111 protein-coding genes, 1 tRNA gene and 6 pseudogenes (2 of these 118 running past the window's edge) are annotated in these 115,343 nt (G+C 41.4%); 26 read left to right on the top strand and 92 right to left on the bottom strand.

What is annotated here, in order from left to right:
• From AT689_RS06480 to AT689_RS06445, 7 genes and pseudogenes are all read right to left on the bottom strand, one after another.
• Positions 1–1,019, bottom strand: partial view of a DEAD/DEAH box helicase gene (locus AT689_RS06480; protein ID WP_001096248.1) — the 5' end (the start) only. The gene continues 2,080 nt to the left of window position 1, outside the view; 1,019 of the gene's 3,099 nt are visible here — the first part of the coding sequence; it begins with the start codon at positions 1,017–1,019; the stop codon falls past the left edge of the window.
• 92 nt (positions 1,020–1,111) lie between these two features.
• On the bottom strand, positions 1,112–2,278 hold the full coding sequence (locus AT689_RS06475) for a MalY/PatB family protein (protein ID WP_000521365.1): 1,167 nt from the start codon (positions 2,276–2,278) through the stop codon (positions 1,112–1,114).
• Positions 2,279–2,285: 7 nt separating this feature from the next.
• Positions 2,286–3,380 (bottom strand): cystathionine gamma-synthase, encoded by a 1,095-nt coding sequence (locus AT689_RS06470; protein ID WP_000031966.1) that lies wholly within the window; start codon positions 3,378–3,380, stop codon positions 2,286–2,288.
• A gap of 157 nt (positions 3,381–3,537) precedes the next feature.
• Positions 3,538–4,260, bottom strand: coding sequence for an ABC transporter ATP-binding protein (locus AT689_RS06465; RefSeq protein ID WP_001010372.1), 723 nt, complete (start codon positions 4,258–4,260; stop codon positions 3,538–3,540).
• Positions 4,261–4,284: 24 nt separating this feature from the next.
• Positions 4,285–5,220: pseudogene (locus AT689_RS13440) on the bottom strand (ABC transporter transmembrane domain-containing protein).
• 171 nt (positions 5,221–5,391) lie between these two features.
• Entirely contained in the window at positions 5,392–7,350 is a 1,959-nt protein-coding gene (locus AT689_RS06450; protein WP_000748884.1) for a peptide ABC transporter substrate-binding protein, read from the bottom strand.
• Between the two features lie 202 nt (positions 7,351–7,552).
• Positions 7,553–9,175 (bottom strand): putative polysaccharide biosynthesis protein, encoded by a 1,623-nt coding sequence (locus tag AT689_RS06445; protein ID WP_000017793.1) that lies wholly within the window; start codon positions 9,173–9,175, stop codon positions 7,553–7,555.
• A 105-nt stretch (positions 9,176–9,280) separates the two neighbouring features.
• Here AT689_RS06445 and AT689_RS06440 point away from each other — a divergent pair, with 105 nt between their 5' ends.
• A complete protein-coding gene (locus tag AT689_RS06440) occupies positions 9,281–10,726 on the top strand; it encodes a UDP-N-acetylmuramoyl-L-alanyl-D-glutamate--L-lysine ligase (RefSeq protein WP_000590306.1) in 1,446 nt (481 codons plus the stop codon).
• A gap of 45 nt (positions 10,727–10,771) precedes the next feature.
• Here AT689_RS06440 and AT689_RS06435 read toward each other — a convergent pair whose 3' ends face one another.
• The 15 genes and pseudogenes from AT689_RS06435 to AT689_RS06360 form a co-directional block, all read right to left on the bottom strand.
• Complete coding sequence (locus AT689_RS06435) at positions 10,772–10,966, bottom strand: CsbD family protein (RefSeq protein WP_000051195.1); 195 nt, start codon at positions 10,964–10,966, stop codon at positions 10,772–10,774.
• Positions 10,967–11,066: 100 nt separating this feature from the next.
• Positions 11,067–11,715, bottom strand: a pseudogene (locus tag AT689_RS11775) (DUF1803 domain-containing protein).
• Complete coding sequence (locus AT689_RS06420; protein ID WP_000892258.1) at positions 11,699–12,211, bottom strand: YiiX/YebB-like N1pC/P60 family cysteine hydrolase; 513 nt, start codon at positions 12,209–12,211, stop codon at positions 11,699–11,701. The pseudogene AT689_RS11775 and the gene AT689_RS06420 overlap by 17 nt, the downstream one beginning before the upstream one ends.
• 85 nt (positions 12,212–12,296) lie before the next feature.
• Positions 12,297–13,232, bottom strand: a complete 936-nt coding sequence (locus tag AT689_RS06415) for a manganese-dependent inorganic pyrophosphatase (protein ID WP_000036043.1) — start codon at positions 13,230–13,232, stop codon at positions 12,297–12,299.
• Positions 13,233–13,302: 70 nt separating this feature from the next.
• Positions 13,303–13,602: a GIY-YIG nuclease family protein gene (locus AT689_RS06410; protein ID WP_000349602.1), complete on the bottom strand. Its 300-nt coding sequence runs from the start codon at positions 13,600–13,602 to the stop codon at positions 13,303–13,305.
• Positions 13,592–14,341 (bottom strand): tRNA1(Val) (adenine(37)-N6)-methyltransferase, encoded by a 750-nt coding sequence (locus AT689_RS06405; RefSeq protein WP_000390784.1) that lies wholly within the window; start codon positions 14,339–14,341, stop codon positions 13,592–13,594. Before AT689_RS06405 ends, AT689_RS06410 begins: the two co-directional genes overlap by 11 nt.
• A 53-nt stretch (positions 14,342–14,394) precedes the next feature.
• Entirely contained in the window at positions 14,395–14,754 is a 360-nt protein-coding gene (locus AT689_RS06400) for a S1 RNA-binding domain-containing protein (RefSeq protein ID WP_000689596.1), read from the bottom strand.
• A gap of 1 nt (position 14,755) precedes the next feature.
• Positions 14,756–16,156 carry a bifunctional Cof-type HAD-IIB family hydrolase/peptidylprolyl isomerase gene (locus tag AT689_RS06395; protein ID WP_000339022.1) on the bottom strand — a complete coding sequence of 467 codons (1,401 nt, stop codon included), beginning with the start codon at positions 16,154–16,156 and terminating at the stop codon, positions 14,756–14,758.
• A 294-nt stretch (positions 16,157–16,450) separates the two neighbouring features.
• Positions 16,451–16,690 carry a 30S ribosomal protein S18 gene (rpsR, locus tag AT689_RS06390; protein WP_000068664.1) on the bottom strand — a complete coding sequence of 80 codons (240 nt, stop codon included), beginning with the start codon at positions 16,688–16,690 and terminating at the stop codon, positions 16,451–16,453.
• A 31-nt stretch (positions 16,691–16,721) separates the two neighbouring features.
• Complete coding sequence (ssbA, locus tag AT689_RS06385) at positions 16,722–17,192, bottom strand: single-stranded DNA-binding protein SsbA (RefSeq protein WP_000609607.1); 471 nt, start codon at positions 17,190–17,192, stop codon at positions 16,722–16,724.
• An 11-nt stretch (positions 17,193–17,203) separates the two neighbouring features.
• Positions 17,204–17,494 (bottom strand): 30S ribosomal protein S6, encoded by a 291-nt coding sequence (rpsF, locus tag AT689_RS06380; RefSeq protein ID WP_001151785.1) that lies wholly within the window; start codon positions 17,492–17,494, stop codon positions 17,204–17,206.
• Positions 17,495–17,646: 152 nt separating this feature from the next.
• The gene (gene asnS / locus AT689_RS06375) at positions 17,647–18,990 is read right to left on the bottom strand and encodes an asparagine--tRNA ligase (RefSeq protein WP_000167128.1); all 1,344 of its coding nucleotides are present in this window, start codon (positions 18,988–18,990) and stop codon (positions 17,647–17,649) included.
• 18 nt (positions 18,991–19,008) lie between these two features.
• Positions 19,009–19,374 carry a VOC family protein gene (locus AT689_RS06370; RefSeq protein WP_000565225.1) on the bottom strand — a complete coding sequence of 122 codons (366 nt, stop codon included), beginning with the start codon at positions 19,372–19,374 and terminating at the stop codon, positions 19,009–19,011.
• Positions 19,367–20,554, bottom strand: a complete 1,188-nt coding sequence (locus tag AT689_RS06365; RefSeq protein WP_000777782.1) for a pyridoxal phosphate-dependent aminotransferase — start codon at positions 20,552–20,554, stop codon at positions 19,367–19,369. The genes AT689_RS06370 and AT689_RS06365 overlap by 8 nt, the downstream gene beginning before the upstream one ends.
• On the bottom strand, positions 20,551–21,039 hold the full coding sequence (locus AT689_RS06360; RefSeq protein WP_000747253.1) for a cell wall elongation regulator TseB-like domain-containing protein: 489 nt from the start codon (positions 21,037–21,039) through the stop codon (positions 20,551–20,553). Before AT689_RS06360 ends, AT689_RS06365 begins: the two co-directional genes overlap by 4 nt.
• A 320-nt stretch (positions 21,040–21,359) precedes the next feature.
• Here AT689_RS06360 and AT689_RS06350 point away from each other — a divergent pair, with 320 nt between their 5' ends.
• Complete coding sequence (locus AT689_RS06350) at positions 21,360–21,908, top strand: NADPH-dependent FMN reductase (RefSeq protein WP_000039622.1); 549 nt, start codon at positions 21,360–21,362, stop codon at positions 21,906–21,908.
• Positions 21,909–22,184: 276 nt separating this feature from the next.
• Here the strand turns inward: AT689_RS06350 and yaaA are convergent, their stop codons facing one another.
• The 6 genes from yaaA to AT689_RS06320 all read right to left on the bottom strand — a co-directional run bounded on the left by yaaA (position 22,185) and on the right by AT689_RS06320 (position 28,856).
• Positions 22,185–22,913: a peroxide stress protein YaaA gene (gene yaaA / locus AT689_RS06345; RefSeq protein ID WP_000697772.1), complete on the bottom strand. Its 729-nt coding sequence runs from the start codon at positions 22,911–22,913 to the stop codon at positions 22,185–22,187.
• Between the two features lie 78 nt (positions 22,914–22,991).
• Positions 22,992–23,156 carry a YczI family protein gene (locus AT689_RS06340; RefSeq protein ID WP_000508269.1) on the bottom strand — a complete coding sequence of 55 codons (165 nt, stop codon included), beginning with the start codon at positions 23,154–23,156 and terminating at the stop codon, positions 22,992–22,994.
• A 66-nt stretch (positions 23,157–23,222) separates the two neighbouring features.
• Positions 23,223–24,818: a hypothetical protein gene (locus AT689_RS06335; protein ID WP_000822867.1), complete on the bottom strand. Its 1,596-nt coding sequence runs from the start codon at positions 24,816–24,818 to the stop codon at positions 23,223–23,225.
• A gap of 11 nt (positions 24,819–24,829) precedes the next feature.
• A complete protein-coding gene (locus AT689_RS06330; RefSeq protein ID WP_000412220.1) occupies positions 24,830–25,240 on the bottom strand; it encodes a peptide deformylase in 411 nt (136 codons plus the stop codon).
• A 115-nt stretch (positions 25,241–25,355) separates the two neighbouring features.
• Positions 25,356–26,147, bottom strand: coding sequence for a glutathione-dependent disulfide-bond oxidoreductase (gene yghU, locus AT689_RS06325; RefSeq protein ID WP_001277403.1), 792 nt, complete (start codon positions 26,145–26,147; stop codon positions 25,356–25,358).
• Between the two features lie 12 nt (positions 26,148–26,159).
• Positions 26,160–28,856, bottom strand: coding sequence for a cation-translocating P-type ATPase (locus tag AT689_RS06320; RefSeq protein ID WP_000032472.1), 2,697 nt, complete (start codon positions 28,854–28,856; stop codon positions 26,160–26,162).
• Between the two features lie 303 nt (positions 28,857–29,159).
• On the opposite strand from AT689_RS06320, the gene mntE reads away from it, so the two are divergent.
• Positions 29,160–30,344 (top strand): CDF family manganese efflux transporter MntE, encoded by a 1,185-nt coding sequence (gene mntE / locus AT689_RS06315; RefSeq protein WP_000813934.1) that lies wholly within the window; start codon positions 29,160–29,162, stop codon positions 30,342–30,344.
• A 142-nt stretch (positions 30,345–30,486) separates the two neighbouring features.
• On the opposite strand, the gene AT689_RS06310 is transcribed toward mntE, so the two are convergent.
• The 8 genes and pseudogenes from AT689_RS06310 to cdaA form a co-directional block, all read right to left on the bottom strand.
• Positions 30,487–32,358, bottom strand: a complete 1,872-nt coding sequence (locus AT689_RS06310) for an ABC-F family ATP-binding cassette domain-containing protein (RefSeq protein WP_001279123.1) — start codon at positions 32,356–32,358, stop codon at positions 30,487–30,489.
• Complete coding sequence (locus AT689_RS06305; RefSeq protein WP_001844992.1) at positions 32,355–33,554, bottom strand: CCA tRNA nucleotidyltransferase; 1,200 nt, start codon at positions 33,552–33,554, stop codon at positions 32,355–32,357. Before AT689_RS06305 ends, AT689_RS06310 begins: the two co-directional genes overlap by 4 nt.
• Complete coding sequence (dapB, locus tag AT689_RS06300; protein WP_000027895.1) at positions 33,551–34,318, bottom strand: 4-hydroxy-tetrahydrodipicolinate reductase; 768 nt, start codon at positions 34,316–34,318, stop codon at positions 33,551–33,553. The genes AT689_RS06305 and dapB overlap by 4 nt, the downstream gene beginning before the upstream one ends.
• A gap of 276 nt (positions 34,319–34,594) precedes the next feature.
• Entirely contained in the window at positions 34,595–35,443 is an 849-nt protein-coding gene (locus tag AT689_RS06295; protein WP_000762065.1) for a DegV family protein, read from the bottom strand.
• 1 nt (position 35,444) lies between these two features.
• A pseudogene (locus AT689_RS06290) lies at positions 35,445–35,819 on the bottom strand (DUF1149 family protein).
• A gap of 73 nt (positions 35,820–35,892) precedes the next feature.
• Positions 35,893–37,245 carry a phosphoglucosamine mutase gene (glmM, locus tag AT689_RS06285; RefSeq protein WP_000521409.1) on the bottom strand — a complete coding sequence of 451 codons (1,353 nt, stop codon included), beginning with the start codon at positions 37,243–37,245 and terminating at the stop codon, positions 35,893–35,895.
• Between the two features lie 23 nt (positions 37,246–37,268).
• Positions 37,269–38,048 carry a CdaR family protein gene (locus tag AT689_RS06280; RefSeq protein ID WP_000742290.1) on the bottom strand — a complete coding sequence of 260 codons (780 nt, stop codon included), beginning with the start codon at positions 38,046–38,048 and terminating at the stop codon, positions 37,269–37,271.
• On the bottom strand, positions 38,035–38,892 hold the full coding sequence (gene cdaA, locus AT689_RS06275) for a diadenylate cyclase CdaA (RefSeq protein ID WP_001867651.1): 858 nt from the start codon (positions 38,890–38,892) through the stop codon (positions 38,035–38,037). Before cdaA ends, AT689_RS06280 begins: the two co-directional genes overlap by 14 nt.
• Positions 38,893–39,027: 135 nt before the next feature.
• Here cdaA and AT689_RS06265 point away from each other — a divergent pair, with 135 nt between their 5' ends.
• Positions 39,028–39,996 (top strand): NAD(P)/FAD-dependent oxidoreductase, encoded by a 969-nt coding sequence (locus tag AT689_RS06265; protein ID WP_000081003.1) that lies wholly within the window; start codon positions 39,028–39,030, stop codon positions 39,994–39,996.
• A gap of 33 nt (positions 39,997–40,029) precedes the next feature.
• Here the strand turns inward: AT689_RS06265 and whiA are convergent, their stop codons facing one another.
• The 14 genes from whiA to AT689_RS06190 all read right to left on the bottom strand — a co-directional run bounded on the left by whiA (position 40,030) and on the right by AT689_RS06190 (position 52,494).
• Positions 40,030–40,941 carry a DNA-binding protein WhiA gene (gene whiA, locus AT689_RS06260; protein WP_000011276.1) on the bottom strand — a complete coding sequence of 304 codons (912 nt, stop codon included), beginning with the start codon at positions 40,939–40,941 and terminating at the stop codon, positions 40,030–40,032.
• Positions 40,938–41,915 (bottom strand): YvcK family protein, encoded by a 978-nt coding sequence (locus AT689_RS06255; protein ID WP_001231093.1) that lies wholly within the window; start codon positions 41,913–41,915, stop codon positions 40,938–40,940. The genes whiA and AT689_RS06255 overlap by 4 nt, the downstream gene beginning before the upstream one ends.
• Positions 41,912–42,802 (bottom strand): RNase adapter RapZ, encoded by an 891-nt coding sequence (gene rapZ / locus AT689_RS06250; protein ID WP_000163033.1) that lies wholly within the window; start codon positions 42,800–42,802, stop codon positions 41,912–41,914. The genes AT689_RS06255 and rapZ overlap by 4 nt, the downstream gene beginning before the upstream one ends.
• Before the next feature lie 51 nt (positions 42,803–42,853).
• Positions 42,854–43,234, bottom strand: coding sequence for a RidA family protein (locus AT689_RS06245; RefSeq protein ID WP_001140412.1), 381 nt, complete (start codon positions 43,232–43,234; stop codon positions 42,854–42,856).
• Positions 43,235–43,244: 10 nt separating this feature from the next.
• Positions 43,245–43,832, bottom strand: coding sequence for a ribosome biogenesis GTP-binding protein YihA/YsxC (gene yihA, locus AT689_RS06240; RefSeq protein ID WP_000422409.1), 588 nt, complete (start codon positions 43,830–43,832; stop codon positions 43,245–43,247).
• An 8-nt stretch (positions 43,833–43,840) separates the two neighbouring features.
• Positions 43,841–45,073 carry an ATP-dependent Clp protease ATP-binding subunit ClpX gene (gene clpX, locus AT689_RS06235; protein ID WP_000106346.1) on the bottom strand — a complete coding sequence of 411 codons (1,233 nt, stop codon included), beginning with the start codon at positions 45,071–45,073 and terminating at the stop codon, positions 43,841–43,843.
• Positions 45,074–45,274: 201 nt separating this feature from the next.
• Entirely contained in the window at positions 45,275–45,781 is a 507-nt protein-coding gene (locus AT689_RS06225) for a dihydrofolate reductase (RefSeq protein ID WP_000162483.1), read from the bottom strand.
• 129 nt (positions 45,782–45,910) lie between these two features.
• The gene (locus AT689_RS06220; protein ID WP_000229878.1) at positions 45,911–46,429 is read right to left on the bottom strand and encodes a Dps family protein; all 519 of its coding nucleotides are present in this window, start codon (positions 46,427–46,429) and stop codon (positions 45,911–45,913) included.
• Between the two features lie 496 nt (positions 46,430–46,925).
• Positions 46,926–48,431 (bottom strand): choline binding-anchored murein hydrolase LytC, encoded by a 1,506-nt coding sequence (gene lytC / locus AT689_RS06215; protein WP_001846607.1) that lies wholly within the window; start codon positions 48,429–48,431, stop codon positions 46,926–46,928.
• 37 nt (positions 48,432–48,468) lie between these two features.
• Positions 48,469–49,227 carry a triose-phosphate isomerase gene (gene tpiA, locus AT689_RS06210; RefSeq protein WP_000087897.1) on the bottom strand — a complete coding sequence of 253 codons (759 nt, stop codon included), beginning with the start codon at positions 49,225–49,227 and terminating at the stop codon, positions 48,469–48,471.
• A 97-nt stretch (positions 49,228–49,324) separates the two neighbouring features.
• Positions 49,325–50,002, bottom strand: a complete 678-nt coding sequence (locus AT689_RS06205; protein ID WP_000221583.1) for a DnaD domain-containing protein — start codon at positions 50,000–50,002, stop codon at positions 49,325–49,327.
• 8 nt (positions 50,003–50,010) lie between these two features.
• Entirely contained in the window at positions 50,011–50,955 is a 945-nt protein-coding gene (gene metA / locus AT689_RS06200; protein ID WP_001122712.1) for a homoserine O-acetyltransferase MetA, read from the bottom strand.
• A gap of 181 nt (positions 50,956–51,136) precedes the next feature.
• Positions 51,137–51,649, bottom strand: a complete 513-nt coding sequence (locus tag AT689_RS06195) for an adenine phosphoribosyltransferase (protein WP_001049323.1) — start codon at positions 51,647–51,649, stop codon at positions 51,137–51,139.
• Positions 51,650–51,735: 86 nt separating this feature from the next.
• A complete protein-coding gene (locus AT689_RS06190; protein ID WP_001287230.1) occupies positions 51,736–52,494 on the bottom strand; it encodes a class I SAM-dependent methyltransferase in 759 nt (252 codons plus the stop codon).
• Positions 52,495–52,701: 207 nt separating this feature from the next.
• Here AT689_RS06190 and AT689_RS12865 point away from each other — a divergent pair, with 207 nt between their 5' ends.
• Complete coding sequence (locus AT689_RS12865; protein ID WP_001846606.1) at positions 52,702–52,848, top strand: hypothetical protein; 147 nt, start codon at positions 52,702–52,704, stop codon at positions 52,846–52,848.
• A gap of 146 nt (positions 52,849–52,994) precedes the next feature.
• On the opposite strand, the gene AT689_RS06180 is transcribed toward AT689_RS12865, so the two are convergent.
• The 6 genes from AT689_RS06180 to AT689_RS06155 all read right to left on the bottom strand — a co-directional run bounded on the left by AT689_RS06180 (position 52,995) and on the right by AT689_RS06155 (position 59,202).
• Positions 52,995–54,125 (bottom strand): ABC transporter ATP-binding protein, encoded by a 1,131-nt coding sequence (locus tag AT689_RS06180; protein ID WP_000229959.1) that lies wholly within the window; start codon positions 54,123–54,125, stop codon positions 52,995–52,997.
• Positions 54,126–54,407: 282 nt separating this feature from the next.
• Positions 54,408–54,493 (bottom strand) — tRNA-Leu (locus AT689_RS06175).
• Positions 54,494–54,574: 81 nt separating this feature from the next.
• On the bottom strand, positions 54,575–55,150 hold the full coding sequence (locus AT689_RS06170; protein WP_000158725.1) for a cysteine hydrolase family protein: 576 nt from the start codon (positions 55,148–55,150) through the stop codon (positions 54,575–54,577).
• Positions 55,150–55,938, bottom strand: a complete 789-nt coding sequence (codY, locus tag AT689_RS06165; protein WP_000940733.1) for a GTP-sensing pleiotropic transcriptional regulator CodY — start codon at positions 55,936–55,938, stop codon at positions 55,150–55,152. The genes AT689_RS06170 and codY overlap by 1 nt, the downstream gene beginning before the upstream one ends.
• A gap of 264 nt (positions 55,939–56,202) precedes the next feature.
• Complete coding sequence (locus tag AT689_RS06160) at positions 56,203–57,777, bottom strand: DEAD/DEAH box helicase (RefSeq protein WP_000671133.1); 1,575 nt, start codon at positions 57,775–57,777, stop codon at positions 56,203–56,205.
• Between the two features lie 198 nt (positions 57,778–57,975).
• The gene (locus tag AT689_RS06155; protein ID WP_000841577.1) at positions 57,976–59,202 is read right to left on the bottom strand and encodes an L-lactate MFS transporter; all 1,227 of its coding nucleotides are present in this window, start codon (positions 59,200–59,202) and stop codon (positions 57,976–57,978) included.
• A 193-nt stretch (positions 59,203–59,395) separates the two neighbouring features.
• On the opposite strand from AT689_RS06155, the gene AT689_RS06150 reads away from it, so the two are divergent.
• From AT689_RS06150 to AT689_RS13805, 5 genes and pseudogenes are all read left to right on the top strand, one after another.
• A complete protein-coding gene (locus AT689_RS06150; RefSeq protein WP_000958947.1) occupies positions 59,396–60,712 on the top strand; it encodes an FAD-containing oxidoreductase in 1,317 nt (438 codons plus the stop codon).
• Positions 60,713–60,810: 98 nt separating this feature from the next.
• A complete protein-coding gene (gene murT / locus AT689_RS06145) occupies positions 60,811–62,154 on the top strand; it encodes a lipid II isoglutaminyl synthase subunit MurT (protein WP_001050241.1) in 1,344 nt (447 codons plus the stop codon).
• Positions 62,154–62,936: a lipid II isoglutaminyl synthase subunit GatD gene (gene gatD, locus AT689_RS06140; RefSeq protein ID WP_000263194.1), complete on the top strand. Its 783-nt coding sequence runs from the start codon at positions 62,154–62,156 to the stop codon at positions 62,934–62,936. Before murT ends, gatD begins: the two co-directional genes overlap by 1 nt.
• Positions 62,937–63,061: 125 nt before the next feature.
• Positions 63,062–64,144 carry a M24 family metallopeptidase gene (locus tag AT689_RS06135; RefSeq protein WP_000040907.1) on the top strand — a complete coding sequence of 361 codons (1,083 nt, stop codon included), beginning with the start codon at positions 63,062–63,064 and terminating at the stop codon, positions 64,142–64,144.
• Positions 64,145–64,205: 61 nt separating this feature from the next.
• Positions 64,206–64,340, top strand: a pseudogene (locus tag AT689_RS13805) (GNAT family N-acetyltransferase); the annotation flags it as partial.
• Positions 64,341–64,468: 128 nt separating this feature from the next.
• Here the strand turns inward: AT689_RS13805 and AT689_RS12975 are convergent.
• From AT689_RS12975 to AT689_RS06075, 9 genes and pseudogenes are all read right to left on the bottom strand, one after another.
• A pseudogene (locus AT689_RS12975) lies at positions 64,469–65,290 on the bottom strand (IS3 family transposase).
• A gap of 226 nt (positions 65,291–65,516) precedes the next feature.
• The gene (locus AT689_RS06115; protein WP_000814982.1) at positions 65,517–65,978 is read right to left on the bottom strand and encodes an ECF transporter S component; all 462 of its coding nucleotides are present in this window, start codon (positions 65,976–65,978) and stop codon (positions 65,517–65,519) included.
• Positions 65,956–66,729: a bifunctional hydroxymethylpyrimidine kinase/phosphomethylpyrimidine kinase gene (locus tag AT689_RS06110; protein WP_000794768.1), complete on the bottom strand. Its 774-nt coding sequence runs from the start codon at positions 66,727–66,729 to the stop codon at positions 65,956–65,958. Before AT689_RS06110 ends, AT689_RS06115 begins: the two co-directional genes overlap by 23 nt.
• Entirely contained in the window at positions 66,719–67,468 is a 750-nt protein-coding gene (gene truA / locus AT689_RS06105) for a tRNA pseudouridine(38-40) synthase TruA (protein WP_000199195.1), read from the bottom strand. The genes AT689_RS06110 and truA overlap by 11 nt, the downstream gene beginning before the upstream one ends.
• A gap of 317 nt (positions 67,469–67,785) precedes the next feature.
• The gene (locus AT689_RS06095) at positions 67,786–68,937 is read right to left on the bottom strand and encodes an MFS transporter (RefSeq protein WP_000808709.1); all 1,152 of its coding nucleotides are present in this window, start codon (positions 68,935–68,937) and stop codon (positions 67,786–67,788) included.
• A 239-nt stretch (positions 68,938–69,176) separates the two neighbouring features.
• The gene (locus tag AT689_RS06090; RefSeq protein WP_000912206.1) at positions 69,177–69,806 is read right to left on the bottom strand and encodes a Pr6Pr family membrane protein; all 630 of its coding nucleotides are present in this window, start codon (positions 69,804–69,806) and stop codon (positions 69,177–69,179) included.
• 2 nt (positions 69,807–69,808) lie between these two features.
• Positions 69,809–70,147, bottom strand: coding sequence for a zinc ribbon domain-containing protein YjdM (locus tag AT689_RS06085; protein ID WP_001061586.1), 339 nt, complete (start codon positions 70,145–70,147; stop codon positions 69,809–69,811).
• A gap of 130 nt (positions 70,148–70,277) precedes the next feature.
• Entirely contained in the window at positions 70,278–70,949 is a 672-nt protein-coding gene (cmk, locus tag AT689_RS06080; RefSeq protein WP_000849378.1) for a (d)CMP kinase, read from the bottom strand.
• Positions 70,950–70,957: 8 nt separating this feature from the next.
• Positions 70,958–71,434 carry an SAG1386/EF1546 family surface-associated protein gene (locus AT689_RS06075; protein WP_001040906.1) on the bottom strand — a complete coding sequence of 159 codons (477 nt, stop codon included), beginning with the start codon at positions 71,432–71,434 and terminating at the stop codon, positions 70,958–70,960.
• A 51-nt stretch (positions 71,435–71,485) separates the two neighbouring features.
• On the opposite strand from AT689_RS06075, the gene AT689_RS11740 reads away from it, so the two are divergent.
• Positions 71,486–71,692 carry a ferredoxin gene (locus tag AT689_RS11740; protein WP_000705155.1) on the top strand — a complete coding sequence of 69 codons (207 nt, stop codon included), beginning with the start codon at positions 71,486–71,488 and terminating at the stop codon, positions 71,690–71,692.
• A gap of 50 nt (positions 71,693–71,742) precedes the next feature.
• Here the strand turns inward: AT689_RS11740 and AT689_RS06065 are convergent, their stop codons facing one another.
• The 7 genes from AT689_RS06065 to AT689_RS06040 all read right to left on the bottom strand — a co-directional run bounded on the left by AT689_RS06065 (position 71,743) and on the right by AT689_RS06040 (position 79,004).
• Positions 71,743–72,708, bottom strand: a complete 966-nt coding sequence (locus tag AT689_RS06065; protein ID WP_001823585.1) for a glycosyltransferase family 2 protein — start codon at positions 72,706–72,708, stop codon at positions 71,743–71,745.
• A gap of 1 nt (position 72,709) precedes the next feature.
• Positions 72,710–73,729: a UDP-glucose 4-epimerase GalE gene (gene galE / locus AT689_RS06060; RefSeq protein ID WP_001156537.1), complete on the bottom strand. Its 1,020-nt coding sequence runs from the start codon at positions 73,727–73,729 to the stop codon at positions 72,710–72,712.
• 102 nt (positions 73,730–73,831) lie between these two features.
• The gene (locus AT689_RS13435) at positions 73,832–73,978 is read right to left on the bottom strand and encodes a hypothetical protein (RefSeq protein ID WP_001810478.1); all 147 of its coding nucleotides are present in this window, start codon (positions 73,976–73,978) and stop codon (positions 73,832–73,834) included.
• 6 nt (positions 73,979–73,984) lie between these two features.
• Entirely contained in the window at positions 73,985–75,088 is a 1,104-nt protein-coding gene (locus AT689_RS06055) for an NAD(P)/FAD-dependent oxidoreductase (RefSeq protein WP_000754670.1), read from the bottom strand.
• Between the two features lie 16 nt (positions 75,089–75,104).
• A complete protein-coding gene (locus AT689_RS06050) occupies positions 75,105–75,902 on the bottom strand; it encodes a Nif3-like dinuclear metal center hexameric protein (RefSeq protein WP_000881171.1) in 798 nt (265 codons plus the stop codon).
• Complete coding sequence (locus AT689_RS06045; protein ID WP_000624092.1) at positions 75,889–76,566, bottom strand: tRNA (adenine(22)-N(1))-methyltransferase; 678 nt, start codon at positions 76,564–76,566, stop codon at positions 75,889–75,891. The genes AT689_RS06050 and AT689_RS06045 overlap by 14 nt, the downstream gene beginning before the upstream one ends.
• 101 nt (positions 76,567–76,667) lie before the next feature.
• A complete protein-coding gene (locus AT689_RS06040) occupies positions 76,668–79,004 on the bottom strand; it encodes a cation-translocating P-type ATPase (RefSeq protein WP_000360070.1) in 2,337 nt (778 codons plus the stop codon).
• Positions 79,005–79,136: 132 nt separating this feature from the next.
• Between AT689_RS06040 and AT689_RS06035 the strand changes: the two genes are divergently transcribed.
• Positions 79,137–79,886, top strand: a complete 750-nt coding sequence (locus AT689_RS06035) for a lysophospholipid acyltransferase family protein (RefSeq protein WP_000500207.1) — start codon at positions 79,137–79,139, stop codon at positions 79,884–79,886.
• A 291-nt stretch (positions 79,887–80,177) separates the two neighbouring features.
• Here the strand turns inward: AT689_RS06035 and AT689_RS06030 are convergent, their stop codons facing one another.
• From AT689_RS06030 to AT689_RS06020, 3 genes are all read right to left on the bottom strand, one after another.
• Positions 80,178–80,792, bottom strand: a complete 615-nt coding sequence (locus AT689_RS06030) for a CadD family cadmium resistance transporter (RefSeq protein ID WP_000531723.1) — start codon at positions 80,790–80,792, stop codon at positions 80,178–80,180.
• 815 nt (positions 80,793–81,607) lie between these two features.
• On the bottom strand, positions 81,608–81,877 hold the full coding sequence (gene rpsO, locus AT689_RS06025; RefSeq protein ID WP_001018251.1) for a 30S ribosomal protein S15: 270 nt from the start codon (positions 81,875–81,877) through the stop codon (positions 81,608–81,610).
• Positions 81,878–82,017: 140 nt separating this feature from the next.
• The gene (locus AT689_RS06020) at positions 82,018–82,647 is read right to left on the bottom strand and encodes an NAD(P)-dependent oxidoreductase (RefSeq protein ID WP_000762090.1); all 630 of its coding nucleotides are present in this window, start codon (positions 82,645–82,647) and stop codon (positions 82,018–82,020) included.
• 238 nt (positions 82,648–82,885) lie between these two features.
• Here AT689_RS06020 and AT689_RS13670 point away from each other — a divergent pair.
• The 4 genes and pseudogenes from AT689_RS13670 to thrS all read left to right on the top strand — a co-directional run bounded on the left by AT689_RS13670 (position 82,886) and on the right by thrS (position 85,841).
• Positions 82,886–83,260: pseudogene (locus AT689_RS13670) on the top strand (hypothetical protein).
• Positions 83,261–83,516: 256 nt separating this feature from the next.
• On the top strand, positions 83,517–83,657 hold the full coding sequence (locus tag AT689_RS06010; RefSeq protein WP_000422775.1) for a MazG-like protein: 141 nt from the start codon (positions 83,517–83,519) through the stop codon (positions 83,655–83,657).
• Positions 83,658–83,663: 6 nt separating this feature from the next.
• Positions 83,664–83,840 carry a MazG-like protein gene (locus tag AT689_RS06005; protein WP_000166031.1) on the top strand — a complete coding sequence of 59 codons (177 nt, stop codon included), beginning with the start codon at positions 83,664–83,666 and terminating at the stop codon, positions 83,838–83,840.
• A gap of 57 nt (positions 83,841–83,897) precedes the next feature.
• Positions 83,898–85,841 carry a threonine--tRNA ligase gene (gene thrS, locus AT689_RS06000; protein ID WP_000608349.1) on the top strand — a complete coding sequence of 648 codons (1,944 nt, stop codon included), beginning with the start codon at positions 83,898–83,900 and terminating at the stop codon, positions 85,839–85,841.
• A gap of 48 nt (positions 85,842–85,889) precedes the next feature.
• Here thrS and AT689_RS05995 read toward each other — a convergent pair whose 3' ends face one another.
• The gene (locus AT689_RS05995) at positions 85,890–86,864 is read right to left on the bottom strand and encodes a HAMP domain-containing histidine kinase (RefSeq protein ID WP_000887953.1); all 975 of its coding nucleotides are present in this window, start codon (positions 86,862–86,864) and stop codon (positions 85,890–85,892) included.
• Positions 86,857–87,534: a response regulator transcription factor gene (locus AT689_RS05990; RefSeq protein ID WP_000548959.1), complete on the bottom strand. Its 678-nt coding sequence runs from the start codon at positions 87,532–87,534 to the stop codon at positions 86,857–86,859. Before AT689_RS05990 ends, AT689_RS05995 begins: the two co-directional genes overlap by 8 nt.
• Positions 87,535–87,689: 155 nt before the next feature.
• Between AT689_RS05990 and AT689_RS05985 the strand changes: the two genes are divergently transcribed.
• Complete coding sequence (locus AT689_RS05985) at positions 87,690–88,763, top strand: DUF2974 domain-containing protein (RefSeq protein WP_001273823.1); 1,074 nt, start codon at positions 87,690–87,692, stop codon at positions 88,761–88,763.
• Between the two features lie 90 nt (positions 88,764–88,853).
• On the opposite strand, the gene AT689_RS05980 is transcribed toward AT689_RS05985, so the two are convergent.
• The 3 genes from AT689_RS05980 to AT689_RS05970 all read right to left on the bottom strand — a co-directional run bounded on the left by AT689_RS05980 (position 88,854) and on the right by AT689_RS05970 (position 90,579).
• Complete coding sequence (locus tag AT689_RS05980; protein ID WP_000281608.1) at positions 88,854–89,156, bottom strand: hypothetical protein; 303 nt, start codon at positions 89,154–89,156, stop codon at positions 88,854–88,856.
• Positions 89,157–89,223: 67 nt separating this feature from the next.
• Positions 89,224–89,661 carry an Rrf2 family transcriptional regulator gene (locus tag AT689_RS05975; protein ID WP_001166786.1) on the bottom strand — a complete coding sequence of 146 codons (438 nt, stop codon included), beginning with the start codon at positions 89,659–89,661 and terminating at the stop codon, positions 89,224–89,226.
• A gap of 75 nt (positions 89,662–89,736) precedes the next feature.
• Positions 89,737–90,579 (bottom strand): metallophosphoesterase family protein, encoded by an 843-nt coding sequence (locus AT689_RS05970; RefSeq protein ID WP_000160934.1) that lies wholly within the window; start codon positions 90,577–90,579, stop codon positions 89,737–89,739.
• Between the two features lie 111 nt (positions 90,580–90,690).
• Between AT689_RS05970 and AT689_RS05965 the strand changes: the two genes are divergently transcribed.
• From AT689_RS05965 to AT689_RS05945, 4 genes are all read left to right on the top strand, one after another.
• The gene (locus AT689_RS05965) at positions 90,691–91,341 is read left to right on the top strand and encodes a metal-dependent transcriptional regulator (protein WP_000188505.1); all 651 of its coding nucleotides are present in this window, start codon (positions 90,691–90,693) and stop codon (positions 91,339–91,341) included.
• 176 nt (positions 91,342–91,517) lie between these two features.
• Entirely contained in the window at positions 91,518–92,165 is a 648-nt protein-coding gene (locus AT689_RS05955) for a nicotinamide mononucleotide transporter (protein ID WP_000260187.1), read from the top strand.
• A 130-nt stretch (positions 92,166–92,295) separates the two neighbouring features.
• Entirely contained in the window at positions 92,296–92,709 is a 414-nt protein-coding gene (locus tag AT689_RS05950; RefSeq protein ID WP_000737926.1) for a hypothetical protein, read from the top strand.
• Positions 92,710–92,727: 18 nt separating this feature from the next.
• Positions 92,728–92,913 carry a hypothetical protein gene (locus AT689_RS05945; RefSeq protein ID WP_000720032.1) on the top strand — a complete coding sequence of 62 codons (186 nt, stop codon included), beginning with the start codon at positions 92,728–92,730 and terminating at the stop codon, positions 92,911–92,913.
• A gap of 266 nt (positions 92,914–93,179) precedes the next feature.
• Here AT689_RS05945 and dtd read toward each other — a convergent pair whose 3' ends face one another.
• Complete coding sequence (gene dtd, locus AT689_RS05940) at positions 93,180–93,623, bottom strand: D-aminoacyl-tRNA deacylase (RefSeq protein ID WP_000691400.1); 444 nt, start codon at positions 93,621–93,623, stop codon at positions 93,180–93,182.
• Positions 93,624–93,652: 29 nt separating this feature from the next.
• Complete coding sequence (locus AT689_RS05935; RefSeq protein WP_001123801.1) at positions 93,653–95,875, bottom strand: RelA/SpoT family protein; 2,223 nt, start codon at positions 95,873–95,875, stop codon at positions 93,653–93,655.
• A gap of 993 nt (positions 95,876–96,868) precedes the next feature.
• Here AT689_RS05935 and AT689_RS05925 point away from each other — a divergent pair.
• Positions 96,869–97,498 carry an MBL fold metallo-hydrolase gene (locus tag AT689_RS05925; protein ID WP_000690854.1) on the top strand — a complete coding sequence of 210 codons (630 nt, stop codon included), beginning with the start codon at positions 96,869–96,871 and terminating at the stop codon, positions 97,496–97,498.
• A gap of 122 nt (positions 97,499–97,620) precedes the next feature.
• On the opposite strand, the gene pepO is transcribed toward AT689_RS05925, so the two are convergent.
• The gene (gene pepO, locus AT689_RS05920; protein ID WP_000199268.1) at positions 97,621–99,513 is read right to left on the bottom strand and encodes an endopeptidase PepO; all 1,893 of its coding nucleotides are present in this window, start codon (positions 99,511–99,513) and stop codon (positions 97,621–97,623) included.
• Positions 99,514–99,803: 290 nt separating this feature from the next.
• Between pepO and AT689_RS05915 the strand changes: the two genes are divergently transcribed.
• The 4 genes from AT689_RS05915 (at position 99,804) to tpx (ending at position 102,946) form a co-directional block, all read left to right on the top strand.
• Positions 99,804–100,526, top strand: a complete 723-nt coding sequence (locus AT689_RS05915) for a metal ABC transporter ATP-binding protein (protein WP_000619140.1) — start codon at positions 99,804–99,806, stop codon at positions 100,524–100,526.
• Entirely contained in the window at positions 100,523–101,371 is an 849-nt protein-coding gene (locus AT689_RS05910) for a metal ABC transporter permease (protein ID WP_000559784.1), read from the top strand. The genes AT689_RS05915 and AT689_RS05910 overlap by 4 nt, the downstream gene beginning before the upstream one ends.
• 31 nt (positions 101,372–101,402) lie before the next feature.
• On the top strand, positions 101,403–102,332 hold the full coding sequence (gene psaA, locus AT689_RS05905; RefSeq protein WP_000733056.1) for a metal ABC transporter substrate-binding lipoprotein/adhesin PsaA: 930 nt from the start codon (positions 101,403–101,405) through the stop codon (positions 102,330–102,332).
• 122 nt (positions 102,333–102,454) lie between these two features.
• Positions 102,455–102,946, top strand: coding sequence for a thiol peroxidase (gene tpx / locus AT689_RS05900; protein WP_000256028.1), 492 nt, complete (start codon positions 102,455–102,457; stop codon positions 102,944–102,946).
• Between the two features lie 95 nt (positions 102,947–103,041).
• Here the strand turns inward: tpx and AT689_RS05895 are convergent, their stop codons facing one another.
• From AT689_RS05895 to AT689_RS05845, 9 genes are all read right to left on the bottom strand, one after another.
• Entirely contained in the window at positions 103,042–105,750 is a 2,709-nt protein-coding gene (locus tag AT689_RS05895; RefSeq protein WP_000595864.1) for an ABC transporter permease, read from the bottom strand.
• 1 nt (position 105,751) lies between these two features.
• Positions 105,752–106,453, bottom strand: a complete 702-nt coding sequence (locus AT689_RS05890; protein WP_000323365.1) for an ABC transporter ATP-binding protein — start codon at positions 106,451–106,453, stop codon at positions 105,752–105,754.
• A 249-nt stretch (positions 106,454–106,702) separates the two neighbouring features.
• Positions 106,703–109,114: a glycoside hydrolase family 95 protein gene (locus AT689_RS05885; RefSeq protein ID WP_000620718.1), complete on the bottom strand. Its 2,412-nt coding sequence runs from the start codon at positions 109,112–109,114 to the stop codon at positions 106,703–106,705.
• Between the two features lie 52 nt (positions 109,115–109,166).
• A complete protein-coding gene (locus AT689_RS05880) occupies positions 109,167–109,859 on the bottom strand; it encodes a phosphoglycerate mutase (RefSeq protein WP_000240129.1) in 693 nt (230 codons plus the stop codon).
• 163 nt (positions 109,860–110,022) lie between these two features.
• A complete protein-coding gene (locus AT689_RS13015; RefSeq protein ID WP_001867683.1) occupies positions 110,023–110,187 on the bottom strand; it encodes a hypothetical protein in 165 nt (54 codons plus the stop codon).
• A gap of 205 nt (positions 110,188–110,392) precedes the next feature.
• Positions 110,393–110,773 carry a hypothetical protein gene (locus tag AT689_RS05870; protein WP_001867686.1) on the bottom strand — a complete coding sequence of 127 codons (381 nt, stop codon included), beginning with the start codon at positions 110,771–110,773 and terminating at the stop codon, positions 110,393–110,395.
• 412 nt (positions 110,774–111,185) lie between these two features.
• Positions 111,186–113,978 carry an isoleucine--tRNA ligase gene (gene ileS / locus AT689_RS05865; protein WP_000768069.1) on the bottom strand — a complete coding sequence of 931 codons (2,793 nt, stop codon included), beginning with the start codon at positions 113,976–113,978 and terminating at the stop codon, positions 111,186–111,188.
• A 347-nt stretch (positions 113,979–114,325) separates the two neighbouring features.
• Positions 114,326–115,114 (bottom strand): cell division protein DivIVA, encoded by a 789-nt coding sequence (gene divIVA / locus AT689_RS05850; RefSeq protein ID WP_001818543.1) that lies wholly within the window; start codon positions 115,112–115,114, stop codon positions 114,326–114,328.
• A gap of 8 nt (positions 115,115–115,122) precedes the next feature.
• A protein-coding gene (locus AT689_RS05845) for a YlmH family RNA-binding protein (protein ID WP_001032425.1) crosses the window boundary here: on the bottom strand, positions 115,123–115,343 show its 3' portion. 565 nt of this gene lie beyond the right edge of the window; 221 of the gene's 786 nt are visible here — the last part of the coding sequence; its start codon lies beyond the right edge, outside the window — the gene reads right to left on this strand; the stop codon is at positions 115,123–115,125.

Here is a 115,343-nt window from a genome sequence, read left to right as displayed (position 1 = left end):
TGGATAAAAAGAGTCAGACAGGAGGCCAATTTGTCTCGATCACTGCTATCAAATTGCAGGTATTTCTTTCCTTGTTGACCCACAGGTAACGCTTTAATTTCCTTGAGAAGACGCATCTGCTGGTCTGTTAAAAAATAAACCTGACCTTTATGGAAAAGTACTGCTCCCTGATAAAAGACATTGACCCTAGGACTCTCACTGATTTCCATTTCAAAATAGTCCGAGTATTCTGTTACTGTAAAGGCAAATAGATTGGCATCAGCATGCATATCCTGAAAAAGCAGGGTTTGGTAGCTATCCACTTGATGGTCAAATTGAAAATGGGGCAAGGCCATCAGTAAATTCACACCCTGCTCAAAAAAGGTCAGAGGGAAAAAGAGGTGCCGACCTTGGTTTTGGAAAAAGAGGTCTGGAACCAGCCCTTCCTCCGTTAGTCCGTGCAAGAAAGTCAAAAGTTCTTGGCTGGCATCATCAAAGGCTTCCCAAGAAAGAGACTCCTCATAAATCTTGCCAATCATATACGACTTTCTCTGCTCGACAATCCTTAAAAAAAGTGGAATATCCCGAATGACATAGTATTTTTGGCTATTGATTTGGCCGATTCTCAGAGTCCACAAGATATGATTGGTTCCTGCTTCCACCTGACCCACAGCTGATAACTCATAGGCGCATTCTGATTTTGGAGATAAAATTCGATTCAAAAACTTGCCACCCAAGGTCACCTTGGTTTCAACGGCCTCTTTTTCTTCATGACCTTCTTCCAGACTCCACAAGATTTCCTGACCACGCTCATCATTTTTCAGAAAATGCTCTAGCGCTGCCAAATGCACACAGTAGCCCCTCTTTTGAAAAGAATCACAGGCACAAAAAACCAAATCATCCTCTAAACTATAGCGCAGTTCTTCTTCTGCAACGCGAGCGTAGAGCCGATTGTTCTTTTCCTTGATGATATCAACCTTACCAGTTTCATAAAGGGCAACACCTTCGATACGAATTTTCCCCGGAATCAATTTAGCCATATTTTCACCTTTACCTTATCTTTTTATTATACCATATTTTCGCCTATGAAAATAGCCTTCTAGGAAGACTTTTCTCCTAGAAGGCTGGATTTTTAACGTTTGGCAAAAGTAGCCACAATCCGCTGACAGACTTCTTGCAACAGAGATTTGGGCATAGCTATATTGATGCGGGCATGGAGACTTCCTTCCTCTCCAAAATCCAAACCACGGTTGAGGATAACCTTGGCTTCATTTCTCAACAACTCTTGCAATGTTTCATCAGTCAGGTCATAGGCTGAAAAGTCAAGCCAAATCAAGTAGGTACCTTGCGGTTTCATGACCTTGATTTTAGTCTCTTTTCCAAATAGATCCACCACATAATTGATGTGGTCTTCAAAGACTTGCTTGAGTTCCTCTAGCCAATCTTTACCGTATCGATAGGCAGCTTCTGTCGCCAAATAACCCAAGCCTGAAATTTCATGCTGATTATTGGCCAACAGGCGTTTCTGGAAAGCCAGTCTCAACTTAGGATTTTCAATGACTGCATAGGAATTTTTTGTTCCAGCAATATTAAATGTTTTAGTGGCACTGCTCAAGACGATAGCAAAATTTTTGAAGGCAGGATTGATGGTATTGAAAGACTGGTGTTTGTGACCAAAGAGGGTCAAATCTTGGTGAATCTCATCCGAAACTAACAAAACACCGTGTTTTTGGCAAAGTTGGCCAATCTTCTCCAACACTTCTTTTTCCCAAACACGTCCACCAGGATTGTGAGGGTTGCAAAGAATATAGAGTTTAACCTCCTCTTCCACCAAATCCTTTTCAAGTTGGTCAAAGTCAATCTCAAACAGACCATCCTTTTCCACTAAGGAATTAGTAATCAATCTACGATTATTCAACTTGACACTGCGAGCAAAGGGTGGGTAGACAGGCGTGTTAATTAAAACCGCCTCGCCTTCTTTTGTAAAGGTTTGAATAGCTGTTGAGATGGCTGGTACCACACCCTCGATAAAGACAAGAGCCTCTTTGTCAAAGTTGTAACCGTATTGTGTAGCTTCCCACTTTTGAATTTCCTTAATTAAGTCTTCACTGGCATAGGTATAACCATAAACCAGTTGGTCTGCGTAAGTTTGCACGGCTTGGCGGATTTCAGGCAAGACCACAAAGTCCATATCCGCTATCCAAGCTGGTAGAACTTCACTATCCGTTTCTGTTTCTTTCCATTTATAGGTATGGTGCCCTAAACGGTTGGGCAGGCTTGTAAAATCATATTTTCCCATCTTTGTCTTATCCTTCTAAGGCTTGGCGCAAATCTGCAATCAAATCTCTAGCATCCTCAATCCCAATAGACAAACGCAAGAGGTCATCTGTCAAACCATAAGAATGGCGTACTTCTGCTGGAATATCAGCATGAGTTTGAGTCGTTGGATAAGTAATAAGACTTTCCACTCCGCCCAAACTTTCCGCAAAAGAGAAGACCTTGAGACTGTTCAAAATATGAGGAATGCGTGTTTCATCGGCTACTTTAAAGGAAATCATGCCTCCACGACCAGTGTAGAGAACTTCCTTAACTGCTGGAGAATCCTTCAAAAAGGCAACCACTTCTTGGGCGTTAGCTGTTGAGCGCTCCATACGAAGAGATAAGGTCTTGAGACCACGAAGCAACTGGTAGCTGTCAAATGGAGACAAGACTGCCCCTGTTGTATTGAGATTGTAAAAAAGCTTCTCGTATAGTTCTAAACTATTGGTCACAACCACTCCAGCCAAGACATCATTGTGGCCTGCTAGATACTTGGTTGCTGAATGGAGAACGATATCTGCTCCATCTTCAATCGGACGTTGGTAGATAGGGCTATAGAAGGTATTGTCCACCACCACTTTGGCACCCTTAGCATGAGCCAATTTTGCTAGTTTTTCGATATCAAATTCCAACATCAAGGGATTGGTTGGGGTTTCGATATAGAGAACATCCACATCCTTTTCTAACTCGGCAATCAACTCTTCTTCTGTATTGGCATAGGTAAAATGGAAACGACCTTCCTGCTCCACTTGGTTAAACCAGCGAAAAGAACCACCGTAAAGATCACGCACTGCCAAGACCTTACTTCCTACTGGAAAGACGCTAAAGGCCAGTACAATAGCTGACATCCCTGAGCTAGTCGCTAGGGCATAGTCTGCTGACTCAATAGCCGCCAAGACTTCCTCAGCCTTACTACGAGTTGGATTTTTAGTGCGCGTATAGTCAAACCCAGTAGATCGACCAAACTCTGGATGCTGATAGGTCGTTGAAAAATGAAGCGGTGTCACCAATGCACCTGTCGCTTCATCTGACTTAATACCCGCCTGGGCCAAAATTGTGTTAATGTGTAATTCCTTGCTCATACAATACCTCCAAATCTATAGTAACTATTGTACCACTTATTTTCATCAACTCATTTTCTTCTTTTCAAGAGCTAGTTATAGTTTCAAACTATATAAAAAGGGAGTTTTTCCTGCTCCCTTTAATAGACTATAAAATGGTGAATCTCAAAAGACACCTTCACTCTATCATTTGCTCCTGCACAAAACGAGCATAACGCTCATGATTTTCCAGTAGTTCCTTATGAGTTCCTGAGCCAGTGATTTTCCCCTCCTCTAAGAAGAAAATACAATCCACATCTTTTACCGTTGACAAACGATGCGCTATAATCACAACCGTCTTCTCCTTTAATACAGAATAGAGGCTACTGATAATCGCATACTCAGAATCCGCATCAAGATTAGCAGTGGCTTCATCAAATATAAGAATTTCAGCATCTTTTAAGTAGGCTCTAGCTATTTGAAGTCTTTGGCTTTGCCCCCCTGACAAGAGTCGTCCGCGTTCACCAACTTCAGTATCTAGTCCCTCTTTCATGGAGCGAATCTCATCACCTAGTGATACTAAGTCTAGCACTTTCATCAATTCATCATCAGTTACTAAGCGATTCAAACCGAGACAAAGATTGTCACGAATACTGCCAGATAAGACTGCATTATTTTGTGAAACCCAAGCGATTTTACTTCTCCATTCTTTTAAGTTAAAATCATATATACTTGATTGCTCCATTAGAATATCTCCTGAAAGCGGTTTATAAAACCGCTCTAACAAACGCACAATCGTTGATTTTCCTGATCCAGATGGTCCAACAAAAGCAATTTTTTGCCCCTTGAAAATTGAACAAGTAATATCCTTTAAGACAGGTCGATTTTCATCATAACCAAAATAGACATGGTTAAAATTCAACCCTTGTCCTGATACCGATTTTCCTCACTCAAATTTTTCTTTAGGAACTGCAAGCAAGTTCTCCAGTGCAACTGAAGATCCCTTGCTCCTAGAATAAACAGTTACAAAATTAGCTATATTACTAATAGGATTAAGTAATTGAAAGAGGTAAATCAAAAACGAAACCAAGGTTCCCACAGATATATATCCTGCGCTGACCCGATAACCCCCATAGGTTAGCATCACAGCTATAGTCGCAAAGATAAATAAGAGAGCAAACGGGGTCTCAAAAGAAGTAACCCTATCTGATTTCAGTGAATTGTTTTGTACCCTTTCAATACAATTATCCAAAACATCCTGTACACTTTTCTCTGCTTGGTTAGTCTTAATTAATTCATGTTCTTGAATCTTTTCAGTCAATTACCCTGTTAAAAATCCGATTTCCTCCTGTAAACGACGACTATACTTTTCACTGATATTGGAAAGGAGCAAGATAATAAACATCATACAAGGAAGAGTGATGAATAAAAGTAGAGAAAGATTCCAATCAAGACTAAATAAGACTACAATGGAACCAAGTACCATAACTAAACTCAGAATAATATTTGGGAAAGTCGTAATTAAAAACTCACGAATGACACTCGTGTCATTGACAATGGCAGAAGTCAACTCCCCACTTTGGCTCTTATCAAAGAAGGATTTCTCTGCATAAATCAACCCCTCTATCACTTTTTTCCTGATTTTTGCTATCTTTTTTTCACCCGATTGACTAAACAGATAGTAACCAATAGAAGAAAACAAGGCTTGACCAATAAAAATCAAAAACGATTGAAATACTTTGGAACCTATATTTTCAATAGAACTCCCATCTATTAAACCCTTTAAGATAAGGGGAAGCAACAAAGCAAGTAGACTAGACAGAACAAGTAAGAAACTCCCCATAATCACCTTAGTATCTACTCTTAATAATTTTAATTTCATAAATACTCCTTATAATATTTCAACGGATAAAGTCGGGAATAACTCAATTTGAGGATAAAATCTAATAAATCTTCCTATAACAAAACGCATAACATCTAGGATTTTATATACCTGATATTATGCGTTTTTAAGCACAAAGACTTCTTACACAAACTTATCTACAATTAGATTTTATTTGACATGTTTTGCCAATTCTTCTTGGGCTTTTTTATTGGATTCTTCTTTTTCTTTCAACCATTTTTCTCTAGCTTTTGCATATTCGTCTGTTGTGACAATCTTATCTTGTACTTTGAGGTATTTATATGATTCAATCCCTTTTGTACCGGTTAAACCATAGGCAGCAGCAAATGGTACGGTTCTTCTCAATGATGGTGTTCCCCCACGCGAAACACTTGGAAGAACTAAAGAACTATCAATCAACCAAGCTTGAATATCAGCATATTTCTCATAACGTTTGGCTGGATCTTGCTCTTTATTAGCTTCTTCCAACATTTGAGTATAGACATCCAGTCCAACTTCCTTAGCCTTGTCATTGGCTTCTCCAGGCTCTAGTCCAAGATTTTGTAGAACTCCTCCACTATTAGTATTAAAAATATCGAGATAGGTTGACGGGTCTTGATAATCAGGTCCCCAACCGCCATGATATAAATCATAGTCTTTCTGAGCAGCTGTTTGAGCAAAGTAGCCTGAACTGTCAAACTCATCTGATGTTAATTGCTGAATGTCAATCACTACATTATCAGAACCTAAAACAGATTCAATTGATTGTTTGATAGAACTAACTCCTTGTATGCCTACTTTATCTGTTACTTCCACAGTCTTATCCAAGTGGATTGGGAATTGAACACCCTTTGCTTCGAGTTCTTTCTTAGCTTCCGCAAACTTAGCCTTGGCTTTCTCAGGATTGTAGTAAGGGTCTTGACCATCCGCAAAGTTGATACCTTGCCATTCCTTACCATAGTTGACCATCTTAGAGACTACAACTTCACCAAAGTCTTTTCCCTTGATACTGACAAAGTTTGGAGGAACCACTAGGTTACGCAAAATCTTTGTTGCACCTTCTTTCCCTTCAGACTGAGCCCCATAAGATGTTCTGTCAAAAGCAAAATTGATAGCCTGACGGAAGTTTTTATTGAGAACTGCTTCCTGAGTCGATTTCTTTTCAATGTCACTTGTTTTAGAAGTATAATTGTAAGACTTCCTATCTAGGTTAAAATTAAAGAAATATGAAGTTGAATTTTGCATACTATATATGATATTGTTTTTGTATTTTTCTTTAATCCCTTCATAGCTGGAGCTGTTAGGAAAAAGACGAGCCGTAGTATAAGCACCAGCTGTAAAATTACGTTCCAGTGATTCTTGGTCGCTACCATCATAGTAGGTCAATTTCACATCGTCTACAAAGACATTCTTAGCATCCCAGTAATTAGGGTTTTTCTTATATTCAATAGCAGATTTTGAGACAAGTGCTTTCATCAAGAAAGGTCCATTGTACAAAATACTAGATGGATCCGCCTTCCCAAAATCATCCCCTTTTGATTTCAGGAAATCTGCATTAACAGGAAAAAGTATCGTTGCAAGTGTTTTTGAATTCCAGTAAAGTTCTGGTTTAACCAAAGTATATTGAACCGTTTGGTCATCAAGTGCCTTGACACCGACAGTTGAAAAGTCGCTTGTTTTACCAGTGATATAGTCATCCAAACCAGCAACAGAGTCCTGCACTAGATACAAAGCTTCTGATTTTTTATCAGCTGCATATTGCAAACCTGTCACAAAATCCTGGGCAGTTACAGGCGCATATTCTTCTCCCTCAGAAGTAAACCACTTGGCATCCTTACGAAGTTTGTAGGTATAGGTCAAACCGTCCTGAGAAACAGTCCAATCCTCTGCTAATGATGGAATAATATTCCCATATTGGTCATTTTCTAATAACCCGTCTACCAAATTTGCAACAATATCGGATGTTGCTGCGCGGTTTTCTGCTAGATAGTTCAAACTAGATGGATCACTTGAATAAACATAGTTATAGGTTTTTGATGCAGTGCTAGAATTTCCACACGCGCTCAATAAAACTCCTGTACCCAGGACAAGACCTGCCAAGGTTAGATATTTGCTCTTAGACTTTTTCATTTCCAGAACCTCCTGCTTTAAATATTTGTTTTATTATACAACTCTGGGTTTGTTTAGTCAATTGTTTTTTCCAAAAAATCAAAAAAACCTCATTTTCTATTTTTGAAAGATAATTTTAGCTATTTTGACGCTAAAAAAGGAATAAGTTTCAAGTTCTCCTAAAAGATTGTTCAACTTATTCCTTTTATTTATAAATGCTACCTTACGAAAGCTTAAATTTTGCTCGCAGGCGATCTGCTTGGGCTTTTCCTATTACCTTATCTAATAAATAGGTACGCAGACTCATAACCATATAAAGTCCACCCCCCATGGCACCGACAAGAGCTACATAAAAGAAGCTCCACAAACGTCCACTTGGTTGGAAGAAAAATCCTAACAGCCACTGGATGGTTCCTATTAACAGAAACATGACTAGGGTCAGCAAACTGATTAAAATGGTTCGCTTCAAAATCACCTTGCGCTTGACACCAGTTACTTTACAAATATCCCGATACATCAAGACGTTAGGAATGATGAGAGCAATGGTTGTTGAAATCAAAGGACCATAACTGTGGAAGAGGGCGATGGTAGGTAGTTGCAAGACTAGCTTGGCAATAGAACCATAGATAAAATAGAGAACGGCCTTGCGGTTGCGGAACATGGCCTGAAGCATTGGAGACAAGACCATGTACAAGCCTAAAATAATAGACTGCAAAACTGCAAAGACAAATAAGCCCAGAGCCAAACTATCTGGCTTACCATAGAAGACCGTATAAAGAGGTTCTCCTACCATAACCACTCCAACCGTTGCTGGTAGCAAGAACATAAAGAGTAGGGTGAGACTGTCCTGAACGAGACGAGAAGCTGCTTTCAAGTCCCCCTTGACATAGTTTTCCGTCAAAAGTGGCAAACCAACACTCCCAATCGAAACCCCTACAGAAATCAAAATCATCGTGATTTTATTAGGATTGGCTGAGAAATAAGAAAACATGACAACCAAGTCCTCATTGCTGTAGTTGGTAAACCAGCTCATACTATTGATAAAGGTCAGCTGATCCAAAATCTGGAAGAGCTGGATGGCAGACCCTGTCAGGATAAAAGGAATGGCTTCCTTAATGGTATCAACCAAGAGACGCTTACTGTTAATCTTATCTCCTGTTTCAAAGACTCTTTTGAGTGAACCTTCTTGGGCAAGGAAATAAATCAAGACTGCAAAACTGGCTACCATACCGACAAAGGCAGCAAAGGTTGATTGGGTAACGGCTGCTAGATAATCTCCTGAACCGAGCTTCATAATGATAAAGGTTGCTAGGAGCATCCAGATAACACGAATGACCTGCTCAGCAATTTGGCTCATAGCATAGGGTTTGAGGTTATTCATCCCTTGGAAAAATCCTCGGATAACACTCATAGACGGGAAAATCAAGACTCCCCAAGCCAAGCTTTGCATGATTGGGATCAAGTCTTTGCCCACGCCAGACAAGTCTGCTAGCCAAGGAGCAAAGACATACAAGACTAAAGCAAAAACCAGGCCTAGTCCTGTCATAAAGCCTAAGAAGCTCCGAATCAGGGCAAAGCTATGCTCTTCTTCTCGCATGGTATTATACTTGGCAACTTGCTTGGCCACCGCAACTGGAATCCCCGCTGTTGAAACCAACAAGAACCAAGCATAGATATTGTAACCCATGGTAAAGAGACCATTTGCCTTAGCTGCATAAGCCCCCATCCAGATGTACCAAGGGATAATGTAAACAGCCCCGAGTAGGCGACTGATAAAGTTACTAGCCGTTAGCCAAGCAGTCCCCCGTAACATCTGGGCCTGCTGGTGATTGTTTTCGTGCGACATAGATTCCTCATTCAATTTTGATAACTAGGAAAAACTCCTTATCTTCCATTATAAACTTTTCCTTGTTACTTGTAAATTTACGACTTTCGGTTTACAATAGAAAGTATGATTAAGATTGAAACCGTATTAGATATTTTAAAGAAAGATGGCCTTTTTCGCGAAATTATTGACCAAGGTCATTACCACTACAACTACAGCAAAGTTATTTTTGATAGCATCAGCTACGACAGCCGAAAAGTAACAGAAGACACTCTTTTTTTTGCAAAAGGCGCTCCCTTTAAAAAAGAATACCTTCTTTCTGCTATAACACAAGGTTTAGCTTGGTATGTAGCTGAAAAGGACTACGAAGTCGATATCCCTGTCATCATTGTGAACGATATAAAGAAAGCCATGAGTTTGATTGCCATGGAGTTCTATGGTAATCCACAAGAGAAACTCAAACTCCTTGCCTTTACTGGTACTAAGGGTAAGACAACAGCAACCTATTTCGCCTATAACATCTTATCTCAAGGGCATAGACCTGCTATGTTGTCGACCATGAACACAACTCTTGATGGCGAGACTTTTTTTAAGTCAGCGTTGACAACCCCTGAGAGTATTGACCTCTTTGACATGATGAATCAGGCTGTGCAAAATGACCGTACCCACCTCATCATGGAAGTCTCCAGTCAAGCCTATCTAGTCCATCGAGTCTATGGACTGACCTTTGATGTAGGAGTCTTTCTTAACATCACTCCTGACCATATCGGCCCGATTGAACACTCTAGCTTTGAAGACTATTTCTACCACAAGCGTCTCTTGATGGAAAATAGCCGAGCAGTCATCATTAACAGTGACATGGACCACTTCTCAGTCTTGAAAGAACAGGTTGAAGATCAAGACCATGATTTCTATGGTAGCCAATTTGATAACCAAATCGAGAATTCCAAAGCCTTTAGCTTTTCAGCTACGGGTAAACTCGCTGGAGATTATGATATCCAACTCATTGGCAACTTCAACCAAGAAAATGCAGTTGCTGCTGGACTTGCTTGTCTCCGTCTCGGAGCAAGTCTTGAGGACATCAAAAAAGGCATCGCTGCAACCCGCGTTCCTGGTCGTATGGAAGTCCTCACTCAGAAAAATGGAGCCAAGGTCTTCATCGACTATGCCCACAATGGGGATAGTCTGAAAAAACTCATCAATGTGGTTGAAACTCATCAAACCGGAAAGATTGCTCTGGTTCTGGGATCAACAGGAAACAAGGGAGAAAGTCGTCGTAAGGACTTTGGCCTCCTCCTCAATCAACACCCTGAGATTCAAGTCTTTCTGACTGCTGATGACCCTAACTATGAAGACCCAATGGCCATTGCAGATGAAATTAGTAGCTACATCAATCATCCTGTTGAAAAGATTGCGGATCGCCAAGAAGCCATCAAGGCGGCAATGGCTATCACAAATCACGAATTAGATGCAGTTATTATTGCGGGTAAGGGAGCCGATTGTTACCAAATCATCCAGGGCAAGAAAGAATCCTACCCAGGAGATACAGCCGTCGCAGAAAATTATTTATAAGAATAGAAAAAATCAAGGGAAAATGAAACCCTTGATTTTTTCCTATTATTTAGTAAAAACGTTTTTCAAACCTTCAACGGCACCTTCTACAGCACCTTTTGCGTCTTCTACAACGTCTTTTGCCTTAGCAACTGTTTTTTCAACAGCTCCTTCAAGTTCTGTCTTGCTGTCTCCAGTAACTTTACCAAAACCTTCTTTGACAGCGCCTGTTGCTTGTTCCAATTTGTTTTCAAGTGACATATGATTGTCTCCTTTAGTTTATTCCGATATGTGTTACCGGTTACATATAGTTTATACCGAATACTAAGGAAAGTCAAACAATGTGCTCAGAAACAAGAAATCACGCTAAGTAGAAAGTTAATCTCTCCTTATCAAAATCGATAGCCAACTCATACTTTCTATCTTCATTTTGCACAATATAGCCTAAGACAACCAAACTGTCCACAAAGATATCACGGCATTTCTGCATAAGCTGGTCTTTTTTGAGAAATTTCAACAAAAAAGCCGTCATATACTTGAGTGCATACTCAGGATTAACATCTCCTAAAATGTCATAGAGCTCCTGCTGTTTTTCTGTCAAAGGATACTGCTGTTTGACCTTGTAAAAATAATTGGACAGGGTCATTTTAATGCGCGCAAAGTCCGTCTTTCAACTAAAATAGCTGCATTGATTTGATTGCGCAATTCCGTCTCAAAACTCTGCTCCAACAAGGCTTGATAGACCGGACTAGCTTCTCTGACAAAAATCTCTTGATCCAGTTCAAGACTATCAAGTGATTCAAGCGTAGGAAAATTGAGGTAATAGCGCTTATTTTCACGTAGAATCAAGCTTGCCTTTATATACTCTTCCATGAGTTTATCAACTGCAACATCTGGAAATTGAGCCTTAATTTCCCGTAGAATCACATCCTCATACTGGTCCAGATAGCGGATCAATTCTCCAAAAATGGCTGTCTCGTCAAACGAGATGGATTAAAAATCTGAATCATGAAGATTCCTTTCTTTACATTGTAACAGAGGCGATGCTGCCAACTGACTAGGATTGGTCCCAGCTTGGTTCAGAGGAACAGGCAGACCTAGTTCTATGTAATACTCCCTCCAAAAATCACTAATCTCCTGTTCCCCATCTCCAAATTTCATAGGAATAGTTTCAAAAATAGGTAGGATTTCTGCTATATACTGGGAGCAGTAGAAACCAGCTGCATCTGGATAGAAAGAAGCATTGTAGGGTGCTCCAAGATGTCTGCAAGCTCTTTCCTTCACCGACTGGATATCCATTTCTGGGTAAACATAGAGGTCGTACAAATGATTGGACTCAAAGAAGTCTGCCGGTTCTTGACAGACAACACCAGCCTGTCCACTAGCATGATAAATCATCCCATCCAAATAAATGGCAACATGGCTATAGTTACCTGTGGAAGTCTGGATGGCCTGTCCCATGTCTGACCCATCTCTCACAAAAATCAAATCGCCATTTTCTAACATACTTCACTCCTAGAAAAAAGGAGCCGAAACTCCTTTCGATATAAGGCAAACTAGACTTTCCGATTTTGAGCTGACACCCAAAATCTTACGCATTAAAGCTTTCAGTCAATTGAGGTACCACTTGTTTCTTACGTGAAACGGCACCAGCAAGGAAGGCATGATTGTTTTCAAGTTTGAAGTTGAAAGCCGCTTCGACCTTGTCCATATTGGCACCAAGAGCCAAGATTTCTGAGTTTGAGTTGACGATATCTGTAATCATCAAGACAAAGTCAGAGTAGCCGTTTGATTCGTTGGCAGCTTGCATTGCAGCTTCAATTTCTGCTTGGCGTTCCAAAACTTCAGCGATGTCAACTGTGTTCACTTGGGCAACACGGACATTATTTCCGTTGAGTTCAAAAGTCTTAGCATCGATATCAATCAATTCTTCAGCAGATTTGCTAGCCAAGTTGGTACCAGCTTTCAACATTGCCAAACCATATTCTTCCAAGTTCACACCAGCCAATTCAGCCAATTCAGGAGCAATGATTTTATCTGTTGGGTGTGTTGTTGGTGATTTCAAAAGAAGGGTATCTGAAATCAAACCTGAAAGCATCAAACCTGCAATCTCTTTAGGCACAGCTACACCATGTTCTTTGAACATACGGTAAACGATTGAAGACGCTGATCCAACTGGCTCCAAACGCATGTAAAGTGGGCTTGCAGTTTCAAAGTTAGCCACACGGTGGTGGTCTACAACACCGTAAACTTCTACTTCAGCGATATCTGATACAGATTGTTGGAATTCATTGTGGTCAGTCAAGATAACTTGCTCTGCCCCCTCTGCTTTGGCAGAAGTGATAACACGTGGTGCTTCCACACCAAAATAGTTCAAGACAAAGGCTGTTTCTTCATTTGGAGTTCCAAGGGCAACAGCTTCCGTATCCAAACCGTAAGCTTCTTTTGCAAGGTAGGCAAAAGCTACAGATGACCCGATGGCATCTGAGTCTGGATTTTGGTGACCAAATACTAGAATCTTGGACATGATAATACCTCATTTTGTTTATTTTCTTTATTGTAGCATTTTTTTCGCTTTTTGACAAAGGTAAGAGGAGTCAAAGGACTCCCCACGATTCTTCAAAATAACTGAGTAAATTTCTATCTTGATTTTCAGATAAAAATTCTTCCTTCTGTGGCCTCTTCTTACGCTTGAGAAGAGCTTCAGCCGACATGGCTTCTTCCTTACTGGCAAAACCTTGAGCATAGATAAGTTTGACTGGCAAGCGTGCTCGTGTATATTTGGCTCCCTTCCCACTATTGTGGATAGCGAGGCGTCTTCTCACATCAGTCGTATAGCCTATATAGTAGGATCCATCACGACACTCCAGAACGTACATATAAGCCTTATGATCCATAATAAATCTCTTCGATTTCGGGCGTATAAGAGCCATCATCATTGTGGACAATCAAAGGAGGTAAGACCTTAAAGCCACTTGTTGAGCCATCCTTGATCGCCTCAATCAAAAGCATATTGGCTTCCTTTTCTCTTTTTGGATAAACAAACTGCAGGCGCTTAGGGGCTAGATTATGTCGTTTTAACGTATCCAAAATATCCAGAAGTCGATCAGGACGATGAACCATGGCCAAACGCCCATTAGACTTGAGAATACTCTGGGCACTACGACAGATTTCTTCCAAATTAGTCGTGATTTCGTGTCGAGCCAAGAGATAATGTTCACTCTCGTTCAGATTAGAATAAGGATCCACCTTGAAATAGGGTGGATTACACAAAATCATATCTACCTTACTCCCCTGAATGTGAGCAGGCATATTTTTCAAATCATCGCAGATGACCTGCATTTGCTCCTCTAATCCATTCAAACGGACAGAGCGTTCAGCCATATCCGCCAAACGCTCCTGAATCTCAACAGACAATATCTGTGCTTGAGTACGAGTGCTAGCAAAAAGCCCCACTGCTCCATTCCCAGCACAGAAATCCACAATCAACCCCTTCTTAGGAAAACGTGGAAATCGTGATAAGAGAACACTATCCACCGAATAGCTAAAAACCTCTCTATTTTGAATGATTTTGATATCTGTCGAAAAGAGCTGGTTAATGCGCTCTCCTGATTTTAATAATTGTTCTTCTTCCATGGTCCTATTATAATAAATTTATATTAACATTACAAAAAATATAAAACTCTAAACTACTTCTTCTTTTTTAAATGGTGCAGAGCTTCTCCAGTCCAGATTGGTAGCATTCGTCGAAAGGGAGCAAAACCGTAGTTAAAGCGGTCGCTTGAAAAGCGTCTCCGTCTAGGAAACTGGTACTTTTCTTCCTCCAAAGTGCGGATAGAAAGACTGGCTTTCCCCGTAAATTCATCTAAATCCACTACCTGAACTTGAACCTCTTCATCGACTTTCAAGGTTTCATGAATATTTTCAATAAATCCTGTCCGAATTTCTGAAATGTGAATCAGCCCCGTATCACCCGTCTCTAACTCAACAAAGGCACCGTAGGGCTGAATCCCTGTAATACGCCCCTTTAGCTTATCACCGATTTTCATCTTAGTCCTCGATTTCAATAGTTTCAATTACAACATCTTCAACTGGCTTGTCCATAGCTCCTGTCTCAACAGCAGCAATGGCATCCAAGACAGCGTAAGATGCTTCATCAGCTAACTGACCAAAAACCGTGTGACGGCGGTCTAGGTGAGGTGTCCCACCTTGATTGGCATAGATTTCTGCAATCGGTTCTGGCCAACCACCACGAGTAATTTCTTTCTTCGAATAAGGTAGGTGTTGGTTTTGCACGATAAAGAACTGGCTGCCGTTGGTATTTGGACCAGCATTTGCCATGGAAAGAGCACCACGGATATTGTAAAGCTCTTCTGAGAATTCATCCTCAAAAGATTCGCCGTAGATTGACTCGCCACCCATACCAGTTCCAGTTGGGTCTCCACCTTGGATCATAAAGTCCTTGATAATACGGTGGAAAATGACACCATCATAGTAGCCATCTTTTGAAAGAGATACAAAGTTAGCCACTGTTTTAGGAGCATGTTCAGGGAAAAGCTTGATACGTAAGTCTCCGTGATTGGTCTTAATAGTCGCAAGAAGACCTTCTACTGTTTCAATGTCTACTTGTGGAAAATGCAATTCTTTTTCTACCATACCAAATACTTCTAAGGCATCAAAAATGCCATCTTCTTCTAATGTTTTTGTAATATAATCTGCTTTTTCTTTGATTTTATCATGAGAAATTCCCATGGCAACGCTGATTCCAGCATAATCAAAGAGTTCCAAGTCATTGAGACCATCTCCAAAAACCATGACCTTCTCTGGTTTCAAGCCAAGGTGTTCCACAACCTTTTCCACCCCCGTCGCTTTGGAGCCTGAAATCGGCACAATATCAGACGAATGTTGATGCCAACGAACCATGCGAAGTTTGTCTGAGAGACTGTCAGGCAAGTGCAAGTCATCTCCCTTATCTTCAAAAGTCCACATCTGATAGATATCTTCTTTTTCATGGAAATCGGGATCTACATCTAAGTCGGGATAAATTGGATTGATAGCTTCACTCATCATATCGGTGCGAGTCGACAACTTGGCATCATGACTCCCAACCAAGCCATACTCAATTCCTTCTTGCTTAGCCCAAGAGATATACTCCTCAACATCTGACTTTTCAATCTGATGCTGATAAATGACCTGACCTTTTTTATCTTCGATATAAGCCCCATTCAAAGTTACAAAAAAGTCAGGCTTGAGATCACGAATCTCTGGAACAACACCAAAAATGCCACGTCCAGAGGCGATTCCTGTTAAAATTCCTTTTTCACGCAACTGTTTAAAAACAGTGGGAATTGTAGTTGGAATAAACCCTGTCTTTGAATTCCGCAATGTATCATCAATATCAAAAAAGACAATCTTGATCTTCTTTGCCTTGTATCTTAATTTCGCGTCCATCTCACTACCTCTTTCAATCTAACTCTTTCCATTATATCATAAAGTAGGCAAATCCCCTATTTTCAAAAAGTTTATCATTTTTATTTTAATTTCTTGGATGAGAAAAGAGACATATTTATGAAAAAGCTCCATCGTGCTTTTAATGTGTTCTCTTGTTTTCAAACTCGTAAAAAGGAAGCCACTGAGCCTAACTCGCTCTCTCATTTCAAAGCTTGTGAAAAAAGACCCGTTGGGGTCTTAATTCGCTTTCTTGTTTTCAAGCTCATGAAAAAGAGACCCAACCGGGTCTTTTCTTTAATCTTCGTTTACGAAAGGCATCAAAGCCATTACGCGAGCGCGTTTGATAGCTGTTGTTACTTTACGTTGGTTTTTAGCTGAAGTTCCTGTTACACGACGAGGAAGGATTTTCCCACGTTCTGAAACGAAACGGCTAAGAAGCTCAGTATCTTTGTAATCAACATATTCAATTTTGTTTGCTGCGATGTAATCAACTTTTTTACGGCGTTTGAATCCGCCACGACGTTGTTGAGCCATGTTTTTTCTCCTTTATAAGTTTAGTTGTCCATTAGAATGGTAAATCATCATCTGAAATATCCAATGGGTTTGTTGCTCCAAATGGATTTTCATTACGTGAAAAGTCTGGTACTGAATTTGTAGGTGCTGAATAGTTTGCAGTTGGTGCAGAGTAAGCTCCACCTGTGTGACCCTCACGCACACTACGGCTTTCCAACATTTGGAAATTCTCAGCCACGACCTCTGTCACGTAGACACGTTGTCCTTGCTGGTTATCGTAACTACGAGTCTGGATACGACCTGTCACCCCGATAAGTGAGCCTTTTTTAGCCCAGTTAGCAAGATTTTCAGCCTGTTGGCGCCACATAACGACATTGATAAAATCAGCCTCACGTTCACCATTTTGACTCTTAAATGTACGGTTTACTGCAAGAGTAAAAGTCGCAACTGCTACATTTGATGGGGTATAACGCAACTCAGCGTCACGTGTCATACGCCCTACAAGTACAACATTGTTAATCATAGTTTACCTTCTTACGCGTCAATTTTGACGATCATGTGACGAAGAATGTCAGCGTTGATTTTTGAAAGACGGTCAAACTCTTTAAGAGCTGCATCGTCATTTGCTTCAACGTTAACGATGTGGTAAAGTCCTTCACGGAAATCTTGGATTTCGTATGCAAGACGACGTTTTTCCCAAGTTTTTGATTCAACAACAGTTGCACCGTTGTCAGTCAAAATAGAGTCAAAACGTGCTACCAAAGCGTTTTTAGCTTCTTCTTCAATGTTTGGACGAATGATATAAAGAATTTCGTATTTAGCCATTGATATGTTCCTCCTTTTGGTCTAATGACCCCAAGACTTTGCAAGGGGTAAGTGAGGTTCGCTCACAATAAACTATTATACTAGAAAAAATTTTTTTACGCAAGTAAAAACACTAGAATTCGAAAAAACGCCACATGGGCGTTTTCCTGTTCTTATGGTTTGATACGGTGCAACATACGTGGGAATGGAATAGCTTCACGGATATGTTTTGTTCCTGCTGCGAAGGTTACCATACGTTCGATACCGATACCAAATCCTCCGTGTGGAACTGTACCGTATTTACGAAGGTCAAGGTAGAATTCATATTCTGTACGATCCATGCCAAGTTCATCCATCTTAGCGACAAGGGCATCGTAATCTTCCTCACGCATAGACCCACCGATAATTTCTCCATAGCCTTCTGGAGCAAGCAAGTCTGCACAAAGCACGCGCTCTGGATTTCCAGGAACTGGTTTCATGTAGAAAGCCTTGATGGCTGCTGGATAGTTCATGACAAATGTTGGCACACCAAAGTGGTTTGAAATCCAAGTTTCGTGTGGTGACCCAAAGTCATCACCATGCTCAAGATGCTCGTAGTCAGCATCTTCATCATTTTCATGCTCTTGCAAGAGGTCAATGGCTTGATCGTAAGTGATACGTTTGAATGGCTCTGCAATGTAGCGTTTCAAGAGTTCTGTATCACGTTCCAAGGTTTCCAAGGCTTGAGGCGCGCGGTCAAGAACACCTTGTAGAAGAGCTTTCACATAAGCTTCTTGCAAGTCAAGCGACTCATCATGTGTCAAGTATGAGTACTCAGCATCCATCATCCAGAACTCAGTCAAGTGACGGCGTGTTTTTGATTTTTCAGCACGGAAAACTGGACCAAAGTCAAAGACACGACCAAGAGCCATAGCCCCTGCTTCTAGGTAAAGTTGACCTGATTGGCTCAAGTAGGCTGGCGTTCCGAAGTAGTCAGTTTCAAAGAGTTCTGTAGAATCTTCTGCCGCATTTCCTGAAAGAATTGGGCTGTCAAACTTCATAAAACCGTTCTTGTCAAAGAACTCATAAGTTGCATAGATAATAGCGTTACGGATTTGCAACACAGCTACTTGCTTACGAGAGCGTAGCCACAAGTGACGGTTATCCATCAAAAAGTCTGTTCCGTGTTCTTTTGGTGTGATTGGGTAGTCTTGAGATTCACCGATCACTTCGATGTCTGTGATGTCCAACTCATAGCCAAATTTAGAACGTTCGTCCTCTTTGACAATACCTGTCACATAAACAGACGTTTCTTGGCTCAAGCGTTTGATAACATCAAACTTCTCAAGTCCCACTTCTTCACCAAATTTTTCGACAAAGTTTGGTTTAAAAGCCACACCTTGAAAGAAGGCTGTTCCATCACGCAATTGTAAGAAAGCGATTTTCCCTTTTCCTGATTTGTTGGCAACCCAAGCGCCAATCGTCACTTCTTGACCAATATAGTCTTTTACATCAATAATCGTTACACGTTTTGTCATTATTTTTCCTTTTCTTTTTTATTCTTTATGGCAAACCACCTCTATATTGTTCCCATCCAGGTCAATCATAAAAGCAGCATAATAAATCGGATGCTCACTTCGATAACCAGGAACCCCATTGTCTCGCCCACCTGCCTCTAAGCCAGCCTCATAACAAGCCTGAACTTCTTCCTTATTTTCTGCTAAAAAAGCAAAATGAACAGGATCTTGTGTTCCCTGAGTCAGCCAAAAATCACCACCAGGATGAGGGCTGTTCGGGGATAGAAAACTAATTAGAGAACTAGTCTTAAAAGCCATTTTATAGTCCAAAGGAGCGAGAAAACTCCTATAAAATCCTTCTGAAATTTGTAAATCCTTTACCTTAATCTCAAAATGATCAATCATTCTCACTACCCATAAATGCTTTCAAGCGTTCGACTGCTTCTTTAAGCGTGTCTAGGTCTGTCGCATAGCTGAGGCGGACATTTTCTGGTGCTCCAAATCCAGCTCCTGTTACCAAGGCCACTTCGGCTTCTTCTAAGATAGCAGTTGTAAAGTCTGTCACATCCGTGTAGCCTTTCATCTCCATGGCCTTTTTGACATTTGGGAAGAGATAGAAGGCCCCTTGCGGTTTGACCACTTCAAATCCTGGCACCTCTGCAAGGAGGGGATAGATAGTATTAAGACGTTCCTCAAAGGCCTGACGCATGCTTTCTACAGTATCTTGCTCACCTGATAGAGCCTCAACTGCTGCATATTGGGCTACTGCTGACGGATTCGAAGTTGTTTGACCTGCAATCTTGGACATGGCAGCGATAATGTCTGCTTCTCCAACGGCATAACCAATCCGCCAACCAGTCATGGCATAGGTTTTAGACACACCATTGATGACCACTGTTTGCTTGCGAATCGCTTCCGATAGGCTAGAAATCGGTGTGAACTCATGACCATTATAAACCAAGCGGCCATAGATATCATCTGCTAGGATGAGAATATCATTTTCTACAGCCCAGTTTCCAATTGCCAAGAGTTCCTCACGGGTGTAAATCATACCTGTGGGATTAGATGGCGAATTCAGCACCAAAACCTTGGTCTTGTCAGTGCGAGCTGCTTCTAACTGATCTACGGTCACCTTAAAGTGATTGTCTTCCTTAGTAGAAACAAAGACGGGAACGCCTTCTGCCATCTTGACCTGATCTCCATAGCTAACCCAGTATGGGGTTGGGATGATGACTTCATCACCTGGATTGACCACAGCCATAAAGAAGGTATAGAGAGAATATTTGGCTCCCGCAGCGACTGTCACTTGATTTGACGCTACAGAATAGCCGTAAAAGCGCTCAAAGTAGCTATTGACCGCCGCCTTAAGCTCTGGCAGACCTGAGGTTACTGTATAAAAAGAAGCACGCCCATCTCGAATCGATGCAATGGCGGCATCTTGGATATTTTTGGGAGTAGTGAAATCTGGCTCACCCAAGGTTAGAGACAAAATATCTCTGCCCTCAGCCTTCAGTGCTTTGGCACGGGCTCCAGCAGCCAAAGTCACACTTTCTTCCATTTCTAAAACACGGTTGGATAATTTCATAGGCCCTCCTTGTTGACCAATGCTCCTGTTTCAAAATCTACTAGATAAAAATCAGATCCTGACTTGACTTCCCAGATTGGCTTATCTTGATAACGACCAAAGATAATCTTGTCAATTTCGCCAGCTCCCTTTTCCTTAGAAACCGTTTCTGCTTTTTCTTGTGAAACACCCTGATTTAGCTGATAAACGTAAATCTTATGATCATCTTTTCCAATCAGAACAGCAAGTGCTTCTTGCTGTTTATTACGACCAAGAACGCTGTAATAAGATTCCAAGCCATTGTATAAATCAACCTGATCGGCCTGCTCTAATCCTGCATACTGCTGAGCTAATTTTTCTCCTTCACTTTTAGCTGTTTGATAGGGTTTCATGCTAAGAGAAACCATATACAGAAAGGAAGCACTGATAACCACAAACAAAATCGTCATCCCTAGACCATACTGCCACAGTAGATTATTTTTTGCTTTGTTTTGTCTTTTTTTCACTCGTCTATTTTACCATCTATTAAGCTTTATTACAAGTGAATATAAGAATACTCTTCGAAAATCTCTTCAAACCACGTCAGCTTTATCTGCAACCTCAAAGCTGTGCTTTGAGCAACCAATTCTATTTCTCCCTTCAAACAAAACCGATTTTGAAAGTGAAACAGTTCTTACTTTTTCAGTCACAAATGACTAGAGTTTCCGAAATTTTACAATTTTCAAATAAACTCTGAGCAAATTTCTTGCAAGTTCTTTTGTTTTGTTGTAATATATTTTATAACAACGAGAGAGTTCTCGAAATTTTAAGAAAAAGGAGACACATCATGTCTAAAAAAGTATTATTTATCGTCGGATCACTACGTCAAGGTTCTTTCAACCACCAAATGGCGCTCGAAGCTGAGAAAGCACTTGCTGGTAAAGCGGAAGTTAGCTACCTTGATTATTCAGCCCTTCCTCTCTTCAGCCAAGATTTGGAAGTTCCAACACATCCAGCTGTAGCTGCTGCTCGTGAAGCAGTTCTCGTTGCGGATGCTATCTGGATTTTCTCTCCAGTCTACAACTTCTCTATCCCTGGTACAGTGAAAAACTTGCTTGACTGGCTATATCGTGCCCTTGACTTGTCTGATACACGTGGCGTTTCTGCCCTTCAAGACAAGTTTGTCACAGTATCATCTGTAGCCAATGCAGGGCACGATCAACTTTTCGCTATCTACAAAGACCTCTTGCCATTTATCCGTACACAAGGCGTTGGTGATTTCACTGCTGCACGTGTTAATGACTCTGCCTGGGCAGACGGAAAATTGGTTCTTGAAGAAACAGTCCTAAACTCACTTGAAAAACAAGCTCAAGACTTGGTCGAAGCTATCAAGTAACTAACACTCAATAAAAATCAAAAAGCAAACTAGGAAGCTAGCCGCAAGCTACTCAAAGCACTGCTTTGAGGTTGTAGATAGAACTGACGAAGTCAGTAACATATATACGGTAAGGCGACACTGACGTGGCTTGAAGAGATTTTCGAAGAGTATAACATAATAAAAGCGAACAAGACTACTTTTCTGACACTCAGAAGACTAGCTTGTTCGCTTTTTTCTCATTTATAAACTAAAATAGCTGATGATACATATTGCCAAATACAAAATATCTGATTTCTATACTTCCTTTACAAAAACCAATCCCTGTGGTTGTGACAAATCTTCTCGGTAAACAAATCCAGCAAAGTTCAAGCGACGTGCTTCCCCCACAGTTTGTACTTGATTTTCTATTAAAGCTGTTAGAAAGGCCCCGCGCGCTTTCTTGGAGATAGTTGAGTGAATCTTCAGCTGACCGCCTCTATCCTCCATGAATTTTAAGGTCACCATCTTTGCTCTGATTTCCTTAGAAAATACAGTCTCAAACTCTGATGACAAGAGAGAGAAAATCACTTCTTCCTTCTTCAGAGTTTCATCATAGGCTGCCTTCCAATGGCTCTTCAAAGTCTTACCAGCGACTTTTAATTTCATCAAAAAATCCAAACGGTGAGGAGCCATGGGTGACAAGACTGGAACAACACCGTACAAAGCCGAGGTAATGAAAACATGATTTTCAAGATAATCTTGTTCCGCCTCGGTCAGCTTATCTCTCTTAATGTTGCGGTACATAAGCCCATCAAAAAGTTTCAAGGCTGGATAGTGTTGAGCAGTTTGCCTTTTCAAAGCTTGGATATTTTGAAATTCTTCCGCCGCTTTCTCAGCTGATACCTTGTAGAAACTCTCCAATTGACTGGCAGAATAGAGAGCCAAGGCATCAAGCACGGCCTGACTTTCTGGTTTTAAAGGAATTGCCTCGATACTTGGCAAGTCTGTGTTCATTTCTTTTGCTGTTGGGATTAAAATTTTCATATTGATAGTGTAGCATATTTTTTAGCCACAACCAAGAAATTCATTTGAAAAACCTCGGTTTGACCGAGGTTTTTCTATTTATTTGGGCCATCCTAACCAGACAGCCACGAGAACAAGGGCTGTGCCAGCTAAACTTGTTAAGATAGATAAGAATTTATCTTTTTTCTCCTTGAACTGAGAAAAACCTATCTTCAAAGCGAGCAGTCCGAGTAGCATTGAAGCAACCATCAAATAAAAACCCATTTCTTTGTCCTCCATTAGGCTTAATTTACCTTATTATAACATATACTTTCTGAAAAAAACCTATTTTTACCGTAGCTTAAAGGTCTTGAGATAATTGTCTTTTCCTACTTGACCTTCGAAGGTTTTACCATTTTCAAGGTAAGGAAGGTCATCGGATACTGAAGCCTTGACCTTGTATATCTTGCCATCAACTTTAAAGAAGTAGACAGTGTCTCCCTTGATAACAGCTGATTTGAGGTCTGCTACTACTCCATTGATGCTTTCTGTCGTTGCATTGTCAATTTCAAGGTCGTTTTTATTGGCATACTTGCTGAGCATCTCTTCCACTGTAGTAGCAACGATAACATTTTGGTACTCGACTGCGTCTACCAGGGCGTACTCTTTGACCAAGCCAGCATTGTCCTTCAAGCCCATGATGTAGAGAGGCTTGTCATTGAGGTTGATGAGGATTGGGAAGGTTGCTTTGTAGGATTTCTCCTGAACAGCACCTTCTGCTGATTCACGGGCTGATTCTTCTGTCGCAGAAGCCAAGCTATACTTAGTGATTTCTCCTGTTCGCATATTTTCAAGGATGAAACCAAGATTACTCTCATCCGCATTAGCCGACGTCACACCTGTGTAGAGATAGATGTCATTACCGATAGACAAGTAATTATAGCCATTGGTAGTCTGGGTCACGTTTTTCTTGGAAATCATGGCATTCAAGAAACCGTCCTTGTACTTGCCGTTGTAGTTGATTTGCTCAATGGTTTCCTCTGCTGGATAGATCCTGTCCACCCATTCTGGAACATCTGATAAGCTGTATTCCTTGGTTTCTCCATTTGTAGCATCCAAGATAATGACTGAAGCAGGACGAGGAACAGCAAGTCCAAATTGCTTTTGGTAAACCGTTGCTACATAGAAAGGATTGCCCTCATCGTCCACCTCAAAAGATGGAGTTTTAAAGATTTTGGTCGGGTACTTCAAGCGCAGGTGACGTTTGACATCACGGTTAAAATACTCCGAGTCTGAATACTTGATTGGTGTCTTCAAGTCCACCAAATCCGCATTTCCAGTTACCATGTCCACCTTAATATACTCACCGATTCCCTTGGCTTGATTGTTAAACCATTTGATAGGGTCTGCATATTCTAGTGGTGTGACCCGATAAGGTTTCCCATCAATTGTCAATTGGGTATAGGTATCTGCCGCTACGTATTGCGACACCTTATCGGTTAGGGAACCCAAGTAGCGGTCTCCAATTTTTTCAGCAGTACTTCTATCTAGGATAGGAACCTTACTGGTGTCACTCTTAGGAAATTCAGTAAAGTCTTTTTCCGTAACCGTGACTACATTGGCATAATTTTTAGCCTGAAACATGCTGGAAGTTACCAAGGAAACCAAAGCTGCCAAGAGAAGAATTCCTCCAATCGAAGCTAACAGAATTTTCCCTAACCGATTGATTTTGAAACCCTCAAGATTTAAGGCAGCTTCCGCCTTACCGTGGCGCACATGAACCGTTTTGACAAGGTTTATCCCCTTGCCAAAGCCAAATAATATTGCCACAACTAACAAATGCCCACAGAGGAAGAAGAGAAATTCCCAGCTGGTCAGGTTAAGGGGCGGTAAAAAGATATACCAGGTCGTTGCGATAAAAATAAGTTCAAAGACTATTCGTTTCATTTGCTTTCCTCCTAAATGATTCGTCCTTCCAAGTGATCCAGCTCATGCTGGCAAATCTGAGCTGGGAAGCCTGTCAAGGTAATGGTCTGTTCCTGCCACTTGCTGTCACGATAGGCAAGCCTTATGGTTTCATAACGCTTAGTTGATCTCACACCTACCAAGGACAAACAGCCTTCTTCTGCCTCATAGGATCCTTCAAAGGACAGAAGCACTGGGTTAAACATGACCACAGGAACCAAGCCAAGATTAAAGATAATCACGCGCTTCTGCACCCCAATCATATTGGCAGCTAGACCAACACAGGTATCACGATTTGCTAAGAGTGTATCCTGCAAATCTCTGGCAAGATAAAGGTCCTCCTGACTTGCCGGCTGAGACACTTGAGATAAAAATAAGATATCCTTCACAATTTTCTTTTCCACTTCCTCACACTCCTCTTGCTTTTTACTATATTATAGCAATTATAGCACAAAAGCCGATAACTGCAAACCCTTTCCCTCAACTGTAGCAAAAAGCCATCCGAAGATGACTTTTTTGCTATTTAATTTCTGTATAAGTTACTTCCAATCCACGCTTAACAGCTGGACGATTGGCAATTTTTTCTGCCCATTTTACTAGATTTTGATAACTTGAGGCATCCAAGAATTTTGCAGAACCTTGGTAAAGATTTCCTTGAACTAACTGTCCATACCAAGACCAGATAGCAATATCTGCAATCGTATAGTCATTGCCTGCAATATAAGGTTTCTGAGCCAATTCCTTATCCAATAAATCCAACTGGCGTTTCACTTCCATCGTAAAACGGTTAATAGGATATTCCAATTTTTCAGGAGCATAATTGAAGAAATGTCCAAATCCCCCACCTAGAAAAGGTGCTGCACCTGCTTGCCAGAATAGCCAATTCAAAACTTCTACCTTTTCCACAGGATTACTTGGTAAAAAGGCTCCAAATTTCTCAGCAAGGTAAAGAAGAATATGAGCAGACTCAAAGACTCTTACGTTTTCAGTACCTGACTGGTCCAATAAGGCTGGAATCTTGGAATTTGGATTGAGCTTCACAAAGTCTGAGCCGAATTGATCCCCATCCATGATAGCAATCTTATACAAGTCGTAAGCCGCTTCCTTAAAACCAGCTTCTAGTAATTCTTCCAATAAGATAGTAACCTTCACACCATTTGGTGTTCCCAGTGAATAAAGCTGAAAAGCTTGTTCTCCTTTTGGCAAGTTTTGTTCGAAACGGGCACCTGCTGTTGGTCTGTTTAGCCCCGTAAAAGCTCCTTGATTACTAGCTTCATCCTGCCATACGGTCGGTAATTGATATGCTGACATCCGAAACCTCCCTTAAATCGCATTCTTGTCAAAACCGAGTTTGCGTTGAATAAACTTAACGATTTCGACGATGATAATCATTGAGAAGCTTCCAGCCATAACAATTCCCCATTGTGACAAGTCTAGTTTGGTTACGTGGAAGATTCCTTCAAGCGGTTCTACAACGATTGTTGCCATGAGAAGGATAAAAGATACCAAGATGGACCAGTTAAAGGTCTTAGACTTGAATGGGCCAACTGTCAAGATGGATTGGTAGACAGACTTGACATTGTAGGCATGGAAGAGCTGAATCAAACCAAGGGTTGCAAAGGCCATCGTTAGGGCATCTGCATGAATAGCATGATTGTCACCCACATGAACTGGGTAAGCAATCGCAAGGCCATAAACACTCATAACAAGAGCTGCTTGGAGTACACCTTGATAAATGATAGAACTCAAAACACCACCTGAGAAGAAGCTTGCCTTGCGTCCACGTGGTTTATGATTCATGACACCAGGCTCCGCAGGTTCAACACCAAGAGCGATAGCTGGGAAGGTATCCGTTACCAAGTTGATCCACAAAAGATGAACCGGCTGCAAGACATCCCAACCAAACAAGGTTGATAGGAAGATGGTTAATACTTCAGCAGTATTAGCAGAAAGTAGGTACTGAATAGTCTTTTGAATGTTTGAGAAGACCTTACGTCCTTCTTCCACTGCGACGATAATAGTCGCAAAGTTATCATCTGCAAGAATCATATCAGAAGCCCCCTTAGAAACCTCTGTACCAGTGATTCCCATACCGATACCGATATCGGCTGTTTTCAGAGCTGGCGCGTCATTGACACCGTCACCTGTCATGGCAACGACTTTACCTTGTTTTTGCCAAGCCTTGACGATACGAACCTTGTGTTCTGGAGACACACGGGCATAAACAGAGTATTGACCAACGACTTTTTCAAATTCTTCATCTGACAGTTCATTGAGTTCAGCACCAGTTAAAACGTGACCTTCTGTATCGTTTGCGTCAATGATTCCCAAACGTTTGGCAATGGCTTCCGCTGTGTCTTGGTGGTCACCTGTAATCATAATTGGACGGATTCCCGCTTCCTTAGCCACACGAACAGCCTCAGCGGCTTCAGGACGTTCAGGGTCAATCATCCCAATCAAACCAGTAAAAATTAAATCATTTTCAAGCTCTTCAGAAGTGAGATTTTCTGGAATACTATCGATAATCTTATAAGCACCTGCAAGGACACGCAAGGCTTGATGAGCCATTTCAGAATTGTTTGTATGAATGAGATTTGTAACCTTCTCATCAATCGGAGCAATATCCCCAGCCTTATCACGAAGAAGACAACGTTTTAAGAGTTGGTCTGGCGCACCCTTGACTGCTACAAGGAAACGACCATCTGGCAATGGGTGAACTGTTGACATGAGCTTACGGTCAGAGTCAAATGGCAATTCAGCTACACGAGGATATTTCTCTAAGAAACCTTTGACATCATAGCCCTTGTCCAAGGCATATTGGATAAAGGCTGTTTCGGTTGGGTCACCAATCAAGTTACCTTCCACATCGATTTTCGTATCATTGGCCAAGACAACTGAACGAAGTAGTGGCATTTCAAGACCTAGTTCAATATCATCAGCTGAGTCATGTAGAACCGCATCGTAGAAGACTTTTTCGACTGTCATCTTGTTCATAGTCAGCGTACCAGTCTTATCAGAAGCGATGATTTCAGTTGAACCAAGTGTTTCAACTGCTGGCAACTTACGAACGATGGAATGTCGTTTGGCCAAAACTTGAGTACCAAGAGAAAGAACGATGGTAACGATAGCAGGAAGTCCTTCTGGAATGGCTGCAACGGCAAGGGCAACAGAAGTCAACAACTCACCAAGTGGATTTTTCCCTTGAATGAAGACACCCACTACAAAAGTAACAAGGGCAATGGCCAAGATAGCATAGGTCAAGACCTTAGAAAGGTTGTTCAAGTTTTGTTTGAGTGGTGTATCAGTCTCATCCGCATCTTGAAGCATACCAGCAATATGACCAACTTCAGTGTACATACCTGTATTGACAACAACACCCATCCCACGACCATAGGTTACGTTTGAGTTTTGGAAGGCCATGTTGACACGGTCACCAATACCAGCATCTGTCGCAAGCTCGACTGACAAGTCTTTTTCGACTGGTACAGATTCACCTGTCAAGGCTGCTTCTTCAATTTTAAGAGAGTTGGCTTCTATCAAACGTAGGTCCGCTGGTACCACGTCACCTGCTTCAAGGGCAACGATATCGCCTGGTACCAATTCTTTAGAGTCAATCTCTGCCATGTGTCCATCACGAAGAACGCGGGCAACTGGACTAGACATGGATTTGAGGGCTTCAATAGCTTCTTCAGCTTTTCCTTCTTGGTAAACACCAAAGGCAGCGTTGATGATAACCACAGCTAGGATGATAATGGCATCTGCGATATCTTCCCCACCAGAAGTCACGACTGACAAGATTGCTGCCGCAACTAGGATGATAATCATCAAATCCTTAAATTGCTCGATGAATTTGACCAAGATTGATCGTTTCTCGCCTTCTTCGAGTTCATTGTGCCCAAATTCGACAAGGCGCTTTTCCGCCTCACTTGATGACAAACCTTGCTCGGTCGCATCCACAGCCTGCAAGACCTCTTCAGGGCTCTGAGTATAAAACGCTTGGCGTTTTTGTTCTTTTGACATGTGTCTCCTCCTTGACATTGTGTGCAAAACAGACTCTCTTTCTGTCATATCTTTTCACGACAAACAAAAAGAGACCTGTTAATCATAACAAGTCTCGCTGTTTAAGATAGGGCCGGAAAGCATACTTTTCAGCATAAAATTCGGAATGACGACACTATCACAGGTTTCTGCCAGCTACTCCCTTGAGTAGTACTATTATACCAAATTTTGGGGAGTTTTCAAAGAGTAAAAACTGCCTTATTTGAATTTTTCCTTGAAAACCAGTATAATGGTAGAATGCTATGTGACTAGAAAGGAAGTTGAATGAAGCAATCTATCTCAAATCTCAAGTTAGCTGAGCGTGGAGCCATTATCAGTATTTCGACCTATTTGATCTTGTCTGCAGCCAAATTAGCAACTGGTCATCTCCTTCATTCATCCAGTTTGGTGGCCGATGGTTTTAATAACGTATCGGACATCATTGGAAATGTGGCCCTCTTAATCGGGATTCGGATGGCGCGCCAGCCTGCAGACCGTGACCACCGTTTTGGTCATTGGAAGATTGAAGATTTGGCAAGCTTGATCACTTCTATCATCATGTTCTATGTCGGTTTCGATGTTCTAAGAGATACCATTCAAAAGATTCTCAGTCGGGAAGAAACGGTCATTGATCCTCTTGGTGCAACTCTAGGAATCATTTCTGCAGCGATTATGTTTGTGGTCTATCTCTACAATACTCGCCTCAGTAAGAAATCCAACTCCAAGGCGCTGAAAGCAGCTGCTAAGGACAATCTTTCTGACGCTGTTACCTCACTTGGAACCGCCATTGCCATCCTAGCTAGTAGTTTCAATTATCCGATTGTGGATAAACTGGTTGCTATCATCATCACTTTCTTTATCTTGAAGACTGCCTATGATATCTTCATCGAGTCTTCCTTTAGTCTTTCAGATGGCTTTGACGACCGCCTGCTCGAGGACTACCAAAAGGCTATCATGGAAATTCCCAAAATCAGCAAGGTCAAATCGCAAAGAGGTCGCACCTACGGTAGCAACATCTACCTGGATATTACACTAGAGATGAATCCTGACTTGTCTGTTTTTGAAAGCCATGAAATCGCGGATCAGGTCGAGTCTATGCTGGAGAATCGTTTTGGCGTCTTTGATACCGATGTCCATATCGAACCAGCACCTATCCCTGAGGATGAAATTTTAGACAATGTCTATAAAAAATTGCTTATGCGTGAACAATTGATTGACCAAGGAAACCAACTAGAAGAACTCTTGACTGATGATTTTGTCTATATTCGCCAAGATGGAGAGCAGATGGATAAAGAGGCTTATAAGACCAAAAAAGAGTTAAATTCTGCTATCAAGGACATTCAAATTACTTCCATCAGTCAAAAAACCAAACTCATCTGCTATGAGTTAGATGGTATCATCCATACCAGTATCTGGCGTCGCCACGAAACCTGGCAAAATATCTTTCATCAAGAAACCAAAAAAGAATAGAGAAATCCGTTCATGAGATGGGATTTTTCTATTCTTTTATACTCAATAAAAATCAAAGTGCAAACTAGGAAGCCGGCCACAGGCTGTACTTGAGTCGGCAATGTGAAGCCGACATAGTTTACACTTTGATTTTCGAATAGTATTAACTATCAAATTCACTGAGATACTCATAGCGTTCGTATTTTTCAAGGAGTGCTTCATTTTTCTCATCCAATTCTTTTTGGAGAGTAGCCAGCTTACCAAAGTCAGAGCCGTTAGCCTGCATTTCCTCTTCAATAGCAGCGATACGTTTTTCCAAGGTTTCAATATCACCTTCAATACTTGCCCACTCCTGCTTTTCTTGGTAGGTCATGCGTTTCTTGTCTTCTCGAACCTTGACCACTTTTTCCTTTTCGGCCTTTTGCACTTGATTGGCCATATCTGTTTCAAAAGCTTTTTCATCAAGATAGTCGGTGTAATGACCAAAGAAAGGACGAATCTTGCCATCCTCAAAAGCGAGAATCTTGGTCGCTACCTTATCCAAGAAATAGCGGTCGTGACTGACTGTTAAAACGGGACCTGCAAAACCTTGCAAGAAATTCTCTAAGACTGTCAAAGTTGCAATATCTAGGTCATTGGTTGGCTCGTCTAAAAGAAGAACATTTGGTTTTTCCAAAAGCAGTTTGAGGAGATAAAGACGTTTTTTCTCACCCCCTGACAATTTCTCAATCAAGGTCCCATGCGTCGAACGTGGGAAGAGGAATTGCTCCAGCAACTCAGCGATGGAAGTCGTAGAACCACCACTGGTCTTGACCTCCTCTGCCACTTCCTGCAGGTAATTGATCACACGCTTGCTTTCATCCAAACCCTCAATTTGTTGAGAGAAATAGGCGATGCGAACAGTTTCCCCAATCACAACTTGTCCTGCTGTCGGCTCAAGACTTCCTGCAATCAGGTTAAGTAGGGTTGATTTTCCAACACCATTGTCCCCAACAATTCCAATACGGTCTTTAGCCTGAACTAAGAGATTAAAATCTTGCAAAATGGGCTTATTTTCATAGGCAAAGGAAACATCCTGAAACTCGATGACTTTCTTCCCAATCCGACTGGTTTCAAAGTTCATAGTCAAGTCTGTCTCAGCACTACTGCCTGAAACTTCCTTTTTCAGATCATGGAAACGATTGATACGAGCTTGTTGCTTGGTCGCACGTGCCTGCGGTTGTCTGCGCATCCAGACCAGTTCTTGTTTGTAGAGTTGTTCTTTTTTATGAAGTAGAGCTGCATCGCGCTCGTCCTGTTCTGCCTTAAGGCGAACATAGTCCTGGTAATTGCCCTGATATTCTGTCAAGCCTGCTCGCTCCAACTCGAAAATCCGTGTTGACAAAGCGTCTAAGAAATAACGATCGTGAGTGATAAAAAGGACGGTCTTCTTAGAATTTTTCAAAAAGAGGGTCAGCCACTCAATAATCGCAATATCCAGATGGTTGGTCGGCTCATCCAAAAGCAAGAGGTCGTGGTTGCCAAGTAAGACTTGTGCCAACTGTACCCGTCTTCTCAGACCACCTGACAATTCCCCAACAGGAGTAGATAAGTCTTGAATGCCCAATTTGCTAAGAACGGTCTTGACCTGACTCTCGATTTCCCAAGCTTGGAGAGAGTCCATCTCTGCCATGACACGTTCCAAACGCGCCTGCTTGTCCTCGCTATAGTCGAGCATAATCAATTCATACTCACGAATGAGCTGGATTTCCTTGAGTTCACTAGATAGAATCGTATCCAAAACTGTCTTTCTATCATCAAAATCAGGATCCTGAGTCAAGTAACCAATCTGGTAATCATTTTTAGCTGAAAAAGGACTGACATCCCCATCAAAGCCAGAAACACCAGAAAGGACGTCCAAAAGGGTGGTCTTGCCAGTCCCATTGACACCGATTAAACCAATTCTGTCTAAGTCATGGATAATAAAGGAAATATCCCTAAAAACGGTCTTGTCACCAACAGATTTACTTAGTTTTTCAACGATAAAATCACTCATTTTTTCTCCCTCAGGTAAGCATGGATGGCTTCACGATTATTCTCCAATTCTCCATCGACAATGGCAAACTCAATCTCTGTTAAAATCTCTCCCAAGTCTGGGCCTGGCTGATAGCCATATTCCTTGATCAAAATACCGCCATTAATCTGAATCTCTTTCTTGTCATGGATAGTCAAGCTTTGGTATTTTTCTGTGATGGCTTGTGGGTTGACTTCTTTTCCTTGAGCTTGACGAAGATTTTCAGCCTGTAAAAGCAAATCTATGTCAAAGCGATAACAATCTCGCTTGCTCAATTCTCCATTTTCACGCAGAGCCAAAATAATCAGCAAATCCTGAACTTGCTTGGCAAACTGGCGTGAGGTCTTCCAAGATTTCAAAAATGACTGCGCATTTTCAATCTCCAAAGCCCATAGTAAAGCCGCCCAGGCTTGTTCAGAGGATTCAAAAGTAAAATCAGTCTCCAAATCAAACAGTCTGTTGAGCTTGTCCTGGCTAGATGCCATATCAGGGAGATAGTCATAAGCTTGACTCTCAATCATGGAAGCCAACCCCCTTCTCCAAAATGGAGCCAGCAAGAGTTTATCAAACTCGACGAAGGTACGCTCTACAGAAATGTTCTCCAAAAGCGGCGTCAAGGTCTTCATAGCTTTAAATGTTTCTGGTTCAAGTGCAAAACCAAGACTAGCCTGAAAACGGAAACCACGCATAATCCGTAAAGCATCTTCGTTGAAACGCTCACTAGCCACTCCAACTGCTCGCAAGACTTGCTTTTCCAAATCTTCTAAACCATGGAACAAGTCAACGATTTCTCCTGTCTCATCCAAGGCAAAGGCGTTGACTGTGAAATCACGGCGTTTGAGGTCTTCTTCTAGCGAGCGCACAAAGGAAACCGCACTGGGTCTGCGATAGTCCACATAGACATCCTCTGTCCGAAAGGTTGTTACCTCATACTCCTCATCCCCATCTAAGACCAAGACGGTTCCATGCTCGATTCCGATATCGGCTGTTCGCGGAAAAATCTGCTTGGTCTCTTCTGGATAAGAAGACGTCGCAATATCCACATCGTGGATAGGGCTATGGAGAAGGGCATCTCGAACAGAGCCCCCAACAAAATAAGCCTCAAAGCCTGCTTCTTTAATTTTTTCTAATACTGGTAAAGCCTTCTGAAATTCAGAAGGCATTTGCATTAATCTCATAATAAGTGTTCTAATCCATAGACAAGCTCATGACGCTTGACAACTTCTTTAATTCCCAAATTGACTCCTGTCATGAAGGAGATGCGATCATAGGAGTCATGACGGAGGGTCAATCCTTCTCCTTGATTGCCAAAGATGACTTCCTGATGGGCTACCAAACCTGGCAAACGAACTGAGTGGATGCGCATACCATCAAAGTCAGCACCACGAGCACCAGCAATCAGCTCTTCCTCATCTGCTGCACCTTGCTGAATTGACTCTCGAATCTCTGCCATCAACTCAGCTGTTTTAATGGCTGTTCCACTCGGAGCATCCTTTTTCTTGTCATGATGGAGCTCAATAATCTCCACATTTGGGAAATATTTGGCAGCCTGCGTCGCAAATTGCATGAGTAAGACAGCACCCAAGGCAAAGTTAGGGGCAATCAGGCCACCCAAGTCTTGGGTACGAGAAAATTCTTTTAGCTCTGCAATTTCTTCACTCGTGAAACCAGTCGTTCCAACTACTGGAGCAAAGCCATTTTCAAGAGCAAAACGTGTATTTTCGTAGGCAACAGCTGGAGTAGTAAAATCTACCCAGACATCCGCTTCAAAACAAGCTAAATCAGCCTTATCCTTGAAAACAGGAATACCCTGCCATTCTGACTCAGACTCAAAAGGATCCAAAACTGCTACCAAGTCCAAGTCTGGATCAGTCAATACCATCTGACAAGCAGCCTGGCCCATCTTTCCCTTAAAACCGGCAATAATTACTCGAATACTCATCTCTACTCCTGTCTAAGATACAAAGTCCGTAAGAACACAAAGTGAAAATAGGAATTCCAATCAAGAAGTGTCTACTTCTTGGAAGAACTATCTTTTTCACACAGGGTTCCAGGCGTGTTCAATTATCAAGATACAAAGGACCTTAGCTGCCCCTGAAAAATAGGGAATGGCACTGACTTTCCACGAAAGGCAAGACAGGCATCTTTTTTCAAGAAGCAGGTAGTCCGTGTTCAATTGCTAAGATACAAGGCATCTTAACTAGCCTAGAAGCGCCAACTAAATCACTGGAATATAACCCAGAGCAATACTTCCTGCTCCTAGGTGCGTTCCAATGACACTACCAAATGTAGCAAGTGAAACATCCGAACCCAAGCCAAAATCAAGCAAATGCTGACGCAATTCTTCAGCCTTTTCAGGAGCATTCCCATGAATGACAATGACCCGGTATTGACCTGAAGCCGTTGTTTCCTTGATAATTTCAATTAAGCGCTTGGTGGCCTTCTTTTCAGTACGAACTTTTTCGTAAACTTCAATCACACCTTGATCGTTAAAATAAAGGATTGGCTTAATGCTAAGCAAATTGCCCAAAATGGCAGCCCCATTTGAAAGACGTCCACCTTTTACCAAATGATCCAAGTCATCTACCATGATAAAGGCTGACGTACGGCTGATTTGAATGGCTAGCTTATCCTGAATGCTGGCAAAATCATCGCCCTGATCACGCCAATTAAAGACGCTTTCAACCATGATGCCTAGGGGAGCACTTGTAATCAAAGTGTCTGGGAAAGCAATGGTTAAGCCCTCATAGTCATCGACCATATACTGGATATTTTGGTAAAAACCTGAAATTCCAGAAGATAGGAAAAGCCCCAAGGCATGTGTATAGCCTTGTTCTTTGAGCGAAGTTAAGATTTCATCTAACTTGGCAATACTTGGTTGACTGGTCTTAGGCAATTCAGAAGCCTGAGCCATTTTTTGGTAAAATTCCTCAGCAGACAGATTGATGCCTTCGACATATTCCTCACCATCAATATTGACAGGAATATCCAAGACAAACAAGTCTTCTCTTTGCAAGGTCTCTGCACTGAGATAAGCAGAGGAATCTGTGAAAACAGCTAATTTCATATTAGAACTCCAAATTAATTCCTGGTAAGTCTAATGCAATTTCAGTCACTTCGTAAGTCAAACGATTGAGCATGTTCAAACATGGACGAGCCAAGGTTTCCACCTCTTCTTGGTTCAATTCATTTGGTTCATTGACAATACGGCCATCGATATGGTTTACTTGTGAGATTGTTCCACTAATGACAAACTTATCAAATACAATCATAAAGCTCAAGATGACAATCAAGGAAGTCACTTGATTTTCTTGGTCATGTTGGAGCAATTGGAAATTCACATCCACCTTGGTTTCAGGAGCTCCATTTTCATTTTACCATTCAAAATTACGCGCATCAAAATGATACTGACTAACAAATTCTTGTTCACGTTTAAGATTCATGTCTTTCTCCATCGGCTACAATATTATAAGCTATTGTACCATAATTTTTTATTTTCATCTAGTTTTCTAGGATTTAATCAATCCCAATTTCAGCACGAACTACATCTGTGATGGTATCAACATAGTAGTCTACTTCTTCTGTTATAGGCGCTTCTGCCATAACACGCAAGAGGGGCTCTGTTCCACTTGGACGAACAAGGATACGGCCGTTCCCCGCCATTTCTTCTTCCATCTTCTCGATGATGGCCTTGATAGCTGGCACTTCCATGGCCTTTTCCTTCATGACGTTTTCCACTCGGATATTAACTAATTTTTGTGGATAAATCGTTACTTCTGCCGCCAACTCTGATAAGCTCTTACCAGTTTCCTTCATGATTTTAGTCAATTGAACTGCTGATAATTGACCATCACCTGTGGTATTGTAATCCATCAAGATAACGTGACCAGACTGTTCACCACCAAGGTTGTAGCCTGATTTTCTCATTTCTTCAACAACGTAGCGGTCACCAACTGCAGTAACTGCCTTGTTAATACCTTCGCGATTCAAGGCCTTGTGGAAACCAAGGTTAGACATAACAGTTGTCACAATTGTATTTTGAGCCAATTGTCCTTTTTCAGAAAGGTATTTTCCGATGATGTACATAATCTTGTCACCATCGACGATGTCACCATTCTCATCAACAGCAATCAAGCGGTCACTGTCTCCATCAAAGGCCAAACCAATAGCTGACCCACTTTCTTTGACCACTTCTTGAAGGGCTTCTGGATGTGTTGAACCAACATTAAGGTTGATGTTAAGACCGTCTGGTGTTTCCCCGATAACCGTCAATTGGGCACCAAGGTCTGCAAAGATTTGACGGGCACTGGTAGAAGCTGCTCCATTAGCTGTATCCAAGGCAACCTTCATTCCATCAAGAGGAGTTCCAGTTGAAACAAGGTATCCTTCATACTTACGCAAGCCTTCTGGATAATCTACCAAGATTCCTAAGCCTTCTGCACTTGGACGAGGAAGAGTGTCTTCCTCAGCATCTAGCAAGGCTTCAATTTCTGCTTCTTTTTCATCATCTAGTTTGAAGCCATCACCGCCAAAGAACTTGATTCCGTTATCAAGGGCTGGGTTGTGGCTAGCAGAAATCATGACACCGGCACTTGCTCCTTCAGTTTCAACCAAGTAAGCTACTGCTGGTGTTGCAAGGACACCAAGTTTGTATACGTGAATCCCTACTGAAAGGAGACCTGCCACCAAGGCCGATTCCAGCATTTCCCCTGAAATACGTGTGTCACGTCCTACAAAGACTTTCGGCGCTTCCGTTTCATGTTGACTAAGAACATAGCCTCCAAAACGTCCTAGTTTAAAGGCTAATTCTGGTGTTAGTTCTAGGTTAGCTTCTCCACGGACTCCATCAGTCCCAAAATATTTACCCATTGTTATAAAATCCTTTTCTATTTTTAATTCGTTTTTGAACTAGTTGCTTTCGTTGACGAAGATGTCTCCGATGAACTGCTTGTACTTGAATTTGATGTGCTTGAACTTGGTGCTACTGGTTTTGTAGTCACCTTCATTATTGTATCAAACGGAGTGATAACTGCCGGTAAGACAACACCATTGCGGTCGATTGCCTGCAAAGGTACTGAACCACTGTAATTACCTGTTATGCGTTCGCTAGTTGGCAAGACAGCGATAATCTTATCAATTCTATCCAATGTCTCTTGGTCACTCGTAATAGACACTTCTTTATCTGACACCATGACATTTTCAATTTGTACCCGACTATCAATTTGACTAGGGTCAATCTCTGGTACAATCTTTACCTTATCCTTCTGAGCCTTCTTACCAATCTTGACTGTAATTTTTTGCGGAGTCGCCACAGCGGTCAGCCCATTGGGTAAATCTTCAATGCTCAAAGGAACTTCAATCGTTCCAACACCGGCATCTGTTAGGTCAGCAGTAACCTTGAATTTACGTGTACTTTCTTGCATTTCACTAGCTAGCGATAGGCGATTTGCACCAGTCAAGACCACTGATACTTCTGAAGCAAAACCGCTAATAAAATACTTATCACTATTATAGCGTATGTCAATAGGGACATTTGTTACTGTATTAGTATAGGTTTCCGTTTTTACCTGCCTAGCACTGGTACTGTTTTGAAAATTCGTCGCCGTAGCATAGACAAATAAGACACAAGCAAAAAAGAGTGAGGATATGATATATAAACTATTTTTTTTCATGTTTCCATCCTCCTAGCAATCGTTCTTTAAAACTAAGACCCACTTCCTCTTTTGGAAGTAAGATTTCACGTAATTCTGTTTCAAATTCATCAAGTGTTAGGTTGTGCTTAAACCTTCCATTATAGGTTATCGAAATTCCTCCCGTTTCCTCTGATACAACAAAAGTCAAGGCATCTGAGACTTCTGATAAACCGATAGCCGCCCGGTGTCTGGTCCCAAATTCCTTGGAAATCCCTGTGTTTTTTGTCAAGGGCAGATAGGCAGACGTCACAGCGATACGTTCTTCTTTGATAATCACCGCACCATCATGTAGGGGAGTGTTGGGAATAAAAATGTTAATGAGAAGTTCTGCAGAAATCTTAGCATCCAAGGGAATTCCTGTCGAAATATACTCCTGCAAGGTACGTACACGCTGAATAGCAACCAAGGCCCCGATTTTACGAGGACTCATGTATTCAACAGACTTAACAAAGGCACGAATCATCTGTTCCTCAGCACTAATAGGGGCATTGGAAAAGAAATCTGTCGCTCTTCCCAAACGTTCCAAACCAGTCCGAATCTCTGGAGAGAAGATAACAACCGCCGCAATAACCCCATAAGTAATAATTTGATTGATTAACCAAGAAATCATAGTCAAACCAATCATATTTGCAAGGATTTGAGCTAAAATAAACACCAAAACTCCACGTACCAAAATCATAATCTTGGTTCCTGCAATAGCTTTTGTAAAATGGTATAAAATATAAGCAACAATCAAAATATCAATCAGATTGATAGCTATCGTCCATGGACTTGCAAACAAACTGGTCCAATATTGCAGATTGGATAATTGTTGAAAATTCATCCCTGATATCCTCCCTATCAAAACACTTTCGTCCTATTATACCATTTTCTGGCATTTTTTTCCCTATCCTAGTCCAGTTTACATTGAACAAAAATATGATAAAATAAACTGACTAGAAAAAACAAAGGAGAAACTATGTCTCAACTCTATGATATTACCATTGTGGGTGGTGGTCCTGTCGGGCTTTTTGCAGCCTTTTATGCCCACCTACGCCAAGCCAAGGTTCAAATCATCGACTCTCTTCCCCAGCTAGGTGGACAACCTGCTATTCTCTACCCTGAAAAGGAAATCCTAGACGTACCAGGCTTCCCAAACCTGACTGGAGAAGAGTTGACTAACCGCTTGATTGAACAGCTAAATGGATTTGATACCCCTATTCATCTCAATGAAACGGTTCTTGAGATTGACAAACAAGAAGAAGAATTTGCCATCACAACTTCTAAAGGAAGTCACTTGACTAAAACAGTCATCATCGCTATGGGTGGCGGTGCCTTCAAACCACGTCCGCTGGAACTTGAAGGGGTTGAGGGCTATGAAAATATCCACTACCACGTTTCTAACATTCAGCAATACGCTGGTAAGAAAGTGACGATTCTTGGTGGGGGAGACTCGGCTGTGGATTGGGCTTTGGCTTTTGAAAAAATCGCACCAACTACCCTTGTTCACCGCAGAGATAATTTCCGTGCCTTGGAACACAGTGTTCAAGCCTTGCAAGAATCATCTGTAACCATCAAGACACCATTCGCCCCTAGCCAACTCCTTGGAAATGGAAAAACACTTGATAAACTTGAAATCACAAAAGTCAAATCTGATGAAACTGAAACCATTGACCTAGACCACCTCTTTGTCAACTATGGTTTCAAATCTTCTGTCGGTAACCTTAAAAACTGGGGGCTCGACCTCAACCGTCACAAGATTATCGTCAACAGCAAACAGGAATCCAGCCAAGCAGGTATCTATGCTATCGGTGACTGCTGCTACTATGACGGAAAAATTGATCTGATTGCGACAGGCCTCGGAGAAGCTCCAACTGCTGTCAACAACGCTATCAACTACATTGACCCTGAACAAAAAGTACAACCAAAACACTCTACTAGTTTATAAAAAAGAACCACGAGTCACATAGGATTCGTGGTTTTATAATTCATCGGCTATCTTATTGATTTTTCTGAGTCTGTGATTGACACCACTTTTGGTCAGAGGGGTGCTGAGGCTATCTGCTAACTGCTGGATAGAGTAGTCTGGGTGCTGAATCCTCAGTTGCGCCACTTCCTGCAAATCTACTGGCAAATTTTCTAAGCCCATGATATCTTTGATTTTACTGATATTGTTAATGGTCTTCATGCTGGCAGAAACTGTCCGAGCGATATTAGCTGTCTCGGCATTATTAGCCCGATTGAGGTCGTTACGAGTTTCTCGCAAAATCTTAACCCGCTCAAAATCATCACGTGCCTGCATGGCTCCGATTACTATCAAGAAGTCCATAATGTCTTCTGCTCGCTGGAGATAGGTCACAGCCCCCTTCTTGCGCTCAAGCACCTTGGCATCCAGTAAAAACTGTTGGAGAAGGGAGGCAATTCCTTGCGCGTGGTCCAGATAAACAGAACTGATTTCCAACTGGTACTTGCCTGACTCAGGGTCACGAATGCTCCCATTTGCCAAGAAAGCGCCACAGAGATAGGCACGACCTGCTTCCTCATCCGATAAAATCGCCTCATCAATACCTGTTTCCAAGCCAAAGAAAGAGTCTGCCAAGTGCAAATCACTTAACAAATCCTGCACCTTTTCATCTGTAAAAACGGTATAGACGCGATTCTTGCGAAGATTGCTCCGTTGGTGGTGACGAATTTCAGATTTGATTTCATAGAAATGGAGAAAGGACTCATAGAGGTGACGGGCCAGTTTGGCATTTTCTGTCACAACTGACAAAGTCAAGCCCGAAGTCGAGAGACCGATGCTACCAGACATTTTGATAATGGCAGATAATTCATGCCGGCTCAGATGGTGTTGGCCCAGGATTTCTTCTTTTACTGCTACTGTGAAACTCATTTTTTCACCTGTATAATGCGCATCAACTCGTCCACAATCAAATCTCCATCGTGGAAGGCACCGCCATTTTCCAGACGAAGGAAGTTAGATGAAATCACGCGCGAAACTTGCTTACAAAGACCTACAAAATCGTGTTCCACTTGCACCAAGTATTCATCAAAACGGTTGGAATTCATGTATTTCTGAGGCACTTTTTCAATATTCACCAAGACAGTGTCGATAAAAGGGCGACCAAGGTGACGATGCAAGACTTCCACGTGGTCGCTATCTGTAAAGTGTTCCGTCTCTCCACGTTGGGTCATAATATTGCAGACATAGGCAATTTCTGCCTTGGTTTCCAAAAGAGCCCGCCCAATTTCCTTAATCACGATATTGGGCAAAATAGAGGTAAAGAGGGAACCTGGCCCTAGGACAATCATGTCACTTTCAAGGATGGTCTGCACTACTCGACGGCTGGCCAGAGGCGTATCATCGTTTAGAGCATTAGTCACATAGACATTGTCAATTATGCCTCGATGGTCTACAATATGACTCTCTCCAACCACTTCTGTCCCATCCTGAAAGACTGCATGAAGGGTCAAAGGATGGTCACTGGAAGGATAAATTTTCCCTGTTGTATGGAAAAATTTGCTCAATAACTGCATGGCATTATAGGTTGAACCCTGCATTTCTGACAAGCCAGCAATGATGAGATTTCCCAATGGATGGCCAGCAAAGGCTCCGGCATCCTCAGAGAACCGATACTGAAAGACCTTCTCATAAAACTTAGGCATATCCGACATGGCCACAAGGACATTACGAAGATCACCTGGCGGTGTCAACTGTTGCATATTTTTTCGGAGTTCACCTGAAGAACCACCATCATCTGCCACCGTCACGATAGCTGCGATTTCCACATCTTTTTCCCGCAGACTTTTTAGAATGACGGGAATTCCAGTCCCTCCACCAATCACCGTTATCTTTGGTTTTCTCATGAACGGTTTACCGTTTCCTTTCTGCGGTCTTTGTCGCGATGCCCTTCATTAACAGACCAATTCTTGGATAAGTCCTGCGCCAAGCGTTTAGCAAATGCCACACTACGGTGTTGTCCACCCGTACATCCCATGGCAATGGTCAAAACGGACTTACCTTCCTTTTGGTAACTTGGCAGAATCGGCTCAATCAAGGCCAATAAATGTTGATAAAAGTCTTCTGACTCAGGATGGTTCATGACATAATCATAAACAGGTTCATCCACACCCGTTTGGTTTCTCAGTTCTGGTAGATAATAGGGATTTGGCAAGAAACGGACATCAAAGACCAAGTCCGCATCAATCGGGATTCCATACTTAAATCCGAAAGACATGACTTCGATACGGAAAGACTGGGCTTGTTCTTGGTCTGAAAACTGCTCTGCAAGGGTTTTGCGCAGCTCACGTGGAGTGAGTTCAGTCGTATCCACCACATTTTGGCTCATATTTTTCAAAGGTGCCAAGAGTTCACGTTCCAACTTGATTCCATCTAAAATACGACCGTCTGCTGCTAGTGGGTGACTCCGTCTGGTTTCCTTGTAACGAGCGACCAATTCCTTATCAGCCGCATCCAAAAAGAGGATTTTGAAATCCAAACCATCTTGATTTTCCAACTCATCCAAAACAGCTTGAATCTCTGAAAAGAAAGAACGGCTACGCATATCCACTACCAAGGCCAACTTAGGATTGTCTTCCTTAATTTCAACCAGCTGCAAAAACTTAGGCAAGAGAGCTGGCGGCATATTATCAATGGTGAAATAACCTAGATCCTCGAAGGACTGAATGGCTACAGTTTTCCCTGCGCCACTCATCCCTGTCACAATCACCAAGTGAAGTTGTTTCTTTGTCATCTTTTTCTCCTTATATCAAAAGAAGTTTGGCAACACCAAACTTCAACTAGCTTATCCAATCTCTGCGATGACTTCAATTTCGACTTTTACATCACGAGGAAGACGAGCTACCTCCACAGCTGAACGAGCTGGGAATTCCTCTTTGAAGGCCGTTTGGTAAACCTCATTAAAAGGAACAAAGTCGTTCATATCGCTCAAGAAGCAAGTTGTTTTGACAACATGGTCAAAGTCTGTTCCTGCTTCTGCCAAAATAGCACCGATGTTTTTCAAGACTTGCTCTGTCTGTTCTTGGATATTCTCTCCTACAATTTCCCCAGTTTCAGGGGATAGGGGAACTTGACCGCTAGCAAACAAAAGGTTGCCAACGATTTTTCCTTGAACATAGGGTCCGATAGCCTTTGGGGCCTTATCTGTATGAATTGTTTTTGCCATTTTCTTTTCCTCACAATTTTTCTAAGATTGCATCCCAAGCCTCATCCATCCCTGCCTTGCTGACAGATGAAAAGAGGATGAAATCGTCACTTGGGTCAAAGTTTAATTTCTTTTTGATTGCTGATTCATGCTTGTTCCATTTACCACGAGGAATCTTGTCCGCCTTGGTCGCCACAATGATGACTGGAATCTCATAATACTTGAGAAATTCGTACATCTGCACATCATCTGCTGACGGGTCATGACGAAGGTCAACTAGACTGACAACCGCACGGAGATTTTCCCGAGTCGTTAAGTACTCCTCAATCATGCACCCCCACTTTTCACGTTCCTTTTTAGAAACACGAGCATAGCCATAACCAGGCACATCCACAAAGCGCATCTTGTCATCAATGTTAAAAAAGTTCAGGAGCTGGGTTTTACCAGGTTTTCCTGATGTACGGGCGAGATTCTTACGGTTCAACATAGTGTTGATAAAGCTGGATTTACCAACATTTGAACGCCCTGCTAGGGCAATCTCTGGCAGTTCATCCTGCGGATAGTGGGACTTATTAGCTGCACTGAGCAAGATTTCAGCATTGTGTATATTAAGTTCCATAGTCACCTCTAGGCTGTTTCTAGGATCGGTTTATCCGTTCCATCGACAGTTTCTTTAGTGATGCGAACCAATTTCACATTTTCCTGACTCGGCACCTCAAACATAACATCTAGCATGGTTTCTTCGATGATGGAGCGAAGTCCACGCGCCCCTGTCTTCCGTTCGATTGCTTTATTAGCAATCTCTTGAAGGGCTTCGTCGTCAAATTCCAACTCAACATCATCATAAGAAAGCAAGGTTTGGTATTGTTTCACCAAGGCATTTCTTGGCTCTTTCAAGATGCGAACCAAGTCATCAACGGTCAATTGCTCAAGAGCCGCAAAAACAGGCAAGCGTCCAATCAACTCAGGGATAATACCAAATTTTTGAATGTCTTCAGCGATGATTTCTTGCATATATGAGCTGTTTTCATCAATCGCCTTATTGTTTTGACCAAATCCGATGACTTTTTCACCCAGACGTTGTTTGACAATTTCTTCAATACCATCAAAAGCACCACCCACGATGAAGAGGATATTTTTTGTATCCACTTGAATCATCTCTTGTTGTGGATGTTTGCGTCCACCTTGAGGCGGCACGCTAGCAACAGTTCCCTCGATAATCTTGAGAAGGGCTTGTTGCACCCCTTCACCAGAAACATCACGTGTGATAGACACATTCTCACTCTTCTTGGCAATCTTGTCAATTTCATCCACATAGATAATGCCACGCTCTGCACGTTCGATGTTAAAGTCAGCAACCTGCAAGAGTTTGAGGAGGATATTTTCCACATCCTCACCCACATAACCAGCCTCCGTCAGAGCTGTCGCATCCGCAATAGCAAAAGGCACATTCAAGCTCTTAGCCAAGGTCTGGGCAAGGAAAGTTTTCCCTGAACCAGTTGGGCCAATCATCAAAATGTTTGACTTCTGCAAATCTACATCTTCTGACTCTTCGCGTGTATCGTGGAAATTGATGCGTTTGTAGTGGTTATAAACCGCCACTGCCAAGGCACGCTTGGCACGATCTTGACCAATTACATAGTGGTTCAAGATATGGAGGAGTTCAATTGGTTTTGGCACCTCAGACAAGTCTGCCAAGACTTCCTCAACCAATTCTTCTCGAATGATTTCCTGAGCTAACTCCACGCATTCATTACAAATAAAAGCATTGTTGCCAGCAATTATTTTTTGTACTTCTTCTTGGTTTTTGCCACAAAATGAGCAATAAACCATCATATCATTTTTTCTATTTGTAGACATGATTTCCTTCCATTCTATACTGTCATTCTATCTAAAATAAGGTCATGTAAAAAGCATGAATACTATTGACCAGATTGGTAAAGGCATTTAACCAAAGGAGGATAGAAAGCCCGTAACGCTTTTTACGAAAAGCTTGTGCTCCTGCCAGAAAGCAGATGAAACACAGAAAAGCCGTGAATAGACCAAATAAACTCCGTTCCATTAGAGTTCCTTTCTCTTGCGGTATTGGATGGTAAAATCATAAGGATTCTTCTCATCTTTGGCGTAAAATTTGCTTGAAACTGTCTCAAAAAGAGACAAGTCAAGTTCTTCAGGGAAATAGGTATCTCCTTCCACACGAGCATGAATGTGAGTGACAATCACTTCATCAAGGTAAGGTTCAAAAGCCTGAAAAATTTGCTTCCCACCAATAATGTAGAGATTCTTTTCTTGAGCCTGATACCAGTCAAGAACAGACTGGACGTCCTGAAAAGTAGCAACCCCATCTATCTTTTCTTCCGGATTACGCGTCAAAATCAAGGTTTCCCGTTTTGGAAGCAAGCGACGCCCCATCCCATCAAAGGTCACACGCCCCATCAAGATAGCATGATTCAGAGTTGTTTCTTTAAAGTGCTGCAATTCTGCTGGCAAATGCCAAGGCAGACGATTTTCCTTACCAATCACACCCTCTTCATCCTGGGCCCAAATAGCTACGATTTTCTTAGTCATACTTCCATCCTTTTCACTGATAGTACTATTTTATCAAAAAACTCAAAAAAAGACTGGTTTGGAATAGCTTACAAAATAGAAAAAATCTGTAAGAAATTTCCTACAGATTTATCTATGTTTCCTTATTTCTTACAAACCAGGTGCTTGTCCAAGTTCGGCTGCAAGCATCCAAATTGTTTTATCTGTTTCAGTTTTAGCGCCTACAAAGATACCGTTTGTCACATCGTCACCTTCTTCATCAGTGACATCCAAACCTTTTTGGAAAAGTTCTGACAAGTAACGGTAGATAACAAGAACACGTTCCAAGCTTTCTTCAACATTACGGTATTCACTAGCTTCTTCTTCGATTTCACTATTTTGAAGGAACTCTGTCAATGTAGAGAATGGGCTTCCACCGAGTGTAATCAAGCGTTCGCTGATTTCATCCAATTGACCGTCAAGAGCTTCCATGTACTCATCCATTTTTGGATGCCATACAAGGAAACCACGACCATGCATATACCAGTGCACTTGGTGCAAAGCAACGTGAGCTACATACAAATCAGCAACAGCTTGGTTCAAGACTTCCTTTGTTTTTGCCAATGCTACTGGCGCTGCTTTTGTCAATGATGTTACGTCTTTTACTGCTTCTTTTTTCAATTCTACCATTTTCTTTACCTCATTCATTATTTTTTGTAACCACTTCTTAATGATTACTACCTTAGTATACTACTAAGGAAAACTAATAGCAAGACAAAGAACTTATATGAGAAAAGTTGCAATAGACTGATAATTTAAGAATTCTTTAGAAGACAAAAAAGAGGGTTGGATGCTTATAGTCAATGGAAATCCATCAGCAAACTAGGAAACTAAACCCAGCTTGACCAAAGCACAAGTTTTGAGGTCGCAGGTAGAACTGACCAAGCTGATGTGGTTTGAAGAAATTCCCCAATACTATAATAGATTGAAATAAGATGAAACCAAGTCGATTAGGAAAGGTAAATGAATTTCTAAAATGTTTTACCAATCACAAGGTCTTTGTCTATATTCAATCTACTATATAAGCTTCATTTCCGAGCAAGATCTTGAATTTACTCGAGGATGAACTATCATAAAACAAAGAAAAAGAGGGTGCTACTATCACATCCCTCTTTCAAATCATCGCTTAATACCAAACGCTGACATCTACGCGCCCTTGGATTCCTTTCATGTATTCAGAAGAGGTATATTGCCAACCTTTTTCTCCTGAATAATAAGGGTTTTCCCATTCTAAAGCATTCGTATAGGCCGCTACCCAGTTTACATGTTTTAAAATATCTGGGTGTTTTAAACGCGTCTGTAATAAACTACGATAGCTATAGACATACACATTTTGATAACCCGCCTGCTTCATCGTGTCCATGTACTTGTTGATGATTTTAACCCAAGTGTCTGTATCACTTGGAGCTCTCTTGCTCTTATTTACATATTCCCAGTTCTCAACATCATAATAGATAGGGTAAGACAGGTTCATATTGTATTTCTTTATAAGTTCAATGGTCTGTTTAGCGTCATTCTCAGCATCGGTCTCATTTTCAGCATAGGTATAGAGATAGACACCATAAGGAATTCCCAGACGGTTTAACTCCTTAATGTTATGCGCCAATTCCTTGTCTTCTTTACCGCTATAACCTAGACGAACAATGACACCATCCACCTCGTTCTCATCAATAACCTTTTTCCAATCATTGATACGACCATTGTGCTCACTAATATCAATGACTTTCTTAGCATGTTCGGTTCCCACTTGTTCTTCTCTATTATTAAAGAAATAGCGTTTACCATCTCTGTGAACCCAGCCGACATTCAAATCTTTCTTTTCTTTGAGCTCACCAGAGGCCGCAAAGATATAGCGAGCACCATCCATAATCACTTCGTCAGTCGCCATAGCACCACTTCCAGTCAAATAGTAGTTGCCTTGCCACTCATTCCGAGCCATATAGCCCCACTTCTTGAAATAGTACCATTTGCCGCCCACTTTTTGCCACTCTTGGTTAGCATAAGTTCCATCGGATTTTAGATAAAAATAAGCAGAATAGGCTGGATCATAGAGCCATTCATTTTGCATCATAGCTCCTTGACCATTCAAGAAATAACTTCCTTGCCATTGGCTTTTAGCCATGTAACCCCACTTCTTGAAGTAGTACCACTTATTTCCAATCAATTGCCATTCTTGATGAGCATAAGCCCCATCTGACTTGAGATAAAACCAACTCTTGTAATTACTGTCATAGATCCACTCGTTTTGGGCCATATATCCACCTGATTTCAGGTAGTAATTTCCATGCCATTCATTCTGCGAGTAACGACCATCTGAATTAATATAAAACCAGGCCTTATAGTAGTTGTCAAAAATCCATTCACTTTGAGCTTTAGAGCCATCATCCTTTACATAATAATCCCCATCCCAGTGGGCAGCAGCATTAGTCTGTACTTCTGTGCTCGTTTGCGTTTTATTAGAAGACTGATTTTGCTCTGAACTACTTGAAGCTGTCGTTGTATCCTGCGAAGTTTTTGCTACTTCAGTTTCATTTGCAGCGACATGACTAGTTGCCAAGCCTAGTAAACAGATACTTGCTAATCCAATTTTTGTTTTCAATCTTTCCTCTCCTATAAAAAATGTAACAGACATCTGAATGCTGTTCCACCTAGCTTTTGCTACTTACTGATTATTTTACAAAGTCAAGCAAAGCCAAGAAGCTTTCAGCTTCAAGTGACGCACCACCTACAAGGGCACCGTCAACGTCTGGGCAAGCCATGTATGAAGCAACATTTTCAGGTTTAACAGAACCACCGTATTGAACACGAACTTTGTCTGCGACTTCTTGACCAAAGTCAGCAGCTACAACGTCACGAACAACTTTACACATTTTTTGTGCATCGTCTTGTGAAGCTGATTTACCAGTACCGATAGCCCAGATTGGCTCATAAGCGATAACTGAGGCAGCAACTTGTTCAGCAGTCAATCCAGCCAATGCAGCAGATACTTGAGCACCTACGAATTCAGCAGCTTTACCAGCTTCGTAAGTTTCAAGTGATTCACCACAACAGATGATTGGAAGCATACCGTTCGCAAAGATTGCTTTTGCTTTTTTGTTGATATCTTCGTCAGTTTCATGGAAGTAGTCACGGCGTTCTGAGTGACCGATAACAACGTAGTCAGTACCGATTTCTTTCAAAACTTGTGGGCTAGTTTCACCAGTGAAAGCACCTGCATTTTCAAAATAGCAGTTTTGAGCAGCAACTTTAAGGTTTGAGCCTTTTGCAACAGCAAGAACAGTTGTCAAATCAAGAGCTGGAGCAGCGATACCTGCTTCAACCAGATCTGATGAAGGAAGTTTTGATGCAACTGCTTCAACGAATGCTTTAGCTTCTTCTGGATTTTTGTTCATTTTCCAGTTACCAGCGATAAATGGTTTACGTGACATTTCACATACCTCTTTTTTCAATTTATTTTCTATTTATTCTATCACAATTATACACAGCTTGCAAATCTTACTCGGATTTCAAGCCTACTTGCATGGATTAATCCTTCCAGAGATCCATGGCATTTATGAAATCTGCAGATACCTGTGTCAACTGAGGATTGCTTGCTTCTCTTTCTGCTCTCTTGGCCTCAATTTGAGCCACACTCTTGATTCCTTCATGGCGCCAGTTTCTCAAAATCGCCTGAATGTACTTCCAGTTTGGTTTTCCATTCAAAACAGCTTCACGAAGAGCCTCCTTAATCAAGTCAGCACTGGTTCCATCTTCCTTTAGTGTCTTGGTCAAATCCTCAATCTCAAAAGGCGTCAACAATCGTCCCAACTCCTGCTGGAAGGTTTCCACCAAATCCTTGAGCTGGTTTTGAGGTGTCAGCTGGTCTGAACTTGAATGAACTGCTCCAAACAGGTCATCCAAACGTTCCAAGGCCAAACTAGCATCAAAGAGCAATTCAATTTCGCCATTTAATTCGATAGTACGATACTGGAGCAGTCCCCTTTCCGTCAGATTAGAAATGGACTGGTTGACATCCGAAATTTCCTTGCCAATCCTTTCAGCAATCTGGCTTGGCGACATTTCTTCTAAGCCTGTCGTATTTTGCAAATAGAAAAATTGCCAAACCAGAAAATCGTCGCTAGAAGGAAAGAGTTCCTTAAAATGCAAGAGCAGGGCACTCGGTAAAACCAAGATACCTGATTTAAAAGCGTCTAAATATGTCATAATTCCTCTTATAAATACCCATATGCAGATGCATCATCTTCTATCTTTCTCCAATCAAAAGGCGTCTCCTGATAGACCGCATGGTTTACCCAATTACTGAAAAAGAGGGCTGCAGATGAAGACCAACAAAGACAAGGTACCTGATTAACATCATCATCTTTAAAGTAATTTTCTGGAATATGTGGGTCGAAACCTGCATCACGATCTCGAAAATACTCTTTTGCCAAGGTATCACGGTCATACTCCAAATGACCAAAACTATAAATTTCTCGTAAATCACGACTGGCCAAAATAGAAACCCCAACCTGAGGTCCTTCTGATAAAATCTCGAGATTGGTCTTGTTTAAGACCTCTTCCTTAGAAATCTCCGTGTGCCGTGAATGAGGGGATACATAGCTATCATCAAAGCCTCTAAATAGAAGGTGACCCTCTTTTAGGGTGTCCTGAGGATAAATACCTGATAGCTTACTGTCCATCTGGTATTTTTCTACACCATAGCGCAGATAAAGCCCAGCCTGAGCCCCCCAACAGATATGAAGGGTCGAATAGACATGAGTCTTAGACCACTCAAGCATCTGTCTAAATTCCTCCCAATAGTCCACTTCCTCAAATGGTAAATGCTCAACTGGAGCACCCGTGATGATCATCCCATCAAAATACTCATCCTTGACTTCAGGAAAAGTTTTATAGAAGGTCTCCATGTGCTCTGAACGAGTTGTTTTAGAACGGTGGCTCTCCATATAGAGAAAATCAATATCCAGTTGTAGGGGTGTATTAGCCAAGTGGCGCAACAACTGGGTCTCTGTGACCATTTTCTGTGGCATGAGATTTAAAATTAAAATCTTCAAAGGACGGATATCTTGGTGGGCAGCACGTTGATCATCCATGACAAAGATATTCTCTGTCCGTAAAATCTCAACAGCTGGCAATTTTTTATCAATTCGAATCGGCATAACCCTCTCCTAACTGTACTCTTTCAGGAATAATTGCATATGTTTGAAGACAAATCTCAAACACTTAGTCCTTTTATTATACTGTAAGAAGATATAGTTTTCAATTATAGTTTTTCTCTAACTAGTTATAGTCTATTTTTATATCCTAGTGTAGAGAAAACAGCCCTAGGGACTGTTTTCATTAATAATGCATAAGAACTTTGTAGTCGTAGTCACCAATTTTTTCACGGCCGTTCAATTCATCCAATTCAACAAGGAAGGCACAACCTGCCATAACACCACCAAGTTTTTCAATCATCTCGATAGTTGCCTTAACAGTTCCACCTGTCGCCAAAAGGTCATCTACAATAAGAACACGTTGACCTGGCTTAATGGCATCCGCGTGCATAGTCAAGGTATCGACACCGTACTCTTTTTCATAGTCAGCAGAAATAACTTCGCGTGGCAATTTACCTGGCTTACGAACAGGCGCAAAACCAATTCCCAACTCAAAGGCAACTGGACAACCCACGATAAATCCACGAGCTTCAGGTCCCACGATCATGTCGACTTTCTTGTCAGTAGCATACTGAACGATTTCACGAACAGCGTAGCTATAAGCATTTCCATCAGCCATCAAAGGACTAATATCACGGAAGGTAATGCCTTCCTTTGGATAATTTTCAATTGTTGCAATGTAATCTTTTAAATTCATCTTTTTCTTTCTTTCAAAGTTTTTTACTCTCTATTATAGCATATTTTTTAAGAAAGAAAAAAGGAAAAGTTAACTTCAATAATTATCTAACGTTTTGACGATTTATAACTAGCCATCGCAATAAAGCCCAATTTCTGTTTATTCTTAGCAAACATTTTATACATAGTTAAAAACTGCTTTCTATTCTCCTTTTTACAAGCATTTACACAAATTTTCAAAGTTCCTAGCAAACCTTCGTCATAAATCATACCCGATAATTTCATTAATGTCATTTCACCAGTCAATGCTTTCACATCACAATAACCTGATTCTATCATCACCTGTTCCCAACCATCTTGAGTTAAAGGACCTACATTTACATGAATTGCTTGTGATAATTCCTGTCTGATAGACTCTTTAGCTTCCTTAAGAAGTACATCATGTGTCAAGAGAAGACCTCCAGGTTTTAATACCCTTAGATATTCCATTACACATTTTTTCTTAGCTTGATCGGCTTGCATAGTCAGCATAGCTTCATTTATAACAATATCAAAACTAGCATCTTGATAAGGAAGTTTCATTGCATTTGCTCTTTCAAAACTGATTAAATGAGCAACACCTGCCGTTCCAGCAGATTTTTTAGCCACTTCTAAAGCTTGAGCATCCATATCAACAGCAGTTATCTTGCAACCAAAACGCTGTGCCAACTCAATTGCTGTAGTTCCCCTATTACACGCAACCTCTAGTATTCTCTTTTCTTTTGAAAATCCTCCTTCTGCAATTAACCAATCTGTGGCACGCTTTCCACCTGGACGTAAGCGTTTTTTCCCCAATTTTGCTAAAAACTTATGACCTGCTTCTGACATTTGAACACCTCTGTTTTTTCTTCATTATAACACAAAATGATATTATCTGACAATTCTAATCTATTATTTGATAAACTAGAATCAAAAGCATACAAGTCACCATAACTATAGCATAAATTTATTATTACCTCTCTAGTTCGAATTCAATTGCTCACGTAGTTTACGCATATAGCTTCACTTGTAGATGGTACCCACAAATAATACTCAATGGAAATCAAAGAGCAAACTAGGAAACTAGCCGTAAACTGCTCAAAGTACAGCTTTGAGGTTGCAGATAAAACTGACGAAGTCAGTAATCATACGTACGGCAAGGCGACGTTGACGTGGTTTGAAGAGATTTTCGAAGAGTATTAAAGAGCATCACAATATAGATGCATAATATGACTTCCCTAGCAAAAAGGAGAGAAGCATTTTGTTTCTCTCCCTAGATTAACTGATATCTCTCCACTACAATTGATAAAGAAATATCTTTTCTTGTAGTGCTTTGAATTTTATTTATTTTAGTAGATTGTTTTTTCAGTTTCTACATCGAAGAAGTGTGCTTTGTTCAAGTCAAATCCAAGCTCAACTGTTGCACCTGTTTGCAAGTAGTCACGAGCATCAACTTTTGCAACAAACTCGTCTTTACCAACTTGGCAGTAAAGGTGAGATTCTGAACCAAGCAGTTCTGATACAGAGATAGTCGCTTTTACAACACAGTCTGGGAATGTTTCAAGGAAAGCAGGTTCTGCATTCACGTCTTCTGGACGGATACCAAAGATCAATTCTTTTCCTTCGTAGCCTTTTTCACGAAGAACTTTCAATGCTCCTTCTGGCACTTTCAAACGGAAACCGTCAGAAACAATTTCGCTACCAACCAATTTCACGTTGATGAAGTTCATAGCTGGGCTTCCGATGAATCCTGCAACGAATTTGTTAACTGGATTTTTGTAAACTTCTTGAGGAGTGCCGATTTGTTCTACACGTCCGATAGTACCTGTACCAGCAGGGTTCTTAGTAGCTGACATAATAACGATACGGTCTGCAAGTGTCATCGCTTCTGTTTGGTCGTGAGTTACATAGATAGTTGTAGCTCCGATACGACGGTGAATTTTAGCGATTTCAGCACGCATTGATACACGAAGTTTGGCATCCAAGTTTGACAAAGGTTCGTCCATCAAGAATACTTTCGCATCACGGACAATCGCACGCCCCATGGCAACACGTTGACGTTGACCACCTGAAAGGTCAGCTGGTTTACGTTCCAAGAATTCTTTCAATCCAAGTATTTCAGCTGCTTCTTGAACACGTTTGTTAATGTCTTCTTTGCTGTATTTACGCAATTTCAAACCGAAAGCCATGTTGTCATAAACAGTCATGTGTGGGTAAAGAGCGTAGTTTTGGAATACCATGGCGATATCACGGTCTTTTGGAGCTACGTCGTTGACAACCACGCCATCGATAGATGCAGTACCTTCTGTAATGTCTTCAAGACCAGCAATCATACGGAGTGTAGTTGATTTACCACATCCTGAAGGTCCTACGAAAACGATAAATTCTTTATCTTTGATGTTCAAGTTGAAATCTTCAACTGAATAGTGTTCGCTGTTTGGATATTTTTTGTAAATATTTTTAAGATTCAATTCTACCATGAGGTGAACTCCTTTTGTCTTTTGATAATTATATTATATATGAAAACGCTTTATATTTCTATGGCAAGATGACCAAAAAAATAAAAAAGTTCTGTGCAACTTGCACAAAACTTTAGAGAATATCGGAGAATTTGAAGAAGATAATCTTTATTATTCTTCTATGACAAAAGCAGAAACAAGGATCAGTTTTCCCATATTTTCGCTGATTCTCCACTACATTTGACTGGATTCTAATTTTTTAGAGAAATACAAAAGAGCTAGCTTTAGCTAACTCTTTTCCTATGCGGAGAGAGGGACTTGAACCCTCACGACCTAAAGCGGTCACAGGATCCTTAGTCCTGCGCGTCTGCCAATTCCGCCATCCCCGCATCGATTACTTTACTAGTATATCAACTTTTGGGATGCTTGTCAACACTTTTTTTCAAATTTTTTCATTTTCACCAACCAGGTTACTCAGAAAGTTCATTTAGATTTTCATCTACTAACTTAGCTCCGAGTGTATTTTTGAAATGACCTAGGGCAAATTGATGATTTTCAGGCCAGATGGAAGCAACAGCTGGTTTAACAATCTCGATGTCATATCCTAGATTATAGGCATCTATAGCTGTATGTAGGACACAGATATCCGTCAAGACACCTGTTAAGATAACGGTAGACACTCTACGCTCTCTCAAACGAATATCTAGGTCAGTCCCTGAAAAAGCTGAGTAATGGCGTTTATCCATCCAAAAGACACGACTGTCTGAACCATGCTCTTGATAAAAGTTCCCCAAATCTCCATATAAATTCCGTCCACTCGTCCCAATCAGATTATGAGGAGGAAATAACTTACTTTCCGGATGGAAACAATCGTTTTCTTCATGAGCATCAATAGTAAAGAAGATATAATCTCCTCGTTCAAAAGCTAATCGAGTTACCTTGCTGATGGCATCCGAAATCGCCTGAGCTGGAGCACCTGCTGTTAGTTTCCCACTATCAGCAACAAAATCTTCTGTATAATCAATCGAAATTAAAGCCTTTGTCATTAGTAATCTCTTTTCTTCACTTCTTCAAAAATATCTGAAATCAAGACCTTAAGATAGGTTCCCTTCATTCCAAGTGAGCGACTTTCAATAATCCCCGCAGACTCAAGTTTACGAAGAGCATTGACAATCACAGAGCGAGTGATTCCGATACGATCTGCAATCACTGACGCAGTCAACTTCCCTTCATTTCCATTTAATTCCCCTAAAATTGCTGAAACAGCACGGAGTTCGGAGTAAGAAAGGGTATTGACCGCCATGGTGACAGCAGTACGACGACGAATATTTTTCTCATCTTCTTCACGTTGGAAGTTAAGAAGCTGAATCCCAACAACGGTACTGGCAATCTCAACAAGAACCAAGTCCTCATCTTCGAATTTTTTATCATTACGCCAAATAATCAAAGAACCAAGGCGAATCCCCGATACATGAATCGGTGCAATAGTCGTCAAGCCATCTGGAAAATCATCTCTACTCTCAACAGGGAAAATACTCATATCATGCTCAACAGGTAAGTTTGCTTCTGTTTCGTAAATCATATTAGCCCCTTGAACGTAGTCATCTGGGAAAATCTTAGTTTGGAAGAATTGCTCTACGCGATCTGTATTTGTTTTATAACGCATAAAATAGCCAAGCAGACGTCCCTTACTATTGATAATGCAGGCATTGCAATGAATAATATCCGCTAACTGACGCGTAATAGCGTTGTAAGGAAGCTCATCCTGCAACTGCTCCTCTGAGCGTTTCAAAATTGATGTAATTTTTCTAGTTTTTTCTAATAAATGTGCCATTTTTCACCTCGAATTTAATCGCTATCATTATAACATAAAAACGTCTCTTTTTCAATAATTATCTGAAAATTCCTTATTGACTTGCATTGACTTACAATTTAATTAAAAACCAGAATATTTTTAATTAAATTGTTCCTTTTCTATTGACAAGTTGCCTATTTTTGTGTATCATAATATTATAAAAGATAATATAATAATTTTATTTGTCTTTTTCACATTCGGTCTCCTTATATAAAAAAGCGATTCATTTTGAACCGCTTTTTCTTATTTATCACCTTTGTTACGAATAACAAAGCCTGTTTGCTTTTCGCTTAAAGTATTGCGTGGTTTTTTATTATCCTTACGGTAACGTTTTTCCTTATCAAAACGATCGTTGCCACGACTTCCTTTTTTGAACTCATCACGGCGACCATTGCCACGGCGATCACGCTCTCGACGGTCGTCCCCACGACGGCCTCCACGACCTCCCTTAGCTTTACCACCGAAACCATTACCTGATGGTTTAAACGGTAGTGGTTTTTCACGTGCAATCTCCACTTCTGGAAGGCTATCTGGGTCTTGGACTGTCAGACTCAAGATATACATTGCCAATTCTTCTGGAGTAAACTCAGCAGCCAATTTGCGAGCATCCTTACCAAATTTCTCAAAATTGGCACGAATGGTTTCATCTGCAAAATCACGTTCGATTTTCTTGAGAGCTACCTGTTTTTTTGATTGGAAGGATTCTTCTACACTTGCAGGTTTGAGACCTTTCATGCGTTTCTTAGTCAAGTTTTCAATGATTTGAAGGTAACCCATTTCGTTTGGAGCAACAAAAGTAATAGATTGACCTGACTTACCAGCACGACCTGTACGACCGATACGGTGAACATAACTCTCAGGATCTTGTGGAATATCGTAGTTGTAGACATGGGTCACACCTGAAATATCCAAACCACGCGCTGCAACGTCTGTCGCAACCAAAACATCAAGATTGCCATTTTTAAAGTCACGAAGGACACGAAGACGTTTGTTTTGGTCTAGGTCGCCATGAATTCCTTCTGCACGGAAGCCACGAATTTTCAAACCACGAGTCAATTCATCCACACGGCGTTTGGTACGACCAAATACAATAGCGAGTTCTGGTTGTGCCACATCCATGAGACGAGTCATGGTGTCAAATTTTTCTTGTTCCTTAACACGGATATAGTACTGGTCAACCAATTCTGTTGTCAATTCCTTAGCCGCAATCTTGACATGTTCAGGGGCTTTCATAAACTGAACACCGATACGTTTGATGGCATCTGGCATAGTTGCTGAGAAAAGCAAAGTTTGACGGTTCTCAGGTACACGGGAAATAATGGCTTCGATGTCTTCAAGGAAGCCCATGTTAAGCATTTCATCCGCTTCGTCAAGGATAAGGGTTTCAATGTTTTGTAATTTCAAGGCCTTGCGTTTAATCAAGTCCAAGAGGCGACCTGGAGTTCCCACCACGATATGGGCACCAGATTTAAGAGCCTTAATTTGTTTTTCAATGCTTGATCCGCCATATACTGAACGGACTTTGACTCCCTTACTACGACCAAAGCGGAAGAGTTCTTCTTGACTTTGGACAGCTAGTTCACGAGTTGGAGCGATGACTAAGGCTTGGATAGTCGCTTCTTCTGTACGGATTTTTTCAAGGGTAGGCAAGCCAAAGGCTGCAGTTTTTCCTGTACCAGTCTGAGCTTGACCGATAACATCCTTGCCTTCAAGGGCCAAAGGAATAGTTTGTTCTTGGATAGGACTAGCTTCTACAAAACCAGCTTTTTCAATTTCTGCCAGCAAATCAGCAGACAAGTTTAATTCATTAAATTTCACGTTATTCTTCTTTCTAAAGGTGGTGCGAAGCCACCCTATAGGGCTTAGTTTATACTTTTCTTTTTATGACGTATTTTCATATAACTAGATATAAAATCGTGTTGCTTCTTTTCCACAAAAGAAAAGTACTGTTTTCTTTGCAACCTATCTAGTATAACACAAGACCAGAGCAAAAGATAGTCCCATTTCTACAGAAAATCATGTAAGCGGTTTTTGACTTTCTTTTTTGATTGAACGACCTAGATAATAAGACAAAGCCAAGGCGATACTGTATAAAATGAGAAAAACGAACAAGGTTTGTGTGTACGAATGAGCCATTTTATAAGTCTCTGCTAATAAAATAGGTCCCGCTAAACCAGCCATTGCCCAAGCTGTTAAAATATATCCATGCAGAGCGGCCAATTCCTTGGTTCCAAAAATATCACTGAGATAAGCTGGGATCAATGAAAAACCAGCTCCATAGCAAGTCATCAAAATAGACATAGCGACTACAAATAAAACGGAATCTGTAAAGAGCCAAAGTGAGAGAGAAAAGAAAAGATTAACAAGCAGTAATATACTAAAGGTTAGAGGGCGACCGATATAGTCAGACAAACTCGCCCAGAGCAAGCGACCAAATCCATTGAAAATCCCCAAAACACCCACCATTACTGCTGCATGACTTGTAGACAAGCCAGCCATCTCCTGTGCCATTGGCGATGCCGCTGAAATTAAGCCTAAACCACAAGCTATGTTGATAAAGAAAATAATCCAAAGCATATAAAACCGATTGCTTTTTAGAGCCTGATTTGCAGCCATTCCTTGCGTCAAAGAGGCTGTTTTTTCTTTCCCTGAAGAAGATAAAATTGCAAGCTCTTGCTCATTTGGACGCTTAATGAATTGTGAAGCTAGGAGCATGATAATAAAGTAACTTGCTCCTAAAATATAAAAAGTTTCTACAAGCCCTACCCCTGCGATGAGGTGTTGCGCTATGGGACTAGTCAATAAAGAAGCAAAACCAAACCCCATAATCGCTAAACCTGTTGCGAGACCACGTTTATCAGGAAACCATTTTATAATCGTCGACACAGGGGTAATATAGCCTGCTCCCAAACCAAGCCCACCTAAAATGCCATAAGCGAGATACAACAACCACAGCTCCTGACGGTCTATTGCAAATCCTGTTAAGATATTTCCACCTGCGTATAGAAAAGCAGATAGACTTCCCATGACTTTCGGACCAAATTTTTCTACCAAACGCCCCATAAATGCAGCCGATAAGCCCAAACAAAAGATTGCTAGACTAAAGGCGAAGGCAACAGAAGCCTGATCCCATCCCGTTTTTTCAATAATAGGGTTACGATAAACACTCCAGGCATAAGTCGAACCCAGCATTAAGTGTAAAATGACCCCAGCAAAGGCAATAATATAACGATTCGATTTCATAAAACCTCCTATTTTCGAACATTTATTCTTTATTATATAAAAATAGATAGGATTTTAGTTTATCAAGCTTGTCAAAAAATTACTAGTTTTTTGTCTGGAAAGCGTTTTCATCTTTTTCTGTCTTTTTCGTAGCAGAATTGTGCAAAAGTTTTTTTCTTGTGCTAGAATGTAATTCGAATAGGAGGAATTCTAAATGTTAACTTATGATTTAATCGTTATCGGATTTGGTAAAGCTGGTAAAACACTAGCTGGTAAATTGGCTTCAGCTGGCAAAAAAGTTGCCCTCGTTGAACGTAGCAAAGCTATGTACGGTGGAACTTGTATCAACATCGGTTGTATCCCAACTAAAACTTTGCTGGTTGCTGCTGAGAAAGACTTGTCTTTTGAAGAAGTCATTGCTACCAAAAACACGATCACTGGTCGCCTCAACGGTAAAAACTATACGACTGTTGCTGGTACTGGCGTCAATATCTTTGATGCTGAAGCTCACTTCCTTTCAAATAAAGTCATCGAAATCCAAGCTGGTGATGAAAAACAAGAATTGACTGCTGAAACTATCGTCATCAACACTGGTGCTGTTTCAAACGTCTTGCCAATCCCTGGACTTGCTACAAGCAAAAACGTCTTTGACTCAACAGGTATCCAAAGCTTGGATAAATTGCCTGAAAAACTTGGAGTCCTTGGTGGCGGAAATATCGGTCTTGAATTTGCTGGCCTTTACAATAAACTAGGAAGCAAGGTTACAGTCCTAGATGCCTTGGATACATTCCTACCTCGTGCAGAACCTTCCATCGCAGCTCTTGCTAAACAATACCTGGAAGAAGACGGTATTGAATTGCTTCAAAATATCCATACTACTGAAATTAAAAACGACGGTGACCAAGTGCTTGTCGTAACTGAAGACGAAACTTACCGTTTCGACGCCCTTCTCTACGCAACTGGACGCAAACCAAATGTAGAACCACTTCAACTTGAAAATACAGATATTGAACTAACTGAACGTGGCGCTATTAAAGTAGATAAACACTGTCAAACAAACGTTCCTGGTGTCTTTGCAGTTGGAGATGTCAACGGTGGTCTTCAATTTACTTACATTTCACTTGATGACTTCCGTGTTGTTTACAGCTACCTTGCTGGAGATGGCAGCTACACACTTGAGGACCGTCTCAATGTGCCAAATACTATGTTCATCACACCTGCACTTTCACAAGTTGGTTTGACTGAAAGCCAAGCAGCTGATTTGAAACTTCCATACGCAGTGAAAGAAATCCCTGTTGCAGCCATGCCTCGTGGTCACGTAAATGGAGACCTTCGCGGAGCTTTCAAAGCTGTTGTTAATACTGAAACAAAAGAAATTCTTGGTGCAAGCATCTTCTCAGAAGGTTCTCAAGAAATCATCAACATCATTACTGTTGCTATGGACAACAAGATTCCTTACACTTACTTCACAAAACAAATCTTCACTCACCCAACCTTGGCTGAGAACTTGAATGACTTGTTTGCGATTTAAGTTGAAATCTCATCTTAACTGACAGCCCTCTTTGGGCTGTTTTTACTTCTACGAAACACCAAATCTGTCTTTTCCCTCTTTTGTGATATAATAGAAACATGAACTTAAAAACTACTTTGGGCCTTCTTGCTGGGCGTTCTTCCCACTTCGTTTTAAGCCGTCTTGGACGTGGAAGTACGCTCCCAGGTAAAGTCGCCCTTCAATTTGATAAAGATATTTTACAAAACCTAGCTAAGAACTACGAGATTGTCGTTGTCACTGGAACAAATGGAAAAACCCTGACAACTGCCCTCACTGTCGGCATTTTAAAAGAGGTTTATGGTCAAGTTCTAACCAACCCAAGCGGTGCCAACATGATTACAGGGATTGCAACAACCTTCCTAACAGCCAAATCTTCAAAAACTGGGAAAAATATTGCCGTCCTCGAAATTGACGAAGCCAGTCTATCTCGTATCTGTGACTATATCCAGCCTAGTCTTTTTGTCATTACTAATATCTTCCGTGACCAGATGGACCGTTTCGGTGAAATCTATACTACCTATAACATGATATTGGATGCCATTCGGAAAGTTCCAACTGCTACTGTTCTCCTTAACGGAGACAGTCCACTTTTCTACAAGCCAACTATTCCAAACCCTATAGAGTATTTTGGTTTTGACTTGGAAAAAGGACCAGCCCAACTGGCTCACTACAATACCGAAGGGATTCTCTGTCCTGACTGCCAAGGCATCCTCAAATATGAGCATAATACCTATGCAAACTTGGGTGCCTATATCTGTGAAGGTTGTGGATGTAAACGTCCTGATCTCGACTATCGTTTGACAAAACTGGTTGAGTTGACCAACAATCGCTCTCGCTTTGTCATAGACGGCCAAGAATACGGTATCCAAATCGGCGGGCTCTATAATATCTATAACGCCCTAGCTGCTGTGGCCATCGCCCGTTTCCTAGGTGCCGATTCGCAACTCATCAAACAGGGATTTGACAAGAGCCGTGCTGTCTTTGGACGCCAAGAAACCTTTCATATCGGTGACAAGGAATGTACCCTTGTCTTGATTAAAAATCCAGTCGGTGCAACCCAAGCTATCGAAATGATCAAACTAGCACCTTATCCATTTAGCCTATCTGTCCTCCTTAATGCCAACTATGCAGATGGAATTGACACTAGCTGGATCTGGGATGCAGACTTTGAACAAATCACTGACATGGACATTCCTGAAATCAACGCTGGCGGTGTTCGTCATTCTGAAATCGCTCGTCGTCTTCGTGTGACAGGCTATCCAGCTGAGAAAATCACTGAAACGAGTAATCTGGAGCAAGTTCTCAAGACCATTGAGAATCAAGACTGCAAGCATGCCTATATTCTGGCAACTTATACTGCCATGCTGGAATTTCGTGAACTGCTGGCTAGTCGTCAGATTGTTAGAAAGGAGATGAACTAATGGTTTATACTTCACTTTCCTCAAAAGATGGCAATTACCCCTATCAGCTCAACATTGCCCACCTCTACGGAAATCTCATGAATACCTACGGGGACAATGGAAACATCCTCATGCTCAAGTATGTGGCTGAAAAACTGGGAGCCCATGTGACCGTTGACATCGTTTCTCTCCATGATGACTTTGATGAAAATCACTACGACATCGCCTTTTTCGGTGGTGGTCAAGACTTTGAACAAAGTATCATTGCAGACGACCTACCTGCTAAAAAAGAGAGCATTGACAACTACATCCAAAACGACGGTGTAGTTCTGGCTATCTGCGGTGGTTTCCAACTATTGGGTCAATATTATGTTGAAGCTTCAGGAAAACGTATCGAAGGGCTAGGGGTCATGGGACACTACACGCTCAACCAGACCAATAACCGTTTTATCGGTGACATCAAGATTCACAATGAAGATTTCGATGAAACCTACTATGGATTTGAAAATCACCAAGGTCGTACCTTCCTCTCTGATGACCAAAAACCGCTGGGACAGGTTGTCTATGGAAATGGAAACAACGAAGAAAAGGTCGGTGAAGGGGTTCATTATAAGAATGTCTTTGGTTCCTACTTCCACGGGCCTATCCTCTCTCGTAATGCCAATCTGGCTTATCGCCTAGTTACTACTGCCCTCAAGAAGAAATATGGTCAGGACATCCAACTCCCTGCCTATGAGGACATTCTCAGCCAAGAAATCGCTGAAGAGTACAGTGACGTCAAAAGCAAGGCTGACTTTTCTTAAACAAAGGAAAATGATATCAAAGAACTCCGTTATCTTGTCGGAGTTTTTTGTCTTTTCTTTTACCCTTCTCCCTTGCATTTTCTCTCATTTTTTGCCAAAATAGAGGGGTAGAAAGAAGGTAGCATATGTCTAAATTACAACAAATCCTAACATATCTTGAATCAGAAAAACTAGACGTCGCTGTCGTATCTGACCCCGTCACAATCAATTACCTCACTGGTTTTTACAGTGATCCCCATGAACGCCAAATGTTCCTCTTTGTCCTAGCGGATCAGGAACCTCTCCTCTTTGTCCCAGCTCTTGAAGTAGAACGTGCAAGTAGCACCGTTTCCTTCCCAGTAGTGGGCTATGTCGATTCTGAAAATCCATGGCAAAAAATCAAACATGCTCTTCCACAACTTGACTTCAAACGTGTCGCTGTTGAGTTTGACAATCTCATCTTGACCAAATACCATGGTTTGAAAACAGTTTTTGAGACTGCTGAGTTTGACAACCTCACTCCTCGTATCCAACGCATGCGCCTCATCAAATCAGCTGATGAAGTGCAAAAAATGATGGTTGCAGGTCTTTATGCTGACAAGGCTGTTCATGTTGGTTTTGACAATATTTCTCTTGATAAGACTGAGACAGATATCATCGCACAAATTGACTTTGCCATGAAACGTGAAGGTTACGAAATGAGCTTTGATACCATGGTCTTGACTGGTGATAATGCTGCGAATCCACACGGCATTCCAGCAGCTAATAAGGTTGAAAATGATGCTCTTCTCCTCTTTGACCTGGGTGTTCTGGTCAATGGCTATGCGTCAGATATGACTCGTACAGTCGCTGTCGGCAAACCAGACCAATTCAAGAAAGATATTTACAACTTGACTCTTGAAGCCCAACAAGCTGCTCTTGACTTTATCAAGCCAGGTGTGACTGCTCATGAAGTGGACCGCGCTGCCCGTGAGGTCATCGAAAAAGCTGGTTATGGTGAGTACTTCAACCACCGTCTCGGGCATGGTATCGGTATGGATGTCCATGAATTCCCATCTATCATGGAAGGAAACGACATGGTCATCGAAGAAGGCATGTGCTTCTCTGTTGAACCAGGTATCTATATCCCTGGTAAAGTCGGTGTTCGTATTGAAGACTGCGGTGTTGTTACCAAGGATGGCTTCGACCTCTTTACAAGCACCAGCAAAGATTTGCTTTATTTTGATTAAACTATATAGCCCCTATGCTTTCCTTTCAAAATATCTAGGGGCTATTTTATTGTCATTTTTCTGCTATTATGCTAAAGAAATTGGCTGCAATAATCTAACCCTAAGTGTCTGGAATGATAACGAGGGTGCTCTCCGCTTTTATCAAAGACAAGGGATGAAACCCCAAGAAACAACAATGGAAATGATAATTGATTAAGAAGTCATCTATCAAAAGATGTTAGAAAAAGTTCAATTTCACTAGAAAATGAGGAAAATCTTCCCACAATAAAACGCATAGTATCAGGTGTTGAATATGTACTGCCCCCCAAAAGTTAGACAATTAATTTATCCGAAGGATTTAGTTCTGTATTGCACAAGGCTAAGTCCTTTTAGTTTTACCTTAATTCGTTTATTGTTGTAGTAATCAATATAGTCTACAATAGCTTGTTCCAATTGATTAAGTGATTTAAATGTTTTCTCATAGCCATAAAACATTTCCGATTTCAGAATCCCAAAGAAGGACTCCATCATACCGTTGTCTTGGCTGTTTCCCTTGCGTGACATGGATGCTTGAATTCCCTTACTCTCTAGGAACCGATGATAAGAATCGTGTTGGTATTGCCAGCCTTGGTCCTTATCTGTTTTGTCTAGCTGTTTCAAGTGATAGTAGTAGGTCGAACGAGCTAGTTTAATGGCTTTTAGAAGAAGATCTAACGAAAACTCAGTCATTAATTCTTGAACAATTTCTGTCTTTCTTCTTTCTCTTTTTCCTCCTTCAATCGGAGTTCTCTTAACTTTTTTAGGATGGCATTCTCCGCTCTCAGGTACTCTCCCTCTTGTTTTCTCAACAATAGTATACCCGTTTTTCCTGTATTGTGCTAACCAGTTAAGAAGTATCGTACGACTTGGGAGGCCGTATTCAAGAGAAACTCTATCTTTAGTCTAGCCTTCATGTCAGACTTTATTAATCATTTCTTGTTTTAAATCAGGAGAATAGTAACGATTTTTCCCTTTTTTGACGAACTCTATTCCGTAACGATCAATCAATTTAATCATGTACCTAAGATTAGAATTGTTTATCCCAAATTTATTTGAAAGCTTCTCTAAGCTATATCCTTGTTTTCTAAGTTCATAGATCTGAACTTTATCATCATAAGTTAGTTTCATAATAAAACACCCCAAAAGTTAGATTTTTTCTGTCTAACTTTTGGGGGGCAGTTCATTCAACACCTGATACTATGCGTTTTTCTTATTTGAAATACTTTTTACTCAACCTCTTTATACTCAATGAAAATCAAAGTGCAAACTAGAAAGCTAGCCTCAGGCTGCTCAAAACAGTGTTTTGAGGTTGCAGATGGAAGCTGACGTGGTTTGAAGAGATTTTCGAAGAGTATTACTTAATCTTCTTGATACTTTGACTAAGAATAAATCCTACAATCATCCCTACCATATTTTGCATGAAATTTGGTAGAATTTCTGGGAGGGCTGCTGCCCAGCCATTCATCAAAGTAGAACCCAAGGCGTAGCCTCCTACCATGGCAATAGTTGCTAAAATAAGGCCTAACCACTGACTTTTTCCTTTAAATCCTGCGAAAAATCCCTGCAAGCCATGGTTGACCAAGCTAAAGAACATCCACTGAGGGTAGCCTGATAAGAGGTCAATCAAGAAACTTGCTAGTCCTCCGACTACCGCTCCTTCACGACTACCAAAGTAAAAGGCCGCAAAGAAGACACCAGCATCTAAAAGAGTTAGAATTCCTGTAGGTGTTGGGATTTTTAAGAAATAACCTAGAACCACAGAAAGGGCGGTTAATAGGGATACAAGGGCGATTTTAGTTGTTTTTGTTTGCTTCATATTGTCTTACTCCATACTGATCTGCTTGTGCAATAGCACGATAAACGAAAGCCTTAGAGCTTTCTACTGCTGGCAAAAGTTTATCACCTTTAATCAAGTGACTGGCAATGCTAGAGGCAAAGGTACAACCTGCACCAGCATTTTGGCCTTGGATAACTGGATTTTCTAGGATAGTAAAGGTCTGTCCATCATAAAAGACATCCACAGCCTTGTCCTGACTAAGACGATTGCCTCCCTTGATAATGACTGCTGGCGCTCCTAAATCATGCAATTTCTGCGCTGCAGTTTTCATGTCTTCCAAGGTTTTAATTTCCTGACCGGATAATAATTCTGCTTCTGGGAGATTAGGCGTAATCACACTGACATAAGGGAAAAAGCGAATCAACTCTTGGCAGAGCTCACTGACAGCTACATCATGCGTTTCCTTGCAGACCAAGACAGGATCCAACACCATAGGTACTCCTGGGCGTTGTTTGATAAAGTCCAAGGCCTTCTCAGCCACACTGACAGTAGGGAGAAGACCAATCTTAATTCCCCCAAATTCCACATCACGCAAGCTATCTAATTCATGTTGAAAAATGGTATCATCAGTTGGAAAGACTTCAAATCCTTTTTCTGTCAAGGCTGTCAAACAAGTCACTGCTACAAACCCATGCAAGCCGTTCAAGGTATAGGTAGCCAAATCAGCTGACAGTCCACCACCACTAAAAATATCATTTCCAGAAAGTGCTAAAATACGATTATTCTTCATAACGAATCTCCTTTAAATACAAACCATTTGGTGCTGCAGTGGGACCTGCAAGTTGCCTGTCCTTCTTCTCCAAGATGAGATCAATCTGCTCTACTGGCATGCGGTTGTTACCGATTTTGAGAAGAGTCCCCACCATATTGCGAATCTGTTTATACAAGAAACCATTTCCTGAAAAGGTAAAGGTCAAAAATTGTCCTGTCTCATCGACTATTAAACTAGCTTCTGTGATGGTGCGAACCTTATCCTCTACACTAGTCCCAGAGGCTGTAAAACCGGTAAAATCATGGGTTCCCTCTAGCTTTTTGATTGCAATCTGCATTCGTTCCACATCGAGTGGGTAGGGAAAGTGGGTGGCATAGTGACGGCGCATCGGATTTTTGGGCCGTCCTCTATCCACAGTAAACTCATAGGTCTTGCTATGCTTGGCATAACGGCAATGAAAATCATCTGCCACAAGCTCAATCAAAATCACATCAATATCTTCAGGAGACTGGGTATCCAAGGCAAAACGGAGTTTCTCCTCATCCATCTGATAAGGCAGGTCAAAATGAATGACCTGTCCCAGGGCATGAACCCCACTATCTGTCCTACCAGCACCGTGAACAGTAATGGTTTGCCCTTTATTTAATCTGGTCAAGGTTTTTTCAATTTCTTCCTGAACGCTACGCGCATGAGGCTGGCGCTGAAAGCCAGCAAAGGCATAACCATCATAGGAAATAGTTGCTTTATATCTCGTCATAGCCTCTATTTTATCAAGAAATTAGTCTGTAAACAAGGACCTAAAACAAATATTGTATGGGTATAAAAATCTCATACTCTTCGAAAATCTCTTCAAACCACGTCAGTTTCCATCTGCAACCTCAAAACACTATTTTGAGCAACCTGCGGCTAGCTTTCTATAGTAGATTGAAATAAGATATGAACAACTCTATTAGGAAAGTCAAATTAATTTCTAGAAATATTTTAGCAGCTACAGCGTACTATTCCAAACTCAATCAACTATAGTTTGCTCTTTGATTTTCATTGAGTATCAAAAGAAAAACTTAGGAATCAATCCTAAGCTCTCTTCTGAAGTAGGTACATGACAAAGATAGAGATTACAATCAACCAACCTCCTAAGATACTAAAGACCAACATTCCATTGTGAGTTAGTAAGCCAATTGCACCTAGAACGAATGGGGTCGTAAAGGCTCCGAAACTACAGCCTAATACAGCAAATGAAGTTGCTTGATTGAGGAGTTTAGCTGGAATTCGTTCAGAGACAAGTTGAAAGACCGTCGTCAAGACTACACTATAGGCAAATCCAGCCAGAACACTTCCTGCTACTACCACCCACAAGGATGAAGACAAGGCAATCACGATTTGCCCCAAGCCAAAGGTAATACCAGACCAGAGGAGCAGTTTCTCTTTAAAGATAGAAATCAAGAAAGAAAAACTCACCCCAGCCACAATCCCGATCAACTGCATGATACTAAGAACAAAACTAGATAACTGGGCATCCCCCAATCCTCTTTCCACCATCAAACTTGGAATACGGATGGTAATAGCTGTATTGGTACAAACTACAACTGCCGCTTCGATAGCTAAGGTAAAAATCAAGCCTTTCATTTCTCGAGTTAAACGACTTGCTTCCTTCGCTCTTTTCTTGACTTCTTTCTTTGATTTTCCATAAGGGACAAAGAGCAGATAAAGGGGCAGCACCAAAAATCCAGCACTATAGGCTAGAAAGATAGCTGTCCAACCAAAGGCCAACAACTGACCGACGGCCAAGGTAATGAGAGAAGCTCCAACGACCTCTGCAGAAGCGCGTAGCCCTAACATCTGAATTCGCCTTTTTCCTTGGTAGCGTTCACTGATAATAGAAATGGCCTTGGCATTGATCATCCCAAGACCCAAACCAAAGAGAAGCCGTGTTCCAAAGACAAAGGGATAGGCTTGGTACCAGAAGGGAGCTGTACCGCTCAATGATAAAATCAGCAAGCCCAAACTAATCTGTAAGCGCTCAGGAAATATTTTTTCTAAGAAACCATTTAGCAGTAACATCATCATGATTCCAAAGGAAGGCAAGCTCACCAAGAGCTCAATTTGTTCCTTAGAATAACCCTGATAATAGTCAAACATGGCTGGTAGGGCACTCGAAATGGAAAAGGAGGTAATCAAAACGAGGGAGAGAGCCAAAATGCTGGCCCGTTCTAAAAATTGTTTCATGAAATCTCTTTCTATATTTCTCTTAATCTTCTACTTTTTTGATAGTTATCAAATAAGCAAGAAAAGAAGAAGCCTCATTGGTTTGTAGACTCCTTCTTAAATTCGAAAATGAATCCCTTGTATCTTATACTCAATGAAAATCAAAGAGCAAACTAGGAAGCTAGCCGCAGGCTGCTCAAAACAGTGTTTTGAGGTTGCAGATGGAAACTGACGTGGTTTGAAGAGATTTTCGAAGAGTATTAGGATGACTTTCTCTTGATTTGCTTGATAAAGTAGAAAATAAATCCTGCTACCATATAGGCAACAAAGATAATCAGACACCACTTAAACACAACATTCCAACCCTTGTTCACATTCAAAAAGAAGTAAGGGAAAGGATTATCCTTGGCATTTGGAATATTGAGTTTTAGAACCAAGCCATTAAAAAGAGCAAACATCATATACAGAAAGGGTAAAATGGTCCACACTGCTGGATCCCAAATCTTGTATTGACCCTGTTTGTCAAAAAAGAGGGTATCCGCTAAAAACCAGATGGGAACGATATAGTGGCAAAGGAAATTTTCTAGGGTATAGAAATTAGTCGCAATGGGCGCCAAGAGGAAATGGTAAATCACACAGGTAATCATGATACTCATGGTGACCCCACCTTTTAAGCGCAAGAGACTTGGTCTTTGCCAATTTTCACCTACACGGCTCATAACCTTTAGAAGATAAAGGGTAAAAATAGTTACCAAGAGGTTGGACAGAACCGTGTAATAGAGAAGCATCCCAAAACCACCATGCTTAGTAATTTCAAGATAAACTCCCGTAAAAGCCGCTAGAAACAAGAAGATACGGCTATAAAATACAAGTTTATAGTGTTTTAACATGCTTAAATCTTCCTCACAAACTCTGATTTAAGTTTCATGGCACCAAAACCATCAATCTTACAGTCGATATTGTGGTCGCCTTCTACGATGCGGATATTTTTCACGCGCGTCCCTTGTTTCAAATCTTTTGGCGCACCTTTTACTTTCAAGTCCTTGATGAGAGTTACTGTATCACCATCAGTCAATTTATTTCCGTTGGCATCGATAGCGACAAGACCTTCTTCTGCTTCTGCAACTTCAGCAGGATTCCACTCATGAGCACACTCTGGGCAAACCAGTAGGGCACCGTCTTCGTAGACATACTCTGAGTTACATTTTGGACAATTTGGTAAATTGTTCATGGTTTCTCCTTATCATCATTCACTATTCTTTGAAAATCAAAATTTCTCGAACAGCAACTATTATACCCTAAAATCAGCATTTTGACAAATTTAGAAAAAAACCGATATCAATCTATCGGCTTTTCTACATTTACATTCTTTTTTCAGCTTCTGCTTTGATTTTTTCAACTACTTCTTGAATGTTCAAACCAGTTGTATCAAGGTAGACAGCATCCTCTGCTTGTTTGAGAGGAGAAGTCTCACGATGACTATCCTTGTAGTCACGCGCAGCAATTTCCTTTTTTAGGGTTTCAAGGTCTGTTTCAATTCCCTTGGCAATATTTTCCTTGTAACGACGCTCTGCTCTCTCATCAACAGAAGCTACTAGGAAAATTTTCAATTCTGCTTGTGGCAATACAACAGTTCCAATATCGCGACCATCCATGACAATCCCGCCTTGCTGGGCAATTTCTTGTTGGAGAGAAACCAGTTTCTCACGCACTTCAGGAATTGCTGCAATAGCAGAAACATGATTGGTCACTTCATTTTCACGGATAGGATGGGTAATATCCACATCTCCTACAAAAACAAGCTGGTCTCCAGTTTCTGAACGTCCAAAGCTGATTGGATGCTGGTCCAACAAGGCTAGAAGGGCTTCGACTTCTTCAACTCCTAATTGGTTCTTAAGAGCCATATAGGTCGCTGCACGATACATAGCTCCTGTATCAAGGTAGGTGAATCCAAAATCCTTAGCAATAATCTTTGCGACCGTACTCTTACCGCTGGAAGCAGGACCATCAATAGCAATTTGAATTGTTTTCATATCGGCTCCTATTTTATTTTTATAACATCACCTGGATTAGCAAACCAAGATCCTGTAGCCATGTGCCCAGGATTCAAGGCCTCTAACTGAGCAATGGAGATTCCTGCACGAGCGGCAATAGCTGCTTCCCCTTCTCCTGCGAGAACTTTAATCGTTCCTTCAGGATTAGCAGCTTCTTCTGAACTACTAGAAGTAGATTCTGGCTCTGAACTCTGCTCAGGCTGAGAACTGCTTGAAGATGAGATTTGTACTACACTTGCATCAGAATCATGAAAGTCTTTTAAGGCTGCTGTGCGATTACTCCCCCCCGATGATAGATAGATGAGAACGATGACCATCACCACCACAATTACAAAGAAAATACTAGCTAGGATCGTCAAAATACGATTAGCCATCCTATCAGCCCCTCCGTGGTTTCGATGCCGACGCTCTGCTCTTGATTCTTCTTGATCATAGATATCTTCTTGCCACGGTTCTTTTGCCATACCTTACTCCTTGTTTTTTTTTACTTTTCTTATTACAATATAAATATGAACATGAAAATCACACTTATACCTGAACGATGTATCGCCTGTGGGCTTTGCCAAACTTATTCTGATTTATTTGATTACCACGATAATGGAATCGTGCGTTTTTACGATGACCCTGACCAACTGGAAAAAGAAATTTCTCCTAGTCAGGATGTCTTAGAGGCTGTTAAAAATTGCCCAACTCGCGCCCTGATTGGAAACCAGGAAGCCTAAATCAATGGCTATAATCCACTCCCTCTAGTTTAGCACATTTCCATGTAAAATTATAGTCTTTTCACTTTATTTTTTTCTGTAAAATCAGGAAGGTCACTTTTTTCTTTGATAAGATAAAGTGGTCTTTTTTTAGTCTCTAAATAAATCTTACTGATATACTTGCCGAGAATCCCAATGGTCAAGAGTTGAATGCCTCCAAGAAAGAGAATAACAGCCATCAGAGAGGTCCAACCAGATGTCGGATTGCCCAAAATGAGGGTCCGAACCACAACAAAAAAGGTCATCAGCAGAGAAAGAAAACAAGATAGGAGACCAGCTACAAAGGCTATAGTCAAAGGGAAATCTGAAAAATTAACAATCCCTTCAATGGAGTAAAAAAAGAGTTGCCTAAAACTCCAACTGGTCTTGCCAGCCTGCCTTTCGACATTTGGATAGTCCAGATAGTGGGTTTTAAAGCCGACCCAGGCAAAGAGTCCCTTAGAAAAACGATTGGACTCAGTCAAGCTTAAAATGGCATCGACCACAGACCTTCTCATCATACGAAAATCACGGACACCCGACGGCAGAGCTACTGGGCTGATTTTTTGCATGAGGCGATAAAAGAGAACAGCACAGAAACTGCGAAAGAAGGGTTCTCCCTCCCGACTAGTTCTCCGTGTCCCAACGCAGTCCAAGTCTACATTTTTGTCTAGTACATTTTTCATCTCAAACAACATACTAGGAGGATCTTGGAGGTCTGCATCCATCACCACCACCAAATCTCCTGTCGCATATTGCAAGCCTGCATAAAGGGCTGCTTCTTTGCCAAAATTTCGAGAGAAAGAAATATAATGGACTGCCGGATTTTGCTCCCGATAGGCCTTTAAGAGTTCCAAGGTCCCATCACTTGATCCATCATCGACAAAGACATACTCGATTTCTGTTTCCAAATCTGGAAGTAAAGCTTCCAGAGCCTGATAAAAAAGAGGAAGTACTTCCTCTTCGTTTAAACAAGGGACGATGATTGAAATCATCATCTTAGTCTTCAAATCCATTTGGATGCTTGCTCTGCCAACGCCATGCGTCTTCACACATTTGGGTGATGTCGAGTTCTGCTTCCCAACCGAGTTCTGCTTTAGCTTTTGCTGGGTCTGAGTAGCAGGCAGCGATATCACCTGGGCGACGTTCTACGATGCGGTAAGGAATAGGACGTCCCACCGCTTTTTCCATGTTTTGGATAATTTCAAGAACTGAGTAACCTTTACCAGTTCCAAGGTTATAAACGTTTAGTCCTGAACCTTTTTGGATTTTTTTCAAAGCTGCAACGTGACCCTTAGCCAAATCGACAACGTGGATATAGTCACGAACACCTGTTCCATCTTCCGTATCGTAATCGTCTCCAAACACTTGCACTTGCTCTAATTTTCCAACGGCTACTTGAGTCACATATGGCAAGAGATTGTTTGGAATACCGTTTGGATTTTCTCCCAAATCACCACTCTCATGGGCTCCGATTGGGTTAAAGTAACGAAGCAAGACAACATTCCATTCTGAGTCTGCTTTGTAAATATCGGTCAAAATTTCCTCTAGCATGAGCTTGGTACGACCGTATGGGTTGGTCACTGAAAGTGGGAAATCTTCCAAGATGGGCACTGTGTGCGGATCCCCGTAAACTGTCGCAGAAGAACTGAAGATGATGTTTTTACAGTTGTTTTCTTCCATGGCTTTCAAAAGGCTGACAGTTCCAGCGATATTGTTGTCATAGTAGGCAAGAGGGATACGTGTTGATTCGCCAACAGCCTTCAAACCAGCAAAGTGAATGACACCAGTCGGTTCTTCCTGCTTGAAAATATCTCTGAGGGTATCTGTGTCACGAATATCTGCCTCATAGAAAGGAATCTCAACTCCTGTGATTCTTTCAACAACTTCTAAACTCTTACGATTGCTATTGACAAGATTATCCACCACAACAACTTGATGGCCTGCTTGGATCAATTCAATAACAGTGTGGGTTCCAATAAAACCGGCACCACCAGTTACCAAAATCTTTTCTTGCATCTTTTTTCCTCGATTCTCAGATTATTTTTTCTTATTTTACCATTTTTGACAGGGAATGTCATTTGCCATCCTAAACTACCTGATAAAATTTCAGTAAAATGCTTATACTCTTCGAAAATCCAATTCAAACCACGTCAACGTCGCCTTGCCATGGGTATGGTTACTGACTTCGTCAGTTCTATCCACAACCTCAAAGCAGTGCTTTGAGTAACCCGCGGCTAGTTTCCTAGTTTGTTCTTTGATTTTCATTGAGTATTATTCGCTTTTTACTCGTTTGACATAGTTTTCAATTGGGTAATTTAGAGGGTCCAAGGTCAACTCCTTGTCTTGGATCAGTTGGGCTAGATGGTAACCAATGATAGGACCAGTTGTGAGGCCTGATGAACCTAGTCCACTGGCTGCATAGACACCTGCCAATTCTGGCACCTGCCCAAAGAAGGGAGAGAAATCACTGGTATAGGCACGGATTCCCACACGCTCAGCCCTTGAAGTCGCTCTAGCTAAAACTGGGTAATGAGGCAAGGCCGCCTCCTCCATTTGTTGGAGCAAGGGTTCATCTACCGTCAAATCAAATCCCATGTCATTTTCATGGGTAGCGCCCAAGGATAATTTCCCACCTGCAAAGGGAATCAAATCCCACTCCCCTTCTGGCATGACAACAGGGTAATCTTCCATGTCTTGGGCAAGCTGATAATCTCGTAGTTGTCCTTTTTGAGGACGGACATCCACTTCATAACCTAAAGGCTCTAACATGTCCCCCAACCAAGCTCCCGTTGCCAAAATAACCTGATCAAACACCTCTTCGCCAATCTGGTAGCCTGATGATAAGAGTGTCAGAGTCACTTTTTCTTTGACCAGCTTGACATGACTGGCTTCTAGCAGACGAGTTACCAAGAGTTGGCCATCTACTCTCGCTCCACCAGAAGCATAGAGCAGGCGGTCAAATCCCTGCAAACCAGGGAATAATTCATTAGCTGAAGCTTGGTCCAGAATGGCTAATTGCCCTATCAAGGGAGATTCTTCTCTGCGCTGGAGGGCCAGTTGATAAAGTTCTTCCAACTTGGATTCATCCTTTTTCAAGAGAAAGACTCCCGAACGCTGGTAAAAGTCGATTTTTTGTCCTGATTTCTCTAAATCAGCTAATAAATCCACATAAAAGTCAGCCCCCAAGCGCGCCATCTTGTACCAGGCTTTATTACGGCGTTTGGAAAACCAAGGACTGATAATTCCTGCTGCGGCCTTGGTGGCTTGACCTTGCTCATGGTCAAAAACGGTCACCTCTAGGTCACTTTCTCTCGAGAGGTAGTAGGCAGCTGTTGCTCCCACAATTCCTGCTCCAATAATGGCAACTTTTTTCATTGTCTTCACTTTCTAACTAGATATGACGGAAAGGATTGGTCGATGCTTGACTAGGTAAAATCTCTAGTTCCCAGCCTTTTTTCTCTTTCCATTGAGTAAGGAGTGCTGCGATTTTTTCCACAAAAAGCACTTCGATATAGTGACCTGGATCCAATGCTAACAAGCCATCAGACAGCATATCCTGAGCAGTATGGTAGTAGATATCACCAGTGATATAGACATCTGCCCCCTTTGCCAAAGCATCCTTATAGAAAGACTGCCCGCTTCCACCACAAATTGCTACTCTTGAAATAGGCTTCTGCAAATCATTCTCTTGATAATGCACCATTCGAAGGCTATCTAGGTCAAAGACTTGCTTGACCTGTTGGGCCAATTCCCAAAATGTCTGAGGCTGAATATTCCCAATACGTCCAATTCCACGTTCTGGACCTGTTTCCTGCAGATAAGTCGTCTCCTCGATTCCTAGCATCTGACAAAACCAGTCATTGAGCCCATTTTCAACGATATCAATATTGGTATGGCTGACATAAACTGCGATATCATGCTTAATCAGGTCGATGTAAATCTGATTTTGCGGACGGCTGGCAAGCAAGTCCTTGATAGGACGAAAGATAGGCGCGTGCTTGACGATAATCAAGTCCACACCCTTTTCAATGGCCTCTGCCACCGTCTCTTCACGAATATCGAGGGCAACCATGACCCTTTGGATACCCTTGTCTAAAGTGCCAATTTGCAGACCACGGCTGTCTCCCTCCATAGAAAATTCCTGAGGGCAAAAGGCTTCATAAGCTTGGATCACTTCACTTGCTAACATGGAGCACCTCCTTGATAGCTTGAATCTTATCTACTAGAACTTGACGTTCTTCCAGATTTTTTTCTGGGATTTGTCCGAGGGCGAACTCTAGCTTCTCAGCTTCTTTTTGCCATTTTTGGACAAATACTGGACTGACTTCTTTGGACAAGAAGGGACCAAAGCGAACATCACTGGCTGATAGCTTCATTTGTCCTGCTTCCACCACCAAAATCTCATAAAACTTTCCAGCTTCTTCTAAGATGCTTTCTGCTACAATCTGGAATCCATGATCCTGTAGCCAGATACGCAAGTCGTCTTCACGATTATTGGGCTGGAGGATCAAACGCTCTACATTAGCTAACTTCCCCAAACCTTCTTCTAAAATCCTAGCAATCAAACGACCACCCATGCCAGCAATGGTAATGACAGACACTTGGTCAGTCTCTTCAAAAGCTGCCAAGCCATTGGCTAAACGGACTTGGATTTTCTCCTTTAGGCCGTGAGCCTCAACATTTTTAACCGCAGACTGATAGGGACCTTCCACCACCTCACCTGCAATAGCGCTTTTGATTTGGCCTCTCTCAACCAACTCGATAGGTAGATAAGCATGGTCACTTCCCACATCTAGTAAAATAGCCCCCTGTGACACAAAGGAAGCTACCAATTCTAATCTCTTTGAAATCATCTTCTCTCACTTTCCAAAACTCTATTACCTCTTATTATACCACATTTCGGCTGGCAATCTTGTACCTAAAAAAACTGCAATCCACAGATTGCAGTCTTTCTTTATTTTCTAGCTTGATAGCGACTAGTCAGGATGAAAATCACTGTAAAGACCAACATCATGACACCATAAACAGGCAACGTTTGTTCTGTCAAGGTTGAAATTTCAAGCAGTTTTTGGATTCTTGGGAAGAGAGCTGTGGCTAGGAAGCCTCCTACTGACCAGACAATCAATAGGACTCGCCATAGAGTGAATGGCATGCAGGCTCTAAATACGGATAAGAAACCAATTGACCCCAAGAGATAATAGAGGAGAGTTGAGATTTCTAACTCAGACCAACCTTGGCTACTCCCAAATATTTTCACAAACAGGACGCTAAACACGACCATGAGAGCGCTTGGTAGGGCACGAAGCATGGATTTTCTGAGGAAATTCTGCTCAACAGGTTTGATATTTCGCTCAAAAGTCAGAACGAATGGTGGGAAACCTTCCACAAACTGGTCAATCATGGTAATCTGGATCGGAATGAAGGGGAAAATCAAAATCCACTCTGACCGACCTAGTAAAGCACTGGCAATACAGATGACTGCTAACAGGAAGGAATAGATGGTCTTTATCAAGAAAATCGGGGCGATGTGGGCAATGTTATTGACCACGCGACGACCCTCGAAGAGAATCTCAGGAACATCATTAAAGTCTGAGTTCAAGAGAACCAGATTGGCAATCTGACGGGTTGCTGGATCCCCCTCCGCCATCACGATAGAACAATCCGCCTCACGAAGGGCCAAGATATCATTAACCCCGTCCCCTGTCATAGCCGTTGTATGACCCGCTTTTTTCAACGTTTGGATGATGAGTTTCTTTTGATGAGGGGAAACACGTCCGAAAATAGCTGTCTCCTCCGCCATGGCCATCAATTCCTCATCGGTGATTTTTGAGCAATCTACATAGCTGTGATAGTCCGCAAAACCAGCCTTCTGGGCAATGCTAGACACCGTAACTGGATTGTCACCAGAGATAATCTTGAGTCCTACCTCCTGAGAACGGAGATAGTCCAGCGTCTCTGCTGCTCCCTCTCGAATGGGGTCCAAGATTTCCAGCAAGGCTAGAGCCTGAATATCAGATGGTTTCTGTGGTTTGTGATGGTCTAATTTCTCCTGACTGAGAGCTAAGACCAAGACACGTGATCCTCTCTCCAAGGCCTCCCTGGCTTCTGGGACTTCAGAATCCAGCAACATCTCAGGTGCCCCTAAGAAAACTGTCCCCAAGCCTTCTAACTCCATAGCCCCCCACTTGCGGTCGCTGGAGAAGGGAAGATTGGAAATCATAGGATAAGCAACATCTCCCACAAAACGCTGGCGAATGGCTTGGGCAGTTGGATTCTTATCCTCACTATGGGCCATGTAGCTAGTCAAGATGCTGGCAATAGCCTCTTCACCATACGTTTCCGTCAACGGAAGAACAGCCTCCACCTGCATCTTTCCTTGGGTGATGGTACCCGTCTTGTCCAGACAGAGCATATCCACGCGCGCCAAGGTCTCAACAGAGTACATCTCCTGCACCAAGACCTTTTTCAAACCTAGCTTGATAACTGCAGTCAAGAGCGAAGTAATGGTCAAAAGGGCAATTCCCTTAGGCAACATTCCCAAAAGAGCTGTCGACGAGTTTACAACAGATGACTTGAGAGGCAGGCCTTTTAAAAGCAAGGCTTCCAGCAAGAGAGCCAGACCAAAGGGAATGATAATCTTCCCAGTAAAACCTGCTAGCTTGTCCAGCGATTTCATGATACGGGAGTTGATGGGTTTAACGGTCTTGGCTTCCAGCATAAGTTTGGCGGCATAGTTGTCTGCACCGACATGATGGACACGAGCTAAAACTGACCCACTAGCCAAGAAACTTCCTGACAAAAGTAAGTTGTCAACTTCCTTTTGCACCAAATCACTTTCTCCCGTTAACATGGCTTCATTGACTTCCGCAAAGCCTTCCAAAACCAAGGCATCACTAGGAATCTGCTCTCCTACAGACAAACGAATGACATCTCCTAGCACTAATTCTTCAGGATTAAGAGCAACTTCCTGACCATCACGGATGGTTTTGACCTTTTCCTTGGTCATGAGATTGAGCTTGTCCACCATGTGTTTGGCTCGTAGCTCGGTCACAATCCCAGAAAAAGCGTTAAAGCAGATAACAGCAAAGAAGACCAGATTGCTCCAAGCCTGCACAAAGGCAAGGGCCAAAGCAATGGCAAAGTTCAAAGCGTTAAAAAGGGTAAAGACATTTCGTTTAACGATTTGCCAAGTGCTGGTACTGGCTGATGCGGTAAAGTCATTGACCAAACCCTCAGCCTGTCTTTCCTTGACTTCTCTTTGGGTTAATCCCATAATCTTATTTTTATCCATAAATTCTATTATATCATTTTTTTTAACAGAATTCTAATTTCATCCCAAATATGCATCTAGTCAAGGGAAAAGTTTGCCAGCCCTCCTTTGATAAGGTATAATAATAACAAGAAAACAATCGAAGGAGATCGCATGTTTTATACTTATTTGCGTGGATTAGTTGTATTGCTCCTATGGTCCATCAATGGCAATGCTCACTATCATAATACTGATAAAATTCCTAATCAAGATGAAAATTATATTTTAGTTGCGCCTCACCGTACCTGGTGGGATCCTGTTTATATGGCCTTTGCGACCAAGCCAAAACAGTTCATCTTTATGGCAAAAAAAGAACTCTTTACCAACCGTATCTTTGGTTGGTGGATTCGTATGTGTGGCGCCTTTCCCATCAACCGTGAAAATCCCAGCGCCTCAGCCATCAAATATCCTATCAACGTTCTCAAAAAAAGTGACCGCTCTCTCATCATGTTTCCAAGTGGTAGCCGCCACTCAAACGATGTCAAGGGGGGCGCAGCACTGATTGCCAAAATGGCCAAGGTCCGTATCATGCCGGTTACCTACACCGGTCCCATGACTTTGAAGGGCTTGATTAGCCGTGAACGTGTCGATATGAACTTTGGAAATCCAATCGATATCTCAGATATCAAGAAAATGAATGATGAAGGCATTGAAACAGTCGCCAATCGTATTCAAACAGAATTCCAACGTCTGGACGAAGAAACGAAACAATGGCACAATGATAAAAAACCAAATCCACTCTGGTGGTTTATCCGCATCCCTGCCCTCATCCTTGCTATTATCCTCGCTATCCTAACCATCATCTTTAGCTTTATCGCAAGCTTCATCTGGAACCCAGATAAGAAAAGAGAAGAACTTGCATAGAAGAAATGAACCTTGGCCAAACAGCTAAGGTTTTCATTTATATAGTAGATTGGAACTAGAATAGTACACCTCTACTTCTAAAACATTTTTAGAAATCGATTTGACTGTCCTGATCGATTTGTCCTATTCTTATTTCATTTTACTATATTTATAAGAATCTCCTAATCAAATCAAAAGCCACTCTACAATAGAGTAACTTTAAGATTGTCCATTTATACTCAATGAAAAAGCCCTCTGAAAATCAGAGAGCTGATTTGAGCTCGGGCTAAAATCCTAGTGAAACAAAAAAATCTACACGATCAGAAAAGTCTCTATCGTGCCATTTTCATACATGATGTATAGTCCAAGTAGAATGAATACTAAGGGCACAATGATTCGCTCGTATTTTTCAATTGTCTCGAATATTAACGGAATAGAGGATAACACCCTACTAATCTCGCAAAAGATAATTATGCCGATTACAAACACAAGCAAGGCCACGAGGGTCTGTGACCAATCTAACGAAGCAAAATAAGGTATATAGATACCTAAATTATCTCCGCCAGACGCAATTGTCAGCAATGTAACTGTCCAAAACAGTTGATTTGCCTTGCTTTGTTCTAATCTTTCAATAATTTCTTCCTCTTCTTCTTCCGCATCTTCTCCAACAATTGCAAAGCGAATCCCTAAATAGATAGGGATTAAACCAAGCAATCCAACCATCCATTCTTCAGGCACGAAATTAACGACATAAGCAGCAACTAAACTCGCCCCTACAAGTAAGCCTGTGCCTAGATATTGCCCCGCATAAATATGCCATTTCTGTTTATTCTGTGATAGCTGTGCAAATAAAATAATTAAAATAATTAAATAATCGATACTGGTGGAAATATAAACACCAATAGCAGATATGATTGTCTGTCCCATAAAAAAAACCTCCTGTATTAGTCAGTAATAAATCAGCAGATTTTAGGAGAGCACAGACACATTAATTTAGCTATCGCTAGTGGGTAATGTCGAACGTAGGAAAGCATTTTACTCCTCCTCAAAACGTAGTTACAAAGTAATTTCTAACTGGAATTCAGTGACTACTTCCATGTAAAGTATAACATACTATACTTTACTTTGTAAAGAGTGGGCTCTTCTAGGGGGCTTGCATACAGCTACTCGGCTTGAAAAGCCGAGTAACTGCGCACCTTTATGGTGTAATTAGCTGATACCGTTTGAGGTTTTTGTAGTCTCCAAAATTGTTACCGATAAAACCTCAATAAAAAAGCCCTCTGAAGTCAGAGAGCTGATTTGAGCCCGGGCTAAAATCCTAGTGAAAAAGATGAAACTCCTTGTGCTCATCGAACACTGTGTCATTTCCCTATTTTCATACGGATTTTTGACGCCCTTAGCATCATGATTCTTGCTAGATAAATCGTTTATAGACTAGGCGACGAGGCGAAGATCGTACGAAACTTTCAGTGAAACAAAAAAAATCTCCCCGAAGGGAGAAAAGCTGGTTTATTTTACCTTACAGTGCTAGGAACCGTAACCAAAGATTATACTTGAGTATATCGAGGTAAGGTGACAACGCAAAAAAGCTACCCAATTTAGAGTAGCTTCATTATCAAGATATGCTCAATTGAACACGGCCTAAGCACTTGGCAAAAAAGATAAAATCTCCTAGAAACTGAAGTTTCTTCGTCAATTTTCCTATTTTTGCTTTGTGCTTTTGACAGCCTTTGTATCTTGAATTAGCGACGAAGTCCTAGAGAGTTGATCAACTCACGGTAACGGTTAACGTCGTTTTTACGCAAGTATGCAAGCAAGTTACGACGGCGACCGATTTTTTTCATCAATCCACGGTAAGTAGCGTGGTCTTTTTTGTGTTGTTTGATGTGTTCGTTAAGGTGGTTGATTTCCCAAGTAAGGACAGCAACTTGAACCTCTACTGAACCTGTATCACCTTCGTGACGTGCATATTGTGCAATGATTTCATTTTTTTTCTCTTTTGAGATTGCCATGATGTTTCTCCTTTTTATTTGGCTTCATCCGAGTGACAGGTTGGCATGCCTGTAACCAAGAAGAAGTTATTTGTCTTTACGACAATCCCTATTTTACCAAGATTTAAATTTTCTGTCAAACATTAATACTCTCATAGTTATTATTTTTCAAGTAAAGAGATACGTTCTTTTATATGATGACCTTTTTCAAGTTCATCTACCAATCCAATAGCATAATCTGCATAACTAATCTGGCTTATTCCTTTTTCATTAGTAGTAAAAATTTCTCCTGCTAGAATGTAGTTTCCTGTTTTTTCACCATCGGGAATAAAATCTACAGCAGGACTGACAAAAGTCCAGTTGAGATTATTTTTTGTACGAAGAAGATCCAATTCATCCGCTTGATCTTTTGCTAGTGACTTAAATTCTTCAGGAAAATCAGACGTATCTAAAAGTCGTGTCGTTTTTGTTTCATCTATATAAAGACTTCCTGCTCCCCCTACAACTAGAAAACGTGTCTGTGTTCCAGCAAGAAGCTGATTAAATAGTTCGATTGATTTGCTGTGGAGCGGTAGCGTATCTGGTGTATAAGCACCAAACGCTGAAATAACAGCATCAAATCCAGTAAGATCATCTTTTGTCAACTCAAATAAATCTTTTTTAATAATAGACTCAGCTTGACTTTTGTTTTCAGAACGAACAATAGCCGTTACTTCATGTCCTCGTTTGACTGCTTCTTCAACAATTGCTTTCCCCGCTTGTCCATTTGCTGCAATAACTGCTAGTTTCATTTTTTATACCTCTCTTGTTGTAATTATTTTAGTTACAATAATTGTGACACTCTTAATAATCAATGTCAATAGTCTTGCTTAATTATTATCAAAATATTTCTACCAAGAAAACTAACTATGATTCTAGTGAAAAGAAAAATCTTCTTTGTCAACAAATTTACTTTCTTGTTTTAAACATGCTATAATAATCATAGCAAGAGATCTAAGTTGTCTGTTTTTTTAAAACGAGGTGATTATCATGCGTAGATTCTATTCCCATCTCCCCTACTATCTGGTCATATTATTCTTTTATTGGCCACTTTATGAGTTGTTCTTACTAGTTGTTTCTGACCCCCTTACACTCAAGGAACTCTATATAAACAATCTTCTCTTCTTTACACCTCTGGTAATCTTGATTATATCGTTACTCTATAGCTACCGTTTCCGTTTCTCACTTTGATGGTTAGTTGGTAACGGACTGCTCTTTTACTTTACTATCATAACCTTTGGTGAGTTTATACTAATTTACTTGCTAATCTATGAAACAGTTGCTCTGGTCGGCATGGATTCTGGTATTAGCATCAAGCATATTCTACAAAAAATGAAAAACAAAAAACTTTCACAAAATCCTTGAAAAATCTCACAATCATGCTATAATAATCCATAGAGACAAGTCACTTAGTCCCTTTCTACTAGAGAGTGCGTGGTTGCTGGAAACGCATAGGAAGTCTAAACTGATACTACTCTTGAGTTTTTTATGAAAACATAAAACGGTGGCCACGTTAGAGCCGATCAGAGGTGTCCCTCTCTTTTGAGGTACATAAATGAAGGTGGAACCACGTTGCGACGTCCTTTCGAGGATGTCGCATTTTTTTATTAGGATACTAATTATGGAGTTGCAAGAATTAGTGGAGCGCAGTTGGGCAATCCGACAAGCTTATCACGAACTGGAAGTTAAGCATCATGATTTCAAGTGGACGGTAGAAGAAGACCTCTTGGCTTTATCTAATGATATTGGAAATTTCCAATGACTGGTGATGACAAAGCAAGGACGCTACTATGATGAAACACCCTACACACTGGAACAAAAACTTTCAGAAAATATCTGGTGGCTATTAGAACTTTCTCAACGTTTGGATATAGACATTCTGACGGAAATGGAAAACTTCCTCTCTGATAAAGAAAAGCAATTGAACGTTAGGACTCGGAAGTAGTCTGCTGATAAAAAATCAATGCTTAGAAACTATGAAATAATAAAAAAGGAGAACATCATGATTAACATTACTTTCCCAGATGGCGCTGTTCGTGAATTCGAATCTGGCGTAACAACTTTTGAAATTGCCCAATCTATCAGCAATTCCCTAGCTAAAAAAGCCTTGGCTGGTAAATTCAACGGCAAACTCATCGACACTACTCGCGCTATCACTGAAGATGGAAGCATCGAAATTGTGACACCTGATCACGAAGATGCCCTTCCAATCTTGCGTCACTCAGCAGCTCACTTGTTCGCCCAAGCAGCTCGTCGTCTTTTCCCAGACATTCACTTGGGAGTTGGTCCAGCCATCGAAGATGGTTTCTACTACGATACTGACAACACAGCTGGTCAAATCTCTAACGAAGACCTTCCTCGTATCGAAGAAGAAATGCAAAAAATCGTCAAAGAAAACTTCCCATCTATTCGTGAAGAAGTGACTAAAGACGAGGCACGTGAAATCTTCAAAAATGACCCTTACAAGTTGGAATTGATTGAAGAACACTCAGAAGACGAAGGCGGTTTGACTATCTATCGTCAGGGTGAATATGTAGACCTCTGCCGTGGACCTCATGTTCCATCAACAGGTCGTATCCAAATCTTCCACCTTCTCCATGTAGCTGGTGCGTACTGGCGTGGAAACAGCGACAACGCTATGATGCAACGTATCTACGGTACAGCTTGGTTTGACAAGAAAGACTTGAAAAACTACCTTCAAATGCGTGAAGAAGCTAAGGAACGTGACCACCGTAAACTTGGTAAAGAGCTTGACCTCTTTATGATTTCACAAGAAGTGGGACAAGGTTTGCCATTCTGGTTACCAAATGGTGCGACTATCCGTCGTGAATTGGAACGCTACATCGTAAACAAAGAGTTGGCTTCTGGCTACCAACACGTCTACACTCCACCACTTGCTTCTGTTGAGCTTTACAAGACTTCTGGTCACTGGGATCATTACCAAGAAGACATGTTCCCAACCATGGACATGGGTGACGGGGAAGAATTTGTCCTTCGTCCAATGAACTGTCCGCACCACATCCAAGTTTTCAAACACCATGTTCACTCTTACCGTGAATTGCCAATCCGTATCGCTGAAATCGGTATGATGCACCGTTACGAAAAATCTGGTGCCCTCACTGGCCTTCAACGTGTACGTGAAATGTCACTCAACGACGGTCACCTATTCGTTACTCCAGAACAAATCCAAGAAGAATTCCAACGTGCCCTTCAGTTGATTATCGATGTTTATGAAGACTTCAACTTGACTGACTACCGCTTCCGCCTCTCTCTTCGTGACCCTCAAGATACTCATAAGTACTTTGATAACGATGAGATGTGGGAAAATGCCCAAACCATGCTTCGTGCAGCTCTTGATGAAATGGGCGTGGACTACTTTGAAGCCGAAGGTGAAGCAGCCTTCTACGGACCAAAATTGGATATCCAGATTAAAACTGCCCTTGGAAAAGAAGAAACCCTTTCTACTATCCAACTTGATTTCTTGTTGCCAGAACGCTTCGACCTCAAATACATCGGAGCTGATGGCGAAGATCACCGTCCAGTCATGATCCACCGTGGGGTTATCTCAACTATGGAACGCTTCACAGCTATCTTGATTGAGAACTACAAGGGGGCCTTCCCAACATGGCTGGCACCACACCAAGTAACCCTCATCCCAGTATCTAACGAAAAACACGTGGACTACGCTTGGGAAGTGGCCAAGAAACTCCGTGACCGCGGTGTCCGTGCAGACGTAGATGAGCGCAATGAAAAAATGCAGTTCAAGATCCGTGCTTCACAAACCAGCAAGATTCCTTACCAATTAATTGTTGGAGACAAAGAAATGGAAGACGAAACAGTCAACGTTCGTCGCTACGGCCAAAAAGAAACACAAACTGTCTCAGTTGATAATTTTGTTCAAGCTATCCTAGCTGATATCGCCAACAAATCACGCGTTGAGAAATAAGAGTCTAGCATAAAAGCCTCCAATCTGGAGGCTTTTTCTCATCTATTTTTACTCAAGGACTAAGTTCACTTGAGCAAACTGAATCCGCACTGTCGTTCCTTTTCCGACCTCAGACTCGATACGAATCTGGTGCCCCAGTTCTTCAGAAATTTTCTTAGATAGATAAAGGCCAAGTCCAGAGGACTGCTGGGTCAAACGGCCATTGTATCCTGAAAAGCCACGTTCAAATACTCGGAGGACATCACTGTTTTTTATCCCGATTCCCGTATCTTTGATACAAAGCTCTTGGTCATCCATATAAATCTCCAGACCACCTTCCTTGGTGTACTTGAGACTGTTTGAGATGATTTGCTCAATAACCACTAGCAGCCACTTTTTATCCGTCACGATTTCTTTATCAAGGTCATGTAGATTGACATTTAAGCCTTTTTGAATAAAGAAAAGAGCATATTTACGAATTATTTCCTTGACCAAGTCCTCAATTTGAACCTGCTTTAAGAGCAAATCATCATGGAAACTTTCTAAACGCAGGTACTGTAAAACTAGGTTGGTATAGGAGTCGATTTTGAAAATTTCCTGTTCTAGCTGCTGCTTCAGTTGGCGGTCGACCACTTCTGCAACTAAGAGTTGACTGGCTGCAATGGGGGTCTTTATCTGATGGACCCACAAGGTATAGTAATCCAGCAAATCCGTCAGTTTTCTTTCTGCTTTTGACCTCTGCTGATAGAGTTCCATCTCACGCGCTTCTAATTTTTCTGCTAAAGCTATTTCCAAAGGAGACTTGGCTTCCCTCTCTCCATAGAGAAGTTCCTGGCGATAGACCTGCGTTTCCACCAATATGTCCCAAGTGAAAAATAATATGGTTACAAAGCAACACAAGAAGAAAAAGTAGAGGAAGTAAATTCCTAGACTGGCAAATAAAAACTGAAAGAGTAAGACAAGAAATGCCAAAGAAAGCAGATAGATAAAAAGACGACTACGGGAGCGCAGATAGGCTAGAAAAAATTGTTTCCAATCAAGCATGCTTCAATCCGTACCCTATTCCTTTCTTGGTCTCGATAAATCCTACCAATCCCTGCTCCTCCAACTTTTTACGCAAACGAGCCACATTGACAGAGAGGGTATTATCATCAATGAAAAAGTCACTGTTCCAAAGTTCCCGCATCAGGTCGTCACGTGCTACGATGTTGCCTGCATGCTCAAATAACACGCGTAAAATCTGGAATTCATTCTTGGTCAAATTCAAGACTTGCCCTTGATAATGTAAATCCATGGATTTGGTATTGAGGATAACACCAGCATATTCCAGCAAACTCTCATCACGCCCAAACTCATAGGAACGACGCAACAAGCCCTGAACCTTAGCTAAAAGAACCTGCTGGTCAAAAGGCTTGGTCACAAAGTCATCCGCCCCCATATTGATTGCCATGACAATATCCATAGCCTGGTCTCTCGAAGAAAGAAACATGATAGGTACCTTGGAAATCTTGCGGATTTCCTGACACCAGTGATAACCATTAAACAAGGGCAAACCAATATCCATGAGGACCAGATGAGGTTCCGACTGAACAAATAGACTCAAAACTTCCATAAAGTCTTCTACCAGGACCACTTCAAATCCCCATTCAGAGAGCATTTTCCCAATCTGTTGACGAATGACCTGATCATCTTCTATTAATAAAATCTTGTGCATGCGCTTCTCCTTTTCTATTATTATAACAGATTTTTCCATGCTAGATGGTCTGAAACTGAATTTGAAATAGCCTGTTTTTAGCCAGTACAAACAGGCTATGCTACTAGCTAATTTGAGGGAAATTTGCTAAGATAAATAAAAAGAAAGGAGCTCTTATGGCCAATATTTTTGACTATCTGAAAGATGTCGCATATGATTCTTATTACGACCTTCCCTTGAATGAGTTAGACATTCTAACCTTAATAGAAATCACCTACCTCTCCTTTGATAATCTGGTCTCCACACTTCCTCAACGTCTTTTAGATCTAGCACCTCAGGTTCCAAGAGAGCCCACCATGCTTACTAGCAAAAATCGCCTTCAATTATTAGATGAATTGGCTCAACACAAGCGCTTCAAAAATTGCAAACTCTCCCATTTTATCAACGACATCGACCCTGAACTGCAAAAGCAATTTGCGGCTATGACTTATCGTGTCAGCCTCGATACCTATCTGATTGTCTTTCGTGGGACAGATGACAGTATCATTGGCTGGAAGGAAGATTTCCACCTGACCTATATGAAGGAAATTCCTGCTCAAAAGCACGCCCTTCGCTATTTAAAGAACTTTTTTGCTCATCATCCTAAGCAAAAGGTTATTCTAGCTGGGCATTCCAAGGGAGGAAATCTCGCTATCTATGCTGCTAGCCAAATTGAGCAAAGTTTGCAAAATCAGATCACAGCAGTTTATACATTTGATGCACCTGGTCTCCATCAAGAATTGACACAGACTGCGGGTTATCAAAGGATAATGGATAGAAGCAAGATATTCATTCCACAAGGTTCCATTATCGGTATGATGCTGGAAATTCCTGCTCACCAAATCATCGTTCAGAGTACTGCCCTGGGTGGCATCGCCCAGCACGATACCTTTAGTTGGCAGATTGAGGATAAGCACTTCGTCCAACTGGATAAGACCAACAGTGATAGCCAGCAAGTAGACACAACCTTTAAAGAATGGGTGGCCACAGTCCCTGACGAAGAACTTCAGCTCTACTTCGACCTCTTCTTTGGCACTATTCTTGAGGCTGGTATTAGCTCTATCAATGACTTGGCTTCCTTAAAGGCGCTTGAATACATTCATCATCTCTTTGTCCAAGCTCAATCCCTCACTCCAGAAGAAAGAGAAACCTTGGGTCGCCTTACCCAGTTATTGATTGATACTCGTTACCAGGCATGGAAAAATAGATAATACTCTTGAAAATTAAATGTATACAAAACAAAAGACCTAGAATACATACTTTCATGTGCATTCTAAGTCTTTTTAAATAGAATCTAATAGTCAATAAAAATCAAATAGCATTGAGAGATAATGGGGCTTGGAACGTCCCTCTCGCTTCAACAAAATGACCCCATTATAGATTAAAAAGATGCCACTTAGAAAAAGCAAAAAAGGAAGTAAGACAAAGGCAAATACATAAAAAGCTAACTGAACATTCTCGTATCCATTTTTATAAAAAAGGTAGGATAGATAAAAATAACTTGAAATGAGGGATAATAAAAATAATACTGGATTCCACAAACTTCTATTATCCTTCCAAAATGACACTATAAAGGCTAATACAATTCCTATAACGAGATACATTTCTTACTCCTTTAATAGCTACATTTTATCATAATTATCCAAAGAAAAAAGAGGGCATTTATCCCTCTTAATCCTTCATCTGACTCTCTGCATCGGCCACGACTTTTTCTAGACTGGTTTGACCAAGTTCTGCCTCCATAGTCAACTGAATTCTCTCCAATTTTTGATCCAAAACATCATGAATATGAGCTCCTACAGGGCAATTTGGATTCGGATTGTCATGGAAACTGAAGAGTTGACCTGTCTTACCAAGACATTCGACCGCCTGATAAACATCTAAAAGACTAATATCCTTAAGGTCCTTGACAATCTCTGTTCCGCCCGTTCCACGCGCTACTGAAATCAGCTCTGCCTTCTTCAACTGGGACAAGATCTTTCTGATAATGACAGGATTGACCCCGACACTAGCAGCCAGAAAATCACTGGTCACCTTGCTTTCCTTCCCCTCGAGGGCAATGATTATCAGCATATGAGTCGCAATGGTAAATCTACTTGGAATTTGCATCCTCTTCTCCTTTTTACGAGGCTACCCTGCCTCTACTCTTCTTTTTCTATTATTATACCCTTTTTAGTTGTAATGTCAATCGTTACCACTTTTCAACCAGTCGTCTAACTCCCGGTCGCAGCCCTCTTTCTGAGCCAATTCTCTCAAAAATTCCTGATGATGAGTATGGTGGATCCCATTGACCAGACTTTCATAGTAAACCTCAAAATAGGGAAGTCTCAGGTCTTTAGCCAGCTGCAATTCCGCTGCCACATCGTAGTCTACCCGTCGGAAGTCCATATCTACCAGGCCTTTGTCATCAAACTCCAAAATCATATACTGGGCCCGCAAGTCCTTCCGTAGCTGAGCGTCCAAAAAGAAAGGTTGGCCAATCGAACCCGGATTGACAATCAATTGCCCACCAGTCCCGTAACGAAGCAACTGCTGGTGAATATGTCCATAAACAGCAATATCACAGGGAGGATGAGTCACCAAGCGGTCAAACTCCTCTTGTTTGCCAGTATGAATCAACTCTCGCCCCCAGTTCTTATCAGGCAGATGATGGCTAATTCCCACCGTCAAATCTCCAAACTGACGATGAATTTGAAGAGGTTGATTGTGGAGCACTTCAATTTCTTCTAGGGAAATTTCCTCTAAAACATACTGGCACTGGCGCAAGAGATAGCGTTGACTGGGGCGAGTACTGTCCAATTCCTTACGGACACCATGCCAAAGACTGTCTTCCCAGTTTCCCAAAACTCTAGCCGTAATCGGTAGTTGATCCAACAAGTCCAAAATCCTTCTACGTCCTGTCCCTGGCATGAGAATATCTCCCAAAAGCCAGTATTCATCCACTCCTAGCTGCTGAGCATCTGCCAAAACAGCCTCCAAGGCGGTGGTATTTCCATGAATATCTGAAAGAAGAGCTATTTTCGTCATATCCATCTCCTCGTTTTTTCTCTTGCAATAAGTATAACATAAAAAGTCACAGCTAGAGAAATCTAGCTTTTTTTGATATACTAGATAAAGATATTAGACAAGAGGAAACGAATGACCCCAAACAAAGAAGACTATCTAAAATGTATTTATGAAATTGGCATAGACCTGCATAAGATTACCAACAAGGAAATTGCGGCTCGCATGCAAGTCTCTCCCCCTGCCGTAACTGAAATGATCAAACGAATGAAAAGTGAAAATCTCATCCTAAAGGACAAGGAATGTGGCTATCTACTGACTGACCTCGGTCTCAAACTGGTCTCTGAGCTCTATCGTAAGCACCGCTTGATTGAAGTTTTTCTAGTTCATCATTTAGACTATACAAGTGACCAGATTCACGAGGAAGCTGAGGTCTTGGAACACACTGTCTCTGACCTGTTCGTGGAAAGACTAGATAAACTGCTAGGTTTCCCTAAAACCTGCCCCCACGGAGGAACTATTCCTGCCAAGGGAGAACTACTCGTTGAAATCAATAACCTCCCACTAGCTGATATCAAGGAAGCTGGCGCCTACCGCCTGACTCGGGTGCACGATAGTTTTGACATTCTCCATTATCTGGACAAGCACTCACTTCACATCGGTGACCAGCTCCAAGTCAAGCAGTTTGATGGCTTCAGCAATACCTTCACTATCCTCAGTAACGACGAGGATTTACAAGTGAATATGGACATTGCAAAACAACTCTATGTCGAGAAAATCAACTAATTTCTCAAGTCCCCTACCAACCCTGAAAGTTTTATTTTCAGGGTTTTATTTCTATCATTTGATTTTACTTTCATTTGGTGGTAGAGTATTTGAAAAAAAGAAAGGTAGTTTAACCTATGAAAAAATCACTAAAAATTTTTGCTACATCTAAATGATTTGACCTCTTCGGGGTTGCTTTGGTCGTTGGGATTGCGATTGCATCTGGTTATCTCAACTCTCGCCTCCATAAATTTGTAGACTGGGGACTATGGACAGCTCTTGTACCCTTTGGATTGATTTCCGTAACCAACGTTGGGATTTCCATGTTGTCCACTCGTTTCACGGGGAAATTAAGCAAATGGGGAAATTACTTTGGTATTGTTAATACCATTTTGTCCGGTGCTATTGATTATATCCTTGGAAATAAGGCGGCCATCATTACCTATCCCGTCACCTTCCTCATTTATACCTTTGCTATAAAGAAATGGAAAGCTTCGCAAGAAGGCAGACCCAACCAAATGAGCCAAAAACAGGTAAAATTGGCGGCCATCATCATTTCCATCATCGCCTTCCTCTTTGCCTTTGTGACCAACTATATCGGATATGGGGGCAAGATGAATCTCCTTGCCTACGTAACAACTATTGCCTTTGCACTGTCCCTCATTGCCAATGCTTTGAATGCATTGAAACTAACAACTCAGTGGGGCTTTTGGTTGATTTACAATTTCGTTCAGCTGACAAAAGCTGGTATTCAAGGAAACTTCGCCAATATCGGTAAATACATCTTTTATATCCTCAATGCAATCGGAGCTTTATTTGTCTGGAATGATGAAGAAGTTAGATAATAGAAGGAAACTCAAATAAAGAATACTAGCCAACTTAAGAGAATCTCCCTTCTGCTATTTTTATCATTTTAGTTGTAACTCCCATTCTTTTGGAGTAGAATGAAGTTAGATAAAAGAGGAAGGTCTTGTCATGAAAAAACTCTATAGAATCCATTTTATAGCAATTGCAGTTATTGATTTGCTACTATTTGCATTTTTTATCACTAGACTCGAGACATCTTTTGAGTGGCTCTTGCTCTCTGGTTTAATTTTCTTCCTTGCTCAAGGACTCCTGCTATTTCTCTTGGTCGTCCGACTCAAACATCAATTCGCTGAGATTTATCCTCAAATCAATAAAAAGATTCGCTTCTACTATTTAGGGGTTCTCACCATTGATTTTCTATTTTTTGTTCTCTTAGCCTTCATTAGTTCTCAGCGTTTTTCATCTCTTATGCCAATCATCACTGCTTGCCATTCTACTTTTTATTATATGACAGCTGACTACCTAAGAGAAAACTATCCAGACTTTTACGACAAACACATCTCTTTATGGGAGTGTCTCTAAGGAAAAGGAGGTTTTAGCATGAAAAAAATCATCTTCATCAAAACCATTCAACTCCTTGTCATTGATGGAATCATGCTGGCATTTTTGACATTTAAAAGGGGGCTTACTTGGGACTGGATTTTGATTTATAGCGGTTGGCTCATTTTCTTTCATCCTGTGCTATTGACCTATCTTTCAAACCAACTTTGTGACCACTTTAGTTAACTCTATTCCCAGATTAGACCGAGATTCTGGCGTTTTGCTTTACAAATTCTCCTATGGGATAGCCTGATGATTCTCTCCTTGGTGTCTTTAAGTGATATTCCACTTTTCCTTCAGGGAACTCTCCTCATCCTAGGACATCTCATCCCTTCCTATCGCATCTGCCAAAGCCTGAAAAGAGACTTCCCCCAAGCATATCAAGAACCGATTTCTTTTTGGAGTATTTTATGATAGATGAGAAAGACCAAGCCGACTGGGCTTGGTCTTTCTTATCTCTTTTTAGTATCTAGGATAATGGTAACAGGTCCGTTATTAACCAGCTCAACCTGCATATCTGCTCCAAAGATACCTGTCTGAACGGGCACTTCTTGCGCTAATTTTTGATTGAAAGCATCATAGAAGTCTGATGCCATATCAGGTTTAGCTGCCCCTGTAAAGGCTGGACGATTGCCTTTCTTAGTATCCGCAAAGAGGGTAAACTGAGAAATAGAGAGGATTTCTCCTTCAATATCTTTGACAGACAGGTTCATCTTGCCTTCTGCGTCTGAAAAAATCCGCATATTGACCAGTTTTCTCACAGCATAGTCCAAATCTTCCTCTTGGTCCTCTGGTCCAACACCAACCAGCAATAAAAGTCCCTGATTGATTTTTCCCTGAATCTGGCCTTCTATACTCACTTGGGCTTTTTTAACCCGTTGGATAATGATTTTCATAATAGCCTTTCTAGTAAGAGCTAGGACAACTAGCCGTTGGTCCGTTTGACAGAGTAAACTTCTGGCACACTCTTAATTTTATCGACAACCGTAGTCAGTGTAGAGAGGTTGGCAATACCGAAGGACACATGGATATTAGCAAACTTCATATCCTTGGTTGGTTGGGCATTGACCGTTGAAATATTCTTGGTTGTATTTGAAAGAACTTGCAGTACATCGTTCAACAGTCCTGTACGGTTGAGACCGTAGATATCGATATGGGCCATATACTCCTTATTTGAGCTAGGGTACTGGTCTTCCCATTCCACATCAAGGAGACGTTGCTCGTAGTTTTCTTGGGCACGCAGGTTCATACAGTCCACACGGTGAATAGCCACACCACGACCCTTGGTAATGTAGCCAACAATATCGTCACCAGGCACGGGGTTACAACACTTAGCAATCCGCACTAGGAGACCAGAAGCACCTTCAATAACCACTCCCCCCTCATGCTTGACCTTGAGGGTTTCTTTATTTTCAACCTTGACCTCGCCACCTTTGACAAGCTCCTCTGCCTCAGCCTTGGCCTTGGCACGCTCTTCCTCACGGCGTTCCTTTTCAGTCAGACGGTTAAAGACGGTAATCGCACCGATTTCCCCAAAACCAATGGCCGCAAAGAGGGAGTCTTCTGTCTTGTAACTGGTCTTTTGCAGAACTTGATCCATGTGGCGCTTGTCCATAAATTTATTTGCCACATAGCCATTTTCTTGGAACTGAGCCATCAGCATCTCACGACCCTTGTTGACAGACAATTCCTTATCTTGGTTTTTAAAGAACTGGCGAATCTTATTGCGCGCCTTGCTAGTCTTGACCATATTGAGCCAGTCACGGCTAGGTCCAAAGGAGTTCGGGTTGGCGATAATTTCAACCTGATCCCCTGTCTTTAACTTGGTTGTCAGTGGAACCATGCGGCCATTGACCTTGGCACCAGTTGCTTTTTCACCGACCTTGGTATGGATTTCGTAGGCAAAATCAATCGGTCCTGAATCTTTGGGAAGGGAACGGACAGCTCCATCTGGGGTAAAAACGTAAATCTCCTCAGCCAGATAGTTTTCCTTAACAGAGTCCACAAATTCCTTAGCATCATCAGCCTGATCTTGGAGCTCCATCATCTCCTTGATCCAGTTCATTCCAATAGCTGATTCCTTGCTGTTAACTTGCCCCTTTATACCTTTCTTATAAGCCCAGTGAGCCGCAACCCCATACTCAGCCACCTCGTGCATTTCCTTGGTTCGAATCTGGAATTCAATCGGCCCTTTTGGTCCATAAACAGTCGTATGGATAGACTGATAACCATTGGCCTTGCGGTTGGCAATATAGTCTTTGAAGCGACCTGGCATCGGTTTCCAAAATTCATGCACGTAACCAAGCATGGCATAAACATCACTTTGGGTATCTAAAATACAACGAATAGCAATCAGATCATAGATTTCCTCAAACCGTTTTCTCTTGTCCTGCATTTTGCGGAAAATTGAGTAAATATGCTTGGGACGACCATAAATCTTCCCTTTCAAGTGACGTTCTGTCGTATACTCCTCTAATTTTGTGACTACCTCATCCACCAAGGCCTCACGCTCCCTGCGCTTTTCCTTCATCATATGGGTAATCTTGTAAAACTCCGTTGGATTGAGATAACGGAAAGACAAGTCTTCTAATTCCCATTTGACACTGGAAATCCCCAAACGATGGGCAAGTGGGGCATAGATTTCCATGGTTTCTTTGGAAATACGCTCCTGCTTGTCTTTTCGAAGATGTTTCAGGGTCCGCATATTGTGCAAGCGGTCAGACAGTTTGACCAAAATAACGCGGATGTCCTCAGACATGGCCATGAGCATCTTGCGATGATTTTCCGCTAATTGCTCCTCGATCGATTTGTACTCGACCTTGCCAAGCTTGGTAACTCCGTCAACAATCACCCGCACATCAGGACCAAACTCTCTTTCCAAATCGTCCAAGGTCGCATCTGTATCTTCCACCACATCATGCAAGAATCCACAAGCTACTGTTACAGCATCCAGCTTTAGCTTAGCTAAAATACCTGCCACTTGGATAGGGTGAATGATATAAGGCTCGCCTGATTTGCGATATTGACCACTGTGGCATTCAACAGCATAGACCAAGGCCTTATGGACAAAATGAACATCCTCTTCCGTTAAATATTCTTTGGTTAAAGCGACAACTTCTTCGCCTGTTAAATTCACTTCTTTCGGCATCTCTACTCTCCAATTCTTCCTACCATTTTATCACTTTTTTAAGAATATGAAAACTAGATTGGAACAGAATAAGAAAAAAATAATTCAAAATTGCTTGATAATTCTGAATTATTAGCCCATAATATACTACGAAGTTAGATTTTAAACTTAGGTGATAGAAGGAGAGATAGAAGAACGGAAACCATATTGTAACCCAAAGACTTTCTGATTTCCCCAATTCCATTGAAGATACGAAAGATAAACGGTGGAACTCGTATCACATACACTGGTACCTTGACTGGATTTTGGAATTAATACTCAATGAAAATCAAAGAGCAAACTAGGAAACTAGCCGCAGGTTGCTCAAAGCACTGCTTTGAGGTTGTAGATAAGACTGACAAAGTCAGTCACATATATACGGCAAGGCGACGTTGACGCGGTTTGAAGAGATTTTTGAAGAGTATAAAAATCCTCAAGATACTTTCTTCTATCCTTTAGTTTATAAGGAGAATACCTATGAAAAAAACTGCTATTTCTATCTTTGCTCTCCTAATGTTAGGAGTTTGCTGCCTGTTCCTATTCAGCCAGCAAAGCTATAAAAAACTCGTTCAATACTATGCTAACGACCAGAACCTGCCCAGTAGGATAACTTATAGTGAATATAGCGACAAATGAGAAGCCAACTACGGTAGCACTCTAAACATCACGTCTATCAAACAAGCTAATGACGGAGTTTATGCAACCTATGAAGGGCAATTGACACCTTTCCAATATTGATAAATTGATAACCAGCCTGTCTTCATCTAGTCATGCTGGTTTTTAAGTTCATTTTAAATCCTTACCTATTCTCCCTAACTGTGCTATACTTAATTTATACTCAATGAAAATCAAAGAGCAAACTAGAAAGCTAGCCGCAGGCTGTTCAAAGCACTGCTTTGAGGTTGCAGATAAAGTTGACGCGGTTTGAAGAGATTTTCGAAGAGTATTAGTATATTCTTTGAGATTGGAGCTAGTATGAAAATCCATAAAACCGTGAATCCTGTTGCCTATGAAAATACCTATTATCTAGAAGGCGAAAAGCACCTCATCGTCGTCGATCCTGGTAGTCATTGGGAAGCCATTCGTCAGACAATCGAGAAGATCAACAAACCGATCTGTGCTATTCTCTTGACCCACGCCCATTATGACCATATCATGAGTCTGGACTTGGTTCGCGAGACGTTTGGCAATCCTCCTGTCTATATCGCAGAGAGCGAAGCCAGCTGGCTCTACACTCCTGTCGATAATCTCTCCGGTCTCCCTCGCCACGATGATATGGCAGATGTGGTCACAAAACCTGCAGAACACACCTTTGTCTTTCACGAAGAATACCAACTAGAGGAATTTCGTTTTAAGGTTCTACCGACCCCAGGGCACTCTATCGGTGGTGTTTCCCTAGTCTTTCCTGATGCTCACCTAGTCTTGACGGGAGATGCTCTATTCCGCGAAACTATCGGACGGACCGACCTTCCGACTGGTAGCATGGAGCAACTCCTTCATAGTATCCAGACCCAACTCTTCACCCTACCAAACTACGATGTCTATCCAGGACATGGTCCAGCTACTACTATCGCTCACGAAAAGGCCTTCAATCCCTTTTTCTAGCAAGATGATGACAATCGAAATTTAAGTAAACTATCCAGCAAATCTTTCTATTACAAAAGGCATCCTATCAAGGTTTTCACACGTGATTGGATGCCTTTTTTCTGATGACTAGATTTTTTGTATTACCAAATAATCACGCGCTCCTCTGGTGAACGCCACATTCCGTCTCCTTCTTTGACATCATAGGTTGTAAAGAAATCGTCGAAGTTTGGTACTTGCACATTGACACGGAGTTTGGCTGGTGCGTGCACATCGACGCTAGCCAAAAGTTTCATAAATTCTGGTCGACCTTTCATGCGCCAGATGCGACCGAAGTTGTAGAAGAACTCTTCTGCTGAGAAGTCTGTTTCTCTCTTAGCTGCTTCAAGAGCTGCTGCGATTCCTCCCAAGTCAGCCACGTTTTCTGATACAGTCAATTTACCGTTAATGGTTGCTCCATAAGAATCCTGTCCATCAAATTGGTCAATGACTTTTTGTGTTTTCTCCTTGAAGGCAGCATAGTCGCTCTCTGTCCACCAATCCTTGAGGCTACCATTTTCGTCAAAGGAAGCCCCGTTAGTATCAAAGGCGTGGGAAATTTCATGGGCAATCACTGCCCCAATACCACCGTAGTTAGCAGAAGATGACTGATGCAAGTCATAGAAAGGCGCCTGTAAAATGGCCGCTGGAAAGACAATCAGGTTCTTCTGAGGATTGTAGTAGGCATTGACCATATGAGCAGGCATGCCCCATTCCTTATAGTCTACAGGCTGGTTCCACTTACTCCAACTGTGCTTGATTTCCACACGCGCAAAGGCTAGAGCATTCTCAAAAAGACTGGCAGTTTCATTCACTACCTTATCCTTGTAACGTGCAGGCAATTCTTCTGGATAGCCAATATAAGGTTTGATCACATTGAGTTTCACGATAGCCTGTTTACAGGTTTCTGGAGTGAGCCAGTCATTCTTAAGCAGACGCTCCTTATAGACATCAATCATGGTTGCCACTTTTTTCTCCACATCCGCCTTGGCTTCTGGAGAGAACTTCTCACGGGCGTACCAAAGACCCAGGGCTTGCTTGAAAGGTTCTTGTGCTAGATGATAAGCTGCTTTGACCTTATCTTTTGCCTCTGGAACTCCAGAAAGGGCACGGCTGTAGGCACCAGACAAAACACGGATATCCTCTGTTAAATAGCTGGTTGAAAGATTGACAACACTCAAAATCAAGGTTGCTTTAAGGAGAGACCAGGCTTCCTCACTGTAGAATTGCTCTGCTGCTTGCCAGAAACGTTCCTCGTCTACAATAACCTTGTCTGGTAATTGCCCAATAACTGCTTTGAAGAAGTCATCCAAAGGTAGGGCAGGCGCGAATTTCTTGAAATCTTCGTAAGAATATGGATGATAGAGTTTAGCATATTCTGAACTTTCTTCATTAGAGAGCACCACTGCCGCAACTCGGCGGTCCAATTCAAGTCTTTTTTCTAGCAAGTCTTCAATTTCTTCATCAGAGAAATCATAAGCCTTGAGGAGATTTGCGCTGCTTTCTTTCCAAAGAGTCAAGAGTTCTTCGCGCTGAGGATGTTCTTCTGCATAGTAGGTCGTATCTGGCAAGATTGTGCTTGGAGCGCTAGCCCATAGAACATTGATTCTAGCATCCATAAAGTCTGGCGATACACCAAAAGGAAGGAAGTTTGGTTTTCCTGCAAGCTCAAACTCTGCTAGTTTAGCTGTAAAATCCGCAAAAGTTTCCAATTCTTGGAATTCTTTAAGGAGTGGTAAGACAGGTGTGATACCGTCAGCTTCTCTCTTGTCAAAATCACGAACTAGGCGGTGGTATTTGACAAAGTTTTCCAAGATAGCATCCTCAGGCACCTCTTCACCTGCTAACCACTTGTCTGTTGTCGCCAGCATCAGGTCTTCAATTTCCTGGTCTAAATCAACAAAACCTCCAGTTTGAGACTTATCTGCTGGGATTTCAGCTGTCTGTTGCCATTCTCCATTGATAGCATCATAAAAATCATCTTGATAACGTGTCATCTTGTTCTCGCTTTCATTTGTATTTGCATTTATCTTAACAAAAATCACTAGGGAATGCAATTAATAACCATTTAACTATTATTTTTTAGCTATTATAAAAAATCTTTCCATGATAAAACGCATAATTCCAAGTTTTTTACACTTGATACTATGCGTTTTATAATTTAGAAATTTATCCTGAAAGTTATCTTTAGAATCTATTTTTCAGTTATTATTTTAATTTTTTCAAAAATTAACTTGACTTAATTTTTTTTTTAATGTATATTAAGAGACAGGAGGAATACAAGTTTATGATACGTATCGAAAACCTCAGTGTCTCCTACAAAGAAACGTTGGCACTTAAGGATATTTCACTAGTGCTCCATGGACCAACAATTACCGGCATCATTGGTCCAAACGGCGCTGGGAAATCAACACTATTAAAAGGTATGCTGGGAATTATCCCACATCAAGGTCAGGCATTTCTCGATGACAAGGAAGTTAAAAAATCCTTACACCGAATTGCCTATGTCGAACAAAAAATCAATATCGACTACAACTTTCCCATCAAGGGCAAGGAATGCGTCTCGTTAGGACTATTTCCCTCTATTCCTCTCTTTCGAAGTTTAAAGACTAAACATTGGAAGAAAGTGCAAGAGGCCCTTGAAATCGTCGGCCTAGCTGACTACGCTGAACGTCAAATTAGTCAACTGTCTGGAGGTCAATTCCAGCGGGTTTTGATTGCCAGATGTTTGGTGCAGGAAGCCGACTATATCCTCTTGGATGAACCCTTTGCTGGGATTGACTCTGTCAGTGAGGAAATCATCATGAATACGCTGAGAGATTTGAAAAAAGCTGGGAAGACGGTTCTCATCGTTCACCACGACCTCAGCAAGATTCCCCACTACTTCGATCAAGTCTTACTTGTCAATCGAGAAGTGATTGCCTTTGGTCCAACAAAAGAAACTTTTACCGAAACCAATCTAAAAGAAGCTTACGGTAATCAACTCTTTTTCAATGGAGGTGACCTATGATTGCAGAATTTATCGATGGATTGCAAAAATTCCATTTCCTACAAAATGCCTTGATAACAGCTATTGTCGTCGGGATTGTAGCTGGAGCTGTGGGATGTTTCATTATTCTACGCGGGATGTCACTCATGGGAGATGCCATTTCACATGCTGTCTTACCAGGTGTAGCCCTCTCCTTCATCTTGGGCCTTGACTTCTTTATCGGAGCCATTGTCTTTGGATTGCTAGCTGCCATCATCATTACCTACATCAAAGGAAACTCGATTATCAAAAGCGATACCGCCATCGGCATTACCTTTTCTTCTTTCTTAGCCCTCGGTATCATCTTGATTGGTGTCGCTAAAAGTTCAACTGACCTTTTCCATATCCTTTTTGGTAATATCCTGGCCGTCCAAGATACGGATATGTTTATTACTATGGGTGTGGGGGCAGCCATCCTCTTGTTAATCTGGATTTTCTTCAAGCAACTCTTGATAACTTCCTTTGATGAACTCTTGGCTAAAGCCATGGGAATGCCTGTCAATTTCTATCACTACCTTCTCATGGTACTCCTGACTCTCGTGTCTGTGACAGCCATGCAAAGTGTCGGAACTATCCTGATTGTAGCCATGCTGATTACCCCAGCTGCAACTGCTTATCTGTATGCTAATAGTCTGAAAAGTATGATTTTCCTTTCCTCAACCTTCGGAGCTACTGCTTCAGTTTTGGGACTCTTTATTGGCTATAGTTTTAATGTTGCGGCAGGTTCTAGTATCGTGCTTACAGCTGCTAGTTTCTTTCTCATTAGCTTCTTTATCGCTCCCAAACAACGATATTTGAAACTGAAAAATAAACATTTGTTAAAATAAGGGGCAAAGCCCTAATAAATTGGAGGATCTAATGAAAAAATTAGGTACATTACTCGTTCTCTTTCTTTCTGCAATCATTCTTGTAGCATGTGCTAGCGGAAAAAAAGATACAACTTCTGGTCAAAAACTAAAAGTTGTTGCTACAAACTCAATCATCGCTGATATTACTAAAAATATTGCTGGTGACAAAATTGACCTTCATAGTATCGTTCCGATTGGGCAAGACCCACACGAATACGAACCACTTCCTGAAGACGTTAAGAAAACTTCTGAGGCTGATTTGATTTTCTATAACGGTATCAACCTTGAAACAGGTGGCAATGCTTGGTTTACAAAATTGGTAGAAAATGCCAAGAAAACTGAAAACAAAGACTACTTCGCAGTCAGCGACGGCGTTGATGTTATCTACCTTGAAGGTCAAAATGAAAAAGGAAAAGAAGACCCACACGCTTGGCTTAACCTTGAAAACGGTATTATTTTTGCTAAAAATATCGCCAAACAATTGAGCGCCAAAGACCCTAACAATAAAGAATTCTATGAAAAAAATCTCAAAGAATATACTGATAAGTTAGACAAACTTGATAAAGAAAGTAAGGATAAATTTAATAAGATCCCTGCTGAAAAGAAACTCATTGTAACCAGCGAAGGAGCATTCAAATACTTCTCTAAAGCCTATGGTGTCCCAAGTGCCTACATCTGGGAAATCAATACTGAAGAAGAAGGAACTCCTGAACAAATCAAGACCTTGGTTGAAAAACTTCGCCAAACAAAAGTTCCATCACTCTTTGTAGAATCAAGTGTGGATGACCGTCCAATGAAAACTGTTTCTCAAGACACAAACATCCCAATCTACGCACAAATCTTTACTGACTCTATCGCAGAACAAGGTAAAGAAGGCGACAGCTACTACAGCATGATGAAATACAACCTTGACAAGATTGCTGAAGGATTGGCAAAATAAGCCTCTGAAAAACGTCATTCTCATGTGAGCTGGCGTTTTTTCTATGCCCACATTTCCGGTCAAATCATTGGAAAATTCTGACTGTTTCAGATACAATGGAAGAAAAAAGATTGGAGTATCCTATGGTAACTTTTCTCGGAAATCCTGTGAGCTTTACAGGTAAACAACTACAAGTCGGCGACAAGGCGCTTGATTTTTCTCTTACTACAACAGATCTTTCTAAAAAATCTCTGGCTGATTTTGATGGCAAGAAAAAAGTCTTGAGTGTCGTTCCTTCTATCGATACAGGCATCTGCTCAACTCAAACACGTCGTTTTAATGAAGAATTGGCTGGACTGGACAACACGGTCGTATTGACTGTTTCAATGGACCTACCTTTTGCTCAAAAACGTTGGTGCGGTGCTGAAGGCCTTGACAATGCCATTATGCTTTCAGACTACTTTGACCATTCTTTCGGGCGCGATTATGCCCTCTTGATCAACGAATGGCACCTATTAGCACGCGCAGTCTTTGTCCTCGATACTGACAATACGATTCGCTACGTTGAATACGTGGATAATATCAATTCTGAGCCAAACTTCGAAGCCGCAATTGCAGCTGCTAAAGCCCTATAGAAAAAATCCTCTGTCACAAAGAGTTCCCTGCTCTTTGAAACGGAGGATTTTTGAATATTAGTAAATAGAAGTTCAATCAGCTAAAAATAACTACCTTACTCTACAGATTTCAGGGCTTCTAACATGTCAACCTTTCTCAGATAATAATTGACGAAGAAACCAAGCAAGGTCAAAATGATGCTTACTGCTGCCACTGGGATTACATAGACTTCCCAGCCTACCTGCGGATAAAAGAGAATAGTCGCCGGCGAAATCATTTGAATCAAAAATTGGTGTAAATAGAAACCAGCTACCAGACCAAGTACGATTCCCACAAGGGATAGCACAATCGTCTCACGGTAAATGTAGAGGGTGACTTCATTATTATGAAAACCAAGAACCTTGGTAGTGGAGAGTTCACGGATTCTCTCAGCTACGTTGATATTGGTCAAATTGTAAAGGATGACAATAGCTAATAGAACCGATACGATGACCAAGATGGTCATGGTCTGATTGAGTGAGCTAGCGATAGAGTCGAAGAGTCGAATGGCTGAAGCATTTTGGACAACGCTGGACACCGCAGATTGACTCATAAGCAAGCCCGCCTGACTTTCGATACTAGTTGCACTGGTATCCCTTAATGAAACCAGATAAGTGTTGGCTTGGGGTAGCTGTCCGTAAAGTTGCTCATAGCTAGCCTGACTCATATAAATAAAGTGACCAACGTAGTTCTCAGTAATAGCAGCGACCTTTAGTTCCTTACCTTCAATTTCTAAAGTCTGCCCAACCTTGACACCTGCCAGCTGGGCGAGTTTAGCTGTAATAACGATGCCATCTTTTAATGTCAGCTCCTGCTGATGATGTTGAAGATGGATAAAGGGAGTCAAATCTTCCTTCTCTATCATCATAAGAGTAATGTTTTGAAGACCAGCCTTGCCTTTGAAATCCTTGTCTAGCGTTTTAGAATAGATTTTCTGGTAGGCTAGTATCTCCTGCCCTTTCAACACTTCTGCTAGCTCTACCTTGTCCTGATTGGTCGCACTAGGATTTTCAGAGACAAGCATCTGATACTGTTGGATTTGTTGAAACTGTTTAGACGGAACTCCTGCTACAGAAGATTGGATTCCCAAACCTGCAAAGAGCAGAGCTACAGAACCTGCCACACCAAAGATTGTCATCAACATTCTCTGCTTATAACGAAAGATGTTGCGGGCTGTTACCTTATGAGTAAAACTGAGACGACGCCAGATAAAACCGATACGCTCCAATAAGATTTTAGCTCCTTTGACAGGAGGTTTAGGAAGTAGAAGCTGGGCTGCTTCGTCATGAAGTTCCCTCCAAGCCACCAGATAGGCTGGTAACACACTCGCCAACCAGCTCAAGACAAGAGCTAGTAAGCTATAGGTCCAATAGAACTGAATCTGGGTTTCTCCCACCACCATGCCTTTTGTAATGACACTTGAAATTACACTGGCTAGCAAATAATGACCAAGTATACTACCTAGAGCCGTTCCGACAGTCCCAGCTACTAGTCCATAAAGGAGAAACTTGGCGATAATATCCTTACTACGGTAACCCAAGGCCTTAAAAATCCCTGCATGAGTTCGCTCTTCGTCTACAAAGCGAGTCATGGTCGTAAAGGTCACCATGGCTGCTACGGCATAAAGTACCACAGGAAAGATATTGCCCACTGCTCGAATACTGGATGAAGCATTGCTATACATAAGATAGCCCTGACCACCTGGCATGGTCTGACGATTATAGACCTGATACCTTGGCTCCGCCAAATCGTCCAAGACTTGCTGATGTTTTTCTAATTTTTCCTTTTCTTGGGCTAGATTTTGTTCAGCTTGCTTTAGTTTATCCTCTTCCTTGCCCAATTCCTGCTTGGCTTGGGTAAGTTGAGCACTAGCCTGCTCTCTCTGAACTTGAGGAAACAAGGCTAGTTGACTTTCTTGAGCCTGTATACGAGCTTGAGCAGCTGCTAAACGACGCTTGCCTTCCTGCAAATTAGTCTGAGCCTTGTCAAGGGTCTCTTGCCCCTTGTCTAGAGACTCTTGTCCTTCTTTTTTCAAAAGTTGCAGACGTACCTTGCCATTATCTGATAAAGTTTGTTCAAGGTCTTCCTGATGTTGCTTGGATTTTTCTTCATAAGCTGATGAAAAGGCATTTAAACCTGCTAAATCTTGATATTTCAAACGAGCTATATTGTAGACTTTCTGATCAAACTGACTAGGTAAAATCACCCCATAGGCTGTCAGAGTCCCACTTCCACTTCCTGCGTAGCCCATATCTCGCTGGGAGAGGATTTCAGCCGAATCCACAAAACCAGTAATGGTATAAGTATGGTCTTTTAAAGAGGAATGACCCTCTTCTTTTTCTTTAAAACTAATCTCCTGTCCCACGCTGTATTGGCCTTGCAAATGAGTGGCCAAAGCGATTTCCTTGTCTGACTGAGGAAGTCGTCCCTTTCTTAGCTGAAAGGTTGAAATTCGCTCTGGTTTGGAGTACAGCCGAATGGCATCCTGCCCATTATCCATAGTCACATCTGTCAAATAGCCAAACTCGACCTCTGCGCCCTCCGTCTGTTTTAGTTCTTCTTGGTCTGCTTGATCCAAGCCATAGTTAGACATGACTGCCAAATCCAAGGTTTGAGCAGTTGTTAAATAAGCATTAGCTGTCGCCTCCATGTTGGGACTGGTTACTTTGAGGCCTACTAAGGCTAGAGATCCCAACATCATCAGGATCAAGATGGATAAAAAACGCCCCTTGGAGCCTGTGAAGGACTGAATTAAGTCCTTCCAATAAGTTTTTCGCTTGATCATACTAGTACTCCAAACTGTCAATATCCTGAGGATGCTGGTTGAGCACCACATCCTTGACACTGGCATCGTGCATATGAATCACGCGATCAGCAATGGGCGCCAAAGCTCCATTATGAGTCACGATGATCACCGTCGCTCCCTTTTGACGAGACATGTCTTGGAGAATTTTCAAAACCTGCTTGCCCGTCTGATAATCCAAGGCTCCAGTCGGTTCATCACAAAGGAGAATTTTAGGATTTTTAGCTACCGCGCGTGCAATGGAGACTCGCTGTTGCTCCCCTCCAGAAAGCTGGGCTGGAAAGTTATTGAGACGATGAGCCAGACCTACATCTGTCAAGACCTGATCAGGATTCAAGGCATCTGTCACAATTTCAGAAGCCAGTTCCACATTTTCCTTAGCTGTCAGATTAGAAACTAGATTATAAAACTGAAAAACAAACCCCACATCATTTCTACGGTAATTGGTGCGCTGGTGGGAACTATAATCCGCAATATTAACACCATCAATCCAGATTTCCCCTTCATCATTGGTATCCATTCCCCCAAGAAGGTTAAGCACTGTTGACTTGCCTGCACCTGAAGCACCAAGGATAATAACCAGCTCCCCCTTTTCAATCTCAAAATTCACATCACGATTGGCCACAATCTCCGTGTCCCCAACCTGATAACGCTTGTAACAGTGTTTCATCTCAATATAAGCCATCAGACCCACCCTCTATCAAACAAATTATACTCCTCGAAAATCTCTCTTCAAACCACGTCAGCTTCCATCTACAACCTCAAAACACTGTTTTGAGCAACCTGCGGCTAGCTTCCTAGTTTGTGCTCTTTGATTTTCATTGAGTATTACTTCCTATTATCATTATAACGCTTTTTCAACTAGTTGGAAACTGCCTATATTCTTAAATCCTTATTAAAAGGAAGTTTCAAATTACTGCCTTATAACATCTTCTTAAAAATAAAATTGAACAAGATCACCTTCTGCTGTTGCCACCGAAATACAATCTTTCCCCATGCATTTCGCTTTTATTTTTTCTTGATTCATTTTAATCACACTCTTCTCAATATCTGGATAAGAAACTCGCAAATCTCCTCCACTCCTTGATAAAATGGTCAACTGTAAGAGTTTTTTATCTTCCCAGCTCATGCTCACTTCAAAATGTCCACGTGCCATTAAGCCTGAAACAGAACCTGTTGACCAAGCATCAGGTAGGGCAGCTAGAGGTACCAGATAAGCTGCATGAGACTGGAGTAACATTTCTGCCATGCCACTAGTAGCACCAAAATTACCATCTATCTGAAAAGGAGGATGGCTACACCAAAGATTTGGCAAGGTGGATATCTTTAACTGCTCTGCCAATAATTTATGGGCTCGATTGCCATCTCCCAAACGCGCCCAGAGATTGATCTTATTAGCCTTGGACCAGCCTGTGCCGCCATCTCCACGATCATTGAGGCTAGCACGCGCCGCTTCAATATACTCTTGTCCCTTGTAGCTAAAGAGATTGCCAGGATAGAGTCCCACTAGATGGGAAGCATGCCGATGCTGGGCCTCCACTTTCTCATTTTGAAAATACTGCTCTTCCTCCTCATACCACTCCCTGATTCGACCAGATTGAGTGATTTGCAAAGGATTTAGTAAATCAGACTTCTCCTTAACCTCAGTCAACAAGTCCTCATCCAGTCCCAATTCCTGAGCAGCCTGAATAAAATCATGAAATAACTGCCAAATCAGAGATTGGTCATAAGTATTGCCAATCGAAATCGGCCCATGTTCTGGGGAATAAGACGGAGAAGACACCCAACGCTGCGCCTGCTGATCCTTATGTAAAAAGGCATTCCAAAAACGAACCGTTTCCCTCAACATGGGATAAATTTTCTCCCTGAGATAGTCTTGGTCCCTATAAAATGAATAGGCTTCATAAACGGTTTGCATCATCCACGCATTGGCAGCTGGTGACCAACCCCAATAGTAATCCCAACCAGGTGCCGTCCAACCAAAGGGAGTCGCTTGAGTATGAACCAACCAACCATTCTCCTCACCTTTCTGAGAGACGATTCCTGCATACTTTACAGCCGCTAGACGACCATAGACACGCAAATCATCTACATAGTTGATGACTGGAAAGACCGTCTCTAGGAGATTGGTAACATAGGCTGGCCAATAATTCATCTGCAGATTGACATTTAAGTGATAGTCCGAATTCCAAGGAGGATTGTCGACCGCATTCCAGACTCCCTGTAGGTTAGCTGGTAGAGCATCTGGGCAGTCTCTGGACGAACTAATCAATAAATACCGTCCATACTGGAAGAACAGCTCCTCCAAAGCCTGCCCTTCTTGTGGCTTATAATTTTTTAACAAATCATCTGTAGTGGATGCGTCAACATCAGCTTCCAAATCCAATTGAATACGCTGGAATAAAGCTTGGTAGTCCTCGATATGCCTTGATTTCAATTGGGTATAGCCCTTTTCTTTAGCTGTGTCCACCAAGTCTATCACCTGTTGCTCTAAATCTAGTTTCTTGCGATAATTGCTAGCAGGATTTTGGGCAAAATCCGTCTTAGCGGCCAAGAAGAGATTGGCATAACTGGCTCCTGATATCTGAACCCTATCTGACCAAACTCTAATATCTCCATCCGTTTCCCAAGCTAGATAACTAGCAAACCGCAGATCATTATCCTTAACTCTTCCCTTCATCAAGATATGAGAATCAGTAATATCCAACTTACACTCCTTGTAATCAGATTTTTCCTGCTCATACTTTCCATTAGAAGCCAAATCACAGGTCAAGGATAGTTCTATAGTAAAATCTAGAGTTTCCAACCCTTCCTTAGTAAAACATTGAACCAAGAGATCATCTGGAAAACTCGCAAAAGCTTCACGTTCAAATCGCGTTCCCTTATAGACATAAGAAGTCGTCGCAAGTGCCTTACTAATATTCAACTGTCTCTGATAGTCCGTCACCTGAGACAAAGTCGTACCTTGCTGGCTGAACTCAATGTGAATATCCCCAAAAGACAGATAGGTCCCATATTGACTCGTTTTTGGCCCAATTAGGTGCTGCTCAGCCAGTTCCTTAGCCAGATTGTAATCTCTCTTCTCCAAAGCCTGCCGAATCTCAGCTAAAAAAACATACTGAGCCTGAAGATTTCCACCCTGATAATCTGAACTATCAGGAAGTGGACCTCCAGACCAGAGACTTTTTTCATTAAATTGAATCCGTTCAGCCCCTATAAGGCCAAATACTTTTGCTCCTAAAGAACCATTACCTATCGGTAAAGCTTCTTCTTCCCAACCCATGTAAGTGGTTGAAGCTGGTTGCTTGTAGGCCAGTACATAATCTTGTTTTTTATTCCTTATCATACTTCCATACTAACATAAAAAGCCTAGAAATCAATCCTAGGCTTACAATTTTTTATTTTCCAAGGTAGTATTCAGAAACAACGTTCAATTTTTCATCGAATTCGAATACCAATGGTGGGAAGTTAGGGATTTCCACATCCATGATCTCATCATCTGACAAACCTTTGATGTGTTTTACAAGGGCACGGATTGAGTTACCGTGAGCTCCTACGAATACGTTTTTACCATCTTTAAGAGCTGGAGCGATTTTATCTTCCCAGAATGGAAGAGCACGTTCCAAAGTCACTTTCAAGTTTTCAGCATCTGGGATTACTGAGTCGTCAAGTGAAGCATAACGACGGTCTGTGTGAGCTGAGTGCTCATCATCACGGTCCATATTTGGAGGCAATACATCGTATGAACGACGCCAGATGTGAACTTGCTCATCACCAAATTGTTCAGCAGCTTCAGCTTTGTTTTTACCAGTCAAACCACCGTAGTGACGTTCGTTCAAGCGCCATGATTTTTCAACTGGAACCCATAATTGGTCAGAAGCTTCAAGAGCCAAGTTAGTTGTTTTGATAGCACGTTTCAATACTGAAGTGTAAGCTTGGTCAAATTCGATACCAGCTTCTTTGATCAATTTACCAGCGTCAATCGCTTGTTGTGTACCTTTTTCAGACAAATCAACATCAGCCCAACCAGTGAAAAGGTTAGCTTTGTTCCATTCAGACTCACCGTGGCGAGCAAAAACCAATTTTACCATTAGATGGATTCTCCTTTAAATTTTCCGAGGTTTCCCCTCGTTTATCTATTCTATTTTACACAATTTTTCACAAAAAAGCTAGTCAAAACCAAAAAGGAAAGGACTGTTTGACAATGTTTGGCAATCACATTGTTTTTGGCTGTTTCTATTCTATCTTCATTATTTAACCTTTTTTCTGCGCATCGAATAATTTTTGAGTTGACTCTTTTAGTTTAGTAAACGAGTCATTATTTTCCATAGCTGTGCCTTTGAAACCTTCCTCAGCTTTAGTAAAATAATCATCAAAAATATTTTTATAAAGATCTATATAATCTGCATAAGTGCGCATTGATTCAATCGCATCGTCTGTTACAACCGGTGTATCGAAAGTGATTGTTTCTTTTGAACTATTGGATGTTGCTACTGTCTTCTCATCATTACTTGTTGAAGTATTCTTTGAACTTTATGTTCCACATGCAACTAGAAGAGAAAGAGATAATAGAGCTACTCCTATACCGATAAACTTTTTTGTTCTTTTCATGCTAAAATACCTTTTATTCTTCTGATTTGAATTTCTTCAATGTTGCAAGGAACAGAGATCCTCCGATAATAGCAAGAATCCCCCCAACCCATCCTAAGAATGGAATGAGACTAACTCCACCAGAAACAATCATTAGTACAGACGGAGCTGCACCTACACGCTTATCTCCTTTATAGTAAACAATAGCAATGATACCAAGAACAAGATTTGCAATCTTCAAGGCATTCAAGAGTAAGGCAACACCTGAAAAAGCCCCTGCAGTAGCTCCTCCATTAAGAGTTGTAGCAGCTGTATTTACCGCTGTTCCCAACAAGACAAAAGGACCAATAAGAAGTAAAATTCCTCCCACAAGACCGACGATACCACTAATTAAAGCAAGTGTTTTTAATTTCATAATAAAATCTCCTTTTTTATTTTTTTCAAATAAAATTGTATCATATTTGCTTTTAAAAAAAGTATTTTCTGATATTATAAAATAAAAATTTGTATAATATGAAATAAAATAAAATATAATATAATACTTTTCAGAAACCAGAAATAACTATATAAATTTATTGTTGTAAAAATATTACACTATTTACCAATCTTATCCCTAATATCAAATTCCTATTTTATCTTACTACTGTTAGCTTGCTAAGTTTCTCTTTGATTCTTGTTGAGTATAAAAAGTCATACCTCGCAAATTTTTAAAATAAATAAAAAACGCATCATATCAGGTGTTCAAAAACGTGATACAATGCGTTTAATAGACTATAAAATTAGTTGTCTTTTCTTCTCAAATTGAATTTTGCCTAGACTTTTCAATCTTATTTCTCTTCAAATCCTTCTGCGACTGCTTCCGCAAAGTTTTCTTCTACGATGCTTGCACAGTGGTCACAGATAACTGCCTGGTAGCTACGTTCTGCTGTTGTTGGGTCAATACGACGGCAACGGTCACATACTTCACCTGCAGCGCGTTCAACTGTGAAGGCTACATCTTCGAAGCTAAGGGCAGCTTCTGGAGCTGGTCCTTCTGCGATGGTCAAGTCTGACACGATCAAAAGTTGAGCCACATTGCTGTTTACTGCTTCGAGTAGAGTTTTCACAACTTCGTTTGGATAAACTGTCAAGTGTGCTTCAAGTGATTTACCGATTACTTTTGCATTACGAGCTTCTTCCAAGGCTTTTTGAGCTTGTCCACGGAAGTCCATGAAGGCTGCCCATGTATCCAAGATTTCTTCTTGATTAGCAAAAGTTTGAGCCTCTGGTAATTCTGACAATTGGACGAAGTCTTCTGTTTCAAACTCAAGATATGACCAAATTTCTTCCGCAGTGTGAGGAAGGATTGGTGTCAAGAGTTTGGTGATTTTGACAAGAATGTCATAGAAGACAGTCTGCATTTGACGGCGTTCCAGTGATTTGGCACCTTCAATGTAAACAACATCTTTGGCAAAATCAAGGTAGAAGGCTGACAAGTCAACGTTGATAAAGTTCACCAAGGCCTTGTAGATCGTCAAGAATTCAAAGTCTGCATAGGCATCACGAATGGTCTTGACAAGCTGGTTAAAGCGAATCGTCATGTACTTATCAACTGAACGAAGCTCATCGTAAGCGACTGTATCTTGAGCTGGGTTAAAGTCAGATGTATTGGCAATCAAGAAACGAAGAGTGTTACGAATCTTACGGTAAGTTTCAGAAACTTGGCTCAAAATATCCATAGAGATACGCACGTCATTGCTTGAGTCAACACTTGTTACCCAGAGACGCAAGATTTCAGCACCGAATTGTTTTTCAACATCGCTTGGAGCAATGGTATTTCCAAGAGATTTAGACATCTTCTCACCTTTACCATCAAGGGCAAAACCTTGTGACAAGATTTGTTTGTAAGGTGCTACGCCATGGTTGGCAACAGATGTGATAAGTGATGAGTTAAACCAACCACGGTATTGGTCAGAACCTTCTAGGTAAAGGTCGGCTGGGTAAGTCAATTCAGGACGGTTTACCACCACTCCATTCCATGATGAACCTGAGTCAAACCAAACGTCCATGATATCAGTTTCTTTTTTGAACTCGCCGTTTGGTGAACCTGGATGAGTAAATCCTTCTGGCAAGAGATCTTTGGCATCACGTTCCCACCAAATGCTTGAACCATGTTCTTCAAAAAGTTGAGCTACGTGTTCAATCGTTTCAGCTACCATGATAGCTGTACCGTCTTCTGCATAGAAGATTGGAAGTGGAACACCCCAAGCACGTTGACGAGAGATAACCCAGTCACCACGGTCACGGATCATATTGTAAAGACGGACTTTACCCCATTCTGAGTGGAATTTCACTTTTTCAATTTCGTCCAAGATTTCTTGACGGAATTTAGAAACTGAGGCAAACCATTGTGGAACTGCACGCCAGATGATTGGTTTCTTAGTACGCCAGTCAAATGGATATGAGTGAGAGATTTCTTCTTGGGCAAGAAGGAGGTTACCAAGTTTTTCAATAACAGTTGGAACTACCTTTTCATAGAATTGACCTTCAAACTCAGGACCAGCATTCTTCATCATGATACCACGTTCATCAACAGTCACTACGACTTCAAGATTATTAGCAATACCAACATTGTAGTCGTCCTCACCAAAACCAGGGGCTGTATGGACAATACCTGTACCAGAGTCAGTCGTAACGTGGTCACCAAGAATTACCAACTCTTCTACAGCTGTATCCCATGGGTGTTCTGTTACGATGTGGTTGAGTTCTTGGCCACGGTAAGTTTCCAAAACTTGAACATCAGCCCAGCCAAATTTCTCAGACAAGCTAGTCAATAATTCAGCAGCAACGACAAACTTACGAGCTTCACCAGCAGGTTGAAGCAAAACGTAATCAATATCTGCACCAACCGTCAAACCACGAGAAGCTGTGATGGTAAATGGAGTCGTTGTCCAGACAACGATATAAGTATCTGTATCTAGAACTCCTTTGCCATCTTTTACCTTGTTGGCATAGTAAAGGGAAGTTGAAACCAAGTCATGGTATTCAATCTCTGCTTCAGCAAGGGCTGACTCAGATGACCATGACCAGTAAACTGGCTTGGCACCACGGTAGATATAACCCTTATTAGCCATCTCACCAAATACACGAATTTGAGCTGCTTCATAGTCAGGAGTCAAGGTCACATATGGATTTTCCCAGTCACCAGAAACACCCAAACGTTTAAAATCTTCACGTTGTTTATCTACTTGAGAAAGAGCGTACTCACGGCAAAGTTTCAAGTACTCAACCAAGTCCATTTCTTTACGTTTGACACCTTGTTTTGACAATACTTGCTCGATTGGCAGACCATGAGTATCCCAACCAGGAATAAATGGTGCGTAAAATCCTGACATAGACTTAGAACGAACAATAATATCTTTTGAAATCTTGTTCATAGCATGTCCAACGTGGATATTTCCGTTAGCGTATGGAGGGCCATCATGCAAGGTGAAATGAGGTTTTCCTTGGTTCAATTCTTGACGACGTTGATAAAGTTTTGCATCTTCCCATTCCTTTTGCCAAACTGGCTCTTTGGTAGGAAGGCCTGCACGCATTGGGAATTCAGTTTTCCCAAGATTAAGGGTGTCTTTGAGTTTCATGGTATCTCCTTTATAAATAATAACAAATTAAAAACCACGACTTCCAAAAAGGACGAAAATCGTGGTACCACCTTTATTCGGAAAAAGTTTTAGTCTTTCTCCCTCTTATCCCGTAACGTGGGGAACGTCAAATCTTACTAGATTCAGACTTGAGTTTTTGAGAGGATAATCTTATCGATAGGGAATGCAGGACTCACACCATCTCCTGCTCGCTGGGAATATAAGGATAAGATATTGTTCTCAGAATATTTCTTATAAAATTGTAACAGATTCTTGCGGTGCTTCAAATCCCGGTGCTGAATCAACAGTTTCTGTAGCTGGTGTTGGACCTGTCGGATGCACTGGAGCTACTTCTGGTTCTTCATACATTGGGCCAACTGGATGAGCAGAGGCTCTTCTTCAACTTGAGGACTCACTACAGGAGTTGGAGCTTCCACTTCCTGTTTAATCTGAGCTTCAAATTCAGACAATTCTTTATCGGCTACCTCAATACGAGCTTGTAATTCTTCCATTTCTGCTTGAGAGAACTGACGTGTCATATCAATTGGTTCTTCTTCAATTGGAACTGGAATCGGTTCTCCAAGTACTTCGCTAACCACTTCTTTAAAGGCTTCATCACTGGTTTGAAGATAAGTAGCTGTTGGACGGAGAATATCTTCCCAATCTGAAGATTCAACAATAGCCAACTGACTCTCAATTGTAGATTTGAGACGTTGGTGGAAGACACGGCTCTTGTTCTTCAATTCTTCTGTTTCAACAGCGACTTTCTTAGCATTATCAGTTGCTTGACGAAGAATCTCGTTTGCCTTATATTTAGCTTCTTCCAACAAGCGTTGCGCATCTTGCTCTGCTTGATGAATGATATTGTTTGAACGTTCATGCGCCGCCTGTTTCACTCGCTCAGCTGTATCCTGGGCAATCAATACAGACTGGCTCAATGAATCTTTTATTTCATCAAAGTAAGACAAACGCTCTTCTAAACTCTTAATACGCAAATTTTTATCATGATTCGCACGCACAAGATCTTCGTAATCACGAACCACAATATCTAAAAATTCATCGACTTCTTCTGGATCAAAACCTCTGAATCGAGTTCCAAAAGTCTTGTCCTTTATTTCTAATGATGTAATTGGCATTCTATTCCTCACTTACTTAATAATAACTGGACGGTTATTTTTTTCTTCTCTTTTTTCGTTTGTCCCTTATCTTGAAGTAATCTCAAGCGACCAAATTTTCTCACACTAATCAAGTCTCCAACTTGAACAGTGTAATCTGATTTGTCTACCACATGATAATTTACTTGGACAAGTTTCTTTTCAATCAACTGGTTTGCTTGATTCCTAGATAGTTTCAAAACATTTGATA

The sequence above is a fragment of the Streptococcus pneumoniae genome (assembly GCF_001457635.1).
GTDB lineage: Bacteria > Bacillota > Bacilli > Lactobacillales > Streptococcaceae > Streptococcus > Streptococcus pneumoniae.
This window is presented reverse-complemented; position numbering and strand designations above follow the sequence as displayed.

Coding starts and splice junctions, on each gene's coding strand:
- whiA (WP_000011276.1), bottom strand. CDS start 40,941: ATGAGTTTCACAGTAGCAGTAAAAGAAGAAATCCTGGGCCAACACCAT.
- AT689_RS05885 (WP_000620718.1), bottom strand. CDS start 109,114: ATGATAAGGAATAAAAAACAAGATTATGTACTGGCCTACAAGCAACCA.
- yghU (WP_001277403.1), bottom strand. CDS start 26,147: ATGTCAGCATATCAATTACCGACCGTATGGCAGGATGAAGCTAGTAAT.
- pepO (WP_000199268.1), bottom strand. CDS start 99,513: ATGACACGTTATCAAGATGATTTTTATGATGCTATCAATGGAGAATGG.
- AT689_RS06045 (WP_000624092.1), bottom strand. CDS start 76,566: ATGATTTCAAAGAGATTAGAATTGGTAGCTTCCTTTGTGTCACAGGGG.
- AT689_RS06155 (WP_000841577.1), bottom strand. CDS start 59,202: ATGAAATCGAATCGTTATATTATTGCCTTTGCTGGGGTCATTTTACAC.
- rpsF (WP_001151785.1), bottom strand. CDS start 17,494: ATGGCTAAATACGAAATTCTTTATATCATTCGTCCAAACATTGAAGAA.
- AT689_RS05950 (WP_000737926.1), top strand. CDS start 92,296: ATGAAAAAACTCTATAGAATCCATTTTATAGCAATTGCAGTTATTGAT.
- thrS (WP_000608349.1), top strand. CDS start 83,898: ATGATTAACATTACTTTCCCAGATGGCGCTGTTCGTGAATTCGAATCT.
- rapZ (WP_000163033.1), bottom strand. CDS start 42,802: ATGACAAAGAAACAACTTCACTTGGTGATTGTGACAGGGATGAGTGGC.
- galE (WP_001156537.1), bottom strand. CDS start 73,729: ATGCAAGAAAAGATTTTGGTAACTGGTGGTGCCGGTTTTATTGGAACC.
- AT689_RS06205 (WP_000221583.1), bottom strand. CDS start 50,002: ATGACATATTTAGACGCTTTTAAATCAGGTATCTTGGTTTTACCGAGT.
- AT689_RS06440 (WP_000590306.1), top strand. CDS start 9,281: ATGATTAAGATTGAAACCGTATTAGATATTTTAAAGAAAGATGGCCTT.
- gatD (WP_000263194.1), top strand. CDS start 62,154: ATGGTTTATACTTCACTTTCCTCAAAAGATGGCAATTACCCCTATCAG.
- AT689_RS05970 (WP_000160934.1), bottom strand. CDS start 90,579: ATGACGAAAATAGCTCTTCTTTCAGATATTCATGGAAATACCACCGCC.
- AT689_RS05990 (WP_000548959.1), bottom strand. CDS start 87,534: ATGCACAAGATTTTATTAATAGAAGATGATCAGGTCATTCGTCAACAG.
- AT689_RS06170 (WP_000158725.1), bottom strand. CDS start 55,150: ATGACAAAGGCTTTAATTTCGATTGATTATACAGAAGATTTTGTTGCT.
- AT689_RS06075 (WP_001040906.1), bottom strand. CDS start 71,434: ATGGCAAAAGAACCGTGGCAAGAAGATATCTATGATCAAGAAGAATCA.
- AT689_RS06295 (WP_000762065.1), bottom strand. CDS start 35,443: ATGAAATTAGCTGTTTTCACAGATTCCTCTGCTTATCTCAGTGCAGAG.
- tpiA (WP_000087897.1), bottom strand. CDS start 49,227: ATGTCACGTAAACCATTTATCGCTGGTAACTGGAAAATGAACAAAAAT.
- dapB (WP_000027895.1), bottom strand. CDS start 34,318: ATGAGTATTCGAGTAATTATTGCCGGTTTTAAGGGAAAGATGGGCCAG.
- AT689_RS05965 (WP_000188505.1), top strand. CDS start 90,691: ATGACCCCAAACAAAGAAGACTATCTAAAATGTATTTATGAAATTGGC.
- lytC (WP_001846607.1), bottom strand. CDS start 48,431: ATGTCTGTTACATTTTTTATAGGAGAGGAAAGATTGAAAACAAAAATT.
- AT689_RS05975 (WP_001166786.1), bottom strand. CDS start 89,661: ATGCAAATTCCAAGTAGATTTACCATTGCGACTCATATGCTGATAATC.
- cmk (WP_000849378.1), bottom strand. CDS start 70,949: ATGAAAACAATTCAAATTGCTATTGATGGTCCTGCTTCCAGCGGTAAG.
- AT689_RS05985 (WP_001273823.1), top strand. CDS start 87,690: ATGGCCAATATTTTTGACTATCTGAAAGATGTCGCATATGATTCTTAT.
- AT689_RS06055 (WP_000754670.1), bottom strand. CDS start 75,088: ATGAAAAAAGTTGCCATTATTGGAGCAGGAATTGTGGGAGCAACAGCT.
- AT689_RS06435 (WP_000051195.1), bottom strand. CDS start 10,966: ATGTCACTTGAAAACAAATTGGAACAAGCAACAGGCGCTGTCAAAGAA.
- yaaA (WP_000697772.1), bottom strand. CDS start 22,913: ATGAAAATTTTAATCCCAACAGCAAAAGAAATGAACACAGACTTGCCA.
- AT689_RS06280 (WP_000742290.1), bottom strand. CDS start 38,048: ATGAAAAAAAATAGTTTATATATCATATCCTCACTCTTTTTTGCTTGT.
- AT689_RS06110 (WP_000794768.1), bottom strand. CDS start 66,729: ATGAAGAATAATCGTATTTTAGCACTTTCTGGAAATGATATTTTTAGT.
- AT689_RS06220 (WP_000229878.1), bottom strand. CDS start 46,429: ATGGTAGAATTGAAAAAAGAAGCAGTAAAAGACGTAACATCATTGACA.
- AT689_RS05870 (WP_001867686.1), bottom strand. CDS start 110,773: ATGAAATTAAAAACACTTGCTTTAATTAGTGGTATCGTCGGTCTTGTG.
- AT689_RS06340 (WP_000508269.1), bottom strand. CDS start 23,156: ATGGGTTTTTATTTGATGGTTGCTTCAATGCTACTCGGACTGCTCGCT.
- rpsR (WP_000068664.1), bottom strand. CDS start 16,690: ATGGCTCAACAACGTCGTGGCGGATTCAAACGCCGTAAAAAAGTTGAT.
- AT689_RS06410 (WP_000349602.1), bottom strand. CDS start 13,602: ATGGATCATAAGGCTTATATGTACGTTCTGGAGTGTCGTGATGGATCC.
- AT689_RS12865 (WP_001846606.1), top strand. CDS start 52,702: ATGGAAATCAAAGAGCAAACTAGGAAACTAGCCGTAAACTGCTCAAAG.
- AT689_RS06090 (WP_000912206.1), bottom strand. CDS start 69,806: ATGTTAAAACACTATAAACTTGTATTTTATAGCCGTATCTTCTTGTTT.
- AT689_RS06415 (WP_000036043.1), bottom strand. CDS start 13,232: ATGTCCAAGATTCTAGTATTTGGTCACCAAAATCCAGACTCAGATGCC.
- AT689_RS06085 (WP_001061586.1), bottom strand. CDS start 70,147: ATGAACAATTTACCAAATTGTCCAAAATGTAACTCAGAGTATGTCTAC.
- glmM (WP_000521409.1), bottom strand. CDS start 37,245: ATGGGTAAATATTTTGGGACTGATGGAGTCCGTGGAGAAGCTAACCTA.
- murT (WP_001050241.1), top strand. CDS start 60,811: ATGAACTTAAAAACTACTTTGGGCCTTCTTGCTGGGCGTTCTTCCCAC.
- tpx (WP_000256028.1), top strand. CDS start 102,455: ATGGTAACTTTTCTCGGAAATCCTGTGAGCTTTACAGGTAAACAACTA.
- AT689_RS06405 (WP_000390784.1), bottom strand. CDS start 14,341: ATGGAAGAAGAACAATTATTAAAATCAGGAGAGCGCATTAACCAGCTC.
- AT689_RS06135 (WP_000040907.1), top strand. CDS start 63,062: ATGTCTAAATTACAACAAATCCTAACATATCTTGAATCAGAAAAACTA.
- AT689_RS06010 (WP_000422775.1), top strand. CDS start 83,517: ATGGAGTTGCAAGAATTAGTGGAGCGCAGTTGGGCAATCCGACAAGCT.
- psaA (WP_000733056.1), top strand. CDS start 101,403: ATGAAAAAATTAGGTACATTACTCGTTCTCTTTCTTTCTGCAATCATT.
- AT689_RS05995 (WP_000887953.1), bottom strand. CDS start 86,864: ATGCTTGATTGGAAACAATTTTTTCTAGCCTATCTGCGCTCCCGTAGT.
- truA (WP_000199195.1), bottom strand. CDS start 67,468: ATGACGAGATATAAAGCAACTATTTCCTATGATGGTTATGCCTTTGCT.
- AT689_RS05925 (WP_000690854.1), top strand. CDS start 96,869: ATGAAAATCCATAAAACCGTGAATCCTGTTGCCTATGAAAATACCTAT.
- divIVA (WP_001818543.1), bottom strand. CDS start 115,114: ATGCCAATTACATCATTAGAAATAAAGGACAAGACTTTTGGAACTCGA.
- AT689_RS06180 (WP_000229959.1), bottom strand. CDS start 54,125: ATGGTAGAATTGAATCTTAAAAATATTTACAAAAAATATCCAAACAGC.
- AT689_RS06225 (WP_000162483.1), bottom strand. CDS start 45,781: ATGACTAAGAAAATCGTAGCTATTTGGGCCCAGGATGAAGAGGGTGTG.
- AT689_RS06420 (WP_000892258.1), bottom strand. CDS start 12,211: ATGTTAGAAAATGGCGATTTGATTTTTGTGAGAGATGGGTCAGACATG.
- AT689_RS06320 (WP_000032472.1), bottom strand. CDS start 28,856: ATGTCAAAAGAACAAAAACGCCAAGCGTTTTATACTCAGAGCCCTGAA.
- AT689_RS06095 (WP_000808709.1), bottom strand. CDS start 68,937: ATGAAACAATTTTTAGAACGGGCCAGCATTTTGGCTCTCTCCCTCGTT.
- AT689_RS05945 (WP_000720032.1), top strand. CDS start 92,728: ATGAAAAAAATCATCTTCATCAAAACCATTCAACTCCTTGTCATTGAT.
- AT689_RS06050 (WP_000881171.1), bottom strand. CDS start 75,902: ATGTTAGCAAGTGAAGTGATCCAAGCTTATGAAGCCTTTTGCCCTCAG.
- codY (WP_000940733.1), bottom strand. CDS start 55,938: ATGGCACATTTATTAGAAAAAACTAGAAAAATTACATCAATTTTGAAA.
- AT689_RS06040 (WP_000360070.1), bottom strand. CDS start 79,004: ATGGATAAAAATAAGATTATGGGATTAACCCAAAGAGAAGTCAAGGAA.
- mntE (WP_000813934.1), top strand. CDS start 29,160: ATGAAGCAATCTATCTCAAATCTCAAGTTAGCTGAGCGTGGAGCCATT.
- AT689_RS06190 (WP_001287230.1), bottom strand. CDS start 52,494: ATGTCAGAAGCAGGTCATAAGTTTTTAGCAAAATTGGGGAAAAAACGC.
- AT689_RS13015 (WP_001867683.1), bottom strand. CDS start 110,187: ATGCGCACTTATGCAGATTATATAGATCTTTATAAAAATATTTTTGAT.
- AT689_RS06395 (WP_000339022.1), bottom strand. CDS start 16,156: ATGGACGCGAAATTAAGATACAAGGCAAAGAAGATCAAGATTGTCTTT.
- AT689_RS06370 (WP_000565225.1), bottom strand. CDS start 19,374: ATGATTGATCATTTTGAGATTAAGGTAAAGGATTTACAAATTTCAGAA.
- AT689_RS06310 (WP_001279123.1), bottom strand. CDS start 32,358: ATGAGTGATTTTATCGTTGAAAAACTAAGTAAATCTGTTGGTGACAAG.
- rpsO (WP_001018251.1), bottom strand. CDS start 81,877: ATGGCAATCTCAAAAGAGAAAAAAAATGAAATCATTGCACAATATGCA.
- AT689_RS06450 (WP_000748884.1), bottom strand. CDS start 7,350: ATGAAAAAGTCTAAGAGCAAATATCTAACCTTGGCAGGTCTTGTCCTG.
- AT689_RS05910 (WP_000559784.1), top strand. CDS start 100,523: ATGATTGCAGAATTTATCGATGGATTGCAAAAATTCCATTTCCTACAA.
- AT689_RS06245 (WP_001140412.1), bottom strand. CDS start 43,234: ATGGCAAAAACAATTCATACAGATAAGGCCCCAAAGGCTATCGGACCC.
- AT689_RS06335 (WP_000822867.1), bottom strand. CDS start 24,818: ATGAAACGAATAGTCTTTGAACTTATTTTTATCGCAACGACCTGGTAT.
- AT689_RS06020 (WP_000762090.1), bottom strand. CDS start 82,647: ATGAAACTAGCAGTTATTGCAGCAAATGGACAAGCGGGGAAAGCAATT.
- AT689_RS05890 (WP_000323365.1), bottom strand. CDS start 106,453: ATGGCTTATATTGAGATGAAACACTGTTACAAGCGTTATCAGGTTGGG.
- AT689_RS06115 (WP_000814982.1), bottom strand. CDS start 65,978: ATGAAGCAAACAAAAACAACTAAAATCGCCCTTGTATCCCTATTAACC.
- dtd (WP_000691400.1), bottom strand. CDS start 93,623: ATGAAAATCATTATCCAACGGGTTAAAAAAGCCCAAGTGAGTATAGAA.
- AT689_RS06065 (WP_001823585.1), bottom strand. CDS start 72,708: ATGATGATTTCAATCATCGTCCCTTGTTTAAACGAAGAGGAAGTACTT.
- AT689_RS06195 (WP_001049323.1), bottom strand. CDS start 51,649: ATGAATTTAAAAGATTACATTGCAACAATTGAAAATTATCCAAAGGAA.
- AT689_RS06470 (WP_000031966.1), bottom strand. CDS start 3,380: ATGAGCAAGGAATTACACATTAACACAATTTTGGCCCAGGCGGGTATT.
- AT689_RS06030 (WP_000531723.1), bottom strand. CDS start 80,792: ATGGGACAGACAATCATATCTGCTATTGGTGTTTATATTTCCACCAGT.
- AT689_RS06445 (WP_000017793.1), bottom strand. CDS start 9,175: ATGTCGCACGAAAACAATCACCAGCAGGCCCAGATGTTACGGGGGACT.
- AT689_RS06400 (WP_000689596.1), bottom strand. CDS start 14,754: ATGAAAATCGGTGATAAGCTAAAGGGGCGTATTACAGGGATTCAGCCC.
- cdaA (WP_001867651.1), bottom strand. CDS start 38,892: ATGAATTTTCAACAATTATCCAATCTGCAATATTGGACCAGTTTGTTT.
- ssbA (WP_000609607.1), bottom strand. CDS start 17,192: ATGATTAACAATGTTGTACTTGTAGGGCGTATGACACGTGACGCTGAG.
- ileS (WP_000768069.1), bottom strand. CDS start 113,978: ATGAAACTCAAAGACACCCTTAATCTTGGGAAAACTGAATTCCCAATG.
- AT689_RS05895 (WP_000595864.1), bottom strand. CDS start 105,750: ATGATCAAGCGAAAAACTTATTGGAAGGACTTAATTCAGTCCTTCACA.
- yihA (WP_000422409.1), bottom strand. CDS start 43,832: ATGGAACTTAATATACACAATGCTGAAATCTTGCTCAGTGCAGCTAAT.
- clpX (WP_000106346.1), bottom strand. CDS start 45,073: ATGTCTACAAATAGAAAAAATGATATGATGGTTTATTGCTCATTTTGT.
- AT689_RS06265 (WP_000081003.1), top strand. CDS start 39,028: ATGTCTCAACTCTATGATATTACCATTGTGGGTGGTGGTCCTGTCGGG.
- metA (WP_001122712.1), bottom strand. CDS start 50,955: ATGCCGATTCGAATTGATAAAAAATTGCCAGCTGTTGAGATTTTACGG.
- AT689_RS06350 (WP_000039622.1), top strand. CDS start 21,360: ATGTCTAAAAAAGTATTATTTATCGTCGGATCACTACGTCAAGGTTCT.
- AT689_RS06255 (WP_001231093.1), bottom strand. CDS start 41,915: ATGAGAAAACCAAAGATAACGGTGATTGGTGGAGGGACTGGAATTCCC.
- AT689_RS05935 (WP_001123801.1), bottom strand. CDS start 95,875: ATGCCGAAAGAAGTGAATTTAACAGGCGAAGAAGTTGTCGCTTTAACC.
- AT689_RS13435 (WP_001810478.1), bottom strand. CDS start 73,978: ATGAAAATCAAAGAACAAACTAGGAAACTAGCCGCGGGTTACTCAAAG.
- AT689_RS05880 (WP_000240129.1), bottom strand. CDS start 109,859: ATGGTAAAATTGGTTTTTGCTCGCCACGGTGAGTCTGAATGGAACAAA.
- AT689_RS11740 (WP_000705155.1), top strand. CDS start 71,486: ATGAAAATCACACTTATACCTGAACGATGTATCGCCTGTGGGCTTTGC.
- AT689_RS05915 (WP_000619140.1), top strand. CDS start 99,804: ATGATACGTATCGAAAACCTCAGTGTCTCCTACAAAGAAACGTTGGCA.
- AT689_RS06475 (WP_000521365.1), bottom strand. CDS start 2,278: ATGGGAAAATATGATTTTACAAGCCTGCCCAACCGTTTAGGGCACCAT.
- AT689_RS05980 (WP_000281608.1), bottom strand. CDS start 89,156: ATGTATCTCGTTATAGGAATTGTATTAGCCTTTATAGTGTCATTTTGG.
- AT689_RS06365 (WP_000777782.1), bottom strand. CDS start 20,554: ATGAAATTATCCAACCGTGTTTTAGAAATGGAAGAAAGTGTGACTTTG.
- AT689_RS06150 (WP_000958947.1), top strand. CDS start 59,396: ATGTTAACTTATGATTTAATCGTTATCGGATTTGGTAAAGCTGGTAAA.
- AT689_RS06005 (WP_000166031.1), top strand. CDS start 83,664: ATGACAAAGCAAGGACGCTACTATGATGAAACACCCTACACACTGGAA.
- asnS (WP_000167128.1), bottom strand. CDS start 18,990: ATGACAAAACGTGTAACGATTATTGATGTAAAAGACTATATTGGTCAA.
- AT689_RS06305 (WP_001844992.1), bottom strand. CDS start 33,554: ATGAGATTAATGCAAATGCCTTCTGAATTTCAGAAGGCTTTACCAGTA.
- AT689_RS06035 (WP_000500207.1), top strand. CDS start 79,137: ATGTTTTATACTTATTTGCGTGGATTAGTTGTATTGCTCCTATGGTCC.